The sequence below is a fragment of the Amycolatopsis rifamycinica genome (genome assembly GCF_000695625.1).
Taxonomy (GTDB): domain Bacteria; phylum Actinomycetota; class Actinomycetes; order Mycobacteriales; family Pseudonocardiaceae; genus Amycolatopsis; species Amycolatopsis rifamycinica.
The window spans coordinates 1-114563 of record NZ_JMQI01000014.1 but is presented as its reverse complement, the minus strand read 5'-3'; the positions used below and the strand labels follow the sequence as shown (position 1 = coordinate 114563).

Annotated in this window: 99 protein-coding genes and 3 tRNA genes (1 of these 102 running past the window's edge); 41 read left to right on the top strand and 61 right to left on the bottom strand. The window is 71.1% G+C overall.

Annotation, left to right across the window (positions count from 1 at the left end; translation table 11 throughout):
• Both DV20_RS07315 and DV20_RS07310 read left to right on the top strand, forming a co-directional pair.
• On the top strand, window positions 1-1808 hold the 3' portion of the coding sequence (locus tag DV20_RS07315; RefSeq protein ID WP_051735829.1) for an ArnT family glycosyltransferase. 37 nt of this gene lie to the left of the window's left edge; 1808 of the gene's 1845 nt are visible here — the last part of the coding sequence; its start codon lies beyond the left edge, outside the window; the stop codon is at window positions 1806-1808.
• Between the two features lie 76 nt (window positions 1809-1884).
• On the top strand, window positions 1885-2442 hold the full coding sequence (locus DV20_RS07310) for a GNAT family N-acetyltransferase (protein ID WP_235190731.1): 558 nt from the start codon (window positions 1885-1887) through the stop codon (window positions 2440-2442).
• On the opposite strand, the gene DV20_RS07305 is transcribed toward DV20_RS07310, so the two are convergent.
• Window positions 2387-3517: a hypothetical protein gene (locus DV20_RS07305; RefSeq protein ID WP_152603643.1), complete on the bottom strand. Its 1131-nt coding sequence runs from the start codon at window positions 3515-3517 to the stop codon at window positions 2387-2389. The genes DV20_RS07310 and DV20_RS07305 overlap by 56 nt on opposite strands.
• A 41-nt stretch (window positions 3518-3558) precedes the next feature.
• Window positions 3559-4608: a helix-turn-helix domain-containing protein gene (locus tag DV20_RS07300; protein WP_043777563.1), complete on the bottom strand. Its 1050-nt coding sequence runs from the start codon at window positions 4606-4608 to the stop codon at window positions 3559-3561.
• 245 nt (window positions 4609-4853) lie between these two features.
• On the opposite strand from DV20_RS07300, the gene DV20_RS07295 reads away from it, so the two are divergent.
• The 4 genes from DV20_RS07295 (at window position 4854) to DV20_RS07280 (ending at window position 7123) form a co-directional block, all read left to right on the top strand.
• On the top strand, window positions 4854-5471 hold the full coding sequence (locus DV20_RS07295; RefSeq protein ID WP_043777562.1) for a nucleotidyl cyclase domain-containing protein: 618 nt from the start codon (window positions 4854-4856) through the stop codon (window positions 5469-5471).
• Between the two features lie 27 nt (window positions 5472-5498).
• Window positions 5499-6161 carry a Crp/Fnr family transcriptional regulator gene (locus DV20_RS07290; protein ID WP_043777561.1) on the top strand — a complete coding sequence of 221 codons (663 nt, stop codon included), beginning with the start codon at window positions 5499-5501 and terminating at the stop codon, window positions 6159-6161.
• Between the two features lie 78 nt (window positions 6162-6239).
• Window positions 6240-6506 (top strand): hypothetical protein, encoded by a 267-nt coding sequence (locus tag DV20_RS07285; RefSeq protein ID WP_043777560.1) that lies wholly within the window; start codon window positions 6240-6242, stop codon window positions 6504-6506.
• A 110-nt stretch (window positions 6507-6616) separates the two neighbouring features.
• The gene (locus DV20_RS07280) at window positions 6617-7123 is read left to right on the top strand and encodes a hypothetical protein (protein ID WP_043777813.1); all 507 of its coding nucleotides are present in this window, start codon (window positions 6617-6619) and stop codon (window positions 7121-7123) included.
• Here DV20_RS07280 and DV20_RS07275 read toward each other — a convergent pair.
• Genes DV20_RS07275 through DV20_RS07260 form a run of 4 tightly spaced genes read right to left on the bottom strand, consistent with a single transcriptional unit; the run spans window position 7120 to window position 10744 of the window.
• Window positions 7120-8166 (bottom strand): thiamine-phosphate kinase, encoded by a 1047-nt coding sequence (locus DV20_RS07275; protein ID WP_043777558.1) that lies wholly within the window; start codon window positions 8164-8166, stop codon window positions 7120-7122. The two genes, DV20_RS07280 and DV20_RS07275, sit on opposite strands and share 4 nt — an antisense overlap.
• Complete coding sequence (gene dcd, locus DV20_RS07270) at window positions 8150-8764, bottom strand: dCTP deaminase (RefSeq protein ID WP_043777557.1); 615 nt, start codon at window positions 8762-8764, stop codon at window positions 8150-8152. The genes DV20_RS07275 and dcd overlap by 17 nt, the downstream gene beginning before the upstream one ends.
• Complete coding sequence (locus tag DV20_RS07265; protein WP_043777555.1) at window positions 8761-9510, bottom strand: hypothetical protein; 750 nt, start codon at window positions 9508-9510, stop codon at window positions 8761-8763. Before DV20_RS07265 ends, dcd begins: the two co-directional genes overlap by 4 nt.
• Window positions 9511-9526: 16 nt before the next feature.
• Window positions 9527-10744 carry a helix-turn-helix domain-containing protein gene (locus DV20_RS07260; protein WP_043777554.1) on the bottom strand — a complete coding sequence of 406 codons (1218 nt, stop codon included), beginning with the start codon at window positions 10742-10744 and terminating at the stop codon, window positions 9527-9529.
• A gap of 345 nt (window positions 10745-11089) precedes the next feature.
• Here DV20_RS07260 and DV20_RS07255 point away from each other — a divergent pair, with 345 nt between their 5' ends.
• The 5 genes from DV20_RS07255 to DV20_RS07235 all read left to right on the top strand — a co-directional run bounded on the left by DV20_RS07255 (window position 11090) and on the right by DV20_RS07235 (window position 16152).
• Window positions 11090-11413 (top strand): hypothetical protein, encoded by a 324-nt coding sequence (locus DV20_RS07255; protein ID WP_051735827.1) that lies wholly within the window; start codon window positions 11090-11092, stop codon window positions 11411-11413.
• Window positions 11410-11982 carry a hypothetical protein gene (locus tag DV20_RS07250; RefSeq protein ID WP_084093355.1) on the top strand — a complete coding sequence of 191 codons (573 nt, stop codon included), beginning with the start codon at window positions 11410-11412 and terminating at the stop codon, window positions 11980-11982. Before DV20_RS07255 ends, DV20_RS07250 begins: the two co-directional genes overlap by 4 nt.
• A gap of 93 nt (window positions 11983-12075) precedes the next feature.
• A complete protein-coding gene (locus tag DV20_RS07245) occupies window positions 12076-13332 on the top strand; it encodes a glycosyltransferase (RefSeq protein ID WP_043777553.1) in 1257 nt (418 codons plus the stop codon).
• On the top strand, window positions 13332-15161 hold the full coding sequence (locus tag DV20_RS07240) for a glycosyltransferase family 39 protein (protein WP_043777552.1): 1830 nt from the start codon (window positions 13332-13334) through the stop codon (window positions 15159-15161). Before DV20_RS07245 ends, DV20_RS07240 begins: the two co-directional genes overlap by 1 nt.
• Window positions 15162-15438: 277 nt before the next feature.
• Complete coding sequence (locus DV20_RS07235) at window positions 15439-16152, top strand: PP2C family protein-serine/threonine phosphatase (protein WP_043777550.1); 714 nt, start codon at window positions 15439-15441, stop codon at window positions 16150-16152.
• Between the two features lie 3 nt (window positions 16153-16155).
• On the opposite strand, the gene DV20_RS07230 is transcribed toward DV20_RS07235, so the two are convergent.
• The 4 genes from DV20_RS07230 to DV20_RS07215 form a co-directional block, all read right to left on the bottom strand.
• Complete coding sequence (locus tag DV20_RS07230) at window positions 16156-16635, bottom strand: DUF2127 domain-containing protein (RefSeq protein WP_043777548.1); 480 nt, start codon at window positions 16633-16635, stop codon at window positions 16156-16158.
• Window positions 16636-16661: 26 nt separating this feature from the next.
• A complete protein-coding gene (locus DV20_RS07225) occupies window positions 16662-17090 on the bottom strand; it encodes a DarP family protein (RefSeq protein ID WP_235190730.1) in 429 nt (142 codons plus the stop codon).
• Window positions 17072-17266: a zinc finger protein gene (locus DV20_RS07220; RefSeq protein ID WP_043777807.1), complete on the bottom strand. Its 195-nt coding sequence runs from the start codon at window positions 17264-17266 to the stop codon at window positions 17072-17074. The genes DV20_RS07225 and DV20_RS07220 overlap by 19 nt, the downstream gene beginning before the upstream one ends.
• A 64-nt stretch (window positions 17267-17330) precedes the next feature.
• Window positions 17331-17909: a TetR/AcrR family transcriptional regulator gene (locus DV20_RS07215; protein ID WP_063607779.1), complete on the bottom strand. Its 579-nt coding sequence runs from the start codon at window positions 17907-17909 to the stop codon at window positions 17331-17333.
• A 125-nt stretch (window positions 17910-18034) separates the two neighbouring features.
• On the opposite strand from DV20_RS07215, the gene DV20_RS07210 reads away from it, so the two are divergent.
• Entirely contained in the window at window positions 18035-19405 is a 1371-nt protein-coding gene (locus tag DV20_RS07210) for an MFS transporter (RefSeq protein ID WP_051735825.1), read from the top strand.
• Between the two features lie 42 nt (window positions 19406-19447).
• Here DV20_RS07210 and DV20_RS07205 read toward each other — a convergent pair whose 3' ends face one another.
• From DV20_RS07205 to DV20_RS07185, 5 genes are all read right to left on the bottom strand, one after another.
• Window positions 19448-21781: a GH92 family glycosyl hydrolase gene (locus DV20_RS07205; RefSeq protein ID WP_084093353.1), complete on the bottom strand. Its 2334-nt coding sequence runs from the start codon at window positions 21779-21781 to the stop codon at window positions 19448-19450.
• A gap of 76 nt (window positions 21782-21857) precedes the next feature.
• Complete coding sequence (locus DV20_RS07200; RefSeq protein ID WP_043777538.1) at window positions 21858-23306, bottom strand: amidohydrolase; 1449 nt, start codon at window positions 23304-23306, stop codon at window positions 21858-21860.
• A 203-nt stretch (window positions 23307-23509) separates the two neighbouring features.
• Complete coding sequence (locus tag DV20_RS07195) at window positions 23510-25072, bottom strand: ABC transporter permease (protein WP_043777537.1); 1563 nt, start codon at window positions 25070-25072, stop codon at window positions 23510-23512.
• Entirely contained in the window at window positions 25069-25977 is a 909-nt protein-coding gene (locus DV20_RS07190) for an ABC transporter ATP-binding protein (RefSeq protein ID WP_043777535.1), read from the bottom strand. The genes DV20_RS07195 and DV20_RS07190 overlap by 4 nt, the downstream gene beginning before the upstream one ends.
• Window positions 25978-25979: 2 nt before the next feature.
• A complete protein-coding gene (locus tag DV20_RS07185; protein WP_043777533.1) occupies window positions 25980-26600 on the bottom strand; it encodes a TetR/AcrR family transcriptional regulator in 621 nt (206 codons plus the stop codon).
• A gap of 228 nt (window positions 26601-26828) precedes the next feature.
• Here DV20_RS07185 and DV20_RS07180 point away from each other — a divergent pair, with 228 nt between their 5' ends.
• Window positions 26829-30062, top strand: coding sequence for a S8 family serine peptidase (locus DV20_RS07180; protein WP_043777531.1), 3234 nt, complete (start codon window positions 26829-26831; stop codon window positions 30060-30062).
• 55 nt (window positions 30063-30117) lie between these two features.
• Here the strand turns inward: DV20_RS07180 and DV20_RS07175 are convergent, their stop codons facing one another.
• Window positions 30118-31281, bottom strand: a complete 1164-nt coding sequence (locus DV20_RS07175) for an ROK family transcriptional regulator (RefSeq protein ID WP_043777529.1) — start codon at window positions 31279-31281, stop codon at window positions 30118-30120.
• A gap of 96 nt (window positions 31282-31377) precedes the next feature.
• Here DV20_RS07175 and xylA point away from each other — a divergent pair, with 96 nt between their 5' ends.
• Window positions 31378-32526, top strand: coding sequence for a xylose isomerase (gene xylA, locus DV20_RS07170; RefSeq protein ID WP_043777526.1), 1149 nt, complete (start codon window positions 31378-31380; stop codon window positions 32524-32526).
• 11 nt (window positions 32527-32537) lie between these two features.
• On the opposite strand, the gene DV20_RS07165 is transcribed toward xylA, so the two are convergent.
• Complete coding sequence (locus tag DV20_RS07165; RefSeq protein WP_043777524.1) at window positions 32538-33188, bottom strand: ThuA domain-containing protein; 651 nt, start codon at window positions 33186-33188, stop codon at window positions 32538-32540.
• 228 nt (window positions 33189-33416) lie between these two features.
• Entirely contained in the window at window positions 33417-33878 is a 462-nt protein-coding gene (locus DV20_RS07160) for a MarR family winged helix-turn-helix transcriptional regulator (RefSeq protein ID WP_043777523.1), read from the bottom strand.
• A gap of 134 nt (window positions 33879-34012) precedes the next feature.
• On the opposite strand from DV20_RS07160, the gene DV20_RS07155 reads away from it, so the two are divergent.
• Window positions 34013-35194, top strand: a complete 1182-nt coding sequence (locus DV20_RS07155; RefSeq protein ID WP_043777521.1) for an MFS transporter — start codon at window positions 34013-34015, stop codon at window positions 35192-35194.
• 23 nt (window positions 35195-35217) lie between these two features.
• A complete protein-coding gene (locus DV20_RS07150; RefSeq protein ID WP_043777520.1) occupies window positions 35218-36051 on the top strand; it encodes an aldo/keto reductase in 834 nt (277 codons plus the stop codon).
• Window positions 36052-36111: 60 nt separating this feature from the next.
• On the opposite strand, the gene DV20_RS07145 is transcribed toward DV20_RS07150, so the two are convergent.
• The 5 genes from DV20_RS07145 to DV20_RS07125 all read right to left on the bottom strand — a co-directional run bounded on the left by DV20_RS07145 (window position 36112) and on the right by DV20_RS07125 (window position 40153).
• Window positions 36112-36351: a hypothetical protein gene (locus tag DV20_RS07145; RefSeq protein ID WP_043777517.1), complete on the bottom strand. Its 240-nt coding sequence runs from the start codon at window positions 36349-36351 to the stop codon at window positions 36112-36114.
• Window positions 36352-36452: 101 nt separating this feature from the next.
• Window positions 36453-37292, bottom strand: coding sequence for an SAM-dependent methyltransferase (locus tag DV20_RS07140; RefSeq protein ID WP_043777516.1), 840 nt, complete (start codon window positions 37290-37292; stop codon window positions 36453-36455).
• A gap of 140 nt (window positions 37293-37432) precedes the next feature.
• Window positions 37433-38530 (bottom strand): sialidase family protein, encoded by a 1098-nt coding sequence (locus DV20_RS07135; protein ID WP_200876363.1) that lies wholly within the window; start codon window positions 38528-38530, stop codon window positions 37433-37435.
• A gap of 352 nt (window positions 38531-38882) precedes the next feature.
• On the bottom strand, window positions 38883-39737 hold the full coding sequence (locus DV20_RS07130) for an alpha/beta fold hydrolase (RefSeq protein WP_043777512.1): 855 nt from the start codon (window positions 39735-39737) through the stop codon (window positions 38883-38885).
• Window positions 39734-40153: a helix-turn-helix domain-containing protein gene (locus DV20_RS07125; RefSeq protein WP_043777508.1), complete on the bottom strand. Its 420-nt coding sequence runs from the start codon at window positions 40151-40153 to the stop codon at window positions 39734-39736. Before DV20_RS07125 ends, DV20_RS07130 begins: the two co-directional genes overlap by 4 nt.
• Window positions 40154-40306: 153 nt before the next feature.
• Between DV20_RS07125 and DV20_RS07120 the strand changes: the two genes are divergently transcribed.
• Complete coding sequence (locus DV20_RS07120; protein ID WP_043777507.1) at window positions 40307-40717, top strand: hypothetical protein; 411 nt, start codon at window positions 40307-40309, stop codon at window positions 40715-40717.
• 59 nt (window positions 40718-40776) lie between these two features.
• On the opposite strand, the gene DV20_RS45440 is transcribed toward DV20_RS07120, so the two are convergent.
• From DV20_RS45440 to DV20_RS07105, 3 genes are all read right to left on the bottom strand, one after another.
• The gene (locus DV20_RS45440) at window positions 40777-40941 is read right to left on the bottom strand and encodes a hypothetical protein (RefSeq protein ID WP_160169704.1); all 165 of its coding nucleotides are present in this window, start codon (window positions 40939-40941) and stop codon (window positions 40777-40779) included.
• Window positions 40942-41092: 151 nt separating this feature from the next.
• The gene (locus DV20_RS07110) at window positions 41093-41635 is read right to left on the bottom strand and encodes a type 1 glutamine amidotransferase domain-containing protein (RefSeq protein ID WP_043777504.1); all 543 of its coding nucleotides are present in this window, start codon (window positions 41633-41635) and stop codon (window positions 41093-41095) included.
• An 87-nt stretch (window positions 41636-41722) separates the two neighbouring features.
• Entirely contained in the window at window positions 41723-43333 is a 1611-nt protein-coding gene (locus DV20_RS07105) for a SpoIIE family protein phosphatase (RefSeq protein WP_043777503.1), read from the bottom strand.
• 139 nt (window positions 43334-43472) lie between these two features.
• Between DV20_RS07105 and DV20_RS07100 the strand changes: the two genes are divergently transcribed.
• Window positions 43473-48107, top strand: coding sequence for a HAMP domain-containing protein (locus DV20_RS07100; protein WP_043777500.1), 4635 nt, complete (start codon window positions 43473-43475; stop codon window positions 48105-48107).
• A 9-nt stretch (window positions 48108-48116) separates the two neighbouring features.
• On the opposite strand, the gene DV20_RS07095 is transcribed toward DV20_RS07100, so the two are convergent.
• A tRNA-Gly gene (locus DV20_RS07095) sits at window positions 48117-48187 on the bottom strand.
• A 79-nt stretch (window positions 48188-48266) separates the two neighbouring features.
• Here DV20_RS07095 and DV20_RS07090 point away from each other — a divergent pair.
• Window positions 48267-48343: transfer RNA gene (locus DV20_RS07090), tRNA-Pro, on the top strand.
• Window positions 48344-48452: 109 nt separating this feature from the next.
• Here the strand turns inward: DV20_RS07090 and DV20_RS42970 are convergent.
• Together DV20_RS42970 and DV20_RS07080 are read right to left on the bottom strand one after the other, a co-directional pair.
• On the bottom strand, window positions 48453-49073 hold the full coding sequence (locus DV20_RS42970) for an LppA family lipoprotein (protein WP_160169703.1): 621 nt from the start codon (window positions 49071-49073) through the stop codon (window positions 48453-48455).
• Window positions 49070-49864: an NAD(P)H-binding protein gene (locus DV20_RS07080; RefSeq protein WP_043777496.1), complete on the bottom strand. Its 795-nt coding sequence runs from the start codon at window positions 49862-49864 to the stop codon at window positions 49070-49072. The genes DV20_RS42970 and DV20_RS07080 overlap by 4 nt, the downstream gene beginning before the upstream one ends.
• A gap of 66 nt (window positions 49865-49930) precedes the next feature.
• Here DV20_RS07080 and DV20_RS07075 point away from each other — a divergent pair, with 66 nt between their 5' ends.
• Entirely contained in the window at window positions 49931-50296 is a 366-nt protein-coding gene (locus tag DV20_RS07075) for a winged helix-turn-helix transcriptional regulator (RefSeq protein ID WP_043777493.1), read from the top strand.
• Between the two features lie 39 nt (window positions 50297-50335).
• On the opposite strand, the gene DV20_RS07070 is transcribed toward DV20_RS07075, so the two are convergent.
• The gene (locus tag DV20_RS07070; protein WP_043777485.1) at window positions 50336-50782 is read right to left on the bottom strand and encodes a nuclear transport factor 2 family protein; all 447 of its coding nucleotides are present in this window, start codon (window positions 50780-50782) and stop codon (window positions 50336-50338) included.
• Between the two features lie 5 nt (window positions 50783-50787).
• Window positions 50788-51663: an LLM class F420-dependent oxidoreductase gene (locus DV20_RS07065; RefSeq protein ID WP_043777482.1), complete on the bottom strand. Its 876-nt coding sequence runs from the start codon at window positions 51661-51663 to the stop codon at window positions 50788-50790.
• A 144-nt stretch (window positions 51664-51807) separates the two neighbouring features.
• Here DV20_RS07065 and DV20_RS07060 point away from each other — a divergent pair, with 144 nt between their 5' ends.
• The gene (locus DV20_RS07060) at window positions 51808-52620 is read left to right on the top strand and encodes a hypothetical protein (protein ID WP_043777480.1); all 813 of its coding nucleotides are present in this window, start codon (window positions 51808-51810) and stop codon (window positions 52618-52620) included.
• 76 nt (window positions 52621-52696) lie between these two features.
• On the opposite strand, the gene DV20_RS07055 is transcribed toward DV20_RS07060, so the two are convergent.
• Window positions 52697-53506 (bottom strand): Fpg/Nei family DNA glycosylase, encoded by an 810-nt coding sequence (locus tag DV20_RS07055; RefSeq protein WP_043777477.1) that lies wholly within the window; start codon window positions 53504-53506, stop codon window positions 52697-52699.
• Complete coding sequence (locus DV20_RS07050; RefSeq protein WP_043777474.1) at window positions 53506-53979, bottom strand: ribose-5-phosphate isomerase; 474 nt, start codon at window positions 53977-53979, stop codon at window positions 53506-53508. The genes DV20_RS07055 and DV20_RS07050 overlap by 1 nt, the downstream gene beginning before the upstream one ends.
• A 45-nt stretch (window positions 53980-54024) precedes the next feature.
• On the opposite strand from DV20_RS07050, the gene DV20_RS07045 reads away from it, so the two are divergent.
• The gene (locus DV20_RS07045) at window positions 54025-54747 is read left to right on the top strand and encodes a 2-phosphosulfolactate phosphatase (RefSeq protein WP_043777472.1); all 723 of its coding nucleotides are present in this window, start codon (window positions 54025-54027) and stop codon (window positions 54745-54747) included.
• Window positions 54744-55553 (top strand): MBL fold metallo-hydrolase, encoded by an 810-nt coding sequence (locus tag DV20_RS07040; RefSeq protein WP_043777470.1) that lies wholly within the window; start codon window positions 54744-54746, stop codon window positions 55551-55553. Before DV20_RS07045 ends, DV20_RS07040 begins: the two co-directional genes overlap by 4 nt.
• A 40-nt stretch (window positions 55554-55593) precedes the next feature.
• Here the strand turns inward: DV20_RS07040 and DV20_RS07035 are convergent, their stop codons facing one another.
• Window positions 55594-56214: a mycothiol-dependent nitroreductase Rv2466c family protein gene (locus DV20_RS07035; RefSeq protein WP_043777468.1), complete on the bottom strand. Its 621-nt coding sequence runs from the start codon at window positions 56212-56214 to the stop codon at window positions 55594-55596.
• A 154-nt stretch (window positions 56215-56368) separates the two neighbouring features.
• On the opposite strand from DV20_RS07035, the gene pepN reads away from it, so the two are divergent.
• Complete coding sequence (gene pepN / locus DV20_RS07030) at window positions 56369-58939, top strand: aminopeptidase N (protein WP_043777467.1); 2571 nt, start codon at window positions 56369-56371, stop codon at window positions 58937-58939.
• Window positions 58940-59480: 541 nt separating this feature from the next.
• On the opposite strand, the gene DV20_RS07025 is transcribed toward pepN, so the two are convergent.
• The 3 genes from DV20_RS07025 to ctaJ all read right to left on the bottom strand — a co-directional run bounded on the left by DV20_RS07025 (window position 59481) and on the right by ctaJ (window position 61577).
• On the bottom strand, window positions 59481-60680 hold the full coding sequence (locus tag DV20_RS07025; RefSeq protein WP_043777465.1) for a glycosyltransferase: 1200 nt from the start codon (window positions 60678-60680) through the stop codon (window positions 59481-59483).
• A 167-nt stretch (window positions 60681-60847) separates the two neighbouring features.
• On the bottom strand, window positions 60848-61336 hold the full coding sequence (locus DV20_RS07020) for a DUF5130 family protein (protein WP_043777463.1): 489 nt from the start codon (window positions 61334-61336) through the stop codon (window positions 60848-60850).
• A complete protein-coding gene (gene ctaJ / locus DV20_RS07015; protein WP_043777461.1) occupies window positions 61323-61577 on the bottom strand; it encodes an aa3-type cytochrome oxidase subunit CtaJ in 255 nt (84 codons plus the stop codon). The genes DV20_RS07020 and ctaJ overlap by 14 nt, the downstream gene beginning before the upstream one ends.
• A gap of 278 nt (window positions 61578-61855) precedes the next feature.
• Here ctaJ and DV20_RS07010 point away from each other — a divergent pair, with 278 nt between their 5' ends.
• Window positions 61856-62227 carry a hypothetical protein gene (locus tag DV20_RS07010; RefSeq protein WP_043777459.1) on the top strand — a complete coding sequence of 124 codons (372 nt, stop codon included), beginning with the start codon at window positions 61856-61858 and terminating at the stop codon, window positions 62225-62227.
• A gap of 153 nt (window positions 62228-62380) precedes the next feature.
• Here the strand turns inward: DV20_RS07010 and DV20_RS07005 are convergent, their stop codons facing one another.
• Complete coding sequence (locus DV20_RS07005) at window positions 62381-62878, bottom strand: HNH endonuclease (RefSeq protein WP_043777456.1); 498 nt, start codon at window positions 62876-62878, stop codon at window positions 62381-62383.
• A 358-nt stretch (window positions 62879-63236) separates the two neighbouring features.
• On the opposite strand from DV20_RS07005, the gene DV20_RS07000 reads away from it, so the two are divergent.
• From DV20_RS07000 to DV20_RS06990, 3 genes are all read left to right on the top strand, one after another.
• Entirely contained in the window at window positions 63237-64223 is a 987-nt protein-coding gene (locus DV20_RS07000) for a mechanosensitive ion channel family protein (RefSeq protein WP_235190728.1), read from the top strand.
• 109 nt (window positions 64224-64332) lie between these two features.
• Window positions 64333-64716 carry a globin gene (locus tag DV20_RS06995; RefSeq protein WP_043777453.1) on the top strand — a complete coding sequence of 128 codons (384 nt, stop codon included), beginning with the start codon at window positions 64333-64335 and terminating at the stop codon, window positions 64714-64716.
• Window positions 64713-66263, top strand: coding sequence for a glycoside hydrolase family 13 protein (locus DV20_RS06990; protein WP_043777446.1), 1551 nt, complete (start codon window positions 64713-64715; stop codon window positions 66261-66263). The genes DV20_RS06995 and DV20_RS06990 overlap by 4 nt, the downstream gene beginning before the upstream one ends.
• Here the strand turns inward: DV20_RS06990 and fxsT are convergent.
• The 8 genes from fxsT to DV20_RS06945 form a co-directional block, all read right to left on the bottom strand.
• A complete protein-coding gene (fxsT, locus tag DV20_RS43720; RefSeq protein WP_084093349.1) occupies window positions 66260-68758 on the bottom strand; it encodes an FxSxx-COOH system tetratricopeptide repeat protein in 2499 nt (832 codons plus the stop codon). The two genes, DV20_RS06990 and fxsT, sit on opposite strands and share 4 nt — an antisense overlap.
• A gap of 73 nt (window positions 68759-68831) precedes the next feature.
• On the bottom strand, window positions 68832-69080 hold the full coding sequence (locus tag DV20_RS06975) for a hypothetical protein (protein WP_043777443.1): 249 nt from the start codon (window positions 69078-69080) through the stop codon (window positions 68832-68834).
• A gap of 73 nt (window positions 69081-69153) precedes the next feature.
• Entirely contained in the window at window positions 69154-69789 is a 636-nt protein-coding gene (locus tag DV20_RS06970; RefSeq protein WP_043777440.1) for a hypothetical protein, read from the bottom strand.
• The gene (locus DV20_RS06965) at window positions 69782-70201 is read right to left on the bottom strand and encodes an acyl-CoA thioesterase (protein WP_043777437.1); all 420 of its coding nucleotides are present in this window, start codon (window positions 70199-70201) and stop codon (window positions 69782-69784) included. The genes DV20_RS06970 and DV20_RS06965 overlap by 8 nt, the downstream gene beginning before the upstream one ends.
• Window positions 70198-75186, bottom strand: coding sequence for an NAD-glutamate dehydrogenase (locus tag DV20_RS06960; protein WP_043777436.1), 4989 nt, complete (start codon window positions 75184-75186; stop codon window positions 70198-70200). The genes DV20_RS06965 and DV20_RS06960 overlap by 4 nt, the downstream gene beginning before the upstream one ends.
• A gap of 412 nt (window positions 75187-75598) precedes the next feature.
• Window positions 75599-78400 (bottom strand): hypothetical protein, encoded by a 2802-nt coding sequence (locus DV20_RS06955; protein WP_043777434.1) that lies wholly within the window; start codon window positions 78398-78400, stop codon window positions 75599-75601.
• Between the two features lie 16 nt (window positions 78401-78416).
• On the bottom strand, window positions 78417-80093 hold the full coding sequence (gene ettA / locus DV20_RS06950) for an energy-dependent translational throttle protein EttA (protein ID WP_043777433.1): 1677 nt from the start codon (window positions 80091-80093) through the stop codon (window positions 78417-78419).
• 131 nt (window positions 80094-80224) lie between these two features.
• Complete coding sequence (locus tag DV20_RS06945) at window positions 80225-82243, bottom strand: cytochrome c oxidase assembly protein (RefSeq protein ID WP_043777432.1); 2019 nt, start codon at window positions 82241-82243, stop codon at window positions 80225-80227.
• Window positions 82244-82300: 57 nt separating this feature from the next.
• Between DV20_RS06945 and DV20_RS06940 the strand changes: the two genes are divergently transcribed.
• On the top strand, window positions 82301-82939 hold the full coding sequence (locus DV20_RS06940) for a phosphoglycerate mutase family protein (protein ID WP_084093348.1): 639 nt from the start codon (window positions 82301-82303) through the stop codon (window positions 82937-82939).
• On the opposite strand, the gene DV20_RS06935 is transcribed toward DV20_RS06940, so the two are convergent.
• Window positions 82913-84091: a sensor histidine kinase gene (locus DV20_RS06935; RefSeq protein WP_235190733.1), complete on the bottom strand. Its 1179-nt coding sequence runs from the start codon at window positions 84089-84091 to the stop codon at window positions 82913-82915. The genes DV20_RS06940 and DV20_RS06935 overlap by 27 nt on opposite strands.
• A gap of 184 nt (window positions 84092-84275) precedes the next feature.
• Window positions 84276-85457 carry an MFS transporter gene (locus DV20_RS06930; protein WP_043777429.1) on the bottom strand — a complete coding sequence of 394 codons (1182 nt, stop codon included), beginning with the start codon at window positions 85455-85457 and terminating at the stop codon, window positions 84276-84278.
• Window positions 85458-85531: 74 nt separating this feature from the next.
• On the opposite strand from DV20_RS06930, the gene DV20_RS06925 reads away from it, so the two are divergent.
• From DV20_RS06925 to DV20_RS06905, 5 genes are all read left to right on the top strand, one after another.
• Window positions 85532-86599: a LacI family DNA-binding transcriptional regulator gene (locus DV20_RS06925; protein ID WP_043777426.1), complete on the top strand. Its 1068-nt coding sequence runs from the start codon at window positions 85532-85534 to the stop codon at window positions 86597-86599.
• 176 nt (window positions 86600-86775) lie between these two features.
• On the top strand, window positions 86776-87150 hold the full coding sequence (locus DV20_RS06920; RefSeq protein WP_043777424.1) for a peptidase inhibitor family I36 protein: 375 nt from the start codon (window positions 86776-86778) through the stop codon (window positions 87148-87150).
• Between the two features lie 455 nt (window positions 87151-87605).
• Window positions 87606-87682, top strand: a tRNA-Arg gene (locus DV20_RS06915).
• Between the two features lie 334 nt (window positions 87683-88016).
• Window positions 88017-88280, top strand: a complete 264-nt coding sequence (locus DV20_RS06910; RefSeq protein WP_043777423.1) for a hypothetical protein — start codon at window positions 88017-88019, stop codon at window positions 88278-88280.
• Between the two features lie 263 nt (window positions 88281-88543).
• Window positions 88544-88756, top strand: a complete 213-nt coding sequence (locus tag DV20_RS06905) for a hypothetical protein (protein WP_152603641.1) — start codon at window positions 88544-88546, stop codon at window positions 88754-88756.
• A gap of 519 nt (window positions 88757-89275) precedes the next feature.
• Here the strand turns inward: DV20_RS06905 and DV20_RS45435 are convergent.
• The 5 genes from DV20_RS45435 to DV20_RS06880 form a co-directional block, all read right to left on the bottom strand.
• The gene (locus tag DV20_RS45435) at window positions 89276-90424 is read right to left on the bottom strand and encodes a nucleotide disphospho-sugar-binding domain-containing protein (RefSeq protein WP_051735823.1); all 1149 of its coding nucleotides are present in this window, start codon (window positions 90422-90424) and stop codon (window positions 89276-89278) included.
• Between the two features lie 18 nt (window positions 90425-90442).
• Window positions 90443-91459: an alcohol dehydrogenase catalytic domain-containing protein gene (locus tag DV20_RS06895; RefSeq protein ID WP_043777419.1), complete on the bottom strand. Its 1017-nt coding sequence runs from the start codon at window positions 91457-91459 to the stop codon at window positions 90443-90445.
• A 403-nt stretch (window positions 91460-91862) separates the two neighbouring features.
• Window positions 91863-93026 carry a DegT/DnrJ/EryC1/StrS family aminotransferase gene (locus tag DV20_RS06890; RefSeq protein WP_051735822.1) on the bottom strand — a complete coding sequence of 388 codons (1164 nt, stop codon included), beginning with the start codon at window positions 93024-93026 and terminating at the stop codon, window positions 91863-91865.
• 96 nt (window positions 93027-93122) lie between these two features.
• Window positions 93123-94724: an MFS transporter gene (locus tag DV20_RS06885; protein ID WP_043777416.1), complete on the bottom strand. Its 1602-nt coding sequence runs from the start codon at window positions 94722-94724 to the stop codon at window positions 93123-93125.
• Window positions 94725-94999: 275 nt separating this feature from the next.
• On the bottom strand, window positions 95000-96184 hold the full coding sequence (locus tag DV20_RS06880) for an acyl-CoA dehydrogenase family protein (protein ID WP_043777784.1): 1185 nt from the start codon (window positions 96182-96184) through the stop codon (window positions 95000-95002).
• 257 nt (window positions 96185-96441) lie between these two features.
• Between DV20_RS06880 and DV20_RS06875 the strand changes: the two genes are divergently transcribed.
• Window positions 96442-97290 (top strand): alpha/beta fold hydrolase, encoded by an 849-nt coding sequence (locus tag DV20_RS06875; RefSeq protein ID WP_043777415.1) that lies wholly within the window; start codon window positions 96442-96444, stop codon window positions 97288-97290.
• Between the two features lie 57 nt (window positions 97291-97347).
• Here DV20_RS06875 and DV20_RS06870 read toward each other — a convergent pair whose 3' ends face one another.
• Entirely contained in the window at window positions 97348-97908 is a 561-nt protein-coding gene (locus DV20_RS06870) for an NUDIX domain-containing protein (protein WP_043777413.1), read from the bottom strand.
• Between the two features lie 257 nt (window positions 97909-98165).
• On the opposite strand from DV20_RS06870, the gene DV20_RS06865 reads away from it, so the two are divergent.
• The 3 genes from DV20_RS06865 to DV20_RS06855 are packed head-to-tail and all read left to right on the top strand — an operon-like array spanning window position 98166 to window position 101809.
• Window positions 98166-99572, top strand: coding sequence for a nucleotide sugar dehydrogenase (locus DV20_RS06865; protein ID WP_051735820.1), 1407 nt, complete (start codon window positions 98166-98168; stop codon window positions 99570-99572).
• Window positions 99569-100555 carry an NAD-dependent epimerase/dehydratase family protein gene (locus DV20_RS06860; RefSeq protein ID WP_043777412.1) on the top strand — a complete coding sequence of 329 codons (987 nt, stop codon included), beginning with the start codon at window positions 99569-99571 and terminating at the stop codon, window positions 100553-100555. Before DV20_RS06865 ends, DV20_RS06860 begins: the two co-directional genes overlap by 4 nt.
• Before the next feature lie 6 nt (window positions 100556-100561).
• Window positions 100562-101809 (top strand): class I SAM-dependent methyltransferase, encoded by a 1248-nt coding sequence (locus DV20_RS06855; RefSeq protein ID WP_235190727.1) that lies wholly within the window; start codon window positions 100562-100564, stop codon window positions 101807-101809.
• Between the two features lie 130 nt (window positions 101810-101939).
• Here DV20_RS06855 and DV20_RS06850 read toward each other — a convergent pair whose 3' ends face one another.
• Window positions 101940-103388 carry a nucleotide disphospho-sugar-binding domain-containing protein gene (locus tag DV20_RS06850; protein WP_043777410.1) on the bottom strand — a complete coding sequence of 483 codons (1449 nt, stop codon included), beginning with the start codon at window positions 103386-103388 and terminating at the stop codon, window positions 101940-101942.
• Window positions 103389-103693: 305 nt separating this feature from the next.
• On the opposite strand from DV20_RS06850, the gene DV20_RS06845 reads away from it, so the two are divergent.
• From DV20_RS06845 to DV20_RS06835, 3 genes are all read left to right on the top strand, one after another.
• Window positions 103694-104362, top strand: a complete 669-nt coding sequence (locus DV20_RS06845) for an O-methyltransferase (protein ID WP_051735819.1) — start codon at window positions 103694-103696, stop codon at window positions 104360-104362.
• Between the two features lie 20 nt (window positions 104363-104382).
• Window positions 104383-105921 (top strand): 4-hydroxyphenylacetate 3-hydroxylase family protein, encoded by a 1539-nt coding sequence (locus DV20_RS06840; RefSeq protein ID WP_051735818.1) that lies wholly within the window; start codon window positions 104383-104385, stop codon window positions 105919-105921.
• Window positions 105922-106051: 130 nt separating this feature from the next.
• Window positions 106052-107281, top strand: coding sequence for a cytochrome P450 family protein (locus DV20_RS06835; protein WP_043777408.1), 1230 nt, complete (start codon window positions 106052-106054; stop codon window positions 107279-107281).
• Window positions 107282-107534: 253 nt separating this feature from the next.
• On the opposite strand, the gene DV20_RS06830 is transcribed toward DV20_RS06835, so the two are convergent.
• Genes DV20_RS06830 through DV20_RS06805 form a run of 6 tightly spaced genes read right to left on the bottom strand, consistent with a single transcriptional unit; the run spans window position 107535 to window position 114401 of the window.
• Window positions 107535-108644: a hypothetical protein gene (locus DV20_RS06830; RefSeq protein WP_051735817.1), complete on the bottom strand. Its 1110-nt coding sequence runs from the start codon at window positions 108642-108644 to the stop codon at window positions 107535-107537.
• Window positions 108645-108663: 19 nt separating this feature from the next.
• Window positions 108664-109893 carry an NAD(P)/FAD-dependent oxidoreductase gene (locus tag DV20_RS06825; RefSeq protein WP_043777407.1) on the bottom strand — a complete coding sequence of 410 codons (1230 nt, stop codon included), beginning with the start codon at window positions 109891-109893 and terminating at the stop codon, window positions 108664-108666.
• Window positions 109894-109952: 59 nt separating this feature from the next.
• Window positions 109953-111317 (bottom strand): condensation domain-containing protein, encoded by a 1365-nt coding sequence (locus DV20_RS06820; RefSeq protein WP_043777405.1) that lies wholly within the window; start codon window positions 111315-111317, stop codon window positions 109953-109955.
• A gap of 36 nt (window positions 111318-111353) precedes the next feature.
• Entirely contained in the window at window positions 111354-112406 is a 1053-nt protein-coding gene (gene hppD / locus DV20_RS06815; RefSeq protein ID WP_043777404.1) for a 4-hydroxyphenylpyruvate dioxygenase, read from the bottom strand.
• A gap of 52 nt (window positions 112407-112458) precedes the next feature.
• A complete protein-coding gene (locus tag DV20_RS06810) occupies window positions 112459-112665 on the bottom strand; it encodes an MbtH family protein (RefSeq protein ID WP_043777402.1) in 207 nt (68 codons plus the stop codon).
• 11 nt (window positions 112666-112676) lie between these two features.
• Window positions 112677-114401: a non-ribosomal peptide synthetase gene (locus DV20_RS06805; protein ID WP_200876361.1), complete on the bottom strand. Its 1725-nt coding sequence runs from the start codon at window positions 114399-114401 to the stop codon at window positions 112677-112679.
• Window positions 114402-114563: the final 162 nt, after the last annotated feature.

The following is a 114563-nucleotide window of genomic DNA, read 5'->3' as shown; positions in this document are numbered from 1 at the left end:
CGTCAACACCGGTTCGCCCGTCTTGGCTCCCGGCCTTGGCTGTCCTGCTGCTCGGGACCGCCGTGCTCTACCTGTGGGGCCTCGGCGCCTCCGGCTGGGCCAACGCGTTCTACTCGGCGGCCGCGCAGGCGGGCTCGCAGAGCTGGAAGGCGCTGTTCTTCGGCTCGAGTGACGCGGCCAACGCGATCACGGTCGACAAGACCCCGGCCGCGCTGTGGGTGATGGGCCTGTCGGCGCGGCTGTTCGGCGTCAACGCGTGGAGCATCCTGGTGCCGCAGGCGCTGATGGGCGTGGGCTCGGTCTGGCTGCTGTCCGCGACGGTCCGCCGCACGTCCGGTCCGGCGGCCGGGCTCGTCGCGGGCCTGGTGCTGGCCCTGACACCCGCGGCGGCGCTGATGTTCCGGTTCAACAACCCGGACGCGCTGCTGGTGCTGCTGCTGGTGGCGGGCGCGTACTGCGTGGTGCGCGCGTGCGAGAAGGCGAGCCCGCGCTGGCTGGCGCTGGCCGGCGTGGCGATCGGCTTCGGCTTCCTGGCGAAGATGCTGCAGGCGTTCCTGGTGCTGCCCGCCTTCGCGCTCGCTTACCTCGTCGCTGCCCCGGTGTCGCTCGGCAAGCGGCTGCTGCACCTGTTCGGCGCGTTGGTGTCGGTTTTGGTGGCGGCGGGCTGGTACCTCGTGGTCGTCGCGCTGTGGCCGGCGGCTTCGCGGCCTTACATCGGCGGTTCACAGACGAACTCACTGTGGGAATTGATCTTCGGCTACAACGGCTTCGGGCGCATCACCGGCGACGAGGTCGGCAGCGTGGGCGGTGGTACCGGCCGCGGCTGGGGTGCGACCGGCCTGACCCGTCTGTTCGGCGGCGAGATGGCGGGCGGGATCGCGTGGCTGCTCCCCGCGGCACTGCTGGCACTGGGCGCGGGGCTGTGGTTCACCCGCCGCGCCCCGCGCACGGACGCCTCCCGAGCCGCCCTGGTCTTGTGGGGCGGCTGGCTGCTGGTGACGGCCCTTGTCTTCAGTTACATGAGCGGGATCATCCACCCGTATTACACGGTGGCTTTGGCCCCGGCGGTGGCGGCGCTGGTGGGCACGGCGGCGGTCCAGCTGTGGCGCCTGCGCGCCCACCCGGCGGCCTCGGGCCTGCTCAGCGGCGGAGTGGCGTTGACGGCGCTCACGGCGTATCTGCTGCTGGGCTCGTCATGGCAGCCGTGGCTGGCTCCGACGGTGTTGGTGGGTGGCCTCCTGGCGGCGGTGGCGCTGTTCTTCGCGCCGCACTTGACCCACCGGGCGGCTTCGTTTGTCGCCGCGTCTTCCCTGGTGGTTTTGTTGACCGGCACCGGGGCGTACACGCTGGCCACGGCGGCCACAACGCACAGCGGCGCAATCCCGTCGGCAGGCCCGTCATCAGGCTTCGGCGGCCGCGCTCCCGGCGGCGGCCGTGGCCCGGGTTCGCTGCTTTCGACGACTTCACCGGGCGCTCAGCTCACGGCGTTGCTCCAGCAGGACGCGTCTCGCTACACATGGACGGCGGCAACGGTGCTGTCCAACGCGGCGGCGGGTTACCAGCTGGCGAGCCGAGCGCCGGTGATGGCGGTGGGTGGTTTCAACGGGACCGATCCGTATCCGACGGTGGAGCAGTTCCAGCAGTACGTTTCGGAGGGCCGAATCCACTATTTCCTGGGCGAGGGCATGACGATGCCGGGATCGAGCGGCTCGGACGCGGCCCAGCAGATCGCCGAGTGGGTGGCGGCGCACTTCCCCTCGTCTACTGTGGACGGTGTCACGGTCTACGATCTCACGGCGACCGGCTGACCGACGAAAGTTCCCTGGTCAAAGGGCTGTCGCGTCCGGCAAAATGGTGGTGCCCCGGCGAACAGGAGTGCCTGCCGTGACCGAGCCCGACTTCAGGCCGGCCCGCGCAGATGATGTGTTTCCGTTCGCGAGAGCCCTGGGCGATCACGCATTCTTCATCGACCGGCTACACCGGCAGCGGAACGGCCTGGGCACCCTGTTCGTCGCCTGGCTGGGCGACCGCCCGGCCGGAGACGTCTACGTGTGGCTGGAGCGAGCGGAGGAGGAGCCGATCCGCGGGCACCTGCCCGGCGTACCGTTGCTGACCCATCTGGAGGTGCACAGGGAGCTGCGCAACCGCGGCATCGGGAGCGCATTGGTGGCCACGGTCGAGCGTTACTTGATGGAGGAAGGATACGGGCGGGTCGCATTGGCGGTCCGGACCGACAACACCCGAGCGGCGCGGCTGTACCACCGGCTGGGTTATGTGGACTGGGGCCACGGCGAGGTCGTCTGCTACGCGTTGACGACCACGCCGGACGGCCGTATCCACGAGGAAGCCGAGCTGTGTCACGTCTTGGTCAAGGATTTGCTGCCGGTCATGCCCGTACCGAGGGCCGAGATTCGTTCGATCGGCGCTTCGCGCCGTTTCTGATCCGGTGCTCCACGCCCCAGTGGATACGGGAGGGGTCGATGCCGAGGCTCACAAGCGCATCTTCGAAGCTCACAACATCGTGGCGGGATTTGGACATGTGATCGCGCCAGCGGACGTTGTCCACCTGCCAAGCCTGCAGGTACTTGACGCAGAGCTCCGGCTCAATGAGGTAGCTGCGCCCGATCGCCGCCTTCAGCGCGACAATCATCCGCGCCTTCTGGGCCGATTCGATCGTCGACGATTCCACGCGTTCGACGGTGTGCTTGATGATCTGCCGCCGGTCAGGAAGAAAGCCGCGCCAGTACTTCTCGTCGGCCTCATTCAGGCCGAGCCCCCGGTCAAGTAGGCCGAACACCCCTTCGGCGAGGGTGTCTCCCAGTTCTTCACCACGGGCGCGATCGGCGTCGCGGTAGGGATCATAGGGCTTTTGCGTCGCCAGGCCGGTAACAGCCGATGGCCGCAACCCCATCCCGTCCAGCAGAAAGAACCAGTCCTCGTTGTAGATGTTGGGAAAGAACGAATCAAAGGCGTCCTCGCCGACGGCGAGCGCGCCGCCGCCGATGAAGGTGGCCTGATCGACACCGATGTCCCGGAGTGCGTGACACACCACGGAGTTGTCCGGCATGCCACCGTTCTCGAGCCCGACGACCGCGTGTTCGCCGAGCGCCCCCGCCGCCACCCCGAGATCTTCCAGGTCGGGCAACTCGATGTCGTCATCGAGGAAGAGGATTCGCTTCCACCCCGCGAGAGCCGCGATGGACAACCCCAAGTTCCGCTTCAGGCTGGTATCGACCTTCCGGTGGTGCTCCCGGGAGCGGCTAAGCAACTGATCAGTCTCGAACGCGGGTATGCCCCACGCAGGCAATCGCCGCACATCGATTGCTGTGACCCGAGCGCCGGCACGTCTCGCTTGGATGGCAGCGTTATTGGCGTTGGCTCGCAGGCTGCACAGCAACAACAGGTGCGCACCCAGACGAACCGCCGCGTCAATGGCTTGTTTCAGGTAAACCGGCGGACGGCCATTCGGCACAACGATCGCATCCAACTTCGCCCGCGGGGCATTCTGGGGGTCCACCCGAGTCAGCAGATGGCGGTGCGTAACGTGCTGCCCCGGCATTACGCGCCGGCCTCGGGCCACTCGTGCAACCTGTTCTCCTCGACAGTCCAGTCTGGGGTGAGCCCTTGCCCGCCGACGACGGGCACACGGCTGATGACACTGAACGTTTCCGCGTCGCCGAAGCGATCCTGCAGATATGCCCAGTTTTGGTCGCGGAACCGGGCGTCGGTGAGGGCTCTCACCGCGCCAAGCGTGCCGCGACCGTACATGCCGTTGCACACCGTAACGGTGCGCCGCGGATTGAACGGACTCACCCCTCGGTAAAGGTGGGCCACGTCCTCCAGCAGATGTCCACCTTTGTCAAGCCGTGGCGAGAACAGCCGCGTCTCGCCCCCGCGCTTTACACGGAAACCGTTGTTCCTCGGTTCGGCCTCGCGGCTGACTTGCTCGACCGGGAGGTCGACGCGCTCGATCACGTCCTTCGTCACGGTGTTCCAGTCCACGCCGCCGAGCAGGACCAGGTGCGCCGTGTAGTCGTCGGCCTTCAGCTCGCCGGCGGTCAAAAACCTGACCCTGTTGTCAGGGTTACGTGACCGAATGTGACCGAACAGTTCGATCAAGGCGTCCGGATCGGCGTAGGTGTACAGCAAGACGTAGTCGGCGTTCTCGGGGTCCGCGTAGGTCAAATGCTGCCGGTACTCTTCCGGGAGCTGCGCACAGACGATGGTGATGTCCTCGTCCGCCCCGAACTGCCAGAAGTCCGTCCGGATCGGAGCCGGCTCGATGGTCTCTCGTCCGTCACGCAGCCAGAGCAACTCGGCCAGCAGGTCCTTGCGGCTTACTTGCTCTTCGTCCGTCAGCTGTTTGACAGGGAGGACGGTGTCGCCGTCCATGTTCAACGGGCGAGCGAACAGTGTTGCGTATGCCTTCAACCGATGGACCGGCGGGGTGACCGGCCTTTGGGTGTTCTCCCACGATGAGATGAGCCCGGTACTGAGCGGCCTGCCCTCGCCGAGGGCTTGGGCGAGCTGAGCCTGAGTGATGCCCGCGCCCTCCCTCAGCGCGCGCAGACGACGCGCGAGCGCAGGCCGCGGCTCCGCTGGGGACATGACTGGCCCCCCTTCAGGGAAGTTCAGTGTAGTTCAGTACAGGTAGGTAAGGGCAAGGACTTTAACCCTGCCTACCTGTGCAGTTACATCCGACACACCGTCGTCGGCGCTGAACCTACCTGAACGGTGAACACCCAAAGCACCGAAGCGATAACAACCCGCATGGCCCCCGCTGCCGACGGGTATCAGAGTTCTACAGTCAAGTCGACTGAACTTCAGTTCCGACCTGAAGCCAGGAGCGGGCCATGGACACCTCAGCGGACATACCCCGGCACCGGGCCATCATGGCGGTCGACATCGAAGGGTCGACCCACACGACGAACTCGGTGCGTACCCAGCTCCGGAGCGCTCTCTTCGAGCTGCTCGACGAAGCCCTCGCCGCCGGCAGGATCGGCCGGAAACACCGTGATGAGTTCGTCGACCGCGGAGACGGGGCCCTGTGCCTGATCCGGCCGTACGATCAGCTCCCCAAGACGCTCCTGCTCACCGCTGTGGTCCCCCGGCTCGCCGAGCTCCTCGTCAAGCACGCCGAATCACGGCCGGAGCTCGCCTTCCGGTTGCGCGTCGCCGTGCATGCCGGTGAGGTGCACCGGGACGCTCGCACCTCCTACGGCGAGGACGTCGACATCGCCTGCCGGCTGGTCGACTCGCCCGAGCTCAAACGACACCTGCACGAGACCGCCGAGCCGCTCGCGCTGGCCGTCTCGCAGGAGTTTCACCGCTCGGTCGTCCGGCACGGCTATCCCGGCATCGATCGCAGCGCCTTCACACAAGCCGTCCACTTCAAGCTCGGCGAAGAACGGCTGCGCGGCTGGCTCTACACGCCCGAGGCGAGAGCACCCGGAGAAGGCCTGACCGCATAGCCGAGCCCCTGGGGAGGTGGCACGCGAATGCACGGCGACGGATTTCTGGCCCTGCTGGGCGATGACGGCCGCGAGGCGCTGGACGCGCTGGCCACCCCGCGGACTTTCCGCCGGGCCGACCGGCTCTGCCGCGAAGGCGATCCGGCGAGGAACGTGCTGATGCTGCTGTCCGGACATGTGCGGATCACGAAGGTCACACCCGACGGCCGGGAAGTGGTCGTAGGCGTCCGCGGGGCCGGTGACATCGTCGGCGAGCTCGCCGCGATCGATGACCGCTCGCGATCGGCCACGGTCGAGGCGTTGGTGGACGTCGAAGCCCTCGAGGTTTCCGGCAGCCGGTTCGCGGCACTGTGCCAAGGTGACGCACAGATCTCCTGGGCGCTCGTGCTGGTGTTGGCCGCGCGTCTGCGCGACGTCGGCCGCCAATGGCTCGAAATGACGGGCGGCTCCGCGATCCGTCGCGTCGCGGCGCAGCTGATGCAGCTTGCCGTCCAGTACGGCATGCGGCAGGGCGACCACGTGGAAATCGCCATTCCGGCCACGCAGGCCGAACTCGCCATGACGGCGGCGATGTCCCGCGAATCCTGGGCCCGTGCGACCCGGGAACTCCGGCAGCGCGGGGTCATCAGCACCGGCCGGAGACGGGTGACGATCCACCGCCCGGCTGAACTTCGCCGGCTGGCGCGGTGAATCCCGCGCTCTGTGCCGGATGACACAAAGCCCGGCGCGAGCCGGAGGTTTGCTGGATTCCCGAGGAGGAGGGCACTCATGGAACCGTACGCGACAGCACCACGCCGCAGCCGCTGGCGCCGGGGCGTCTACGCAGCCTGGCTCGTCATCCCGTTCACCGCTTCGCAGGTCTGGGCGCTGCTGGTGCTGTTGCGGCTGGCGCCCCTCGAAGGCTTGCTGGGCCAGGCTTTCGCGATAGTCCTGCTGGGATCCGTCGTCGCGCTCTGGGCGGCGTGGCGCTGGACCTGGCTGCTGGGCCGCGACCGCGACCGGCAGCCCACCCCGAAGAACCGGATTCCGACATGACATCCGGCCTGGCGATCGTCACGACCCTCGTGCTGGGCGTCGGCGCCGGACGTCTCTTGCGACACTTCGGCGGCGTCCTCCGTCGCCGGCTCACCGGAAGGAGCACGGAAATGACCAGCAGGCAGGCATCGTTCGCCGTCCGGCTTTACCACTGGCGGTGGGAAATCCTGGTGGTGACGCTGCTGCCCTACGCCGTGGTGGCGTTCGCGCTGTGGTCGGGGCCGCTGTGGACGTCGGTGGCCCTCGCCGCGGCACTCGGGCTGGCGGTGTTGCGGCGGCGCCAGGTGCGGGAGCGGATCCGGGCCGTCCGGCTCCAGCACCGGCTGCGCGCGGCGTTCCCGCTGCTGCGGCTGCCCGGCGGTCGCCGTCCGGCGATCCTGTGGTCGCGGCCGCGCGGGGGTGACATCGTCGTGTCGCTGTTCGGCCGCGAGGCGTTCGAGCCGTTGCACCGCCAACGCACCGCCCTCGCCGCGGCGTGCTCTGTCCCGGCGGTCTACGTCGACCGCCACCCGAAGTACGCGAGCTTCGTGACGCTGACCATCAGCCCGACCGACGGCCCGCGAGAACTGAGCCGGGCGCTCCCGAGCAACGTGGTTCCCCTACGCGCCCACAGCTAAGCCGCGCCCAGCACGTCGGTGATCAATGTGGACAGTTCGCCGCCGTGCCAGGAACTGGCCGAGAACCGCTCCTGGGCGATTCCCCGCCAGGGAGCCGTTCCCCTCGTGAGCTCGCCGTCCGACGTGAGTGTCCCGATTTCCTGCGCCGCAACACCTTCTCCGCGCAGGGCCTTCGTGGCCACCTCGACGTCCTCGGCCCGGACCGCGACGACGAGACCCCAGTCGCCCCAGGTCTGGGCGAGGGCGAACGGCGTCAACCCGCACTGCCGGGCCACCGAAGCCGGCCGTTCGTCGAGGGTGAACTCTTCGGTGATCGCCGCGCCGAGGCCGTTCGCTTCACACAGTGAGCGGACCGTGGCGAACAGGCCGTCGGAGACGTCCATCGCCGCCCGCGCGAGTCCGGTGGCGGCCAGCACCCGCCCGGCCTTCAGCTGGGCCATCGGACGGCAGGCGCGGTGCCAGACCTCCGAGCGGTCCGGCTCCGGGAGCGTCGCCTGCCCGGTCTCCAGCAGGGCGGCGGCCCAGAGGTAGCCGGGGGATCCGGCCAGCAGCAGGCGGTCCCCGGCGCGGGCTCCGGACCGCCGCAGCCTGCTGCCCGGAACGCACCTGCCGATCGCGGTGGCGGTCAGCTGCGGCACGGCACCGTCCCGGATGTCGCCTCCGACGACCTTCGTGCCGTGCGCCGCGCAGCAATCGTCGACGCCGTCGAGCAGCCGTTCGAAGGACGTGACCGTGGTCGTCTTCGGCAGGGTGTAGCCGGCGACCAGTCCCAGCGGCTCGGCCCCGGCGGCGGCCAGGTCGGAGAGGTTGATCGTCGCCAGCAGCCAGCCCGCGTGGTACAGGTCGGGCTCGCGCAGGAGGTTCACCAGCGGCGTCGGACAGCTGTCGGTCGTCGCGACGAGCTCGCTGGGGGCGTTCACCGCACCGAGCAGGGCGCTGTCGTCGCCGAAGCCTTCCGTGCCTTCGTAGCGCGGCCGCAGGACGTGCTCCTGGATGCCGCGCTCACCCAGGTCGCCGAGGCACAGCTCACTGGTACCGGACATGATCCGCCAATCGAGACGCGACCACCGCGTGGTCGCTCGAATAGTTGTGCGGCATGGCGCCGTAGGGCCGCTCGCTCCCGGTCGAAGCGAACAGCATCAAGTTGCAGATGCGCGCGCCGGGATACAACAGGACCGGGTGCCGGAGGTGGTTGACGATCTCCAGCGTGAGCACTGCGCCCGTCTCGTGCCCGAAGCCCGGGCTGACCTGCCCGCACAGCACGACGCTGATCCCGAGCCGCGCGTAGTCGCTGGTGCCGTCGACGAGGCCGGCCAGGTTGCCCGAGAGGCCGATCTTCTCCAGCGTCGGCGCGAGCACCACCTCACCCGGCTCGACGCTCAGCCGCCCGTGTCCGTCCGGCTCCTTCGCGACGAGCTCGGGGTGGGTCGAGCGGTCCGCGACGTCGACCGGACCGGAGGTCACCAGCGTGAACGCCTCGTGCCCGAGCCGCAGGCTGAGTGCGGCCGGCCGCACCAGCGCGGCATCGAACGGATCCACGCGCAGCTCGCCGGTGCCGATGGCGCGCCGGATGGCCCGATCGGTCAAAATGCCCGGCCGGCTCCGCTCTCCCACCCGGTTCCGCGGCTCCACGGACGTCATGGTGCGCCCCCGTTGTCCAGGCTCGCCCGCACGGCGGTCACGAGCTGGTGGAAGTCGGCCTCCGTGAGGTCGAAGTTGGGCTGGTCATCGCTTTCCCCCGGCTCGCAGTAGACGACCGTGGTGGGTGTCCGCCGGGGTCCCTGGACCACGACCGTCGCGGTGAGCCCGGCGTCGATGGGCCGCACCGTGTGCACGATCGCGGTGTCGCAGGTGTAGACGTCGCCGCCCTGCACGTGCGGTACCGCCCGGCGTTTGAGCCGCACCTCGCCGTCGGCGGTCAGGGCCGCCGGGTTCGCGGGGTCGGTGCCGTAGCGGTACCGCCGGAAGGGCTTGCCGCCCTCGGCCGTCTCTTCGAACTCGACCATGTGCATCCCGGTTCCGGCCAGGACGTGCGAGGCGAACTCCCAGCGGTGGCTGTGCGGGTTGCTCTCGCCACGGGACGGCGTATCGCTGCGTGGCCAGACGTGCAGGCGGACGCGGAACTCCGGCTCGACGCCGGTGTGGAGGACGATCTTCGCGAAGCCGTTCGGATGCCAGTACGAGCGTTTCGCGATCTCGGCGACCGCCGCGTCGTCGGCAGCCAGGTCGCGCAGCCACGCGGCGAACGCGTCACGGGCGGTGCGGACGTACTCGGCCGCCGCGGCGAGCTCGGTCAGCCGGGGCTGGGACCCGGTGCCGCGCAGTGCTTCCGCGAGCTGTCGCGGGAAGTCGTGGTCGTCGGCGACGACCCTCGGTGTCGTGCTCATCGTGGGAGGGGCTTCTCTATTCTGCGGCCGCAGGGGGAAGGAAGGGAGGTGCCGCGAAAACCAGCGCTGCCGAGCGCAGCGCCGTCACGGCGTCGAGGGTCATCCAGATGGGGAGGTCACCGCTGCCCCAGGCCCACAAGCCGACGCCGGCTTCGTAGCGTTCCCACAGGGAGCTGAGCGCGCGGCTCAGCCGGGCCGCCGGCACCTGCGGTGCCTCGGCCAGTGCCTGGACGACCCATGCGGAGGTGAAATGCTTGATGTTCACCCGGACGGGTTCCCGCCCCCCGGGCTGGGGCAGGGCCAGGTCTTCCATGATCCCGTCGTCGGGGTGGGTCCGATCGACGAGCCACTTCGTGCCGACCTCGACGGCCTCCCGGACGTCGGCGCGGTCGTCGCCGGCGCGCAGGAGAGCCCGCAGGGCCACGACGGCCCGGGCGGTGTGCGCCGTCGAGGGCTCGGGCGCCACCAGGCGAGGTTCCTTCTTTTCGCCCCAAAGCGGGACGCCGCCGAAGTCGAGCCGGGCCGCGAGGAGGTCGTCCGTCAGGCGCCGGGTCAGCGGGGCGTCCGGCGCGAGCCGGACCGAGGTGCGCAAGGCGGCGGCAAGCAGGAAAGGCCGTGTCCGGCTGTAGTCGTCGAGCGAGTGCTCGAGGCTTTCGAGGCCCTCTTCCGCCGAGAGGATGGTGCTGGTCTGCGACAGCGCGTCCACGACCGCCGCCGTGACCTCCGGGCGACGGCCCTCCGACCGGCCTTGCCAGCCGAAGACGGTCCGCTTGGCGTAGAGGTCCCGGACCACGGCATGTAGGTCGATGTAGGGCTCACCCAACACGACCATGGCGCTGATCCCGTAGGCGGTGGCGAGCGTCGTGTGCTTGCCCCGCTTCTGGAGGTTGTGCCGCCAGCCGACCGCGCGACCGTTCTCGTCGCGGATCAGCTCCTGCGCGAGCGCGGCCCCCGCCCGCCGGAAGACTTCGAGCAGGGACCCGCCCGTCGAGAGGACCCCGGCCGACGCCTGGCCCGGCGACCGCGCCGCTTCCGCCAGCTCCACCAGCGCGTTCGCGGCCCGGAAGTGGTCGTCGAGCAGCCGGGCGTTCTCCGCCGACGGCAGGTAGCGGCCGGTCTCCCACTGGGTCAGGTTGGCCCGGCTCACGCCCACGATCCGGGCCACGTCCGCCTGGGTCTGACCGGCCACCTTGCGCAGCCGCCGCAGTTCGGCGCCCACGTCCTCGGCCGTCACCGTTACCACATCAGTACCTATCGGCCGCGGCGCGGTCGCTCTAGAATGTAGGTAAGCATTCGGCACCAGCCTTACCTACTCAGGTAGGCAGACGTAGGGAGGTGACAATATGTGGACACAGAGCGCACCTTATCTCATCCCTGACTCTTCCTCGGTGCGGACTTGGCACGACTCGCCCGAACGGGTTGCCTCCCCAGCTCGTGGCCCACCCGTTTCGCCGTATCGGTCACGACCACGCGCAGCTGGGGCACCACGGAAGGTGCCCGGCGGCCTCCCCGAGCCGCCCGTGGACGACCCTGCCGGGTCGGCCGTCCGAGTCCGTGCGTTCGCTCCGGGGGTGTCACGATGCAAGACCACAACCTACCTACGTCCGGCCAACGTGGTTGGTTCGACCGCCTGCTCGACCGCCTCGGCGCCTGGCTGTTCGCCACCGAGGAAGACGCCCGCGCCGAAGCGCGCGGCTGGGAGGTTCGCCGCGGGGCCCGAGGCACCCGCGTCTACCGCGATCCCCGCTGGGACACCGTGCACGCCTGCACCTCGTGCGGCGGCCACGGGCTCAGCCTCACCGACGGCGCGGCTTGCCCGGCCTGCGCCGGCACGGGAGTCGTCCGCCGGGCGCCCGCGACCGCCGTCCCGGTCGCCGACGGCTGCGAAGGAGCACGGTCATGACCCACGACAACCACGTCCCAGAACTGGCCCGGCAGCTGGCCCCCGTCAAGCGGCCCAACCCGCTGCTGCGGCTCTACCACTGGCGCTACGAAATCTTCGCCGTGACCCTCCTGCCCTACGCCGTGATCAGCCTCGTCCGCTGGCTGGGGCCGATCTGGTCCGTCGTCGCACTGGTGGTGGCGTTCAACTGGATCTTCTACTGGCGCGCCGCCCGCCGTCACCTGCGTGGGCGGCTGCGCGCGATCGTCGTGCAGCACCGGCTCCGCTCGGCCTTCGCGGGCGCCCGCATCTGCACGGTGGACGGCCGCAGGCCGGCGATCCTCTGGACCCGCCCGGTCGACGGCGACGTCGTGGTCTCGCTGTTCTGCCCGGCGGGCATCGGGTTCGAGCAGATCCACTCCCGGCGTGACCTCTTGGCGGACGCCTGCTTCGCCGCCGAGATCTACGTCGACCGCCACCCGAAGTACGGGGCTCTGGTGACGCTGACGATCTGCACCTCCGCGTTCAGGCGCGAGCCGAGCCGGGCCGCGTCGCCCGGTGAGGTCGTGCCGCTGCGGGCGCACAGCTGAGTCCGCCGGTGCCCGGCCGCGTGCCGGGCACCGCACAGGAACCGCACAGAGAGAACACACGATCACCAAAGCGGCGGCCGCGATCGTGGGGGCATGACAGCCACCGCCCCCGCATCGCGGCCCGGGACCGTCCCGGTCGACCTGGCCGGCCCGCAGCCCGTTCTCGACGTCGTCATCCCGGTCTACAACGAAGAGACCGACCTCGAACCGTGCATCCGCCGGCTGCACGCGCACCTGGCCGAGCACGTCTCCTACCCGTACCGGATCACCGTCGCCGACAACGCGAGCACCGACACGACGCTGCAGGTGGCCGAACGACTCGCCCGCGAATTCCCGGAAGTCGCGGTCCACCACCTCGACGAGAAGGGCCGCGGCCGCGCGCTCAACGCCGTGTGGCAGGCCTCCGACGCCGCCGTGCTCGCCTACATGGACGTCGATCTCTCCACCGATCTCGCCGCGCTCGGGCCGCTCGTCGCGCCGTTGCTGTCCGGGCACTCCGACCTCGCCATCGGCAGCAGGCTCGCCCGGGGGGCGCGAGTCGTGCGGGGCCCGAAGCGCGAGTTCATTTCCCGCTGCTACAACCTGATCCTCCGCTCGACGCTCGCCGCCAAGTTCAGCGACGCGCAGTGCGGCTTCAAGGCCATCCGCGCCGACGTCGCCCGCGAACTGCTGCCGCACGTCGTGGACACCGGCTGGTTCTTCGACACCGAACTGCTCGTCCTGGCCCAGCGCGCCGGGTTGCGCATCCACGAGGTGCCCGTCGACTGGGTCGACGACCCGGACTCGTCGGTCAACATCCTGAGGACCGCCACCGAGGACCTCAAGGGCATCGCCCGCGTCACCAAGGCCACCTTCACCGGGGAAATCCCGGTCAGCAGGCTGCGCGAGCAGCTCGGCAGGCAGCCGATCGGGGTCGACGCGCCCGGCGTGCCGCCGCGGCTGGTGACGCAGCTGGTGCGGTTCGCCGCGATCGGCGTCAGCAGCACGCTCGCCTACCTCGTGCTGTTCCTGCTGCTGCGCACGGTCGTCGGCGCGCAGCCGGCCAACTTCGCCGCGCTGCTGGTGACGGCGATCGGCAACACGGCGCTGAACCGGCGGCTCACGTTCGGCATCCGCGGCCGCGCCGGCGCCGGGCGGCACCAGTTCGAAGGGCTGATCGTGTTCGGCCTCGGGCTCGCGCTCACCAGCGGCTCACTGGCCCTGCTCAACGGATCCACCACCCCCGGCCTCGTCCTGGAGCTGGTCGTGCTGGTGCTGGCGAACCTCGCCGCCACGGTGCTCCGGTTCCTGCTCCTGCGCGGCTGGGTGTTCAACCCGCGCCGCCAGGCCACGCCGAAGAAGGAGTACTGATGACCACCGTCCTGCCCGCCCCGGTTTCCGAACCTCGGCACCGCAAGGAATCCGCCGCGCACGCACCACCGCGCTGGGTCCGCCCGGCGGTGTTGGGGCTGCTGGCCGCGACCGCGGCGCTGTACTTCTGGAACCTCACCGCGTCCGGTTACGGCAACTCCTTCTACGCCGCCGCCGTACAGTCCGGGACGCAGAACTGGAAGGCGTGGCTGTTCGGATCGCTGGATTCGGGGAACGTGCTGACCGTCGACAAGCCGCCCGCGGCCCTGTGGATCGGCACGGCGTTCGCCCGGATCTTCGGCTTCTCGAGTTTCACCGTGCTGGCGCCGCAGGCGCTGATGGGCGTCGCGTCCGTCGGGCTCCTTTACCTGACGGTGAAGCGGACGTCGGGTCCGGTCGCCGGGCTGCTGGCCGGCGCGATGCTGGCGGTGACGCCGGTCGCGGCGCTGATGTTCCGGTTCAACAACCCGGACGCGCTGCTGGTGCTGCTGATGGTCGCGGGCGCGTACTGCGTCGTGCGGGCCACGGAAAAGGCGAGCCCGCGCTGGCTCGCGCTGGCCGGTGTCGCGATCGGCTTCGGCTTCCTCACGAAGATGATGCAGGCGTTTCTGGTGCTGCCGGCGTTCGGCCTGGTGTACCTGATCGCCGCGCCTACGTCGCTGGGAAAGCGATTGCTGCACCTCGGCGGCGCGGTCGTGGCGCTGGTCGTTTCGGCGGGCTGGTACATCGCGCTGGTGGACGTGTGGCCGACGTCGTCGCGGCCGTACATCGGTGGGTCCGAAGGGGACAGTCTGCTCGAGCTCGCGTTGGGTTACAACGGGTTGGGCCGCATCTTCGGTGGCGGTGAGGGCGGCGGACCCGGCGGTGGCGGGGGCGGCGGGAACACCGGCTTCGGGGGCGCGTCCGGGCTGTACCGGATGTTCGGTTCGAGCTTCGGCACGGAAATCTCGTGGCTGCTGCCCGCCGCGCTGATCGGCTTGGTCGCCGGCCTCTGGTTCACCCGCCGTGCGCCGCGCACGGACCGGACGCGCCTGGCGCTGGTCCTGTGGGGCGGCTGGCTGGTCGTGACCGCGCTGGTGTTCAGCTTCATGAGCGGAATCGTGCACCCGTACTACTCGGTGGCGCTGGCGCCGGCGATCGCCGCGCTGGTCGCGATATCGGGCCGCGCGCTGTGGCAGGGCCGGGCGAACCCGGCACCGCGGGCCGTGCTGGCCGGCATGGTCGTGGCGACGGCGGTGTGGTCGTTCATCCTGCTCGACCGGACGCCGGAGTGGTTCCCGGCGCTGCGCTGGATCATCGCGGTCCTCGGGGTGCTCGTCGGGACGGTGCTCGTCATGGGTGTTCCCGCTTCACGCCGGCTGGTCGCCGTCGTGGCGGCGGCGGTGGTCCTGACGATCGGGGTGTCATCCGCGGCTTACGGCGTCGAGACGGCTTCGGTGGCGCACAGCGGATCGATCCCGACTTCGGGCCCGACGTCGAGCGCCATGGGCGGCTTCGGCGGCGACTTGTCTTCGACCGAGGTCGGGGCGCTGTTGGCGCAGACGACGACGAAGTGGGCCGCGGCGACGACGGGCTCGCAGAGCGCGGCTTCGCTGGAGCTGGCGAGCGGCAAGGCGGTGATCGGCATCGGCGGCTGGAGCGGTTCGGACCCGGCGCCGACGCTGGCGGAGTTCAAGGCGTACGTGGCGGCGGGCGAAGTCAAGTACTTCATCGAAGGCGGCCGGGGAGGTGGGCCGGGCGGTGGATCGTCGGAGATCACGGAATGGGTGACGGCGAACTTCACCGCCACCACGGTTGACGGCCAGACGGTGTACGACCTGCAGAGCTGAAGACCGTACGAAGGGGCTCGCTTAGAGCCCCTTCGTACGCAGGTGGTGCCTGACGTCACCGACGAGGTCAACCGTCGAGCGGCGCTTCGTGAACTGCCATCCGTGCTTACCCCAGGGTGAAGTGGCCCTCGTACCGGCTCGCCGCGATGGTCTGCAGTGGGAAGCTGGGTTCACCAACGCGCGCTGACGGCCACGGAAACGATCTCACCGGGAAAGTCTCAGCCGCCCCTTAGGTTAGGCGCGGATCATGGTGGTCAGAGGGGATGAGGAGGCCGCGATGAGCACCACACGTCCGGGTTACCCGCGCTGGCACACCGCGAGCGCGCAGGGGCCGCGCTCACTCAACGCCGATGCCGTCGGGGCGTACGCCGCCGCCGGTGGGCCTGGCATCGCGTTCGCTCTCGCCGATGGTGTCGGGGACGACCCCTCCGCCGCGCGGGCCGCCCGGATCGCCGCTGCGGCTGCCGCGCGCACGCCTGTCCACAAAGGACCCGTCGAGGCGGTTCTCGCCGCGCAGCGCGCGGTTCGCGAACAGACGCACGGGGATGCCGTGCTCGTTGTGGCCATGCCGGCCGAACGCGGTGGCTACCGCATCGCCTGGGTCGGCGACGCCCGCGCCTACGCCTGGGACGGCAGCACGCTGAGCCGCCTGACCACCGACCACACGCTCGCCGAATACTTCCGCGCCCACCACCAGCCCGTGACGCCGCGGATGGAGCACGTGGTCACGACCAGCGTCCGGACCGCCGAAGAACACGAGATCGGCACGGCGGAGACGACGAGCGCGGGCCTCCTGCTGACCAGCGACGGCGTGCACAAACCCCTGGCGGGCAGCGGGATCCGGGCCGTGCTCGCGCAGCCGGGCGCCGGTGCGGCCGAACTCGTCGACGCCGCACTCGCGCGCGATGGCTCGGACAACGCGACCGCCCTCTACGTCGAACCCCTGGAGGCGGCCGACCACACGACGGTCCGGTTTCCCGTCGCCGCGTGAACCCTAGGCGGCGCGCTTCAGCTGCCGATACTCGCGCAGCACCAGGACAATGATCAACACGTCGAGCGCGGCGAAGAACGGCAGGGCGATCGAGTGCGTGTGCACGGCCCGGAAAACCTCGTAAACCACGAAAGCCGCGAGAACGACAGCGGCCACCGGGTAAGCGCGGACGATCTTCCGGGCCAGCGCCCACACCAAGCCGAGCTTGATCACGCCGTGCGCCAGCAGATACGCCACCGCGAACGTCTTCGTATCACCGTGCAGGAAGTTCTCCGTCGCCGACGACAGGTGGCGGGCCAGTGTGCCCGACGGGTCGCCGAGCAGGTCGCGGGTGATCACGGCGTGGGTGAACCCGCTGACCGTCGACGCCGGGACGAACGCGAGGATCAGCGCCCCGATGACCTGCAGGGCGCCGTCGAGGGCCTTGAGGACGAGCGCGATCCGGAAGAACCGCTCGGTCGCCGTGGTGTTCTGCTGGGACATGCCTCCAGCTCAGCAGAAATGACTGGTCAGCGCACGTGGAGGCACTTTTCGCACCGTTCGTGGCGCGCTGTCCGGCCGGCCGGGTCCGTCCCGTAGAAGGGGAAACACGCCGCGCCGCAGACGGCGAGGAAGATCGGCCCGCACCGGAGGGGGTGCGGGCCGACCTGGTGGGCGACGGCCAGCGCGCGCCGCCGTGCGCCCGCTTCGGGGAGCCAGCCGTGGTCCGGCAGGGCGGCGCGGACCTCGGCGTCGAGCTCGTCGGCCCGGGCCAGCAGGTCCGCGCCGAGGTCGGCGAGCCGCTCCCCGAGGTCGCGGAGGATGTCGGGGCGCGGTGCCTCGTCCCCGACGGTCCTCGCCAGCCAGGCCAGATCGGGGACGAGCGACGCGTGCAGGTCGCGGATGCGCTCCAGCAGCCGATGGTCCCGGTCGGGCCCGGTCAGCACCGCGCCAGCCACGCCGACTCGCACCCGGTGCAGGTCGGGTCGAACCAGTGACCGCCGAGCTGCGGGACGTCCCGCACCGCGACGGTCACCTCTTCCCCGCACAAAGCCTCGAACCGTTCGTCCGGACGCGGGGGGAACGGCCCGTCGAGCGCGTGGCGCTTCCCCTCCGCTTGCTGCCACCTCAACATGCGGCTCATTGAAACTGTCCCAGCGCGTTGACACCAACCCGCGAAAGCAGCACATCGCGCCTGGTCAGCGCGCCGGCGTCGTCTCCGTCCGGACGACGTCCTCGGCGAAGGCGACCGCCGTCTTCGCTCCTTCGGCGCCGAAGATCGGGCCGTTCGTGTACAGGCCGTCGATGATGAACATGATGCGGTCCGCCAGGCGCTCCGGGTCGGGCGCCGACGTCTCGCCGGCGAGCTCGCGCAGCTGCGTCCGGACCCGCACGAAGTGGTCCAGCGACACCTGGTGCGCCGGGTGCTCCCGCTCCGGGAACTCCGCGAACGTGGTGCGCAGCGGACACCCCCGCGAGCCCGGCTCGTTGACCCGCACCCCCACCTCGCGCACCAGCTCCACCAGCTGCGGCCCGGCGTCCGACGCGGCGGCCTTCGCGTCCGCGACGATGTCGTCCCAGTCGCCGCTGCAGCGCCTCAGGTAGGCCACCACCAGCTCGTCCTTGCTCGTGAACTGGCTGTAGAGCAGGTTCTTGCCGCACCCGCACTCGTCGATGATCTGCTGCATCCCGACCGCGTGCACCCCGTACCGGTTGAACAACCGGGTGGCGGTTTCGAGGATGCGCTCACGGGCGTCCGGCATCGGTTTGCGCGGCATCAGCCGATCGTACCGGACCGAATGGTCCACATCGCGAATTCTCCGTTGACAACACATCCGCGAGCCCGCCATGATTCGGACCGGTCGGTCCCGGACCGATCGGTCCGACTCAACTGGGGGTTCCTTTGACCGTCTCCGCCTCTCCCGCCGCGGTCCACGACCGCCTCACCGCGCGTGCCCGCGGGCTGCTGCTCGTCCTCTGCGGCGCGCTGTTCCTCGACGCGCTCGACGTCTCGATGAAGGGTGTCGCGCTGCCCTCGATCGGCGCCGAACTGGGCCTGTCCACCGGCTCCCTGCAGTGGGTGGTCAGCGGGTACGTCCTCGGCTTCGGCGGCTTCCTGCTGCTCGGTGGCCGCGCCGCCGACCTGCTGGGCCGCCGCCGGATGCTGATCGGCGCGCTCGTCGTGTTCGCCGTCGCGACGGCGCTCGGCGGCCTCGCCACCAGCGGCCCGCTGCTCATCGCCGCCCGGTTCGTCACCGGGATCAGCGCCGCGTTCAGCGCGCCCGCCGGCTTCTCGATCATCACGACCAGCTTCGCCGAGGGCCCGGTTCGCAACAAGGCGCTGTCGATCTACACCGCCACCGGCGCGACCGGCTTCTCGCTCGGGCTCGTCGCGGGCGGGCTGCTCACCGAGGTCAGCTGGCGGTGGGTGTTCCACGCGCCGGTGCTCGTCGCGGTCGCGACGCTGATCGGCGCGCTCGCCGTCGTCCCGCGCACGCCCGCCACACCCGGCCGGGGATTCGACCTCGCCGGCTCCGCGACCGTCACCGCGGCCATGCTCCTGCTGGTCTTCACCCTGGTCGAAGCCCCGAACGCGGGCTGGGCGTCGGCGCGGACGCTCGGGTCGCTGGCCGCCGTCGCGGTGCTGCTGGCGGTGTTCGTGGTGATCGAACGCCGGGTGGCGCACCCGTTGCTGCGGCTGGGGATCCTGCGCTCCGGGCCGCTGGTGCGGGCGAACGTCGCGGCGATGTCGCTGCTCGGCGGCTGGGTCGGCGCGCTGTTCATCGTCACGCTGTACCTGCAGGGCGTCCGCGGCTGGTCGGCGCTGGAAACCGGGCTGGCGGTGTGCCCGAGCGGCCTCGTCGTGGCGGTCCTCGCGCCACGGATCGCCGCGCCGCTGGTCGGCCGGTACGGCTCGGGACGCGTCGCGCTGGCGGGACTCGTGTCGTCGGTGGCCGCGTACGCGCTGCTGCAGTTCCTGGACGCCTCGAGCGGTTACGCCACCCTGATGCTGCCGGCGTTCCTGTTGGTCGGAGTGGCCTTCACGCTCACCTACGGCCCGCTCACGATGGCCGCGGCGGACAGTGTCCCGGCCGCCGACCAGGGCTTGGCCGGCGGGCTGGTGAACACGGCGTTCCAGGTCGGCCCGGCCCTGGTGCTCGGGGTGGTTTCGGCGGTGACCGCGACCGGCAGCCTCCGGGCGGCCCTGGTGGTGCCGCTCATCGTGGCCACGCTGGGGGTGGCCGCGATGCTCCCGTCCCTGCGCCGGGCGTGAAAACGTGACGGCCTCCCCGGTGCCGGGGAGGCCGTCACGGCGTCACATGGCGGGCGGAGCCGAGGCAGTCCCCCACGCCGTGGGGGTGTCACTCAGCCGGAACTGGATCTTGCCCGCGCGGAGCAGATCCGCGTGGGAGAGCCAGCTGCGGTCGTAGCTCCGGTGTCCGATCCGGACGTCCTTTGTGTACTGCAGCTTCGATGCGCTCGCGCCCGGCGCCTCGATCTCGATCTTGCGGCCACCGGCCGGGCGGATCTCGACCTTCTCGAACATCGGCGTGCTGAGCAGGTACGTCCCGGAACCGGGCTGGGCTTCGAAGACGCCGGTCATGCCGAAGACGAGCCACGACGAAATGGTGCCGAGGTCGTCGTTGCCCGGCATGCCGTACGGCGTGTCGGTGAACAGCGTCCGCGCCGCGCGCAGCACGGCGGAGGTCTTCCACGGCGCACCCGTCCAGCTGTACATCCAAGGCGCGTGCAGGTCCGGCTCGTTGTTCGGGTTGAAGGCGAAGTTGTTGTGGTAGTCGTACGCGCCGTGGACCCAGGAGTCCTTGGCCGCCTTCGCCGGGTCGGTGAGCAGCAGCGGCACGTCGAAGAACGTGTCGAGCCGCTTCTCCGCCTGCGCCGGGCCGCCCATCAGGCCGAACAGCTTCGCGGTGTCCTGCTGGGCGAGCCACTGGTACTGCCACGGCGTGCCCTCGTGGAAGCCGGTGGACTTCGCCGGGTCGGGGTCGCCGACGCCGGTGCCGTCCGCGGCCTTCGTGCGCGGGAACCCGGTGAAGCCGTGGGATTCCACGCCGGTGTCCCACAGGTGCGCGAAGTTGCCGCACCGCGCCCGCAGGGTGGCGGCCTTGTCGCCGTACCCCAGCCCGGATGCCATGGTGGACAGTGCGCAGTCGGCGAGGGCGTACTCGAGGGTCGCCGAACCGGCCTGGCGCGTATCACCGTAGGTGTAGCCCGGCAGGTCCTGGTAGCCGATCCAGCCGTTCTTCACGTAGGTCGGGTTGCCGTCGCGGCCACGGAAGATCGACTGGTCTTTCGGTACCTCGTTGGCGTTGCGCCACAACGCGTCGAACAGCTGACGCGCGGTCCGGTCGTCGAGCAGGCCACGGCGGTAGTTGTCGACGACCCACGGCGTGACGGGGTCGCCGCTCATCACGTTCGTCTCGCCGCCGGCGAGCGCCCAGCGCGGGACCCAGCCGCCGTCCTGGTAGATCTTGAGGACGGACTTCGTCATGTCCGCGGCCTTGTCCGGGTGCAACAGCGCGACCAGCTGGTTCTGCGAGCGGTAGGTGTCCCACAGCGAGAACATCTGGTAGTAGGTGTCGCGGCTGCGGTGGACGGCGTCGTCGAAGCCGCGGTAGGAGCCGTCCACATCGGACCCGACGGACGGGTGCAGCAGCGACCGGTACAGCGCGCTGTAGTAGGTGCGCTGGTCGGCGGTCGTGCCCCCGGCGACGCGCATCCGGTTCAGCTCGGCTTCCCACGTGTCGTGGGCGGCCTTGCGCGCCTTGTCGAACGACTTGGGCTGCTCCGCCGTCCGGTTCAGGCGGGCGCCGTCGATCGAGGTGTAGGAGAGCCCGACGGAGGCGCCGACCTGGTTCTTCGCGGTGTCGAACGTGAGCCAGGCGCCGGTGCGCTGGGTGCCGAGCTTGGCGTCACGCTGGTTCGGCGTCAGCTTGCCGTCGGTCCAGGTGCCGAAGCCGGTGAATTCGCGGTCGAACTTGGCGCTGAAGAAGACCTTGTACCGCTCCTTCTGCGTCTCCCAGCAGAAGTTGCCGCCCTGCAGCCAGCCCTCGACGGTGTCGTCCCCGACGACGTGGACGTCGCCGGCGTAGGTGTAGCCGTTGCTTTCGCCGACCTCGATGAGCACGTTTTCGCTGGTCGCGCCGCTGGGGAAGGTGTAGCGGTGCTGGCCGGTGCGCTGGGTGGCGGTCAGCTCGGCGTCGATGCCGTTCGCGAGCTTGACGCCGTAGTAGCCGGGTTGGCGGGTCTCGTCGGCGTGGCTGAACTCGGCGCCGTACTGCGCGGGGTCGCTGGTGGTGACGGCGCCGGTGGTGGGCATGAAGCGGAAGTTGCCCATCGTCTGGCAGCCGACGCCGGAGAGGTGGGTGTGGCTGAAGCCGAGCGTGGTGCCCTGCGCGTAGTCGTAGGACGCGTACTTCTTGAGCTGGGTGTCCGGGCTCAGCTGGACCATCCCGAAGGGCGTGGTGGCGCCGGGGAAGGTGGTGCCGTCACCGTTGTTGCCGATCGAGGTGTCGACGAGCGTGGTGGGGTCGTCGGCGAATCTCGGCCCCGCGGCCTGAGCGGGGGTCGCGAGGGCCATGGTCGTGGCTGAGGCGAGCAGGGTGGCCAGGACGCGCGTCCGCGTTCTCATCCGTGTCCTCCTGACAACGTTGTCACATGCACGGTGGGATCTTTTCCGTTGTCCGGTGGACAAATCAAGCCCTGGCTCAGACCTGATGCGTGACGTGCCCGTCGAGGATCGTCGCCGTCACCGGGAGGGCGCGCAGGTCCGCCGGGGACAGGACCGAGGGATCCGCCGCCGTCACCATCAGGTCCGCGACGTCCCCCACCGCCACTTCGCGACGGCCGCCCGAGGACGCCGCCAGGGCGTCGGCGAACGGGATGGCCTGCTCCGGGTGCCACGGTGGGCGGTCGTCGTCCGTGCGGGAGATCGCCGAGGCGATCCCGTCCCACGGGTCCAGCGGGGCCACCGGGGCATCCGAACCGAACTCCAGGCGGGCCCCCGACTCCAGCAGGGAGCGGTAGGGGAACGCGCGCGACGTGCGGCCGTGCCAGTGGCGGTCCGCGACGTCGCGGTCGTCCGGCTGGTGCGACGGCTGGACCGCCGCGATCACGCCGAGAGAGGCGAACCGCGGGACGTCGGCGGGCGAGAGCAGCTGCGCGTGTTCGATGCGGCCCGGGCAGCCGACCTCCTCGAACGCGTCCAGCGCGATCGTGTTGGCCCGGTCGCCGATCGCGTGGACCGCCGGGAGCAGCCCGTGGTCGAAAGCGCGTCGCATCAACCGGATCAGTTCATCCGGCGGCAGTTCCAGCGAGCCCGGCGAATCCCCGCCCGGGTACGGGTCGTGGCAGTAGGCCGTGCGGGTGTTGAGGGAGCCGTCCACGAAGAGCTTGTACGGCCCGACCGTCACCAGCCCGCCGGAGCCGGGCAGGACGTCGCCGGTGCGGTGGCCGCGCTCGATGGTCTGGTCCAGCAGGTGCTTCGCGATCACGCACGAGATCCGCGCGGCCGGGGCGCCCCGGCGCGTCCAGTCCGCCACCGTGTCCGCGTACTCGTAGTCGACGATCTGCGTCACGCCCCGCGCGGCCGCCGCGGAAACCGCTTCCGCCACCCACCGGTCCTGGACGTCGATCGCCGCCGTCGGGAGCTGGGCCGTGGCGCTCATGCAGTCGCCTTCGAGCAGCACGCCCGTCGGGTGGTCGCGGCCGATCAGTTTCAGCGCCGCCGGGCTCAGCCACAGCGTGTGCAGGTCCGCGCTGAACAACGCGACCGCGCGCCCGGGCAGCGCCCGCTGCAGCAGGTCCTTGTGCGGCTTGTCCGGCCACAGCCCGTCGCGGAATCCGGCGCCCACGACGAGCTCCGTCTGCGGCGCGGGTGTCGCCAGCAGGTGCGCGAGCAGCAGCTCGATCGCCTCCCCCGCCGAGCGGGCCGCGTCGAGCGGGATGCGACGCCGGAACGTCGCCCACTGCACGACGTGGACGTGCGCGTCCACCAGCCCGGGCAGCAGCGTCCCGCCGTGCCCGTCGACCACCCGCGCGGCGAACCCGGTGGACCCCGGTTCGGTGATCGACGTGATCCGGCCGTCGTTCACCCGGACGTCGGCGAGGTCGCCGCCGAGCCCGGGCCGGACCCGGCGCAGCAGGAGATCATCCATGCGAACACCTTGCCAGTCCGGCCCGTCCGGGTGAAGCACGGCTTGAGATGAGGAACGGGCGGGTATTCGGCTACCGTTGGAACAGATGGCAGCCGTCGCCCGCCGAAGGGTCAGGGCCGGTCAGGAGCGCCGCCTTCACAAGCCGCGCAGGGTTCGACTCCCTCGGTTGCCGCCGATGACCGTGGCTGGCCCGTTCACGGCTGTCACCCCACCGGTATGTCCCGCCGCCGCAACGCGAACACCCCGCTCGCGCCCGCGACCACGGCGATCAGCACCAGCCAGAGCGCCGGTCCCGCCGAGAACGTGCCGCCCGGCAGGCGCGGCAAGTGCTGGAACGGCGAAATCCCCAGCACCACGTCGTTCCACCGCAACGCCGTCCCCACCAGCGACAGCAGCAGGAACCCCGCCAGCAGTCCCCACGCCGCCGCCGAATACCGCGGCAGGAAGCCGGTCAGCAGCACCGCCAGGCCCGTCAGGACCCACACCGCCGGCAGCTGGGCCAGCGCCGCCGGGACCAGGCCGAGCCCGTTGCCGTACGCCGCGCCGGTCGCCCAGCCCGTCGCCGCCAGCACGAACGCCGGGCCCAGCACCGCGAACATCACGTGGGTCAGCGCCCAGCCGACGCGGCCGGCCGCCGTCGCGAGCACCGGTTCCGCCCGGCCCGCCACTTCTTCCGCACGCAGCTTCAGCGTCGCCTGCACCGCGTAGCCCGCCGCCGCCAGGCCGAACAACGTCATCGTGCCCGCCAGGTACGCGTCCATCACCGCACCGCCGCCGCCCATGCGGGAGAAGACGTCCGCGACCGCCCGGTTGTCCCGCATCAGGCCGGCGACGTTCTGCGCGACCCCACCCATCAGCAGCCCGACGAGCGCCAGGCAGAGGGTCCAGACCAGCAGCGTCCCCCGCTGCAGCCGCCAGGCCAGCGCCAGCGGTGAGCGCAGCGACGCCTTCGCCGTCGCACGGCCCAGTCGCACCGGCAGCAAGGCCGCGCCGAGGTCCCGGCGCGCCGCCAGCACAACGGCCACGACCACTGAAGAACCGGTCGCGAAGACGCCCAACGCGAGCACCCACCACCGCTCCCCCGCGAACGGCCGCAGCCGGTGCGCCCAGCCGATCGGTGACAGCCAGGCGAGCCAGCCCGCCGATCCGCTGCTGTCCCCGGCCGCACGCAGCACGAACGCCAGCACCAGCGCCCCGATGCCGTGGCCCCGCGCGCCGCCCGCACCCCAGGTGAGCTGGGCGGCGACCGCGCCGACGCCGGCGAACACCCAACCCGCCAAGGCGAATCCCGCCCCGAGGGCCAGCGCACCGGCCAGGGGCACACCCTGGGCGGCGACGCCGAACGCGGTCAGCAGGCCGAACACCAGGCACGCACCGCAGGCGGCGAGCACCGCCGCGACCAGCCCCGCGTGGCGGCCGACGACGGTGGCGCCGGTGAGCTCACGGCGTCCCGCCTCCTCCTCGGTCCGGGTGTGCCGGACAACGGTGAGCAGCGCGATCAGCCCCACGACGACCGGGACGAACCCGCACTGCCAAGCCAGGAGATTCCCCGGCGCGGCACCGTAGAGCGGGCCGTTGCGCACGACGAACGTCGCACTCGACGCGTTGAGGTCGTAGAAGTGCTGCCGTGACGCGGCATCCGGGTACGCCGCCTCGATCGACGACAGGTACCCGGCCGGTGCGAGCGCGAGACCCACGATCCAGAGCGGCATGAGCAGGCGGTCGCGGCGCAGCACCAGCCGCAGCAGCGCCCACGTCCCGGTCACCGCGCCGCTCCGACCGGCTCGTCCTGCCGGTAGTGGCGCAGGAACAGCTCCTCGAGCGTCGGCGGGCGGCTCACCAGGCTCCGCAGCCCGGCTCCGGCGAGGTGCCGCATCACGTCGTCCAGTGACGTCTGGTCGACGGACAGGTGGACGTGCGAGCCGTACGTGCTCAGGTCGTGCACGCCCGGCAGCGCCGCGAGGTCCGCCGGCACGTGCGCGAGCGAGGCGTCGATCGTGATCCGGCCCAGGTGCCGCAGCTCGTCCAGGGTGCCGGACTCGACCGTGCGGCCGGCCCGGATGATCGTGACGCGGCCGCACAGCGCCTCGACCTCCGAAAGGATGTGGGAGGACAGCAGCACGGTCCGGTCGCCGCGCTCGCGCTCTTCCGCGACGACCTCCCGGAAGACCTCCTCCATCAGCGGGTCGAGCCCGGACGTCGGCTCGTCGAGGACCAGCAGCTCCACATCGGACGCCAGCGCGGCGACGAGCGCGACCTTCTGCCGGTTGCCCTTCGAGTACGTCCGGCCCTTCTTGCGCGGGTCGAGGTCGAAGCGCTCGATCAGCTCCGCGCGGCGGGTGGTGTCGAGGCCGCCGCGCAGGCGGCCGAGCAGGTCGATGACCTCGCCGCCGGTCAGGTTCGGCCAGAGCGTGACATCGCCCGGGACGTAGGCGAGCCGCCGGTGCAGCTCGGTCGCGTCGGTCCAGGGATCGCCGCCGAGCAGGGTGGCGCGGCCGCCGTCGGCCCGCATCAGCCCCAGCAGGACGCGGATCGTGGTGGTCTTGCCGGCGCCGTTGGGCCCGAGGAAGCCGTGCACCTCGCCGGTGTGGACGGTCAGGTCGAGCCCGTCGAGGGCCCGTGTCCGGCCGAACGCCTTGGTGAGGCCGTCGGCGGTGATCGCGTCGGCCATCGTCATCCCTTCCGTTTCGCGCTTTCCGTGGCCAGCACTTCGCGGGCCTTGTCGAGCAGTTCGGAACCGGCGAGCGGGTGGGTGAAGAGGTACCCGGCCGCGCTCATCATGCGGAGCATCGCCTCGTGCGTGCCCGGCTCTTCGCCGAGCGCCCGGGCCACGTGGTCCTGCAGGATCATCAGCCCGCCGGTCATCGCGGCGAGCGCGGCGCCGACCCCGCGGGGGTCCGGCACGTCGAGCCCCGCTTCGCGGAAGTAGCGCTCGGTGCCGTCGACGATGCCGACGAACTGCGCGGCCGCGGCTTCCGAACCGTCGACCATCGCGCGGCCCAGGTACCGGCGGAACAGCAACTGCCGGGCGTCGAACGTCGGCACGAAGCCCGGGTCCGCGTGCCCCTTGGCGAGCGCCTCCTCCTTGAACTTCAGCAGTTCGTCGAAGACGTAGGTGTCGCAGGCTTCGCGCAGGCCGTCCTTGGAGCCGAAGTGGTGGCGGATCAGGCCACCGGAGACGCCGGCTTCCTGGGCGATGTCCAGGATCGACGTCTTCTCCATGCCGCGTTCGGTGAAGAGCCGGATGGCGGCGTCGCGGATCCGGGCCCGGGCGGTGAGGTCTTCGGCGTTCATCCTCGTCCTATACGCACGTGTAGCTGACTACACGAGAATGTAGTGCGCTATACGCACGTATAGCAAGGCGGCACTTTCACGTGAAAGTGCCGGTTCCGGTGACGGACCAACCGATTAGGCCATTTGGCTCGCAACCAATTGCGGTCTATGGGCTAACTGTCTGATTGCTGCGGCACATCCCACCCTGTGTACTGCTCGGTACGCATCTCTTCATGAAGGGTCGTTTCAGTGACACAGCACAGATCGCGCTGGAGACGGCGGGCCGGGATCACCGTCCTCGCCACCGCACTCGGCGCCTCCGTCCTCGGCGTCGCCGTTCCGGTGGCTTCCGCCCAGCAGGCGCCGCCGACCAACGGCGCCGCCGACGGCAAGACCCTCGACGAGCACGACCGCGCGCTCGTCGCCGAAGCCGAGAAGGCCGGGAAGCCTGACGTCACACTGCTGATCGCCGCGGAAAAGGGCCAGACCGGCACCGCCGTGAACGAGCTCAAGGCCCTCGGCGGTGTCGTGCAGTCGACCGACACGAAGCTCGACTACGTCAAGGTCACCATCCCGCCCGCCAAGGCGGAGAAGGCCGCGAAGCTCAAGTCGGTGAACGCCGTCGACGTCGACGGGCTCATCGTGCGCGACGACCCGAAGCCCGACGGCGCGATGACCCCGCTGCCGCAGCCGGCCCCGGGCAAGGACACCCCGCGCGTCAACCCGTACCTGCCGACCGGCGACACCTACGCGGCGCAGTTCGGCCAGGTCCTGCCCAGCTGGGACGGCAAGGACGCCACGGTCGCGGTGCTCGACTCCGGCGTCGACCTCGACTCCCCCGCGCTGGCCACCACCAGCCACGGCGAGCGCAAGATCGTCGACTGGTACAACGCCAACGCCACCAACTCCGGCGACGGCACCTGGGTCAAGCAGTCGACCCAGACCTACACCGGCACCTTCACCTCGAACGGCAGGACGTGGACGGCCCCGGCGACCGGTGGTCCGTACACGTTCGGCCTCTTCGGCGAGACCGCGGGCGATCTGGGCGCCGCGGACAGCGAGACCGGCGGTGACGTCAACCGCGACGGCGACCGCGCCGACTCCTTCGGCGTGCTGCTCGACCCCGCCACCAAGGAGGTCCGGGTCGACCTCAACGGCAACGGCGACTTCACCGACGAGAAGCCGATGACCGACTACAACAAGAAGTACGACGTCGGCTTCTTCGGCACCGACAACCCGGCGACCGACATCGCCGAGCGGATGGCCTTCGTGGTCCAGACCGACAAGCCGGGCTTCGTCGGCATCGGCATCGCCGGTGCGGAGCACGGCTCGCACGTCGCCGGCATCGCCGCCGGCAACGACCTGTTCGGCGGCAAGATGGACGGCGCCGCCCCGGGTGCGAAGGTGCTGGCGGTCAAGGTGTGCCTCACCAGTTCCGGCTGCACGTCCTCCGGCCTGATCGACGGTGTCGTCTACGCGGCCAGCCACGGCGCCGACGTCATCAACATCTCGATCGGCGGCCTGCCGGCCCTCAACGACGGCAACAACGCCCGCGCGGAGCTCTACAACCGCACGATCGCCGAGTACAACGTCCAGATCTTCATCTCGGCGGGCAACAGCGGCGCCGGGGCGAACACCGTCGGCGACCCGTCGGTGGCCACGGACGCGATCTCGGTCGGCTCCTACATCACCAAGGAGACCTGGCTGTCGAACTACGGCTCGGTCACCAAGAACCCCGAGTCGATGCACCCGTTCTCTTCGCGCGGCCCGCGTGAGGACGGCGGCTTCAAGCCGGACATCATCGCGCCCGGCGCGGCCATCGCCACCGTTCCGCGGTGGGAGCAGCCGAGCCCGGTGGCCGGCACGTACCCCCTGCCGGCCGGCTACGCGATGCTGCAGGGCACGTCGATGGCGGCGCCGCAGGCGACCGGCGCGGCGGCACTGCTGGTGAGCGCGTACAAGGCGACCCACAACGGCCAGCGGCCGCCGGTGGCGCAGCTGCGCGCGGCGATCAAGTCGACCGCGCGGTTCGTGCCGGGCATCGGCGCGTACGCACAGGGCGCGGGTCTGTTCAACGTCCCGGCCGCGTTCGTCGCGCTGTCGCTCAACCCGAAGCCGGACGCCGTTTCGACGTCGGTCGAGGTGCACACCGCGCTGTCGGGCCTGCTGGCCAAGCCGAACACGGGCGTGGGCATCCACGACCGCGAGGGCGTGACCGTCGGCAAGGCCTACACGCGGACGTACACGATCACCCGCACCACGGGCGCGGCGCACCCGGTGCCGTACTTCGTGCGGTGGGTCGGCAACGACGGCACGTTCTCCTCCGGCTCGACGGTGGCCCTGCCGCTGAACACGCCGGTTTCGTTCAAGGTCACCGTGAACCCGAAGAGCACCGGCGTCCACTCGGCGCTGCTGTACCTGGACAACCCGCTGACCGTCGGCATCGACGTGCAGACCCTGAACACGGTCTTCGCGCCGCAGGAGTTCGTCGCGGGCAAGGGTTTCCAGGTCGACGTCGCGGGCAAGGCCGCCCGCAACCAGGCGACCAGCTACTTCGTGCGGGTGCCGCAGGGCGCCAGCGCGCTGAAGGTGGACCTGGACGCCGGCGCCGGCGCCCCGGGCAAGGGCCAGGTGCGGTTCCTGCGGTACGACCCGACCGGTGTCCCGGCCGAGGCCAGCACCGCGACGACCGCGTGCTACCTGCCCGACGCGGGCGCGGGCTGCGCCGGCGGCACGCCGACCAGCCGGACCATCGCCAACCCGCTGCCGGGCGTGTGGGAGATCACCGTCGAAGCGCGGCGGACGTCCGATGTGGACGAAGCGCCGTACAAGCTGTCGGCCGCGGTGCTGGGCACGGCGATCTCGCCGAACCCGGACGTCATCGCGTCCGCCACGCTGAACACGCCGATCTCGCGGTCCTACACCGTGCAGAACACGCTCGGCGCGTTCACCGGCAAGCTCAACGGAGCCACGCTGGGCAGCGCCAAGACGCAGCGGCCGTCCATCACCGAAGGCGTGCAGCAGCAGTACCAGATCCCGGTGACGGCGGGCTCGCAGTCGCTGACCGTCACGATCGGCAAGACGTCCGACGTCGGCGCCGACCTGGACCTGGTGCTCTACAACTGCACCACCGGGTCCTGCGTGCAGGCGGCGGTGAGCGCGGACGGTGACTCCGAGGAGTCGGTGACCGTGGCCAACCCGGCCGCGGGCACGTGGGTCGCGCTGGTCGACGGCTACGCGGTGCCGTCAGGCACCACGGAGTTCGACTACCTCGACGTGTTCACCAACCCGGCGTTCGGTTCGGTCGCGGTGACCGACGCCAACGCCCTGCGCGCGTCGGGCAGCTCGTGGACCGTGCCGGCGACGGTGACGGCCACCGCCGTCCCGGCCGCGGGCCGGATCCTGCGCGGTCAGCTGACCGTGCAGACCGACACCGGTGTCACGGTCGGCTCCTCGCTGGTGCAGATCAACGCGGTGAGCTAGTTCCCCGGTTCGTGGAGGCCGTCCCGAGAGTTCTTCGGGGCGGCCTTCACGGCGTTCAGGCCTCTTGCGCCCGGGTCACGAAGGGGGCCGGGTCCGCCAGCACGCGGTGGATCACCCGGCCGGCCGCGCCGAGGGTGGCCGCGTCACCGCCGAGGCGGGACGCCGACAGCACCGGGGGCGTGCCGCGCAGGCCGCCGAGGCGGGTGGCCAGGACCTCCGACACCGGCCCGGACACCCACGGGTACAGCTGCGTGAACACCCCGCCCAGGACGATGCGGTCGAGGTCCAGGAGGTTCACCGCCGACGTCAGGGCGATGCCGAGGGCGCGGCCCGCCGCCGTGCACGCCGCCAGCGCCGTCTCGTCGCCGTCTTCGAGGGCCGCCAGCAACGCCGGTACCGAAGGGGCGTTCCCCGCCGCCAGCAAGGCCTCCTGGCCGGCGTAGGTCTCCAGGCACCCGCTGCCGCCGCAGCGGCAGGCCGCTCCCTCCGGCGCCACCACGACGTGTCCCAGCTCGCCGGCCAGGCCCGTCGCCCCCGCGTACAGCGTGCCCTGCACGACCAGGCCGGCGCCGATGCCGATTTCGCCCGACACGTAGAGGAAATCGCGTTCGCCGTCGCCGTACCAGAGCTCGCCGAGGGCCGCGAGGTTCGCCTCGTTGTCGAGTTCGACCGGGACCGGCAGCCGCAGCAGGTCGGCCGGGCGGACGTCCTGCCAGCCGAGGTTGGGGGCGCTGAACAGCACGCCGTCGCCGACCGGGCCGGATACCGCCAGCACCGCGCCCGCCGCCTCCAGTCCCAGCCGGTGGGCCTCGGCCAGCGCGTCCAGCGCCAGCTCCTGCAGCTCACCCAGGACCTTCTTCGGCCGCGAGCCGCGGTTGTCGCGTTCGCGGCGGGCGGCGACCCGGACTTCGCCGGTGAGGTCGAGCACGCGCACCGCGAGGTAGTCGACGTTGATCTCCAGGCCCAGCGACGCCACGCGGGCCCCGCTGAGCACGACCGCCACGCCCGGCCGGCCGCGTTCGCCCACCCGCGCCGGCCCGGTCTCGGCGAGCAGGCCCGCGTCGACCAGGTCGCCGACCAGCTTGCTCACGGTCGACTTGGTCAGGCCGGTGACCTCGGCGAGCGCGGCCCGGGTCAGTGGACCGCCGCGGCTGACGGCGCCGAGCACGACCTCGAGGTTGCGGGCGCGCATCTCCTCGTGCCGCACGGCCTGCGTCATCGTGTCCTCCCGCGAAGACTGTAGCCCGGCCACTTGACGCCCGGGATCCGGCGGCGCATATTTAGTCTACAACATGAACTAAATGAAGGGACAGTCATGAGCGACTACGCTCCCCAGCCGGCCGACAAGTTCACCTTCGGCCTCTGGACCGTGGGCTGGCCCGCGAACGACCCGTTCGGGGTGGCGACGCGGGCGGCGCTGGACCCGGTCGAGAGCGTGCACCGGCTCGCGGAGCTGGGCGCCTACGGCGTGACCTTCCACGACGACGACCTCCTGGCCACCGAGCCGGACCGCGACAAGGCGATCGAGCGGTTCCGCAAGGCGCTCGCCGAGACCGGCCTCAAGGTGCCGATGGCGACGACGAACCTGTTCACCCACCCGGTGTTCAAGGACGGCGGCCTGACCAGCAACGACCGCGACGTCCGGCGGTACGCGCTGCGGAAGGTGCGCCGCAACATCGACCTGGCGGCCGAGCTGGGCGCGGAGACCTACGTCGTGTGGGGCGGCCGCGAAGGCGCCGAGTCCGACGCGGCGAAGGACGTCCGCGCGGCGCTGGACCGCTACAAGGAGGGCCTCGACCTGCTCGCCGACTACGTCGTCGAGAAGGGCTACTCGCTGCGGTTCGCGCTCGAGCCGAAGCCGAACGAGCCGCGCGGCGACATCCTGCTGCCGACGATCGGGCACGCGCTGGGCTTCATCTCGCAGCTCGCGCGGCCGGAGATGTTCGGCCTCAACCCCGAGGTCGGGCACGAGCAGATGGCCGGGCTGAACTTCGTGCACGGCATTTCGCAGGCGCTGTGGCAGGGCAAGCTGTTCCACATCGACCTCAACGGCCAGCACGGCCCGAAGTACGACCAGGACCTGATCTTCGGACACGGTGACCTGAAGAGCGCGTTCTTCCTGGTCGACCTGCTGGAGAACGGCGGCTACGACGGCCCCCGCCACTTCGACTACAAGCCGCTGCGCACCGAGGACGCCTCGGACGTCTGGGTGTCGGCGGCGGCGAACATGCGGACGTACCTGATCCTCAAGGAGAAGTCGGCGGCGTTCCGGGCCGACCCGGAGGTCGCCGAGGCGCTGGCCGCGTCCCGGGTCCCGGACCTCTCGACGCCGACCCTGGCCCCGGGCGAGAGCTTCGACGACGTCCTGAACGACGAGTTCGACCTCGACGCGGCGGCCGCGCGCGGCTACCACTTCACCCGGCTCAACCAGCTCGCCCTGGAGCACCTGCTCGGCGTGCGCTGACCGCCGGCCCGCTACGCCGCGGGAGTGCTTCCCGCGGCGTAGCGGATCGCGCCCAGCAGGAGCGTGCGGAACGCCGGATCGTCGTACGACTCGCTCGTGTGGCCGAGCCCGGTGTAGAAGGCCCGGCCGCGGCCCTGCGGGTGACACCACGTGATGGGGTGGTCCGCGCCCATGCCGCCGCCGGTGTAGCTGGACTCGTCCAGTGACTGCAGCACCCGCACGCGACCACGTGGGTTGGTGCGGAAGTCGTACAGCTCGTCGGTGCGGGTCCACACCGGCGGCAGGTGGGCGGTCGCCGGGTGGGCGCCGTCTTCGGTGACGAAGCGGGCCTGCTGGATCTCCGGGTGGGTCTCGAACCGGGCTCCCACCAGCTGCCCGTACCACGGCCAGTCGTACTCGGTGTCGGCTGCCGCGTGGACGCCGACGTAACCGCCGCCACCCTCTACATAGGACTCGAAGGCTGCCTGCTGTGCGGCGTCGAGGATCTCACCGCTGGTCGACAGGAACACCACCGCGTCGAAGGAGCCGGTGAGCACCGACGCGTCCTCGGTCGCCGTGACGGCGAAACCGTGCGCCGCACCCAGTTCCCGGATCGCCCGGATCCCGGCCGGGATCGAGTCGTGCCGGTACCCGGCCGTCTTGGAGAACACCAGCACCCGCACAGGAACCTCTTTCGTTCAGTGGGAACGGCGGCCGCCGGCAGGAGGTCCTTGACCTCGGCGACGCGGACTAGTTCTGTTACCTGGTAAGAACTTCGTGGCCGACGTCGTCGGCACCCCTCTTGGCACGATACCGGCAGAAACGCCCACACCGGGCCGTCCGTGCGGACAGCGTGGCGGACAAAGCCGGGCCCTCCCGCGGAATCGTCGCCGCGGATCGCCGGAAACCGGTCAGGCCGAGGCGGCCCCGCGAAAGCTCAGCGCGCCGAGCGCCCCGACGAGCGGAGCCAGCTCCGGCAGCGTCTCCGCCTCCGCCAGCGCCTCCGCCAGGGCCGTGTCGTGCGTCGGACGGGCCGCCGTCAACAGCGCCTGGCCCGCCGGCGTCACCTCCGTGTAGATCCCGCGGCGGTCGTCCTCGCACAGGTAGCGGGCCAGCAGCCCGCGGCCCTCCAGCCGCGCCACCAGCCGCGTCGTCGCCGACTGGCTCAGCACCACCGCGTTCGCGAGCTGGTTCATCCGCAAGTGGAAGCCGTCCTGGCGGGCCAGCACGTCCAGGACCGTGTACTCGCTCACCGACAGCTCGTGGTCGCGCTCGAGCGCCCGCTGCAGCCTGTCCTCGATCCGCGCGTGGAGCGCGGCCAGCGTCCGCCAGCCCTGCGCGCGCGCTTCGACGGCGTCGTCGTCCAGTGACACGGTTCACCACTCCCCGGCTTGCGCGCGCAGCTCACCAAGCCGCATGCTTGTGCAATATACGGCGTCTGCAACTATCTCGGACGCTTGTAGTTGCCAACGACAGTTACCAGTCTACTCCGGGAAGAAGGAAGTCCATGCCCGCCGCTCTGCTCGCTCTGGCGATCAGCGCGTTCGGGATCGGGACCACCGAGTTCGTGATCATGGGCCTGCTGCCCGAGGTCGCGGCCGATTTCGGCGTCTCGATCCCGTCCGCAGGCCTGCTCATCTCCGGCTACGCGCTCGGCGTCGTCGTCGGCGCTCCCCTGCTCACCGCGCTGGCGTCGCGGGTGCCGCGCAAGACCGTGCTGGTCTCCCTGATGGGCCTGTTCATCGCGGGCAACGTGCTCTCGGCGCTCGCCCCGAGCTACGGCCTGCTGACCGGGCGCGTCGTCGCCGCGCTCAGCCACGGCGCGTTCTTCGGCGTCGGCTCGGTCGTCGCCGCGTCGCTGGTCGCCCCGGCCAAGCAGGCCGGCGCGATCGCGCTGATGTTCACCGGGCTGACCGTGGCCAACGTGCTCGGCGTGCCCGCCGGCACCGCGCTCGGCCAGGCCTTCGGCTGGCGCTCGACGTTCTGGGTGGTCAGCGCGCTCGGCGTGGCCGGCGCCGCCGGCATCCTCGCGCTCGTGCCGCACCAGGAACCGGACCCGGACGCGGGCCTGCGCCGTGAGCTCGCCGTGTTCCGCCGCCCGCAGGTGTGGCTCGCCCTGGCGATGACCGCGCTCGGCTTCGCCGGGGTGTTCGCGTCCTTCACCTACATCGCGCCGATGATGACCGAGGTGGCCGGCTTCTCCAGCGGCGCCGTCACCTGGCTGCTCGTGCTCTTCGGCGCGGGCCTGTTCGCCGGCAACCTGCTCGGCGGCAAGGCGGCGGACCGCAAGCTGATGCCCAGCCTCTACGTCATCCTCGCCGCACTGGCGTTCGTGCTGGTGGCGTTCGTGTTCACCGCGCACGCGAAGGTGCCCGCGGCGATCACGATCGCGCTGTTCGGCGCGGCCGGCTTCGCCACCGTGCCGCCCTTGCAGGCCCGCGTGATGGCCAAGGCCGAGGGCGCCCCGGCCCTGGCGTCGGCGGCGAACATCGCCGCGTTCAACCTCGGCAACGCCGGCGGCGCGCGGCTCGGCGGCCAGGCCATCGAAGCCGGTCTCGGCTACACCGCCCCCAGCTGGATCGGCGCCGCGCTCGCCGCGGCGGGCCTCGCCGTGGCGCTCGTCTCCGGCCTGCTGGACCGCCGCACCCCGGCTAGTTTCTCGGCCGGGGAACGGGTACTCGCCCGATGAACCACCCACCGAAAGGACCCCTCGTGACCAGCGTGCCCGACATCGAACTCAACAACGGCGTGCGGATGCCGCAGCTCGGCTACGGCGTGTTCCAGGTCCCGGACGACGAGACCGCCACCGCCGTGAAGGCCGCCCTCGAAGCGGGCTACCGCAGCATCGACACCGCCGCCGTCTACGGCAACGAAAAGGGTGTCGGCCAGGCGATCGCCGAGTCCGGCATCGCCCGCGACGAACTGTTCGTCACCACCAAGCTGTGGAACTCGGCCCAGGGCTACGACTCGACGCTCAAGGCGTTCGACGCGAGCATGGCCAAGCTCGGCCTGGAGCAGCTCGACCTCTACCTGATCCACTGGCCGACCCCGGCGCGGGACAAGTACCTCGACACCTGGAAGGCGTTCGAGAAGCTCTACACCGACGGCCGGGTCCGCGCGATCGGCGTCTCGAACTTCCAGCCCGCGCACCTCGAGCGCCTGCTCGACAACGCCGAGATCGCCCCCGCGGTCAACCAGGTCGAGCTGCACCCGTACCTGCAGCAGCGCGAGCTGCGCGAGTTCGACGCCAAGCAGGGCATCGCGACCGAGGCGTGGAGCCCGCTCGCCAAGGGCGGCAGCCTGCTCGGCGACCCGGTGGTCGCCGAACTGGCCGTGAAGCACAGCCGCACGCCCGCGCAGATCGTCCTGCGCTGGCACCTGCAGCTGGGCAACGTCGTGATCCCGAAGTCGGTCACGCCGTCCCGGATCGAGGAGAACTTCGACCTGTTCGGGTTCACCCTCACGGAGGAGGAGATGGAGTCGCTGACCCCGCTGGACCGCGGCGAGCGCACCGGCCCGGACCCGGATTCCTTCAACGCCGCATGACCGTCGTGCGGGCCACCTCGGGGGACGTGGAGTCCCCCGAGGTGGCCCGCAGGCGCCGAGCTACCGCGTGACGGCCCAGAGCTCCCACGTCCAGGTCGTGGGCCGGCACTCGAACCGGACGAACCCGCCGGTCTGCACGTACCACTGGCCGTCCGAATAGCAGTCGTATTCGTACGCCGCCGGGTAGCTCCACTGGTACTTGTACAGCTGGCTGTCCCCCGCGCTGGCCGGCGGCGCGAACACGACCGTTGACACGAGCGCGCCCATGACGGCGGCGGCTGCCGCGATCTTCTTCTTCATCTGTCTGACCCCCGTTGTGTGGTGGAACTTGTGCGCGCACAAACAATCATGAAACGGGCACGCTTGTCCGCCGAACGGGTCAATTCACCGGGTTTTCTCTCTCACGGCTTGCGGGCGACTCCGCCGAGGGTCAGGAAGTTCAGCTCGCCCAGCGGGTGCAGGCGCGGGCCGTCCGGCCACCATTCGTGCAGGTAGACCAGCCCCGGCCGGAGCAGCTCGGTGCCTTCGAAGAACCCCGCGATCTGTTCGCGCGTGCGGTGCACGCTGCCCAGGCCGGTGCCCTGGAAGCTGGTCTCCAGCAGCCGCGCCAGCTCCTGGCGCGGGGAGTCCTCTTCCGGATCGAAGTGGTGCGTGAGCAGGAGGAACGAGCCGGGCGCGAGCGCGTCGACGTACTCGGCGACGATCGCCTTCGCGCGGTCGTAGTCGTCGATGTGGTGCACGATGGAAGTGAGGATCAGCGCCACCGGCCGCGTGAAGTCGAGGTACTCCTTGACGACGTCGTCGGCGAGGGTTTCGGCAGGCCGCGTCAGGTCGGCGCCGGTCACGTGGGTCAGGTAGTTCTCTTCGAGCAGCGCCCGGCCGTGCACCTGCACGACCGGGTCGTTGTCGACGTACACCACCTGCGCGTCCGGGTTGTACCGCTGCGCCACCTCGTGCGTGTTCTCCGCGGTCGGCATGCCGGAACCCAGGTCGAGGAACTGGTCGATGCCGCGTTTGCCGGCCAGGAACCGCACCGCGCGCACCAGCCAGTCGCGGTGCTCCTTGGCCATCTCCCGGGCGCCGGGCGCGATGGCCAGCAGCCGCCGCATCGCTTCGCGGTCCACTTCGTAGTGGTCGTGCCCGCCGAGCAGCGCGTCGGACAACCGGGCCAGGCTCGCCTTGCTGAAATCGAGGGCGGCCGCACCGCCCTCGGTCCCGGACCGCAGGTCGCCAGGCGTCATCGGCTGCTCTCCCACTCTGCGCGTGGTGACGACACCCCTGCCCGGGTTCGCTCACCCTGTCCGGCAACGGACAGTGCTCAGATTACGACATGGGGTGCACCAAGTGAACCGGGCACAAGGGCCTTGCCTGCCAGGCACAACTACCCGAAACGCACCTCGCGCCACGTCTTTCCCCCATCCGTGGTCCGGTACACGGCGGAGCCGCCGTCGGCGTCCGGCTGGCCGTCCACGACGAACCCGGTGCCGCGGCCGGCGAAGTCGAGATCGGTCAGCGCGAAGCCGCGATCGGGCAGCTCGAGCGTCGTCCAGGTGCGGCCACCGTCGGCCGTGCTGTGCAGGAACCCGACCCCGCCACCGATGGCCGCGATCGTCGCGGACGTCGGCGAGGAGGCGGCGAAGCCCTGGTTGATCCCGGCGAACGGCGCCGCACCGTCCGCGCTGAACGGCGCCCCGAGCCGCGGCGCGTGCCGCAGCTGCCGCTCGGTCGAGCCCGGCTGCGGCGAGCCGGGACTGCTGCTGCACAAGGCCACGACCTGCCGGTCACGAACCCCGGCGAGCGAGGCGACGGTCCCCTCCGCGCAAGGCGCCTCCGCCGGCGCGAACCGGGCACCGTCGAGCGAGGTCCAGTACCGCTCGACGCCGTAGTCGGCGCCGAGCGCGACCTGCAGGCCCCCGCCGACGGCCAGATCGCCGTAGGTGAGCCCCCCGGTGACGCCGAACCCGGGCACCGGAGCCAGCACCGGCGCCCCGGCGGCCGCCGAGTACAACCGGGTCGAGCCGCGGCCCTCGCCGTAGGTGGTCAGCAGGGCGAAGACGCGCCCACCGGTCTCGGCGATCTCCGACAGGTAGTACGGCTCTCGCGCCCCGGCCAGCGCGACCGGCTGCCAGGTCTGGCCGCCATCGCGGGTCGTGCGCACGTGGACGCCGTCGCTGACGTAGGCGACACGGTCGCCGAAGGCCCGCAAGGCGACGTGGTTGTGGTTGTCCGGCAGCGGCATCGGCGGCGCACCCAGCCGCCGCCAGTGCCGCCCGGCGTCGCCGGTGCCCAGCAGCGCCGGGCACCAGGTTGTTCCGCACGGCGAGTACCCGAGGACGTAGCCGGTGTCCGGGCCGGTCCAGCTCGTCGAGGCGGGCTGGAACCCCGGCGGGACCACGGGCGCCGCGGTCGCGGGCGAGGCGAAGCCGGTCAGGAGGGCGATGACGGACACCAGCAGCGCACAGCGCCGGGGAGTTCTCATGATCACCTGACGCCTTGGGCGGGGCGGGGGTTGCCGAGTCACGCGGAGTTGCGCTGCCCGGCGCAGCGGAGTGGGGCCAGCCGGGGGTCGGGTTCGGTGCCTTCGGCGGGTGGGGCCATCCCGCGATGCCCCGGCGCTGATCGACCGCGGCTGCCGATCCGCCCGGACCCAACCGGGTGAAGTCACGCCGACAGGACTCGGCCCTCCGGCGGGCTCGCACCACCCCGCCATGCACAGCGCTGACCGACCGCAGCTGCCGATCCGCCCGGACCCAACCGCGTGAAGTCACGCCAGCAGAGCTCGGCGCCTCCGGCGGACTCGCCCCACCCCGCCATGCCACGGCCCCACCCCATCACGACCGTGCCCCGGCCAGGAAGTCCGCCGCGGCTCCGACCCACCCGGGCAGGAAGTGCCCAGCGTCCTCGGCCAGGCGAACGTCGGCCCCCGGCAGCGCCGCGCGCAGCTTCGCCGCCGCGTCACGCTGGTCGAGGAGGACGTCTCGGGCTCCGAAGTGCGCCTGCACCGGCATCGCCAGCTCGCCCAGGCGCGCCACCGGGAACACCGGGATCGGCTCCACCCGGGGCCTGAAGTGCTCGAACGTCAAAAGAGCGAACTCGCCGACCGCACGACGCGCCGCGTCCACCGGCCCGTGCGCACCCCGGGCAACCATCGCCAGGGAGCGGCGCCGTCCCCAAGCGCCGAAGAGGCGGTACCCGGCGAACTTCACGATCGGCGCGATCCGGCGCCTGCCGATCCCGGCCGGGTTGATCACCGCCAGCGCGGTGACCCGCTCGGGCCGGCGGAGCGCGTAGTCCAGCGTCCACCAGCCGCCCAGTGAGGTGCCGAGGAAAGCCGCTCGCGGCAGGCCGAACTCGTCGAGGACGTCGTCGAGCCACTCGGCGTAAGCCGCCAAGGGAGGCCTCGCCTCGACCGTCCGGCCCGGCTCGCCGGGCGCGTCGACCGCGTGCACCCGCAGGCACCCGGCCAGCGTCGGGATGTCCGGCAGCCAGTGCGCCGCGGTGCCGCCGGACCCCTGCAGCGCGATGACCGGCGGCGCGTCCGCCGGGCCGGACACCACAGCGAACGTGTCACCCAGCCGGGTGGTCAACGAGCATCGCTCGGCCGGCACCGGCCAGTGGTCCAGCAGCGTGTCGTAGCGTTCGCGGACCGCGGCCGCCCCGGCCGCCGAGCGATAGATCGCGGTCACGTCAGGTTTTCCGTGATCGAGGCGATCCAGCGCAGCAGGTCGGCCGCCGCGGCCAGGTCGCCGAGCACGATGATCTTCATCGTGGACCGCTCCCCGTCGTAAATCGTTTCGACGCGCAGCGGCCGCTCGCCGCCGTCGCGGGACCCGTTCACCGAGGCCACGACCATGGTGGCGATCCGGTCGGCCGCCGCCCGGTCGACGCCGTCGATCTCGACGACCCCCGAAAGCTCCGCCGCCGGAGCCCGCTCGGCCACCGGCAGCCCGGTGAAGGCCGCGAGATCCTCGGCCGCGATCCGGTACTGCTTGCCGATCCGGACCGCCTTCAACCGCCCGTCCCGCACGTAGTTCCGGACCGTCCGGACGTGCAGCCCGAGCTTCGCGGCGACCTGTTCGACAGAGAAGACGTCCTGCGTCATGACCCTCCCAGCGTTCCTCAAATTACCCTATCACGCCCACAATAGGGAAGTTTGAGGAGTACGCGGTTCGCTCACCCGGGTGACGGGTATTTCCGAGTGTTGTTCCTGTTCGCCCAGATACGTCCACATCGGACAGTCGAAAGGACGCCGACGATGCCGTATCCCCCGCCCCCGGAGCCGTACGGCACGCCGTACGAGCCCGCCGCCACCGAAGAGATCGTGGAGCGCACCCACCCGCGCATCCGGGCCGTGCGCACGATCAACGCCCTCATCCACCTCGTCTGCGCGGTGTTCGCGCTGGTCCTGGCCGTGCACATCGTGCTGGTGCTGGGCGGGGCGAACGCGGCGAACGGCTTCGCGCACCTGATCTCCGAGTGGTCGTCAGGCGTGTCACTCGGCCTGCGGAACCTCTTCACGCCGAACTCGGAGGGCCTGCGGACGTTCCTCAACGACGGTCTCGCCGCGGTCCTGTGGCTCCTCATCGGCGCCATCCTGACCGACGTCATCACCCGCATCGGCGTGCCCGGTCCGCGGCGCGTCTGGTACCGGCGCAGCTACCGCTGACGCGCCGCCGCACGAAGAAGGCCTCCCCGACGTGTCGGGGAGGCCTTCTTCGTGCTCGATCAGCGTTGCGGTTGTTCGGCACCCGGTTGCACGGGCTCCGGCTCGGGCCGCGGCAGGGCCTGCTCGGCGGGCTCGCCGCCGCGGGGTACGGGAACGCCCTCGGCGGCGATCGCGTCGAAGTGTTCACGGCACCAGCGGCCGTAGCGCCTTGCGTGCACAGTCATCGCGTCCACCCCCTCTCCACGGGCGATCCTCGTCACACCAACAGCGTCCTCCGCCGCAGCGCCGAACGCCAACACATTTAAGCGGGACTTAACACACACGATCGGGTGACAGTCCACAAGGGACAGAGCCACCCGCGCCCCGCGGGCCGGATCAGCCCGCGAACTCCCGCACGACCGCCTGGCAGAAGGCAGGCAGGTCGTCCGGGTTCCGGCTGGAGACCAGTCCGTTGTCCACTACTACCTCTTCGTCGACCACGGTGGCGCCGGCGTTACGCAGGTCGGTCCGGATGCTCGGGTACGACGTCAGCGTGCGGCCACGGACGACGTCCGCTTCGACGAGCGTCCACGGCCCGTGGCAGATGACCCCCACCGGCTTGCCGGCGCGCACGAAGTCGCCGACGAAGGCGACCGCGTCGGGGTCCGTGCGCAGGTTGTCGGGGTTCATCGTGCCGCCCGGCAGCAGCAGGGCGTCGAAATCGCCGATTTCGACGTCGGCCACCTTCCGGTCCACCGGGAACCGGTCACCCTTGTCGATGTCGCCGTTCATCGCCTGGATTTCGCCGGTGTCCAGGGAAACCAGCTCGACCGTGGCGCCTTCGTCGAGGACGGCCTGGCGTGGCTTCTCCAGCTCGACCTGTTCGACGCCGTCCGCGGCCAGGATCGCGACCCGGCGTCCTTGCAGTGCGTTCGCCATGGGGCTCCTCCGTCGGAAAACCTGAATGCACCGGGGTGGTTACCCCCCTGTCACGACGCCAAACCAAGTCCAAAAAGGACAGTGCAATCAGTCCGCGCATTCCACGGCGAGCACGGCGATATCGTCGTGTGCGGAGCTGCCGAGCCAGTCCCGGACGGCCTGGCGCAGCTTCCGGACGACCTCGCGCGCGGGCTGGCCCGCCGCCGCCGTGAGCACGGCGCGCAACCGGTCGTCTCCGAAGAGTTCCGTCTGGTCGTGCCGGTTGCGGGCTTCGGTGATGCCGTCGGTGTAGAGGACGCAGACGTCGCCGCGCTCGAGGCGCACCTCGGCCTCGGCGAACCGGGCCTGCGGCGAGATGCCGACCAGCGTGCCCGGGACCGTGACCTCCTCGACCACGCCGGACCGGCGGACGATCAGCGGCGCCGGGTGGCCGCCGGAGGCCAGGGTCAGGCCGACACCGCCGTCGGACGGCTTGGCCGTGCCGAGCACGAGGGTGGCGAAGCGGCTGCTGCCCCCGGCGATGAGCAGCTCGTTGAGCAGCCGCAGCAGCGTGCGGCCGTCGCGTTCGACCATGGCGAGCGCGGTCAGGGCGTGCCGGACCCGGCCGGTCAGGGCCGCGGCCTCGGGGCCCTTGCCGCAGACGTCGCCGAGCACCAGGAACGCGCTGCCGTCGTCGTGGGGCAGGACGTCGAAGAAGTCACCGCCGACGGCGAGGACCCCGCCCGCCGGCTCGTACCAGGTTTCGAACCGGGCCCCGTCCAGCTCCGGCGGGTCGATCGGGCGCAGCGTCGTCTCCAGGCCGCGGGTGGCCTCTTCCTGCCGGGCGTAGCGCTGGGCGTTGGCCAGCGCCGTCCCGGCCGCGACGGCGAACCCGGCCACCGCGCGGGCCTGCTCGGCGCCGAACTCGGCGTCGCCGCGGCGGCCCAGCAGCAGGGCGCCGGTGACCCCGGCGCTCGCGTTCGGCCCGAGCGAGACGACCGAGACGTCGGCGTGCCCGGCGAACCGGTCCGCGACGACCGACGGCAGCGTGGCGACCTCGGGCGCGGGCACCGGCGCCTGCTGCGGCGGCCCGGTGGCGCCGAACGTCGCCGCCAGCACCGGCGCGACCTGGGCCGGCACCCGCCGGATCCGGCCGTGGCCCTGGGCGGCCGGGCGCTCGCAGCTCCACCACTCCCAGCGGCCGCGGGTGGTCGGCAGCAGCACGAAGACGGTATCGGCCAGCGCGGACGCGGCCAGCTCGGCGATCACCCGGGCGGTGCCGTGCCGCCCGCGCGCGGCGGCCAGCCGGGGACCGGCCTCGGCCAGGAAGTCCCCCACGCGCCGCTGCGGGACGTCGTCGGCGGGGACGGTCCAGGCGTGCCAGCCGCCGGGCAGGGCGCGGATCCGCGCCGGGCGGCGGCGGCCGGCCAGCTCGACGTGCCCGGCCCCCGGTTCCGCGGGGGCCCGGGTGCCCCCGGCCCGGGGCGAAGCCCCGGATGTCACCGTCTCGGCGATCGGGTGCAGGTGCGGCTCGGCGTCACCGGCCAGGGCCCGCGCCGCCGGGTTGGCCCAGCGCACCGCGCCCCCGGCGTCCTGCAGGAACACCGCGTCGCGGACGTCTTCGAGGACGGCCCGCCCGAAGGCGTCGAAGCCCGGCGGCCCGCCGTCACCGGTCATCGGCGGCGGGGGCGCCGAAGCCGGGGCCGGACGTGACACCATGCACGGACCTCCTGCCTCCGGACTGCTGTCGCACGGCTACCGCGTGAGCGGGCGGACTGGCTCGAAGTGTAGGGCGAAGCATGGCACGCTGGGTCGACGACCATGGCTGGCGCATGCGTGGTGGAGAGGGTCGGCACACATGACAACGGAATCCCAGAGCGAAGCGGCCGCGCTGGAGCGGGTGCTCGTGGCGGTGCGGGATCTCGGGGACGGCAACTTCCGCCGGCGGCTCGTCCCGCACGGCGACGGCATCTCGGCGCAGCTCGCGGTCGCGTTCAACGACATCGCCGAGCGCAACCAGCGGCTGGTCAGCGAGCTGCTGCGGGTCCGCGCGGCCGTCGGGCAGGAAGGCAGGCTCAGCGAGCGGCTCGAGGGCCAGGTCGGCCCCGGCGGCTGGACGACCGCCGTCGACGCGGTGAATGGCCTGGTCGAGGACCTCACCCGGCCGGCGATCGAGCTGGAGCGCGTGCTCGGCGGCGTCGCCGACGGGGACCTGTCGCAGCCCATGACCCTGACCCTCGACGGCCGCCCGCTGCGGGGCGCGTACGCCACGCTGGCGAAGACGGTCAACGGCCTCATCGCGCAGCTGTCGCGCTTCGCCGTCGAAGTGACGCGGCTCTCCCGCGAGATCGCGGGTGAGGGACGTCTCGGCGGCCAGGCCGTCGTCCCGGGCGTGTCGGGCACCTGGCGGGACGTCACCGACTCGGTCAACTTCATGGCCGACAACCTCACCGAGCAGGTCCGCAACATCGCCCAGGTCACCACCGCCGTCGCCCGCGGCGACCTGACGCAGAAGATCAACGTCGACGCCCGCGGCGAGATCCTCGAGCTCAAGAACACCATCAACACGATGGTCGACCAGCTGTCCGCGTTCGCCGACGAGGTCACCCGCGTCTCCCGCGAGGTCGGTTCCGACGGCAAGCTCGGCGGCCAGGCCCAGGTCCCGGGGGTCGCCGGGACGTGGCGCGACCTCACCGACTCGGTCAACCTGATGGCCGACAACCTCACCGACCAGGTCCGCGGGATCTCGCAGGTGGCGACCGCGGTGGCCAACGGCGACCTGACGAAGAAGATCGACGTCGACGCCCGCGGCGAAATCCTGCAGCTGAAGAACACGCTGAACACGATGGTCGACCAGCTCTCGGCGTTCGCCGGCGAAGTCACCCGCGTCGCCCGCGAGGTCGGCAGCGAGGGCAAGCTGGGCGGGCAGGCCGAGGTGCCCGGCGCGGCCGGCACGTGGCGCAGCCTCACCGACTCGGTCAACCAGATGGCCGACAACCTCACCGACCAGGTCCGCAACATCTCGCACGTCACCACGGCCGTGGCGAAGGGCGACCTGACGCAGAAGATCACCGTCGACGCCCGCGGCGAGTTCTTCGAGCTCAAGACGACCATGAACACGATGGTGGACCAGCTGTCCGCGTTCGCGGACGAAGTCACCCGAGTGGCGCGCGAGGTCGGCACCGAAGGCCAGCTGGGCGGCCAGGCGCAGGTCCCCGGCGTGGCCGGCACCTGGCGCGACCTCACCGGCTCGGTGAACTTCATGGCGAACAACCTGACCACCCAGGTCCGCAACATCGCCCAGGTCGCGACGGCCGTCGCGCGCGGCGACCTGACCCAGAAGATCGCCGTCGACGCCCGCGGCGAGATCCTGGAACTGAAGAACACGCTGAACACGATGGTGGACCAGCTGTCCGCGTTCGCGGACGAAGTCACCCGGGTGGCGCGCGAGGTCGGCACCGAGGGCAAGCTGGGCGGCCAGGCGCAGGTGCCCGGCGTCGCCGGCACCTGGAAGGACCTGACCGACAACGTCAACTCGATGGCGAACAACCTGACCGACCAGGTCCGCAACATCGCCCAGGTGACGGCGGCGGTGGCGAAGGGCGACCTGACGCAGAAGATCACCGTCGACGCCCGCGGCGAGATCCTCGAGCTCAAGACGACGCTGAACACGATGGTGGACCAGCTGTCCGCGTTCGCGGACGAAGTCACCCGGGTGGCGCGCGAAGTCGGCACCGAAGGCATCCTCGGCGGCCAGGCGCGCGTCCGCGGCGTCGCGGGCACCTGGAAGGACCTCACCGACAACGTCAACGTCATGGCCGACAACCTGACCGACCAGGTCCGCAACATCGCCACGGTGGCGAGCGCGGTGGCCAACGGCGACCTGTCGAAGAAGATCCGCATCGAGGCCCAGGGCGAGGTCGCGGCGCTGGCCGAGACGCTGAACGGGATGGTCGAGACGCTGCGCGCGTTCGCCGACGAGGTCACCCGCGTCGCCCGCGAAGTCGGCACCGAAGGCATCCTCGGCGGCCAGGCGCGCGTCCCCGGCGTCGCCGGGACCTGGAAGGACCTGACCGAGAACGTCAACTTCATGGCGCACAACCTGACCAGCCAGGTGCGCAACATCTCGCAGGTGACCACCGCGGTCGCGAAGGGCGATCTGACGAAGAAGATCGACGTCGACGCCCGCGGCGAGATCCTGGAGCTCAAGACCACGATGAACACGATGGTCGACCAGCTCTCGGCGTTCGCCTCCGAAGTCACCCGCGTGGCGCGCGAGGTCGGCACCGAGGGCAAGCTGGGCGGCCAGGCCGAGGTCGACGGCGTGTCCGGCACCTGGCAGCGGCTCACCGAGAGCGTGAACCAGCTGGCCGGGAACCTCACCACCCAGGTCCGCGCGATCGCGCAGGTGGCGACGGCGGTGACGGCGGGCGACCTCACCCGGCACATCACGGTCGACGCGTCCGGCGAGGTCGCCGACCTCAAGGACAACATCAACCAGATGATCGCGAACCTCAAGGAGACGACGCGGACCAACCGCGAGCAGGACTGGCTGAAGACGAACCTCGCGCAGCTGTCCGGGCGGATGCAGGGCCACCGCGACCTCGTCTCGGTCGCCGCGCTGATCCTGTCCGAGCTGGCGCCGCTGGTCCGGGCCCAGCAGGGGGCGTTCTTCCTGGCCCGCGACGACGACCGCGACGGCACGGTCCTCGAGTGCATCGCCGCCTACGGGCTCGCGCAGTCGCGCGCGGGGCTGCGGTTCGCCATGGGCGAGTCGCTGATCGGCCAGGCCGCCGTCGACCAGCGCACGATCCTGGTGCACAACGCGCCGCCGGAGTACGCGCTGATCTCGTCCGGGCTCGGCTCGGCCGCGCCGGTGAACCTGATCGTGCTGCCGGTGCTGTTCCAGGGCGAAGTGCTCGGGGTGCTGGAGCTGGCCTCGGTGAACGAGTTCAGCACGGTCCACCAGGACCTGCTGGAGCAGCTGCGGCACACGATCGGCGTCAACGTGAACACGATCCTGTCGAACTCGCGGACCGAGGCGCTGCTGACGGAGTCGCAGCGGCTGGCGCAGGAGCTGCGGGCGCGCTCGGAGCAGCTGCAGGCCCAGCAGGGCGAGCTGCGCCGGTCCAACACCGAGCTGGCCGAGAAGGCGGCCCTGCTGGCCCAGCAGAACCGCGACATCGAGGTCAAGAACAGCGAGATCGAGCAGGCGCGTCAGGAGCTCGAGGAGCGTGCCGGGCAGCTGACGGTGGCGTCGCAGTACAAGACCGAGTTCATGGCGAACATGTCGCACGAGCTGCGGACGCCGCTGAACAGCGCGCTGATCCTGGCGAAGCTGCTGTCGGAGAACCCGGAAGGGAACCTGACGGAGAAGCAGATCCAGTTCGCGAAGACGATCTACGCGGCCGGTTCGGACCTGCAGCAGCTGATCAACGACATCCTGGACCTGGCCAAGGTCGAGGCGGGCCGGCTGGACATGCAGATGTCCGACATCACGCTGCCGGAGCTGGTGGACTACGTCGAGTCGCTGTGCCGGCCGCTGACCGCGGACAAGGGCCTCGAGTTCGCCGTCCACATCGACCCGCCGGTGCCCGGCAGCGTCCACACCGACGAGCACCGCCTCCAGCAGATCCTGCGCAACCTGCTGTCGAACGCGGCGAAGTTCACCAACGAAGGTGGCGTCCGGCTCCACATCCGGGCGGCGGACCCGGCGGAGGTGGAGCAGGAGTCGCTTCGCAACGCACCGGGCATCATCGCCTTCGCCGTCGAGGACACCGGTATCGGCATCCCGGAGGAGAAGCTGGCGGTCATCTTCGAGGCGTTCCGCCAGGCGGACGGCACGACGAGCCGCAAGTACGGCGGCACGGGCCTGGGGTTGAACATCAGCCAGCAGCTGACCGAGCTGCTGGGCGGCGAGCTGCGCGTGGTGAGCGAACCGGGCGTGGGTTCGACGTTCACCCTGTACCTCCCGGTGGCGGCGGCCAACCTGGTGGACCCGGTGACGGCGTTGTCGTCACCCCGCCTGCCCGCCGTGCCGAGCACGGTCCTGGTCGCGGCCCCCGACGTCACCCCGAAGCGCTTCCACGGCGAGAAGGTCCTCATCGTCGACGACGACCTGCGGAACGTGTTCGCCCTGGCGGCGGTCCTGGAGCAGGCGGGCCTGGAGGTGATCTACGCGGAGACGGGCGTGGACGGCATCCGCGCCCTGGAGCGCAATGAGGACACGGCCCTGGTCCTGATGGACGTGATGATGCCGGAGCTGGACGGCAACGCCACGATCGCGGCCATCCGAGCCGAGGCGGCCAACGCGGACCTGCCGGTGATCGCGGTCACAGCCAAGGCGACGGCGGAGGACCGGGCAAGGACGTTGGCCAGCGGAGCCGACGACTACATCACGAAGCCGGTGGACACGGACAAGCTGCTGGACGTGATCGCGGCTTCGCTGGAGGCGGACGCCGCTTCGACCCGCGACGCCGCCTCATCGGCCTGAACTTCGTTGAGCGGGTGACGGGAATCGAACCCGCGTAGCTAGTTTGGAAGACTAGGGCTCTACCATTGAGCTACACCCGCGTGCCCCCGGAGGTACCCGGGTGCGTGGCCAGCTTAGCGTGACCCGCTAGGCTGATCACACACCCCCCTGGGGGTGCGGCGGGATGTGGCGCAGCTTGGTAGCGCATTCGCTTTGGGAGCGAAGGGTCGCAGGTTCAAATCCTGTCATCCCGACCAGGTAGGCCTGGTCACACCACGTCCGGCGAGCAGACGCTCGCCGGACGGGCGAGGTCGACGGCAGTAGCGGGCAGTCCTGGGACCGGAGCGGCGGGCTGCGACTGGCTTCTCACGTTGTCGCGACCGCGCCGATCCGCCCCTTCGCCTCAGTGGTCGGATGGCAGCCCGTTTCGATCGAGATGACCGTGGTCGTGCCCGACGACAGCGTCAGCACACCTCGGTACTGGTCCATCAGCTCGAACTCGAACGTGGGCGGGCGGTTCGTCTGCACCCCCGGTTTGGTGAACCCGTAGCCCGCGCCCACCTCCGTTGCAATGCGCTTCGCGTCAGCCCATTGCTCGCCGGAGATACCTTTGGGTGCGGTGACGAAGCTAAGGAACGTGCGCACGGCGTCGCGGCTGTCGACGCCCGGGAATTCATTAGTGCACCCTGACTGGCGACCGTCATGCTTGTCGACCCAGCCGGTGATGCCGAGGGCTTCGGTCAACTTCGTTTGCAGTGTCTTGCGGGCTTCTTCGTAGCGGGTGACGGCCTCGTCAATCGTGGGCCGCCGCAGGAGTTCGGCGTACTGCTGCTGGCTGGGCACTGTTGTCTCCGATGACGGCGTTCCGAGGTATTGACCGCCGTCATCGCAGGCCGCTACCAGCAGCGTGCCCGCGACCGTGGTTGCTGACCACTTCACCGAGGCCACCGGCCGGTCCTCCAGGGTGCGATAAGCCAGCGCCGTCACTTGAAGGCCCCCGCAAAGCGGGACGCCCACTCCGCGAACGAGCGCGGCGGACGGCCCAAGACCCGCTCAACGTCCGGACTCACCGCCTGCTTCGCCGGCGTCGGCGAGCCCAGTACGTCCAGGGTCACGTCCACGACCTCCGGCGGCATGAAGCCCACCATGAGGGCACGCGCCTCCTCGCGTGTCTGCGGCACGAAGCGCACCGGTTCGCCCACCGCCGAGGCGATCGCCGCCACCTGGTCTCGGGGGGTGATCGGGGCCGGGCCCGTCAAGATGTAGGACTTGCCCGCGTGGCCGTCTTCGCGCAGGGCCGCCGCCGCCACCGCCCCTATGTCCTCCGGGTCCACCACGGGCAGGGCCACGTTCTCGAACGGGGCCACGACCGAGCGCGACGAACGGACGCTTTCCGCCCACTGCAACGCGTTCGAAGCGAACGCGCCCGGCTGCAGGATCGTCCACTCCAGACCCGAGCGGCGCACCGAGTCCTCCAGCACCGCCGGGTGCCGTCCCGTGGCGACCCCCTGGGACGAGAGCACCACGACCCGGCGCACTCCCGCCGCCTTCGCGCGGCGCAAGACGTCGTCCACGGGCACGAACGCGCCCGACACCATCAGAAACGCCGCCGACACCCCCGCGAAGTCCAGCGAGGCCAGATCTCCTTGCCGCACAACGACTCCCGGGGGTGCCGTCGTGATCCGGCGGGATACCGCCGTCACCTCTTCGCCCGCCTCGGCCAGCATCCGGACCAGCGGCTTCCCGACGTTTCCCGTCGCTCCCACAACCATGATCATGGGAACGACGCTACATTCCGGAATACAGTAGGTACCTAGAGGAAAGTATTGGCTGGAGGCGCCGAAGTGACCGAGACCACACCCGAGCTGGCCTGCCCGATCGCCCCGGTGGTCGACATCGTCTTCAGCCGGTGGACGACGCCGATCCTGTGGGCGCTCAAGGAGTTCGGGCGCCAGCGGTTCGTCGAACTCGAACGCCGCATCGCCACGATCACCCCGAAGGTGCTCACCCAGCGGCTGCGGCAACTGGAGCGCGACGGCCTCGTCGTGCGCACCTACCACGCCGAGGTGCCGCCGCGGGTCGAGTACGAGATCAGCGAGCTCGGCCGCAGCCTCGGCCCGTTGTTCGCGTCCCTCTCGGAGTGGTCGGGCAACCTCGGCAAGGTCGAAGCCGCCCGGCAGGCCTACGACGAACGCGGCTCGGCCAGGTAGGCCTGCCCGGCAGGCCGTGGCGTTCCGCCGGCCGGGACCCTATTCCGTCACCTGCCGCGCGGTCGCCATCGCGCGCTCGGTCTCCCAGAACGCGCGCACCGAGCGGATCAGCCCGTCCTCGCCGACGCGGTAGACGAACACCCCGTCGGTGTCGACGCGGTAGCCGCCCGGGAGGAACGTCGTGATCGTGCCGACGTTGGCCACCTCGTCGCCGCCCGCGTGGGAGTCGCGGATGGTGAACTCGAAGCGCTCCACGTTGGCGATCGTCTTGTCCCAGAACGCGCCGATCCCCTCCCGGCCGTGGTGCCCCTTGCCCGCCTCGTCGAAGAACGACGGGCCGACCGGGTCCTCGACCACCGCGTCCGGGGCGAACAGGGCCAGCCAGCCCTCCTTGTCCCCCGCCGCCACCGCCGTCATCGACGCGAGCGCCGCTCGCCGCGCGGGTGGCTGCTCGGCTTCGGTGTCCCAGCTGACCTGCACGCCCATCGGGGTCACTCCTCGAACTTCGCGATGATCTCGGTCCCGAACTTGCGGATCGCCTCGAGTTTCGGCCCGACCGGCGCGTCGAACCCGACGCCGTCGAACACCCACGGCATGGTGATGACGTCCGTGACGCCGGCTTCGGCCTGCGCGCGGTAGCCGTCCAGGCCGAAGGCGTCGACGCAGACCGCCTGGTACTCGAACGGGTCATCGGCGCGGCCCTGCTCGGCGAGCAGCTCCTTCAGCCGCGCGATGGTGGACCGCAGGTCGTCGAGCTTCATCATCGCCGACGACCAGCCGTCGGCCACCCGCGCGGCGCGCTTCAGCGCGACTTCGGTGTGGCCGCCGATGTAGAACGGCACCCGGCTCGGCGGCGCCGGACTCATCTGGATCTTGTCGAAGTCGTAGAACTCGCCGTGGTACTCGACCATGCCGCCGCCGAGGATCAGCCGCAGCACGTCGATGGCCTCGTCGACCCGCTTGCCGCGCCGCTCGAAGGGCACGCCGCAGTACTCGAACTCCTGCGGCAGCCAGCCGACACCGAGCCCGAGGCCGAACCGGCCGCCGGTGAGCACCGCCGCCGAGCCGACCTGGCGGGCCAGCAGCACCGGGTTGCGCGAGCCGAGTTTCAGCACCGAAGTGTAGAAGTGGATCCGGCTGGTCACCGCCCCCATCGCCGCGGTGGCGACGAGCGGGTCCACCCAGGGCGTCTCCGCGGTCCAGAACCGGCTGCCGTCAGGGGTGTACGGGTAGTCCGTGTCCACCGTCTCGGCGTAGAAGAGCGAGTCGGGCAGGGCAATGGAGGCGAAGCCGGCCTCTTCGGCGGCCCGGGCGAGCTCGCCCAGCTGATCGAGGGGGTTCATCGCGATCGACAGGGTGAACTTCATGACCGAACTATAACGTGTTCTATTTTACTCGGCCAGGCCCGCCGTGGGCCCGGTCACTCGGCGGGAACCCACCGCGTAGCGTCCGCGTTGTCCGAATCAGAGGTGACCACCGGTCACCGAGCCCCGAACTTCTGGGAGTGGTCCATGGGCACCGCGATCTTCCTGATCGTGCTCGTCGTCGTGATCGTCGGTGGCGGCCTGTATTTCTCGCGGCAGCGCGCCGCGGCCCGGCAGCGGGAGCTGGACGACGCCAAGGCCGACGCCCGGCGCCTGGTCGAGCGGCTCGGCGGGCAGGTCCTCAACCTGAACGGCACGGACACCGCATCGCAGCAGGCGATGGCCGACGCCGCCGAGCGCTACAACGCCGCCGGCTCGCAGATGGAGCAGGCGCGCACGATCGAACAGGCCCGGCTGGTCAAGGAGACCGCCATCGAGGGCCTCTACTACGTCCGCGCCGCGCGCCTCGCGATGGGCATGGACCCCGGGCCGCAACTGCCGGAGGAGGCCGAGCGCGAGCGCGCCGGCAAGGTCACCGAGCGCCGCGACGTCGACGTCGAGGGCCAGCACTACTCCGCGTCGCCCGAGCCGGGCCAAGACACGCCGTACTACTACCCCGGCGGCCGCGTCGCGGGCCGTCCGGTGCCGCAGGGCTGGTACAGCGAGCCGTGGTGGAAGCCCGCGCTCATCGCCGGCGCCTGGGGTCTCGGGTCGATGTTCCTGTTCAGCGCGATGTTCTCCGGCATGAGCGGTATCGCGAGCGCCTCGGCGTGGGAGTCGGGCTACGACGCGGGCCAGCAGGACGCGCTCGAGTCCGGTGACATGGGCGGCGACGCGGGTGGTGACGGCGGCGACGCGGGAGGCGACTTCGGCGGAGACGGCGGCGGCGACTGGGGCGGCGGTTTCGACGGCGGGGGCTTCGACGGCGGCGGCTTCGACGGCGGCGGCTTCGACTTCTGAGCCCCGTCCGAACGTCTCGGATGACTCGTTCAGGACCCCGGAGGTCCTGAACGAGTCATTCATGACCGCGCGGTACTCAGGGGAGCTGGCACTTCGGGCACCAGTACAGGTTCCGCCCGGCCAATTCCGAGTGCTCCACCGGCGTCCCGCACACCAGGCACGGTTCGCCGGCGCGGCGGTAGACGTAGACCTCGCCGCCGTGGCGGTCCACCCGGGCCGCGCGCCCCATCGCCTCCGGCAGGTGCTCCGGCCGGACCGTGTCGATGCGGCCGGCGCGAACGCCGTCGCGCATCAGGGTCACCAGGTCGGCCCACATGTCGTCCCACAAGGCGCGGTCCAGCGCGCGCCCCGGCGTCAGCGGCGCGACGCCGTGGCGGAAGAGCACCTCGGCGCGGTAGACGTTGCCGACCCCGGCGAGCACCGCCTGATCCATCAACAGCGCCGCGATCGACGTCTTCGAGCGCGAAATCCGCGCCCAGGCCAGCTCCGGTTTCGCGTCGCGGCGCAGCGGGTCCGGGCCGAGCCGGGCCTTGATCGCGTCCGCCTGGTCCGGGGAGATCAGCTCGCAGCGGGTGGGCCCGCGCAGGTCTGTCCAATGTGTCCGGCCGGCCAGCCGGAGCCGGACCTGGCCCACCGGTTCCGGCGCGGGCAGCGGGGACTCGCCGAAGACGCCGTACAGCCCGAGGTGGATGTGCACGACGCCGTGCGGGCCGTAGTCGTGGAAGAGGTGCTTGCCGTACGCCTCGGCGCCGGCGAACACCTGACCGTCCAAACGGGACGCTTCGGCGGCGAACCGGCCCTGCGGGCTGCTCACCGCGACCGGCGCGCCGGCGAAGCGGCGCCTGTGCAGCCGCGCGAGCCGGTGGAGCGTGTGCCCCTCGGGCATCAGGCCTCCGGCAACGCCGGCGGGGTCCCGGTGCGCTCGTAGTCGAGCAGTTGCCGCACGCGGCGGGCGTGCCGCTCCTCCGGCGAGACCTCCGTCGCCAGGAACGCCTCGACGATCTCGACGGCCTCCTCGGCGGTGTGCATCCGGGCGCCGACGCCGATCAGCTGGGCGTGGTTGTGCTCGCGGCACAGCTTGGCGGTCTCGACGCTCCAGGCCAGGCCGGCGCGGGCGCCGGGGACCTTGTTGGCGGCGATCTGCTCGCCGTTGCCGGAGCCGCCGACGACGATGCCGCGGCTGCCCTCGTCGGCCACCACGCGCAACGCCGTCTCGACGCAGAACGCCGGGTAGTCGTCGTCCGCGTCGTAGACGTGCGGACCGATGTCGGTCACCTCGTGGCCCTGTTTCTCCAGGTGAGCCACCAGGTGGTTCTTCAGCTCGAAACCGGCATGGTCGGATCCCAAGTAGACACGCACGGCCAGGAGTCTGCCACCCCGGCCGCGGTCGGGCATGCTCCGGGGGTGGGCATCTGGGAGCAGACCGGCAGCGACGTGCGGCTCGACTGGGGCGCCGAAGGGGTCGCCGCGCTCGGCCGGGAGTGCGCGGTGCTCGTCGTGGTCGACGTGCTGTCGTTCGGCACCACCACGGACCTCGTCGTCGGCCGCGGCGGCCGGGTGCTGCCGGTCCGGTGGCGCGACGAGCGCGGGGTGGCGCGGGCACGCGCGGCCGGGGCGGTCATCGCGGGTGAGGGCGAATTCACCCTGCGGCCCTCGTCTGTGCCGGAAATCCCGCCGGGGACCCTGCTGGCCCTGCCCTCCCCCAACGGCGCGACCCTGTGCGCCGCCGCGGCGGAGACTGGCGCGCGGGTGCTCGCCGGCTGCCTGCGCAACGCCTCCGCCGTCGCCGCGAAGGCGCACGAGCTGGGCGGCCCCATCGGCTTGATCGCGGCCGGGGAGCGCTGGGGCGTGAACATTTTCGGCCAGAGCGAAACGTCCGGTCCGCTGCGGCCGTGCGTCGAGGACCAGGTGGGCGCCGGGGCGATCGCCGCCGCACTGGCCGCGCACGGGCTCTCGCTGTCCGCCGAGGCGGCTCTCGCGGCGCGCTCCGTCGACGTCGGGGCCCTGGCGAGCTGCGTGTCCGGGCGCGAGCTGATCGAATCCGGTCACGGCGGCGACGTGACGCTGGCCGGGGAAATCGACGTGAGCGACGCCGCTCCCGTCCTGACCGAAGGAGTACTGGCATGACCGGCCGCTGGATCGAAGTCGCCGACGGCGTCCACGCCCGCCGCTACGAGGAGCTGGACCTGACCGTCGGGCTGATCGTGGGCGCCGAACGGTGCCTGGTCGTCGACACCCGCGGCGACCTCGAACAGGGCGCCGAGCTGGCCGCCGCCGTCCGCGAGCTCACCCCGCTGCCCTGGGCCGTCGTCTACACGCACGCGCACTTCGACCACGCGTGGGGCACCGAGGCGTTCCTGCCCTGCGAAGTCTGGGCGCACGAGCGCTGCGCGGCCGAGCTGTCCGGGGACACCGAAGCCGCCCGCTCTGCGTGGATGGCTCACTACCGCGACGAGGGCAAACCCGAGATCGCCGAAGCGATCGCGCGCACGAGGATCACGGCACCGGACCACACGTTCACCGACCGCGTCGAGCTGGACCTGGGTGGCCGCACAGCGGTGCTGCTGCACCCCGGCCCCGCGCACACCGGCCACGACGTGGTGGTGCACGTCCCGGACGAGGCCGTCGTCTTCGCCGGCGACGTCGTCGAACACGCCGAGTCCGGGTTCACCACGGGGTCGTTCAGCGACGAGACCGACCTCACCGCCTGGCCGGACGCGCTCGACGCGATCCTCGCGCTGGCACCCCGCGTCGTGGTGCCCGGTCACGGCGAGCCGGTCGACGCGGAGTTCGTCCGCTACCACCGTGACGGCCTGCACGAGCTCATCACGCTGAAGGCGGGCCTGGGCCGCGGCGAGACGACCGAGGTCGCCGCCGTCGCCGCGTCCCGCTACCCCAGCGAGGTCACCTTGGCCGCGCTGCAGACCCCCTGACGAGGGGGCACTTTCACGTGAAAGTGCCCCCTCGGGAGCGTCAGTTGAAGTTCAGTTCGCCCGTACGGGTGCGCTTGAGCTCGAAGAAGTCCGGGTAGGCCGCCAGCGCCACCGCGCCGTCGAACACCTTCAGCGCGTCTTCGCCACGCGGGATCGAGCTCAGCACCGGGCCGAAGAACGCCACGCCGTCGATGTGGATCGTCGGGGTGCCGACGTCCTGGCCGACCGGGTCCATGCCCTCGTGGTGGCTCTTCTTCAGCGCCTCGTCGTACTCGGTCGAGTGCGCGGCCTCGGCCAGCTCGGCCGGGGCGCCGATCGCCTCCAGGGCCTCCTTGATAACCGTGTCGTAGTCCTTGACGCCCTGGTTGTGGTAGCGAGTGCCGAACTCGGTGTAGTACTGGCGCAGCACCTCTTCGCCCTTGAGCTGCGACAACGCGACGGCCACGCGCACCGGGCCCCAGCCCTTCGCCAGCAGCTCCTTGTACTGCTCGGGCAGCTCGTCCCGGCCTTCGTTGAGCACCGACAGGCTCATGATCCGGAAGTTCAGGTCGAGGTTGCGGTGCTTCTCCACCTCCAGGATCCAGCGGGAGGTGATCCACGCGAACGGGCAGATCGGGTCGAAGTAGAAATCGACCTTCGTGGGCTGCTCGGCAGCGGTCATCGGGGTACTCCTCCAAGCACGTCTCGATGTGGGCGGACCCCCACACGACGGGCCAACACCGGGCAACGCGGGGTTGTTCCCTTATCGCCCGCCACCCCGTCCCCATGATTGGATGCGGAGAGTTGAAAACCGATACCAACGACCAGAGGTGCCTGTGCCCGCCCCCAACCTGACCCGCGACCAAGCCAAGCTGCGCGCGGATCTGCTCGACGTCACCGGTTACGACATCGAGCTCGATCTGACCGACGGCCACGGCGGTCCCGGGGAGAAGACCTTCGCGTCGACGACGACCGTCCGGTTCTCCAGCGCCCGGGCCGGTGAATCGACGTGGGTCGACATCGTCGCCGACCGCGTGCACTCGGCCACCCTGAACGGCGCTGACGTCGACGTCAGCGCGTATGTCGAGGACAAGGGCATCGCGCTGGCCGGGCTGGCCGAAACCAACGAGCTCACGGTGACCGCCGACTGCCGGTACATGAACACCGGCGAGGGCCTGCACCGGTTCGTCGACCCGGTCGACGACGGCGTCTACCTGTACACCCAGTTCGAGACGGCGGACGCCAAGCGGATGTTCGCCTGCTTCGACCAGCCCGACCTGAAGTCGGTCTACCGGCTCACGGTCGTCGCGCCGAAGGACTGGAAGGTCGTCTCGAACGCCATCGCCGAGTCCACCGAGGAGACGCCGGAAGGCGCCGTCCGCACGGTGTTCAAGGAGTCCGAGCGGATCTCGACGTACCTCGTCGCGCTGGTCGCCGGCCCGTACGCCGAATGGCGTGACGAGTACACCGACGAGCACAAGACCATCCCGCTCGGCATCTACTGCCGCGCGTCGCTGGCCGAGCACATGGACGCCGACCGGCTGTTCACCGAGACCAAGCAGGGCTTCGGCTTCTACCACCAGAAGTTCGGCACGCCCTACCCGTTCTCCAAGTACGACCAGCTGTTCGTGCCCGAGTTCAACGCGGGCGCGATGGAGAACGCCGGCGCGGTGACGTTCCTGGAGGACTACGTCTTCCGCAGCCGCGTCACCCGGTACGCCTACGAGCGGCGCGCCGAGACGCTGCTGCACGAGATGGCGCACATGTGGTTCGGTGACCTGGTCACCATGCGCTGGTGGGACGACCTGTGGCTGAACGAGTCGTTCGCCACCTTCGCCAGCGTCCTGGCCCAGGCCGAGGCGACCGAGTACAAGAACGCGTGGACCAGCTTCGCGAACATCGAGAAGTCGTGGGCCTACCGCCAGGACCAGCTGCCCTCGACGCACCCGATCGCGGCCGACATCGTCGACCTGCACGCGGTCGAGGTCAACTTCGACGGCATCACCTACGCCAAGGGCGCGAGCGTGCTCAAGCAGCTCGTCGCCTACGTGGGCCTGGACCACTTCCTCGACGGCCTGAAGGTGTACTTCGGCAAGCACGCCTGGGGCAACGCGACCCTGGCGGACCTGCTGGGCGCGCTGGAGGAGGCGTCCGGGCGCGACCTGTCGTGGTGGAGCGCGCAGTGGCTGGAGACCACCGGGCTGAACTCGCTGAGCCCGCGCTACGAGGTCGGCGCGGACGGGACGTTCACGTCGTTCGCCGTCGTCCAGTCCGGCGCCAAGCCGGGGGCCGGCGAGCTGCGCACGCACCGCGTCGCGGTCGGCGTCTACGACGAGGACGCTTCCGGCAAGATCGTGCGGACGCAGCGGGTCGAGCTGGACGTCGACGGCGAGCGCACCGAGGTCCCGGACCTGGTCGGCCGGCCCGCGGGCAAGCTGGTCCTGGTCAACGACGACGACCTGACGTACTGCACGATGCGCCTCGACCCGGCGTCGCTGACCACGCTGATCGACCGCATCGCGGACATCACCGAGCCGCTCCCGCGCACGCTGTGCTGGTCGGCGGCGTGGGAGATGACCCGCGAGGCCGAGCTGAAGGCCCGCGACTTCGTCACGCTGGTGCAGCGCGGCATCCACACGGAGACCGAGGTCGGCGTGGTCCAGCGGCTCCTGCTGCAGGCACAGACGGCGCTGAACTCGTACGCGGAGCAGGAGTGGGCGGCCTCGACGGGCTGGCCGGTGTTCACCGCGCGACTGCTGGAGCTGGTCCGCGGCGCCGAGCCGGGTTCGGACCACCAGCTGGCGTTCGTGAACTCCCTGGCCGGCTCGGTGCTCGACGACGCCACGCTGGAGGTGCTGTCCGGCTGGCTGGACGGGTCCGCGCCGCTGGAAGGCCTGACCGTCGACACGGACCTGCGCTGGCGCCTGCTGCACGCGCTGGTGGCCCACGGCAAGGCGGCCGCACCGGAGATCGACGCCGAGCTGGAGCGGGACAACACGGCCACGGGCCGCCGCCAGGCGGAGCGGGCGCGGGCGTTGAGGCCGACGTCGGAGGCGAAGGCGGACGCGTGGCAGCGCGCGGTGTACGACGACGAGCTCCCGAACGCGGTCAGCGACTCGCTGATTTCGGGCTTCTCCCACCCGGGCCAGAAGGCACTGCTGGGCTCGTACGTGGCTCGCTATTTCGAGGTGATCGACGAGGTGTGGCAGCGCCGATCGAGTGAGCGCGCACAGCCGATTGCGATCGGCCTGTACCCGTCGTGGGCGGTCGGCCCGGAGACGGTGACGGCCTCGGACGAGTGGCTGGCGGGCGAGCACCCGCAGGCCCTCCGCCGCCTGGTTTCGGAGGGCCGGGCGGGCATCGTGCGAGCCTTGGCGGCCCGGGACTTCGACGCCCAGGCCGGATGATCACCGAGGGGGCGGGTTCGTGCTCCGGCACGGCCCGCTCCCCCGGCCACGGCACGCCCGCCTTGGTCCGCTCCGCATGGCCGGCCCTCGGGCTGCCGTGCCGGACACGGTCCATCCGGCACGGCTGTCCTGGCGCAGCCCACCCCTCGGCACAGCCGCCCTCGGCGCAGCCCGCCCTCGGCCCGGCCCAGCCCACCGGCACGGCCGACCTCCGGCCACACCCCCCTGCCGACCCGATACGCAGCCGCATCAGCGGCCGCCAGGTCGTGTCAAGGCACGCTTTCCCGCCTTGACACGACCTGGCGGCCGTTGAACAATCCGGCGTTCGGGCCGGCGGGAACCACCCGGCAGAGCGCAAATCCGGGCAAAACACATCCCGCCCTCCCTGGGGGCTGCCCCCGCTTCCAGCGTATCGGCGGCCTCCGACAGAACCCGGCCGCCAACCACCGCAGCCACCCAGGTTGTCCACATCCCGACCCACCTGTGCACAAGCTGTGACCACGCTTGCCAGGCCGCATTCCGGAACCTCCCCAGCTTCGGTTCAACGCCCCCCATCAACCAGCCACGAAGCGGCCACCGCAGCCCCATCGGTCCGCATCACGGCCGCGACCGCCCGGGCCCGGGCGGCGGTTTCCGGCGCCAACGCCCGATCGAGCGCGGTCGACAGCGACTCGACCGTCGGCGTCGGACCCTCGTGCGCCACCCCGATCCCCAGCTCGGCCACCCGCCCGGCCCAGTACGGCTGGTCCACCATCTGGGCGACCACCACCTGCGGCGCACCGGCCCGCGCGGCCACCGTCGTCGTACCGGCGCCGCCGTGGTGCACCACCGCGGCCATCCGGGCGAACAGGGCGTGCAGGTTGACCTCGCCGACCGCGCAGCAGTCCGCGCCGTCGTCGATCAGCGACAGATCGGCCCAGCCCCGCCCGACGACCACCCGGCGCCCCCGGGCCCGAATCGCCTCGATGGCCACCTCGGCGACGCCTGCCGGGGCACGCATGCTGCCGAACCCCACGTACACCGGGGGATCACCGGCGTCGAGGAACGCCGTGACCTCGTCGGGCAGCGGGCGGTCGTCCGGCAGGATCCACGCACCGGTCTGCCCGACGTCGAGGCCGGACGGCTCGGGCCACGGCGCCAGCACCGGATCCGCGGCCAGCCAGGGCCGGTCGGTCAGGACGTGGCGGCGGACGTCGTCGACGGCGGGCAGGCCCATCGCCGCCCGGTGGGCGTTGAGCGCGGCGCCGAACAGCTCGTTGTAGTTGCGGGCGTCCAGCGCCCACCGCGCCTCGTGGTCGGTCGCCTCGGGCGGGAACGGCCGTTCCGCGAACGGCACCGGCGAATGGTGCGGCGAGGGCAGGATGACCGGGCAGTAGCTCGCATACCGGTAGCGCAGACCCAGTTTCTCGGCCACCGACCGCGCCGCGACCGGCATCAGCCCGGCCGCCACCAGCGCGTCACACCCCTGCGCCGCCGCGGCCAGCCCGTCGAACTGCGCGGCGATCAGCTCCGCGACGCGCTGGGAGCGGTCGCCGGCCGGCGGTGGCATCGCCCCGTGCAACACCGGGCGCACCGGCCAGCCGACCGGGATCAGCTGCACATCGGCACCGGCCAGGCGCTCCGCGAAATCGGGTGGCGCGCACACCCGCACCTGCGCGCCCAGTTCCCGCGCCCGCACGGCCAGCCCGACCAGAGGCTCGACATCCCCGCGCGACCCGTAGGTCGACAACAACACGCGCACGTGGCCACTCCCGTCTCCGCCCGCCAGTTTGGACACGGGAACGGGGATCGCGGGCCCGCAGTTCTACCCACGCACCAGGTGTTCGGGTGCCTGAAAAGGGAGCGGCCGAAGACGAAAGTGCCCCGCACCTCAGCCCGAGGTGCGGGGCACTCCGAAAACCCGAAAGATCAGCGGGGCGCGGGCCCCGCCTGATCGGACAGCATCCGCAGCGCGTTCACCAGGCCGTTGACCAGTCCGCGGACCAGGTCACCCTCCTTGAACGACGCCACCATGCTCGCCACCGCCAGCTTGGCGCCACGGTCCGGGAGGCGCAGGTGCGCCGCCTTCCCCGTGACGATCTCGATCAGGCGCTCGCCCGGGGAGACCGCGATCAGCACCGAGTTCAACGGGTCCGCCGTCGTCGCGTGCAGCTTCTCCGCCGCCGCGCGGCTGTCCGGGCCCAGCTCGCCGAGGTACAGGCTGAAGTCGAGCCCCGTCTCCCGCGAAGCGAACGTCAGCGCCTCGTCGAGGCGGGCCAGCTGGCGGGTGTTGAACGGCCCGGACGGCGCCGCCGGCTCGTACATCTTGGCCGCGGACACGCGTCCGGTGGCCATCAGGGCCTCGCCGTAGCCCAGCTCGGACTCGTCGACGCGCTTCGTCAGCTCACCAGTTGCCACGAGCGCCTCCAGCCGCGGTCGGGGCGCCCTCGGGCGCGCTGTTCTCGGTGCCGGCGTGCCGGTGTCCGGTGCCCGCCCCTTCGGGGTTGGCGCTCCACCACATGGCCGGGTACTCCCAGGCCTGGCCGGACCGGTGCCGCGGGGCACCGCCGGACCTGCGCCGGAGCGTCAGCAGCCCGGCGAGGCCGTAGATGGCCAGCGGGATCACGGCGAAGACCACGATCGTCTCGACAACGTTCACGGCGCTGAGCGTATCGGATGACCTCCGCACCCACCGCGCGCGGCGCACTCGACCGTTCGTCGTAAGCCGACTGCCGTCCGCCGCTTGGCTCGCGGGCACTGGAACGTTGGGGCGAAGACCGTCGGGCCGAAAGGTTGCAACTCAACGTACAGGCGGCCGCACCCGCCGCTGTCGTCTTGTCGGGACCTTGAAATCCTCGTAGCTTTTTCACCTGTACGGGCCTTGCGCCCCGCCCGCCAGCCCCAGCAGGTAACGCACCGGTCCCAGGAGGCCTTGCCATGAACAGCGTCCACACGCCCGCACAGGCGATCACCGAGACCTTCTCGTCACTGAGCGAAACCGAATCCGTCCCCGGAACGCGTGTGACGGCGGGCACAAGGGTTACCCGGGGTACACGTGTCACTCGCGGTACACGGGTGACCGCCGGAACGCGCGTCACGATGGGCACCCGGGTGACGGCGGGCACGCGGGTCACCCGAGGGACCCGAGTCACGCGTGGCACTCGCGTCACGATGGGCACGCGTGTGACGGCCGGCACGCGAGTCACCTGCGGCACCCGCGTCACGCGTGGCACGCGTGTCACCCGCGGCACGCGCGTCACCATGGGCACCCGCGTCACCTGCCAGAGCGACTACACGCTCGCCGCCTGACCCGTTCCTCCAGGGCCGCGCGTACCGACCTGAACGTCGCGCAAGCACCCGGCTCGCCCCGGCCGCCGCACAGGCAGCCGGGGCGCCGGCTTGTCCGGGCCCTCTCGTCCGCGCGTCAGGCAGCGGCGTCCGCAGCTCCGCCCACCGGAAGAGCTAGGCGGCGGAGCCGAGATACGGCCGCCAAAGCGGGTCGGCCTCCTTGGAGTGCGCGAGCAGCCGCCAGTGCGGGCCGTGGGGCGCCCGCGGGACGATGCGCAGCCGCCAGCCGATCTCCGAGAGCAGCCGGTCCGCCTTGCGGTGGTTGCACTTGGCGCAGCAGGCGACGCAGTTCGTCCAGCTGTGGGGGCCACCCCGGCTGCGCGGAACGACGTGGTCGATCGTCTCGGCCCGCCCTCCGCAGTAGGCGCAGCGGTACCGGTCCCGGTGCATCAGCCCCGCGCGGGTCAGCGGCACCTGCGCGCGATACGGTACGCGCACGTACGAGCTGAGGCGGATCACCGAGGGCACCGGCAGCGAAACCTTCGCCGAGTGCAGCTCGTTCCCGCCGGGGTCACCGTGGACCACTTCGGCCTTGCCGCACATCACGAGCACGACGGCGCGCCGCAGCGGCAACGCGGTCAGCGGCTCGAACGTGGCGTTGAGCAGGAGCACCCGGCGCCTGCCCCAGGCCGGGGCGGCCGGATCCCGGCCTCTACTACGCTGTCCGGGCGGGCGGGTCACTCCCCCTGGGCGGGTCCCCGGCCCGGCCGGGACGGTTCCGCCGGATGCGGAACCCCCCGGATAGGCACGCAGAACCACCTCTGGCACCTCGTCGGCCGTGGCTTGGCCGGAGGCGCCGCGGGGGCTGGGTTGTCGGTCTGGCACTCGACCACCTCCAGGGGCGTAGGCATAGTCGACCACAGAACAGGCCCCCAGCGCACGTGTGTTACAGGACGTGTCACATCCGCGCGACCCAACATCCACTCGGCGTTGGGGTGCCCGACCCGATCGGAAGGATGAACAGAACCCCGTGCTCCCCGTCCTCACCTCCGTCAAGACGCCGTGCATCGACGACCTCAGCACCTTCTGCCACCAGGTGTTCGAGGTCACGGGCAACGAGTGGCTGGCGGGTTCGGCGAACTGGCTGATCACCAAGCCGATCAAGATCCTTATGATCATCGTGATCGCGTTCGTGGTCCGCCTGCTCGTGAGACGGCTGATCAACCGCGTCACGACCCTGCCCAAGACGGGCGGAAAACTTCCTTCGATGCTGCGCCCGCTGCGCGAGCGGGCCCCGGAGGTGCTCGGCTCCGCGATCATCGAACGGCGCCGCCAGCGCGCGATGACCATCGGCTCGGTGCTGAAGTCGATGGCGACGTTCCTGATCTACGGCCTGGCGTTCATCCTGGTGCTGGGCGAGCTCGGCATCAACCTGGGCCCGATCATCGCCTCGGCGGGCATCATCGGTGTCGCGATCGGGTTCGGCGCGCAGAACCTGGTCAAGGACTTCCTGTCCGGGATCTTCATGATGGTCGAGGACCAGTACGGCGTCGGCGACGTCGTGGACGTCGGCGAGGCGTCCGGCACGGTCGAGTCCGTCGGGCTCCGGATCACCACGCTGCGTGACGTCAAGGGCACGGTCTGGTACGTCCGCAACGGCGAGGTGCTGCGCGTCGGCAACTCGAGCCAGGGCTTCGCGGTGGCGGTCGTCGACGTCCCCCTCGGCTACACGGCCGACGTCGAACGCGCGACGACGGTGCTCGCGGCCGCGGCCTCCACGGCCACCGAGAGTGACGCGCTGAAGGACAACGTCCTCGAGCCGCCGGAGATGCTGGGTGTGGAAAGCGTCACACCGGAAGGTCTCCAGCTGCGCCTGACCGTGAAGGTCCGCCCGGGCAAGCAGTGGGCGGTGCAGCGGGCGCTGCGTGCCCAGCTGCTGGCGGCCCTGGAAGAGGCCGGGTTCGAGCCGCCGCTCGGCCGGCTGTTCCCGCCCGCGGCCCCGGCGGCCGGGAAGTAGCGGCCGCGAGCGCCGTTACGCTGGGGAGCGGGTTCACGACCATCCGGAACAGAGCGGACCGGGCGTCGGGAACCCGCACCCCAAGGGCAAAATGGAAGGCGTGTCTGCAGTGAGCGAACCGGCGAACCTCTACGAAGCGATCGGCGGCGAACCGACGTTCCGCCGGATCGTCGGACGGTTCTACGAGGAGGTCGCGCGCGACGAGATCCTCCGCCCCCTCTACCCCGAAGAGGACCTCGGGCCCGCCGAAGAGCGGTTCCGGCTGTTCCTCATGCAGTACTGGGGCGGCCCGCACACCTACTCCGACCAGCGCGGGCACCCGCGGCTGCGGATGCGGCACGGGCCGTTCAAGATCGGGCCGATCGAGCGGGACGCCTGGCTGCGGTGCATCCGGATCGCCGTCGACGAGGAGAACCTCGAGGAGCCCTACCGCGGGCAGCTCTGGGCCTACCTGGAGATGGCCGCGCACAGCATGATGAACAGCTTCGTATGAGACCGGAAGCCTGGTGGCAGGACGCCGTCTTCTACCAGGTCTACGTACGCTCGTTCGCCGATTCGGACGGTGACGGCGTCGGGGACCTGGAGGGCATCCACTCCCGGCTCGGTTACCTGGAGCTGCTGGGCGTCGACGCGCTGTGGCTGACGCCGTTCTACCGCTCCCCCATGGCCGACCACGGCTACGACATCGCCGACCCGCGGGACGTCGACCCGATGTTCGGCACCCTCGGCGACTTCGACGTGCTGCTCACCGAGGCCCACAAGCGCGGCATCAAGGTCACCGTCGACGTGGTCCCCAACCACACCAGCAACCAGCACGCCTGGTTCAAGTCGGCGATGGCCGCCGCGCCGGGCAGCCCGGAACGCGACCGGTACATCTTCCGCGACGGCGTCGGCCCGAAGGGCGAAGACCCGCCGAACAACTGGGTGAGCGCGTTCGGCGGGCCGGCCTGGACCCGGGTGCCGGACGGCCAGTGGTACCTGCACCTGTTCGCGCCCCAGCAGCCGGACCTCAACTGGGCCAACCCCGAGGTCGCCGCCGATCTGGAGCGCACCCTGCGGTTCTGGCTCGAACGCGGCGTCGACGGCTTCCGCATCGACGTCGCGCACGGCATGGCCAAGCCGCCGGGCCTGCCGGACATGGATCCGCGCGCCGACGCGCTGGGGCCGAGCCACTACTACGACCCGCGCTGGGACAACGACGGCGTCCACGAGATCCACCAGATGATCCGCAAGGTCCTCGACGAGTTCCCGGACGCGATGGCGGTCGGCGAGCTCTGGGTGACCGACGAGGAACGCCTGTCGCGCTACCTGCGGCCCGGCGAGCTGCACCTGGCGTTCAACTTCCGGCTGGTGCTGACCCACTTCGACGCCGACGCGATGCGCACGGCCATCGAGCGCTCCCTGGCCGTCCCGGCCCGCACGGGTGCCCCGGCGACCTGGACGCTGGGCAACCACGACGTCTGGCGGCAGGTCAGCCGCTACGGCGGCGGGGCGGCGGGCGTGCGCCGCGCGCGGGCGATGGCGCTGGTCGAGCTGGCCCTGCCGGGCACGGTGTACCTGTACAACGGCGAAGAGCTGGGGCTGGCGAACGTCGAGCTGTCGCCGGCGGACATGGCCGACCCGCGCGCGAAGACCAGCGGAGCCGAGTTCGGGCGGGACGTCTCGCGGGTGCCGTTGCCGTGGGAAGGCGACCTGCCGCCGTTCGGCTTCTCGCGCAACCCGCGCACGTGGCTGCCGATGCCGGCTTCATGGGCGGGGTTGACGGTGGAGAAGCAGATCGAGGACGCGGACTCGACGCTGTCGCTGTACCGCGCCGCGATCGAGCTGCGCAAGACGCATTCGGCGTTCACGGGCGACGAGCTGGAGTGGTACGGCGCTCCGGCGGGGTGCTTCGCGTTCCGGCGGCGCGGGGGTGGCCTGGTGTGCGCGCTGAACACGTCGGCTTCGCCCATCGCCCTGCCGCCCGGTGAGGTGCTGCTGTCGAGCAGTCCGCTGGTCGAGGGGAAGCTGCCCGCGGATTCGGCCGCCTGGCTGGTCTAGCCGGGATCTTGGTCCTGGAGGGCTTTCAGGTCGGCGACGAGGTGCTCGACGCTCTGCAGTGTGTCAGGGTGATCTTCGCCCAGGACACGCTTACGGCGAGCCAGAATGTCCTTGTCGAGTTCGTAAGCCTGCCGGTACTCGCCGAGCCTCCTGAGGCCCGAGGCAAGGTGGCTGGCGGCCATGAGGGAATTGGGGTGATCCTCGCCGAGGATCCGTCGGCTACGGTCGAGGGTGTCCTGGTTGAGATCACGGGCCCGCTGCCATTCGCCGAGTACCCACAGGTTGCTGGCAAGGTTGACGGCGGTGGCGAGAGTCTCCGGATGATCGGCCCCAAGGACCCGCCGAATGCGGTCGAGGGTGTCCTGACCGAGATCACGGGCCCGTTCACATTCGCCGAGTACGTACAGAGTGCTGACGAGGTTGCTGGCAGAGGTAAGGGTGTCTGGGTCGTCTTCGCCGAAGACACACTTGCGGCGGGTGAACGTGTCCTGGTCGAGGTCGTAGGCTTGCTGATATTCGCCGAGTGCCATGAGGTTGCCAGCGAGGTTGTTGGCAGTGCTGAGCGTGTCGGGATGGTCCTCCCCGAGGACGCGTCGACAGCGGGCAAGTGTGTCCTGGTCCAGGTCGTGGGCCCGCTGATGCTCCCCGAGTTGACTCAGGCCGAGGGCGAGGTTGTTGGCTGATAGGAAGGTGCGGGGGTGGTCAACACCGTTCACCTCCACGCACAGTTTGTAACTTCGCTCGAACAGCGGCAAGGCAGCTCGGGGCTCACCGCGGGTCTGGAGATAGCTGGCAGCGCGGTCGAGCAGGTAGGCCACGTCGGATATCGCGGGCTGCACGTCACGGGAGCTGCCGGTCGCCACGAGCAAGTGCGGCAGCAGCGACTGCCACAGTGGCCACGCGGGTGGGTTGTTCCACGGATTGCCGGGAAGCCCGGCGCGAAGCACTCGGACGACGGTCACCGGCCAGCTCTCCCCGTCCACCGGTGTGTCGTGCCGGGTGCGCGCACGCAGCAGGGCGGCCGGAACGCGGTGCAGCTGCGCGGTGTTCGCCGTGACGTCGGCCATGCCCCGTGCGCGCAGGACGGTGGTGATGTCGGCCATGCCCAGCGGATCGCGAACGGCCGGCACGAGGTCCTCGGGCAGCTCGGTCAGCAACGTGAGCGGGACGGGTTCCGGAGCCAGCCAGGCGATGAACGTCAGCACCGGCAAGGCCGCGGGGTGGTCCTGCACCAGGCGGTCGAACGACAGGGCCCACGCCGCGGCCACCGAGGTCCGGTAGCCGGCCTGCTGGTGGCGGGCGAGCAGTTCTTCGGCCCGTTCGGCGAGCAGGGAGAGGTACGTGTCCGTGGTCCAGCCGGTGACCGACAGCAGCCTGCCCGCCTGGTCCACCGCGAGCGGTAGGTCGCCCAGTTCCTCCGCGATCCGGTCGGCGTCCGTCCCGGGCAACTCGGGCCGGTGGGTCTTCAGCACCTCGACCGACTCGGCGCGCGTGAACTCGCGCACCGGCAGTGCCGCCGCGACTCCGGTCCAGTGCGGGTTGCGGGACGTGATGATCACGTGCCCCTCGCCACCGGGCAGGAACGGCTGCAGCCGGATGGCGTCTTCGGCGTTGTCGAACACCAGCAACCAGCGGTCGCGCTCGCGCAGGGTTCCGTGCAGCCGGGCGACCGCCATGGTGGCCGGATCGCCGTCGGCGACGAGGTCGAGCGCGCGGGCCAGCTCGGCCAAGCGCCCGGCGATCAGGTCGGGGTCCTCCGAGGGGATCCACCAGGCCACGTCGTAGTCGTCGCCGTAACGGTGGGCGTACTCCAACGCCGCCGTCGTCTTGCCGACCCCGCCCATCCCGTGCACCGCCTGGACCACCGACGGCTGCCCGGACCGCAGCGTCTCGTGCAGCATGGACAGCAGTTCTTCGCGGCCGGTGAACTGGACCGTCCGGCCCGGGATCCCCCAGATCCGTCCCGCGGGCATCGACTGCTGCCGCGGCCGAGGGAGTTCGACCAATGCCTGCAGCAGGGCCGTCTCCAGCTGTTCGGGGGTGGACACCGTCTGGAGGGTGATCCCGCTGTTCCGCAACCTCCGGCGAAACGCCTCCTGCCGGTCGGCATGGTGAAGATCGCCGAACAACGCTCGTGGGCCCTCGGTGTCGTCGCCGAGCAGGAACACCAGCCGAGGCAGCCCGAGAGTGGTCGCCGTTTGGAACTCCTGCTCGGTGTACGACACGTCCGTGCGGCCGCGGACCAGGGAGCCGTAGCGGAAGCCGGCGATCAGGACGTAGACGTCCGCCTCTGCCAGCTTCTCCTGGTCCACCTGCTCGGGCGTGATGTCCCGGGCGGTGAAGTAGGCCATGTCCGCCACCGCGTCGCCGGCCCGGGTCACCGCCGACTCCGCCGCCTCGATGAACGACCGTGGCTGCGGCAGCTCGCGCAGTTCACTCGTGTGGCTGAGGAAGACTCGCCGCGCCGACGGCTTCTTCGGCGGCTCGACCGTCACCGCACGCCACTCCCCTCGGGCAATCCGGCAGCTACACCGGAGAGTCTCCCGAAGGTGACCCGATGTTACGGCTTCAGCTGCTCTGGTCACCCGAGCCGTCGTCGAAGGCGCCGCTCGCCAGCCACGCCACCAGGGCCGCGGCCTGGAGGTAGGGCGCCGCCTGGGCGGCCGCCCGGCCCGCCGCACGCGTGCGGCCCCACCTCTCAGGTCTTTCGGCGCGCTCCGGCGCCTGCTCGCCCGCCGGACGGTCGCGCCGCCACGATGGCTGCTCGGCGCGCACCGAATCCAGGAACTCCGCGGTCGGATCCTCGTCCGGGCTCATGCCTCCAGCGTGCCACCGCCCGGCAGGAAACGGTGGCCGCCGTAAGACATCCGTCAGAACGAATCAGAACGAGTCAGAACAGCAGCGGCAGCAGCGCGTGCCGGCGCCGCACGATGGCGCCGTACCGCGCGTCCAGGCGCAGCCACGAGTCCGTCGCCGTCACGCGGACGACGTCGCCGTCCACGTCCGAGTCCACGAAACCCATGCCGGACATCGCGAACAGGCAGCGCATCTGGACCTTGACCTCGACCGAGCCGCCGGTCACCGTCAGCACCGCCTGGTCCATCAGGGACGCCGGTGGCGTGCCGTGCGGGCCCACGTTGTCCCTGGCCAGGGTCACGCCGCGGTCCGCCAGCTCGGAGACCACGCGCGCCGGGAGCTCGTCGACCAGGGGCCAGCGGCCGGGCGGCGGCAGCTCGCCGTGCCACAGCAGGTCGCGGGCCGGGCCCGGGTCCATCCGGGGCCCGCCCGCCACGGTCAGCGCCGCGAGCAGCTCGTTCCCGGACACCGTGACGTCGCCCGGGGTGACGTCGCCGGCCACCGCGCGGGTGGCCAGGCACTCGAACGGCGTCGCCGTCCAGGCCTCGACCACGCCGTCGCCGCGCTGCCGCAGCCGGACGGCCGTCTGGCCGTCCAGCCGGACCGCGCGGGCGACGAACGCGCCGAGGGTCTCCCGGTCGGCCGCGTCCGGCACGAACAACTCAGGCATCCGCGAACCCCTGCTTCAGAAACTCCGACTCGGCCGGGCTGAGCCTACGCGGCCGCAGCGCGACCGTGTCGTACGGCGCCAGCACCGTCTCGGCGGTGACCGCCACCGGGTCGTCCGCGGACGGCCCGCCGCGGACGCGGTAGGCCAGCGTGAAGCTGGCCGCGCGCAGCTCGGTCAGGTCGATGTCGACGCGCAGCTGCTGCCCGGACACCACGATCGGCGCCTTGTAGGCCACTTCGAGCCGCACCACGACGATGCCCTTCGGCAGCTGCTCGAGCCCGGCGTTCACCGCCCCTTCGAACAGCAGCGGGATCCGCGCCTCTTCGAGCAGCGTCACCATCTTCGCGTGGTTGATGTGGCCGTAGACGTCCATGTCCGTCCAGCGCGGACGGATCAGCGAAACGTAGGTCATCGCACCGTGCTCCGGATCTGGCGGGCCGCCACCGACAGCATCGCCAGGTCGAGCCGCTCCGACTTGGTGATCTCTTCGAGCGCGACGCGCGTCCGCTGCAGCCGGGACGCGTTCGTCTTCTCCCACTGGGCGATCTTGGCGTCCGCGGACGACCCGGGATCACTGTGCCGCAACGCGTCCAGCGTGATCGCCCGCAGCGAGCCGTAGACGTCGTCGCGCAGCGACAGCCGGGCGAGCGCGTGCCAGCGGTTGCCGCGTTCGAGCTTGCTGATCTCGGTGAGCATCTGGTCGATGTCCAGGTGCGCCGAGAGCGCGTAGTACAGCTCCGCCGTCTCGGCCGGGCTGTGCGTGGCGTCGACGCCGATCTGCTGCTCGGCGAGCTCGGCCACCTCGGTGACGTCGAGCAGGCCGAAGGTGTGCAGCAGCAGCGACACCCGGCGGGCCAGGTCCGCGGGCACCCCGGCGCCGATCAGCTCCTCCGCGTGCGCCTGCACCGACTCGGCCTCGCGGCCGCGCAGCAGGTCGCCGATCTTGGGAACGAGCTTGTTCAGCACCCGGCCGAAGCGCTTGATCTCCGACAGCGGGGCCAGCGGCTGCGGCCGGTTGGTGAGGAACCAGCGCGCGGCCCGGTCGAGCAGCCGCCGCGTCTCCAGCACCATCGCGTCGGCGACGTCGGTGTGCACGACGTTGTCGAGCGCGTCGATCTCCTTCCACAGCGCGGGAAGGTCGAACACCTGCGTCACCACGGCGTACGCGCGCACCGCGTCGGTCGCCGTCGCGTTCATCTCCTCCATCAGGCGGTAGACGAAGGAGATGCCACCGCCGTCGACGACCTCGTTGGCGATCAGCGTGGTGATGATCTGGCGGCGCAGCGGGTGCTCGCCGATCTCGGCGCCGAACCGTTCGCGCAACGGCTTCGGGAAGTACTCGGGCAGCCGGGCCGCGAACACCTTCGAGTCGGGCAGGTCGCTGGCCAGCAGTTCGTCCTTCAGCTCCAGCTTGACGTGCGCGAGCAGGGTCGCCAGCTCCGGCGAGGTGAGGCCCTTGCCCGCCTTTTCCAGCTCGCGGAACTCCGAGTTGCTGGGCAGCGCTTCGAGCTTGCGGTCGAAGGCCCCCGCGGACACCAGCGCCTGCACCTGGCGCGCGTGCACCGACAGCATCGGGGCGGCGTGCGCCCGGCTGACGCCGAGGACGGCGTTCTGCCGGTAGTTGTCCTTGAGCACCAGCGCGCCGACCTCGTCGGTCATCTCCTCCAGGAGCTCGTTGCGCTGTTCGCGCTCCAGCTTGCCGGTCTGGACGAGGTGGTCGAGCAGGATCTTGATGTTGACCTCGTGGTCGGAGCAGTCGACGCCGGCGGAGTTGTCGAGCGCGTCGGTGTTGATCTTGCCGCCGTTGCGGGCGAACTCGATCCGGCCCAGCTGGGTCAGGCCGAGGTTGCCGCCCTCGCCGAACACCTTGACCCGCAGCTGCTTGCCGTCGACGCGGATGGCGTCGTTGGCCTTGTCCCCCGCCGCCTGGTGGCTTTCGGTCTCCGCCTTGACGTAGGTGCCGATGCCGCCGTTCCAGAGCAGCTCGACCGGCGCCAGCAGGATCGCCTGGATCAGGTCCATCGGCGCCAGCGCGGTGACGCCCTCCTCGAGGCCGAGGGCCGCGCGGACCTGCGGGCTGATCGGGATCGACTTCGCCGTGCGCGGGTAGATGCCGCCGCCCTCGCTGATCAGCGAGCGGTCGTAGTCGTCCCACGAGCTGCGCGGCAGGTCGAACAGCCGGCGGCGTTCGGCGTACGACGCTGCCGCCTCGGGGTTCGGGTCGAGGAAGACGTGCATGTGGTTGAACGCCGCGACCAGCCGGATGTGCTCGGACAGCAGCATGCCGTTGCCGAAGACGTCGCCCATCATGTCGCCGATGCCGACCACGGTGAAGTCCTCGGTCTGGGTGTCCTTGCCCAGCTCGCGGAAGTGCCGCTTGACGCTCTCCCAGGCGCCCTTCGCGGTGATGCCCATGGCCTTGTGGTCATAGCCGACCGAGCCGCCGGAGGCGAACGCGTCGCCCAGCCAGAAGCCGTACTGCGCCGAGACCTCGTTCGCGATGTCGGAGAACTTCGCGGTGCCCTTGTCGGCCGCGACGACCAGGTAGGAGTCGTCGGCGTCGTGGCGGACGACGTTCGGGGCGGGCACGGTCTTGCCCTCGATGCGGTTGTCGGTCAGGTCGAGCAGGCCGGAGATGAACATGCGGTAGCAGGCGATGCCCTCGTTGAGCTGGGCGTCGCGGTCGATGGTCGCGTCACCGCTCGGGGCAGGCGGGCGCTTGACGACGAAGCCGCCCTTCGCGCCGACCGGCACGATCACCGCGTTCTTCACCGCCTGCGCCTTGACCAGGCCGAGGATCTCGGTGCGGAAGTCCTCCCGCCGGTCCGACCAGCGCAGGCCACCGCGCGCGACTTCGCCGAAGCGCAGGTGCACGCCCTCCACGCGCGGCGAGTACACGAAGATCTCGAACTTCGGCCGGGGTTCGGGCAGATCGGGCACGCCGGCCGGGTCGAGCTTGATCGCCAGGTACGGCCGCGGCTTCCCGTCGGTGCCGGTGACGTGGTAGTTCGTCCGCAGGGTGGCGCGGATGACGGCCATCAGGCGCCGCAGGATCCGGTCCTCGTCGAGGCTGGTGACCTCGTCGATCATCGCGTTCAGCTCGGCGGCGAGCGCTTCGGTGGCGGCTTCGCGGTCGGCGTCGGACAGCTGGGGCGCGAACCGGGCTTCGAACAGCCGCAGGAGCTTGGTCGCGACCGGCGTGTGGTTCAGCAGCGTGTTCTGGATGTAGTCCTGGGAGAACGCGCTGCCGGCCTGGCGCAGGTACCGGGAGTACGCGCGCAGCACGGCGGCCTGGCGCCAGGTGAGCCCGGCCCGCAGCACGAGGCCGTTGAGGCCGTCGACCTCGGCGTCGCCCCGCCAGGCGGCCTCGAAGGCGTCCTGGAAGCGGCCGCGCAGCTCTTCGACGGCGTGCTCGTCGGACTCGTCGAGCATGTTCTGGTCGACGCGCAGGCCGAAGTCGTAGATCCAGCAGGCGCCGCCGTCTTCGCGGTGCAGCTCGTACGGCCGCTCGTCAACGACCTCGACGCCCATGGCCTGCAGCACCGGGAGCACCTTCGAGAGCGTGACGCCTTCGCCGCGCAGGTAGAGCTTGAAACGCCGCTCGCCCGGCCCGGCGTCGGCGGGCTGGTAGAACGACAGCGCGAGGTCGCCTTCGTCGGTGAGCGAGTCCAGCGAGCGGAGGTCGGCCAGCGCCTCTTCGGCGGTGAAGTCCTCTTTGTAGCCCTCGGGGAAGACCATCGCGAAGCGCTGGCCCTGCTCGGTGGCCGACTCCTCGCCGACGATCCCGACCGCGACCCCGCCGTCGGCGCGTTCCCGGCGTTCGTCGAGGACGGCCTCGACCATCCGGTCGTCCCAGGTGCGGACGGCGTCGTTGAGCCGGTCCTGGATCTTGAGCGTGTCCGGTTCGAGCCGGCGCGCCGGGTCGGTGTGCACGACGAAGTGCACCTGCGCCAGCACGGTCTCGCCGATCCGGGCGCTGTATTCGAGCTGGGTGCCTTCGAGCTCTTCGAGCAGGACTTCCTGCATCGCCAGCCGCGAGCGCGTCGTGTAGCGGTCGCGCGGGAGGTAGACGAGGCAGGAGTAGAAGCGGCCGTACGGGTCCCGGCGCAGGAACAGCCGCAGCCGCCGGCGGTCCGAGAGCGTGATCGCGCCGGTCGTCGTCGAGTACAGCGAGTCGGTGTCGGCGGAGAACAGGTCCGCGCGCGGCCAGTTCTGCAGGATCTCGAGCATCCGCTGGCCGGAGAACGATTCGATCGGGAAGCCGGCGCGGTGGATGACCTCGCGGACCCGCTTGCAGACGACCGGGATGTCCAGGACGTTCTCGTGCAGCGCGGTGGTGGTGAACATGCCGAGGAAGCGGTGTTCGCCGGTGACCTTGCCCTCGGCGTCGAAGGTCTTCACGCCGACGTAGTACGGGTAGACCGGGCGGTGCACGGTCGAGGGCGCGCTCGCCTGGGTCAGCACCAGCAGGGTGGGCGCGAGGGCGGTGGTGGCGGTGTCCGGGCCGGCGGTGAGGCCGCGGGCGGCGAGGCTGTCCTGGCGGAGCACACCCAGGCCGGAGGCGAGGACGGCGCGCAGGGCGGGTTCGTCGGTGTCCGGGTGCGGGTTCTCGATCAGCTCGTAGCGCCGGTAGCCGAGGAAGGTGAAGTGGCCGTCGGCCAGCCAGCGCAGCAGGCGGGCCCCCTCGGCAACCTCTCCCTGGGGCAGCTTCGGCGGGTCGGTTTCCAGTTCGCTCGCCAGCTGGCAGGCCGTCTGGGCCATCTTTTCGGCGTCCTCGACGACCTCGCGGACGTCGCCCAGCACGCTGGAGAGCCGGTTGTCGAGCTCGCGGGCGCGGTTGCGGTCGGTGACGAAGTCGATCTCGATGTACATCCACGACTCGGCGGCCGAGTTCGCGGGCGGCTCGGCCGGGTCCGCTTCGGGGTGGACTTCGAGCAGTTCGCCGGTGAGGTCGCGGCTGACCACCACGATCGGGTGAACTATCCGCTGCACCTGCACGCCGTCGCGGGCGAACTCCGCGGCGATCGAGTCGACCAGGTACGGCATGTCGTCGGTGACGACCTGCACGACGGTGGCTTCCCGCGCCCACCCGTCCTCGGCGACGGTCGGGTTCAGCAGCCGCACGGCGGGGCGGCCGGGCATCCGGTGCTTGGCCAGCTGCAGGTGCGACCGGACGGCGCCGACCAGGTTGACGGGCTCGTCGCCGACGATCTCTTCGGGCGGGAGGTGCCGGTAGTAGAGCCGGATGAGCTCACCGATCTCCGGCGCCAGCCCGGCGGCTGCGTCGATCAGGTCGTCCCTGATCTGCTCCGGGCTGGCCGAGGAGCGCGGAGCGCCGAATTCGGGTTCGGCGTCGGCTCCGGTTCCGGGTAGGGACGAGACTCCGGTCGAGCTCATTTGAGGCAACTCTCCAGTTTGCGTGAGGTGGCACCGTGCCGGTTCGGCGTTGAGCCGGCCACCCCACACTAATGCGCCGCGATCCGGGATCACATGAAGACCCGGAGGTTGCCCGGCACGCAAAAACCCTTCGGGGGCAGGGAATTCGCGTAATCGGTCAAGCTACTGACGGGTTGTCTTCAGCGCGCCCGCGCGGCGCTGACCAGCCGTGCTCGCCGGCCGTTACACGGCGGGGAGCCAACCTGATCGGTTCAGTTGATCGGGTGCGTTGCCGTTCGGCGAACGCTGTCGGCCAGTCGGCGACGCCGGAGAGCGACGGATCCCCCGACGGTCACGCGGCAACAGGTCGGCGACGAATCGGGGTGTCTCACCGACGGGATCCGGCTCGGGGTGAACCCCCACCCCTCGCCGGTCAGTCGCGCGAACCGTGGCGCGAGTCCGGCACCTCGGCGCCGTGGCCGTTGCGGCCGTGGCCGTTGCGGCGGCCCGCGTTCTGGGAATCGAGCTGCTTGACCAGGGCGGCCGCGCTGGCCGTGCCGGCCTGGTGCTCGGCGAGGGCGCGGGCGAGCAGGTCGGCGAGCCCGGCGTCCGGCGGGGGTTCGTCCTCCGCGATGGCGCGGGCGTAGCTCTCCGGGAACGGGGCCGTCGCCGGGGTCCAGTGGCCGAAGTCCTCCATCGGCTCCAGCGACGGCGGCATCCGCAGCCGCGGCAGCCACGGCTCCACTTCGTCACGGTAGTCCGGCACCGAGGGTGGTTCGTCCTCCGGCCGCGGCGGCGGAGCGAGCTCCGGCTCCGGACGGGCCGGTTCCTCGGCACGCGGGTGGTCGGCGTCTTCCGCCCGGCGCCGGCCCCCGGCGCCGCCGGAAGCGGAGATGCCCAGCCGGTCCAGAACGGACCGAGCGGCCACCGAGCCGTGCTCGGCGTCGTGCCGCGTCGACGGCGGCGGCTCCTGCGGCCGCTCTCCGGAGGCCCACGGCTCCCGCTCGGCGGCCGGCTCGGGCGCGAGCGGCAAGGCGGGCGTAACGCGGGTAGGCGCCGACTCCCGCTCGGCGGCGGTCTCCCGCAGCCGGGCTTCGGCCAGCGCGGCCCAGGAGAACTTGGTCTTGCCGACCTCGGCGGCCGGCTCCGGCTCGACCGGCGCCGTCCCACGCTCGGACGGCTGCGGCCCACGCTCGGACGGCCGCGGCTCGGCCGGCTCCAGCCGGAAGCCCGGCTCCGGGCCACGCTCCGCCGCGGCCCGCTCCGACCGCACTTCGGCCGGGTCGGAGCGGAACTCTGGTTCCCGAGCCGACCGCACCTCGACCGGGTCGGAACGAAACTCCGGCTCCCGAGCCGACCGCACCTCAGCCGGGTCGGAACGAAACTCCGGCTCACGCGCCGACCGCGACTCGACGGGCTCCGAGCGGAACTCCGGTCCCCGAGCCGACCGCACCTCGACCGGGTCGGAACGAAACTCCGGCTCCCGAACCGACTGTCCCTCAGCCGACCGCGACCGAAACTCCGGCTCCCGAGCGGACCGCGACTCGACAGACCCAGGCCGCTGCTCCACCCCTCGCCGCGACCGCACCTCGGCCGCCTCCGCCCGAGACTCCGGCTCCCGGACCGACCGCGACTCCACGCGGCCAGACCGTTGCTCGGGCCGCGACTCGCCAGACCCGGGCCGCCGTTCCGGCTCCCGAGCCGACCGCGACTCACCAGCCCCCGACCGCTGCTCCGGCTCTCGGCCCGACCGCACCTCGATCGGCGCCGTCCGCCCCGGTGCCGCCTCCGGACGCCGCTCCACCACGACCGGCTCCGGCCGCGGCGGTGCCGGCTCGTCCCGTACCGCGGGCATCAACGTCGTCTCGGCCGCGTCCGCCGTCACCCGTGGCCGCTCGAACGACCAAGCCGGCTGCCGTGGCGGTGCCTCCTCGCGGCCGAACGACCACGCCGGCGTCCGCGGCTCAGGCTCCGGGACCTCGGCGGCGACCGGCACCGGCTCGGCCGCGACGACCGGCACCGAAACCGGCAGCGCCCGTGACGGCACCGCCTTCAGCACCTCGTCCAAGTCGATCGAAGCCGGTTCCCCGCTCCCGAACTCGCCGGCCAGCACACTGCACGCCTGCCGCCGGGCCCGGGCGTGCAGCTGCTCCGCCGCCCGTGAGCGGTACAGGCACGCGATGGCCTCCTCCGCCTGCCCGAACCGCTCCTGCAGCTGCGCCAGCTCCAGCCACAACCGCGCGGTGATCGACGACAGCCCGTGCCGGTCGGTGCTCGCCACGGCCTCACGAACCAGCTCGATCGCCGCTTCCCCGGCCCCCGACGGCAAGTGGACCCGCGTCGCGACGGCCAGCCGCAGCCAGCCCATCGGGGCGACGCCCGCCGCGCGCACCGGCTCGGCCAGTACCGGCTCCGCGATCTCGTACGCCATTTCCGCGTCACCGCGGTCGAGCAGCGTGCTGACCAGCAACAACACCAGCCGGATGCGGACGAGGCCGCCGTCGTCGGCCGGGTTGTCCAGCTTCTCCAGGAACCCGAGGCCGGTCCGGGCCGCGTCGGCGGCGGCCGTCAGATCGCCGTGGCGCCGCCGGTGGGCGGCCGTGCCGACGCGCAGCAGCGCGCGCACCAGCAGCTGCGTGTCCGCGCCCAGCGACTCGTCGCCGACGACCAGCTTGTCCGCCTCCACGAGCACGCGGTCCAGCTCCGACTTGCGCCCGAGCTGGCCCAGGCAGCCCACCAGGTGGCACAACGCGGCCGCGCGGTGCACCGGCGAGACCACCGGATCGGTGAGCACCGGCCGCAACGCGGCCAGCCCGGTCAGCGGCACGCCCAGGCTGCGCGCGCACACGGCGAGGTCGATGCGCAGCCGCGCGGCGATGTCGCCGTAGCCGGCGTGCTCGGCCGCGCGCAACGCCGCGACCGCGCGCCCGACCGTGCCCGGTCGTTCACCGAGCCGGACCCGCGCGGACACGACCAGGCTCTCGGCCCGGATCCACTGCTCGTCGGCCCCGGCGGCCTCGGCCAGCGCGGCCGCGCGCTCGCCGAGGACCAGTGCCAGTTCGGGCGCGCGCAGGTGCAGCGCGTCCGCCCGCTCGATGAGCCGCCCGACTGCGGAGAGGGTTCCCCCGGCGTTGGCGGAGCGCCCGCCCTCCGCTCGGCCCGCCGACGTACGTCCTCCCGCGGAGGCGGCGTTCGACGGAGCCGAGCCCGTCCGGTGCTGTTCGCTGGCTTCCACGGGGAAACCCGCCCCCTCAGTCGCGGGTCAGCTTGCGATGGGTGACACGGTGCGGCCGGGCCGCCTCGGCGCCGAGGCGCTCGACCTTGTTCTTCTCGTACCCCTCGAAGTTGCCCTCGAACCAGAACCACTTGGCCGGGTCTTCGTCCGTGCCCTCCCAGGCCAGGATGTGCGTCGCGACCCGGTCCAGGAACCACCGGTCGTGGGAGATCACGACGGCGCAGCCCGGGAACTGCTCCAGCGCGTTCTCCAGCGAGCCCAGCGTCTCGACGTCCAGGTCGTTGGTCGGCTCGTCGAGCAGGATCAGGTTCCCGCCCTGCTTGAGCGTCAGCGCCAGGTTGAGCCGGTTGCGCTCACCACCGGAGAGCACGCCCGCCGGCTTCTGCTGGTCCGGGCCCTTGAACCCGAACGCGCTGACGTACGCGCGGGACGGCATTTCGGTCTGCCCGACGTGGATGTAGTCGAGCTCGTCGGAAACGACCTGCCAGACGGTCTTCTTCGGGTCGATCCCACCGCGGTTCTGGTCCACATAGGACAGCTTGACGGTCTCGCCGATCTTGACGTCGCCGGCGTCCGGCTCCTCGAGCCCGACGATGGTCTTGAACAGCGTGGTCTTGCCGACGCCGTTCGGGCCGATGACGCCGACGATGCCGTTGCGCGGCAGGTTGAACGACAGGCCGTCGATGAGCACGCGGCCGTCGAAGCCCTTCTGCAGCTTCTCGACCTCGACCACGACGCTGCCCAGCCGCGGGCCCGGCGGGATCTGGATCTCTTCGAAGTCGAGCTTGCGGTGCTTGTCCGCCTCCGCCGCCATCTCCTCGTAGCGGTCGAGGCGCGAACGCGACTTCGTCTGGCGCGCCTTGGCGTTGGACCGGACCCACTCGAGCTCGGTCTTCAGCCGCTTGGCGAGCTTCGCGTCCTTCTTGCCCTGGACCTCGAGGCGCTCGCGCTTCTTCTCCAGGTACGTCGAGTAGTTGCCCTCGTAGCCGACGACGCGGCCGCGGTCCAGCTCCATGATCCACTGGGCCACGTTGTCGAGGAAGTACCGGTCGTGGGTGACGGCGAGGACGGCGCCGGCGTAGCGGGCCAGGAACTGCTCCAGCCACAGGACACTTTCGGCGTCCAGGTGGTTGGTGGGCTCGTCGAGCAGCAGCAGGTCGGGCGCCGACAGCAGCAGCTTGCACAGCGCGACCCGGCGGCGCTCACCACCGGACAGGTGCGAGACGCCTTCGTCCGGCGGCGGGCAGCGCAGCGCGTCCATGGCCTGCTCGACCGTCGAGTCGAGCTCCCAGGCGTCGGCGTGGTCGAGCTCCTCCTGGAGCTTGCCCATCTCCTCGAGCAGCTCTTCGCTGTACTCGGTCTCCATCAGCTTGAGGACCTCGTTGTAGCGGTCGAGCTTGGTCTTGATCTCGCCGAGGCCCTCTTCGACGTTCTGCCGGACCGTCTTCTCCTCGTTGAGCTCCGGCTCCTGCATGAGGATGCCGACGCTCGCACCGGGCTGGAGGAAGGCTTCGCCGTTGCTGGCCTGCTCGATCCCCGCCATGATCTTGAGAACGGTGGACTTACCGGCACCGTTCGGCCCGACCACGCCGATCTTGGCGCCGGGGTAGAACGCGGTGCTGACGTCGTCGAGGATGACCTTGTCCCCGACGGTCTTGCGCACCTTCTTCATGGTGTAGATGAACTCGGCCATACCCACGATCGTAGAGCGCGCTTGATCGCGGCTCGACGCCGGTCACCACCGGACTACCGAAAGTCAGCCCGAGATCACGGCGAGAGTAGCAAAACGGCCGTTTTCCCGGCACCCGGACGGCGGGCTCAACCTCAACTGGAACCCGAGGGTCGCTTGCCCTCGGCAAGGTTCTTCAACATCGCGTTGTAGGCGTTGAGCTCCTCGTCACCTGTCACCGCTTCGCGCCGGTCACGCCGCTTCGCCTCGCGCTCGTCCTGGCGCGACCACTGCACCAGCAGCGCGATGAGGACCAGCAGCACCGGGACCTCGCCGGCCGCCCAGGCGATGCCGCCGCCGAGCCGCTGGTCGGCGAGCAGGTCGGTGACCCACGGCAGGTGCAGCTGGCTGTAGAACGCCTGCCCGATGACGGTCTGCTTGCTCATCAGGATCACGCCGAAGAACGCGTGGAACGGCATCGCGGCGAACATCATGCCGAGCCGGCCGAGGTACGGGATCCGCCGCGGCGACGGGTCGACGCCGATCACCGGCCAGTAGAAGACGTACCCGGCGAGCAGGAAGTGCCCGTTCATCGCCAGGTGCGCCCAGTGGTAGTTCAGCGCGGCGTCGAACAGGCCGGAGAAGTACAGCGCGTAGAACGAGCCGACGAACAGCAGCAGCGCGACCACCGGGTGCGTCAGGAACCGCGACACCGGGGAGTGCACGAAGGCGACGAGCCACTCGCGCGGCCCGGGCGGGGCATCCCTGCCCGCGGCCGGCAGCGCACGCAGCGCGAGCGTCACCGGCCCGCCGAGCACGAACAGCACCGGCGCCACCATCGACAGCAGCATGTGGTTGCCCATGTGGACGCTGAACATCGCGGGCGCGTACCGGCCGATGCCCGACGACGTCGCGATCAGCAGCACCACGCAGCCGGCGATCCAGGCCACCGTGCGGCCGACCGGCCAGGTGTCGCCCCGGCGCAGCAGCCGCCGGACCCCGGCGAGGTAGAGGCCGCCCAGCACCAGCGCGATGGTGCCGTAGACCAGGTCGAAGCGGGTGTCGAAGAGCAGCCGCCAGACCGTCGGCGCGCCGTCGAGGTCGTAACCGATCAGCAGCTCGGTGGTGGACGGCTGGGTGATCGCGTCCGCCGGTGGCGGCGTCCTGGCCAGCCCGGACGCGATCCCGATGGTGACGAACATGATCAGGATCTCGACCGAGGCCAGGCGCAGCAGCTGGGCGCCGCCCTTGCCGTCCACGAGGTTCGCGACACCCTTTTCGCGCTGCTGGTGGCCGAACACCCCGAGCAGCAGCAGGGCGACCGTCTTGGCCACGACGAGCAGCCCGTAGTCGGTGGTGAACAGGTCGTCGAGGCCGATCCGGACCAGCGCGTTGACCGCGCCGGAGAGCGCCATCACGATCCAGCAGACCAGGGCCAGCTTCGAGAAGCGCCGCGCGGCCAGGCTCAGGTGGCCGCCGCGCCGGTACCCGAGCGCCAGGAGCGCGACCAGCCCGCCGACCCACAGCGCCGCGGCGACCAGGTGGAACAGCAGGCTGTTGGTGGCGACGTCGTGCGAGCCGCCGCTCGCGGAGTGCCCGGTGACGGCGACCGGGACCAGCCCGCCGACGGCGAGGAAGAACAGCACCGCCGTCCAGCCCCAGGACAGCGCGAGCCGGCAGCCGAGCGCGACGAGGATCGCGATCAGCGCCGTCCACAGCCACGCCTTGGGCTGTTCGATGGCGCCGACGAGGTCGAGCAGCGTCTGCGGGTCCAGGACCTCGCCGAAGGGCTTGCCGGCGGTGTCGGCGGCGGTGAAGGCGACCGAGAGCAGGGCCGCGCCGAACCACACCCAGGCGGCGATCCCCGCCGCGCGCAGGGCGCCGTAGCCCTCGGGCCCGAGCGTCCCGGACTTCTGCGGCGGCACCAGGAACGCGGCCAGCAGCAGCGACCCGACGCAGATCACGGACGCGCATTCGGACAGCACGCGCATGACGGTGATGCCGTACTTGGTGACCAGCCCCGGATCGGGCAGCCCGGCGATGACGTACCCGGCGCCGCCGGTGAGCGCGATCAGCCCGATCGCGACGACGGCGGCCAGCAGCACGCCGACCGCGAGCAGGGGCAGCACACTGCCCCGGCGCTGGGTGGGAACGTCGGATTTCGTCGCGGACACGCCACTGAGGGTATGCCCCGCCCCGGTCAGGCCCGTGTGACGGGCAGGATGGGAGCGGTGAAGATGATCCTGCTGCGGCACGCCGAGTCGCTCGGCAACGTCGACGAGCTCGCCTACACGCGGATCCCCGACCACGCGCTGCCGCTGACCGCCAAGGGCGAGCAGGAGGCCCGCGCGATGGCGCCGGAGATCGCGCGGCTGCTCGGCGGCACGCGGCCGGCCGTGTACGTCAGCCCCTACCTGCGCACCCGGGAGACGTTGCGGCTGCTGGACATCCGGGCCTCGTGCGAACGGCTGGTGCAGGAGCCGAGGCTGCGCGAGCAGGACTGGGGCAACCTGCAGGACCCGGCCGACCAGGAGGTCCAGAAGGCGCGGCGGCACGAGTTCGGGCACTTCTTCTACCGGCTGCCGTTCGGCGAGTCGGGCGCGGACGTCGACGACCGCGTCGCCGCGTTCCTTTCGGACCTGCGGATGCGCGAGGAAAATCACCCGGAGACGGTCCTGATCGTCTCCCACGGGCTCACGCTGCGGCTGCTGTGCCGCCGTCTGTTCGGCTGGAGCATCGAGCTGTTCGAGTCGCTCTCCAACCCGGCGACCTGCGAATACCGCGTCGTGTCCGAGTCCGATGGCAAGTGGGCGCTGGATCGCCCGTTCGCGCAGTGGCGCGACTCACCCGACGGGGAAACGCAGCTCTAGCGGCGCGGTCAGCACGACGCGGGTGCCGTGGCCGGGCGCCGAGTCGATGCGCGCGGCGCCGTCGATCTCGGCCATCCGTGCGTGGATCGAGTTCTCGATGCCGAATCCGGCGCGGCGCGCGGCGAGGTCGAAGCCGGTGCCGTGGTCGCGCACGGACACCGTGACGACACTTTCGCGCTCTTCGAGGCACACGACGGCCTTCGACGTCCTCGCGTGTTTCAAGGTGTTTCGCAGTGCTTCGCGGGTTGCGTCGTGAAGAGCGTTGACGACGGCTTCAGGCACGTCCGTGGGCTTCGCGAGCACGACGAGGTCGACGCGGAGGCCGTCGGCCGTCATCTCGACCGCCAGTGCGCCGAGGCGGTGTTCGAGCCCGCCCGGTTCGGCGGGCGCGTCGCCGTCGAGGCTCAGCCGCAGGCGCAGGGCGTGCGCGCGGGCGGTGCGGCGGACCTGGTCGAGGCTGCCCCGCGGGTCGAGCGCGTCCCCGGGCGCGGGCAGCGCGAGGGACTCCATCACCTGCAGGACGGTGTCGTGGACGTCGCGGCGGTGCCGTTCCCGCTCGGCGGCCCGGCCGCGTTGCTCGCCGAGCCCGAGGGCGAACCGCACGGACCCGGCGACGAGCAGGACGATGGCCAGCGCCGTGACGGCGGCCCCGACCAGGGCGAGCAGGATCCACGTCGCGGGCGCCGACGTGCCGGACACCGCGGCCATGCCGTACCGCAGGATCAGCGCGCCGGCGATCGCGACGGCCCCGGCGGGCGCGCCGCGCAGCAGGGTCCAGACCATGACCGTGCCCATGATGTTCGGCCAGGCCAGGGTCAGCAGCTCCGGGGAATGCGCCGCGAACACGGCCGCGCCGAAGCTCGTCACGAGCGTGTACGCGGTGTCGGCGGCCAGGACCGGCCGGATTCCGGTGGCCCGGCGGAAGACCCAGGCCACTTCGAGGAGGTTCGGCACCAGGTAGAGGGCGACCGCGCTCCACAGCACCGGCGCACCCAGCGGACCGCCGGACCACACGACCTGCAGGAACAGCGCCAGCCGGAACGCGACCGGTACCAGCACGAGCCGCGGCACGGCGTCCCGCACGAGTGTCAGCCCCGGCCCGCCGAACCGCCCGCCCCGGCCGGCGAGCGCCCCCGCGCCGCCGAGCAGCACAACCCTCACGACGTCCTCCCCGGATCAAGGCCCCTACCCTGATCAGCCGACCTGAAATTGAAACGTCGCCGTATTCATTTCAGTTTACCGACGGGGTTCAGCTTGCCTGGCGCACCAGGACACTGTCAACGCCCGAGCCGTGGCGGAAACGCGGTTCGCGGTACGGATTTCGTGTCCGGAAGGCCTAGCGGCCGACCATCACCGCCGCTTCCTCCCGCCGGCGCGACCGTCGGGCGGCGACCGCGGCGGGCAGGATGAGCGCCGCGATGAGCGCGACGAAGACGAACGCCACGTTGTAGTCCGTCGCCTGCGCGATGCCGCCGATGAGCGGCGGACCGCCGAGGAATCCGGTGTACGCGACGGCGGTGACGAAGCCGATCTCGCGCTCGCCGCCAGTGCCGTCACCGCGCTTCCCGGCGTCCCCGGCGAGGCTGAGCGCGAGCGGGAAGGACGCGGCGAGACCCGCTCCGGCCAGCGCGAAGCCGGCGTACCCGACGGCGGCGACCGGGATCGCGGCCGCGGCGACCAGCCCGGCGGCGGCGAGGGTGGCGCCCGCGGCGAGGCAGCGGGTCGGGCCGAACCGGCGTTGCGCCACCGGGCCCGCCAGCCGGGTCAGCGCCATGACCAGCTGGAACCCCGCGAACGCCAGCGCCGCGGCGCCCTGGCCGACCCCGCGCTCGACCGTCATCAGCAGCGCCGACCAGTCCGACGACGCCCCTTCGGCGATGGCCGAGCACAGCGCCACCGCGGCGAGCAGCCACAGCACCGGCCGCCGGATCGGCGCCCGCGCCGGCGTCACGACGGGTTCCTCGGTGTGCCCGGGGCGGATGCCCGGGACGGCGCGGATCACGACGGCCAGCACCAGGACCGCGACGACGGCGGCGACGGTCAGGTGGCGCGCCGGGGACCAGCCGTGCCCCGCGGCGAGGCCGGCGGCCAGCGAGCCGGCGAGCGCGCCGAAGCTGAAGCCCGCGTGGAACACGGACATCACCGGCTTGCCGAGCCGCCGTTCGACAGCCACGCCGGCGACGTTCATCCCGACGTCGAGCATGCCGACGCTGGCGCCGATCACCAGCAGTGCCCCGGCCAGCAGCGGAACCGTGGGCGCGAAGCCGATCAGGACGAGGGAAACGGCGACCATCGCGGTGCTCCCGGCGACGACCGCCCGGGCGCCGGCCCGTTCGATGAGCCGTCCCGACACCGCCGCGGCGGCGAGCATGCCGACGCTCGCACCCAGCAGAGCCAGGCCGAACACCCCTGGTGAGGCGTGCACCTGCTCGGTCAGCGCGGGGGTCCGCGACGCCCAGGACCCCAGCGCGAGCCCGTTGAGGGCGAACACGGTGAACACCGCGGTCCGGTCGCGCATGGCTCCCCCTTTCGTGCTCCCAGCGTGACTTAAGCGCTTCAGAAAGTCCACTGGGCGACGGTTAGACTGCGCGGATGACCCGGCGCCGCCGTCCCACGCTCGACGACGTCGCCGGCGCCGTCGGCGTCTCGCGCGCCACCGTCTCGAACGCCTACAACCGTCCCGACCAGCTGTCCGCCCGGCTGCGCGACGAGGTACTGCGGGTGGCGGCCGAGCTGGGTTACCCCGGTCCGGACCCGACCGCGCGCAGCCTCGCGACCAGCCGCACCGGCGCGGTCGCGGTCCTGCTGGACACGTCGCTGTCGATGGCGTTCTCCGATCCGGCGCTCTACCTGACGCTGGACGCGCTGACCAGGGTCATCGATCCGCGGGGGCACGCGCTGCTGCTCCTGCCCGGCGGGGAACACGGCGGGCCGCCCGCGGACCGCGTGCTCACCGCGCAGGCCGACATCGCGATCGTGTATTCGCTCCCCGACGGCGCCCCTTCGCTGGACGCGGTGCGCACGCGCGGGTTGCCGCTCGTGGTGATCGACCAGCCGCTGCTGCCCGGCACGGCCCGGGTCGGCTGCGCGGACCGGAGGGGGGCGGCGCTGGCCGCGCGGCACCTGCTGGACCTGGGGCACCGGCGGTTCGGGATCTTCGCCGCGTGCAGCCACCTCAGGCCCGGCGGGGGCGGGCTGAGCGTGGCGGAGGCCGCGGCGGCGCCCTTCCACGACGTCCGCGAACGGCTGGGCGGCTACCTGGACGAGCTGGGGTCGTGCGAGGTCGTCGTCGAGGAGGCCGCCGGGCTGAGCGCGGAAAGCGCGATGGCCGGAGCGTTCGCGCTGCTCGGGGCGTCGCCGCGGCCGACGGCGGTGCTGTGCATGTCCGACCAGCTCGCGCTGGCGGTGCTCGCGGCGGCCCGTGAGCTGGGGATCAGCGTGCCGGGCGAGCTGTCGGTGGCCGGCTTCGACGACAGCCCGCCGGCGTCGTGGTCGTCGCCGCCGCTGACCACGGTCCGGCAGGATCTCGCGGCCAAGGGCCGGATCGCCGGGGAGCTGGCGCTGGGCCTGCTGGACGACGGTGCGGCGCCGGTGAAGGTGCCGGCGCCGGTCGAGGTGCCGGTTTCGCTGGTGGTCCGCGGCAGCACGGGCCCCGCCTAGCACCGTCCGCGTCTTCCGGCAAGACTCGCGAGCACGCCTGTGGACAACCATTCCTTCGCGGGGCAGTTGTCCACAGAATCGAAATAGCGGGCTGACAAACCCGCCCCCGACCGCCAATCTGGAATCACCAGTTCACCGCGGCCCTCGAGAGCCGCGATTCCAGAGGGGAATCCATCATGTCTTCACGTCGTCTTCGTTCCCGCCTGCCGCACATCGTGGTCCTGACCGTGCTCGGCCTGCTGACCAGCGTCGGAGCCGCCCAGGCAGGCACGGATCCGGGCTGCCACAAGGGCGAGTTCTGCCTGTGGCCGTCCGACGGCTACAGCGGAGAAATCCAGCGTTTCGACCTGCGCTCGGCCAATACCGAGGAATGCCTGCCACTACCGGAAGGATTCGACGGGTCGTCGTTCGCGAATCTGATGACCCGCGACGTCACGGTGTACCAGGACGAGGAATGCTCGACCGAAGGTGATTTCGTCACCTATCCGGGTGGCGGCACGTTCGTGCCGGACGCGCCCTTCCTCGTCCGCGGAATCCAGATCTGGGAGTGACCTTGACCCGGGCCCCAGCCGCCCCGCTCCAGGGGGCGAGCCGGCTCGCGGCGGCGGCCGGGCCCGACCGGGGCCGCTCCTCCCGAAGCGGCCCCACCCCGTGGGCGCGCCTCTGCGGCGTGGCGCGCCCACGGGCCCCCACTCCACCGTGGGACCCACGAACCCATCCGGGACACCGTCGGAAGGAGGCAACCCGCTTTTCCCGAGCCTGGAATCGCCCTGCTGCTGCCCGGGTCGCGGCCGTGAAAGGTCCACACCACTGCGTCCGCTCGGGTCATCGGATCACGGCTTCGCCGGGGCGTTACCCCCGGTGTCCCCGTCGTCACCGAGGTTTCCGGATTTACTTCCGGCGAGACCTGAAACGATTCGCCGGTGTCGAACGATCGAGAGGATGGCGACGACTAAGCTGCCGATGCCGGGCGACCGGCACGACCGGCACTCAGCCGTCGGCGCGGGCCCTCGTAGCTCAGCTGGATAGAGCAAGAGCCTTCTAATCTCTAGGTCGCAGGTTCGAGTCCTGCCGGGGGCGCCACCAGGGAAGACGCCGTGCGCAGGATGCGCACGGCGTGCTTCGGCCAAGAGATCCGGCTCACACCCGCTCGTGTCGCCGTGGGCGTCATGTCCCACAGTGGACGGTAGCGGCCCGCGCTCTTCCTTGCCCCGCACCCGGCCGGGCGACCATCGGCGCATGCGGCCAACTGGCCCAACAGTCCCCGCGACCCGCACCCTCGAGACAATCTTGTTATCCGGACGGTGATCCCGGGCGCCACTCCGCCCCCGTTCTTCACCGCGACCAGGCGATCACACCGAGCGATCACGCCGTCGCACCCGCCCTGCACCCCTCCAACCATCCGAGGACGAACGCCATGCCGGACCAGGAATCCACCCCACAGCAGCACCGCCACCACCGCCGCCGCGCGAACGGCGCCGCTCGCGGCGCGTTCACCGAGGCGCGCCGCGCCGGGCTGGTGCAACGCCACCTGAGGAAGCTGCACCACCTCTCGAGGCGGGGGACCGCGGACCCGCCACCCGTGCGACGGCCGGACGGCGTCCCGTTCGACCGCACCCCGCCCGCACCGGCCCCGGCTCCGGTCCCCAGCGCACCTCCGTCCACTTCGGAGGCCGCCTGACTGTCGCTTGTAGACGGTGAGCCCCGGCTCGGGCCGCCTTACCCCGGCTCCGCATCGCCGAGCATCTTCCAGATTGCTCTCTTGGGCGGGTCGCGCTCACCCGGGAGGCCGCTCACGGCGAAAGCGCAGCTCAGAGCGTTGGCGACGGGGAGCGAACGCCCGTTCGGACCACACGAAGGTGGTATTTCCCCGCCGGAAACAGCATGATGGAAGAACGAGGCGGCACCGTCCGCCCCGGTCTGACGAATGCGGAGGACGTTCCGGTGCCAGATCCGATGGTGAGGAAGCTGCTGAACGCGGTGGAGCGAACGGCGGGCTACAGCCACACCGGCTACCTGCTCAACGGGCTCACCGGCCCCGGCCCGTTCGCGGCGCCGGCGTACCTCGCGCCCGTCTGGCACCCGGACCTGCGCCTTCACCCGCCGCTCAGCCGCCAGGAACGCGACGCCTTCGAGCGCCTGACCGCCTGGTTCTGAGCCCCGCCCCGGCGGGGGTCATGGTCCCCGAGCGGTCGGGGCGCCACGCACGCCGGGCCGGGCGAACCGGGTTACGGTGGAGGTAGGCGCGCAACCGAGCCACGAGCCGTGCGGTCGCCTCGTCCCCACGTACCGGGGTCCGCCCGGGCGAGCATCGATCCGGCATCGCCGCGCGAAGGTGCGGCCCCCTGCGGGCAGCCGGAACTGGCGAAGTCGCTTCTCGCGTGCCGGGCCGAGGTTGGTCCCGCCGATCCCGGCGCCTCGAAGCCCGGGACCAGGTGAGACGCATTCCCGCTCGGGGGTCAGCAAGGCCGTGGCTACCCCGGCTTGGCCGTTGAAGCTTCCGGGGTGCCGTGAATGACTCATTCATGGCCTCCGACGCCAGGGATGAGCCATACACGGCACCGCGAGAGCTCCAACGGCCCTCAGCCACGCACGAAGGGGCTCATCCAGCGATCGACTGGCCGTGCCCGTCGGCGGGCGGCCGGAACCGGGCAGGTCCTGCCGCGGCCGTCCGGGTCAGGCGGCGTTCGCGATACCCCCCGTGACCAGGCCCGCCAGGGTCTCCGCCACCTCGATCGGCGTCGGTTCTTCCGCCAGCTCCGCCGCCAGAACCTGGGCCGCCCGGCGGTAACCGGGGCCGGACAGGAGCTCCTCGCAGTGGGCGGCGATCGCCGCCGGGGCGATCTCGCTCGGAAGGAGGCGGATACCGGCGCCGGCCGCCGCGATCGCTGCTCCGTTGTCGAACTGGTCGTCGAACACCGGGAGGACCAGCTGCGGCAGTGCCGCCTCGATCGCCGTCAGTGCGGTGCCCTGGCCGCCGTGGTGGATGGCCGTGTCGCAGGCCGCGAACACCGGGGACAGCGGCATGCGGCCCACGTGCCGGACCTCCGGGGGCAGCGGGGGCCAGCCCGCCGCGATGCGGTCGTCCACCGCGATCACGATCTCCACCCCCAGGTCCGCCAGGGCGGCGACGATCTCGGGCACGCTCCCGGCGACCTGGTTGCGGCCCGTGCGCGGCACCACCGTGCCCAGCGTCAGGCACACCCGCGGCCGGCGACGGCGGCGCAGCACCCAGTCCGGCACCCGGGCCTCGCCGTTGTAGGCCAGCGGGCGGATGCCGGTGTGACCGGCCGCGTGCGGAAGACGCAGGGACGGCGGCCACGGGTTGAGCACCGCCGCCGGGCGGGGCAGGACGTCCAGGCCGCGGGCCGCCAGCTGGACCGACAGCTCCTTCGCCGCCGCCGTGCGGTACTCGGGCAGGGCCGCCACCCCCCAGTGCAGCTCCACCTGCGGGATGCCCAGGTGCCACGCCGCGAGCGGACCGGCGAACTCGGCTCGCTCGCTCACCACCACGTCGGGCTGCCACGTCCGCATGACCACCGACGTGCCCGGCAGGCTGCGGGCGGCCATCCGGCCGAACACCCGGCCGTGCGCCGCGCGCTGCTCCGCCAGACCGGCGCTCGGCCGGTCGTCGGCGACCAGGTCGGCGAACCGCTCCCCCGGCCCCGACGACGCCGCCGGCAGTCCCGAACCGAGCACCGTCGGAACGAAGTCCGCCGCGCTGAGCACCAGGACCTCGTGCCCCGCCGCGCGGCAGGCCCACGCCAGCGGGACCAGCGGGAAGAAGTGACCCGGCAGGGCCACGGTGGTGAACAGGATCCGCACGACGTCCCCCGTGTCCGGTCAGTACGTCACGACGGCGCGGAACCGCACCTCGCCCTTGCCGACCTTCCGGACGGCTTCGGCGACGTCTTCGGCCGCGAACGTCTCCACCAGCGGCTTGACCTTGCCCGCGGCCACCAGGTCCAGCGCCTCGCGCAGGTACTCCGTGCCGTTGTGGGTGGCGCCGATGATCCGCTGGCCCAGCCCGAAGAACGGCAGCATCGGCGGCAGCGTGAACGGCTCCGTGACGTCGATGCCGGCCAGCACCAGGCGGCCGTTGACGTTGAGGCCGGTCATCGCGTCCGCGGCCGCGCGGTACGACGTCCCGGTGACGAGCACGACGTCGGCCCCGCCGGCCGCGCGCAGCTCTTCGCCGTTGGACACGACCGTGCCCGCACCCAGCTCGCGGGCCAGGTCGTGCTTCTCCGGCGAACTGGTGACGGCGATCGTGTCGAAACCGCAGGCGCGCGCGTACTGGACGGCCAGGTGGCCCAAGCCGCCGATGCCGACCACCGCGACCCGTTCGCCCGGCTTCGGGTCGGCCGAGCGCAGCGCGCTCCAGCTGGTGTATCCCGCGCACAGCACGGGAACCGCCAGCTCGGGAGCCAGGTGGTCGGGGATGAGCACGGTCTGGTCGGCGGCGACGACGATGTACTCGGCCTGTCCACCTTGGACGGTGAAGCCGGTGGAAACCGGCGCGGCACAGGCGAACGCGGCACGCGCGGACAGCGGTAGGCCGAGACGGCAGTAGTCGCAGCTGCCGCAGGTGCCGCGGATCCAGGTGGTGCCCACGACGTCGCCGACCTGGCGGCTGGTGACCGCGTCGCCGACCGCGACGACCTCGCCGACGGGCTCGTGCCCGGGGATGGCGGGGTCGAACGCCGGGAACGGCAGCATCCCCTTGGTCACCAGGACGTCGTTCGAGCAGATGCCGGAGGCCCGCACGCGGATCAGCACGTCCGCCGGGCCGGGCTCGGGGGTCGGCACCTCCCGCAGCTCCCACTCCTCGTTGACCCCGGGGATTACCGCAGCCTTCATGACCATCATCCTCACTGGACGGAAAAACGTTCGGGACCCGTACGGCAACGGTGCCAGCGCACCACCCGCCCCGGCATCTCCCCGGCTGCGGAAGCCGAGCCGCGCAGACGACGCGGACGCCGGGCGGTTCTGGCGCCGGGTGGGCTGGGCAGCCCGAACGCCCGCGCGGTCCGGGCGGTGCAGACCCTGGGCGCCGGGGCCCGGGCGCGTGGATGGTCCGGGCAGTTCAGGCGGCGCGGTGGCCACGCCGTGGCCGGGTAGCGCGCAGGCAGCCCAGCCGCCACACGGAACGCCCGACAGCCCAGGCGGCCCAATGGCCACGCCGGGCGCCGGGCAACCCAGGCGGCGCGGTGACCACGCGGGCACCGCGCCGGACGCCCGGCAGCTCAGCGGCTCAGGCGGCTCAGGCGGCGCGGGCGTCCCGGGTGCGCCGGCCGGTGCACTCGCGCACGGCCGAGATGACCCGGTCGACGTCGGCGTCGGACAGGGACTGGTGCATCGGCAGCAGCAGCGTCTTCGCCGCCGCTGCTTCGGCGCCGGGGAGGACTGCGTTGGAGCCGTACGCCGGGACCTGGTGCAGCAACGGGTAGCGGAACGTCGTGTACACCCCGCGCTCGTAAAGGTCGCGGGCCACCTGGTCGCGGTTGCCGTCCTCGAACTGGAGCCAGTACATGTAGTACGACGACGTGTGTCCTTCGGGCAGGGGCGGCGGGACGCGCAGTCCGGGCACGCCGGCCAGCCCGGCGTCGTAGGCCTCGGCGACCTCGCGGCGCCGGTCGATGAACTCGTCCAGGCGGCTCAGCTGGACCGTGCCGATGGCGGCGAGGACGTCGTTGGTCGTGGAGCGGCGCGAAAACGACGTGACGTCGAAGTCCCACCAGCGGGTCTGGGCGCGCATCGCCTGGTCGTACCCGCTGCGCTGCTCCATGCCGAGGTAGGCGATCTTAGGGGCGCGCTCGGCCAGCTCCGGGTCGCGCACGCACAGCATGCCGCCGTCCACGGTGACCACGATCTTGCCGTGGTCGAAGCTCCACACGCCCATGTCGCCGAACGTGCCGCAGGCCTGGCCGTCCACTGTGGACGCGATGGCGACGGCGGCGTCCTCGATCAGGGGGATGCCGCGGTCGCGGCACAGCTCGGCGATGCGCGCCACCTCGCCCGGGTAGCCGCCGTAGTGGAGGATCAGCACCGCCTTGGTGCGCTCGGTCAGCACGGCCTCTATATCCTCGACGCGCGGGTTCAGCGTGGCCTCGTCGACGTCGCAGAACACCGGGACCGCGCCGCGGGAAGCGATCGCGTTGCCCGCGCCCACGAAGCTCGGGGAAGGCAGCACCACCTCGTCGCCCGGCCCGACCTCCAGCAGCTCCATCGCGATGAACGTCGCCTCAGTGCAGGAGTTCGTCGACGTCACGTGCCCGGCGTCGACCCCGATGTGCCGTGCGAAAGCCGACTCGAACTCGTGCGTGCGGGCGCCACGGCCGATCCAGTTGCTCTCGAACACCTCCCGGACGGCCGCGAGCTCGCGCTCGCCCAGCGCGGGCTGCATGACGTTGATCATCGGCTCCATCGGGACTCCTCGAGATGGCTGGATCACGGGCGGGTCCGGCCGGATCGCGGTTGGCGATCCGGCCGGACCCAGGGTTTTCCGTTGTCGCGCCGGCCGTCAGGCCTGCGCGGCCTCCGCGGAGGTCTCCCCTTCCGCGGCGGCACCTTCCGGCGCGGCCTCCGGCGGCGGGCCCGTGGGGGGCGCCGGCGGGACCGGGATGTGCCGGAGGGTGGCGAAGGCCAGCGCGGCCAGTGCCACGAACACGACCGCGCAGATGCCCGCGGTGGTGTTCAGGGCGCTGGTGAACGCGTTGCCCGCCGCGGAAAGCAGCTCCTGCGCGACGGCGGGCGGCTGCGAACCCGCCGCCTGGACCGCGGAGGAGATGCTTTCGCGGGTCGCGTCGGCGGCCGGGCCGGTGACGCCGGCCGGCACCGTCAGGTGGCTGTGGTAAGCCGCCGTCGCGATGCTGCCGAGCGCGGCGATGCCGAGCGCGACGCCCAGCTCACCACCGGTCGACTGCAGCGAAGCCGCCGAACCCATCTTCTCCGGCGGGGCCGAACCCATGACGACCTTGTTGACCAGGACGCCGATCGGGCTGCCGCCGAGGAAGATGATGCTCGAGCCGACGATCAGCACGGCCACGCCCGAGGTCGTGTCGTACAGGCTCAGCACCACCATGCCGACCGCGGCGATGAGCATGCCGACGATCAGGATGACGCCGGGCTTGACCTTCAGCGACAGCGGGTTGGTGGCCTGGATGCCGATCACCATGATCACGGCCGGGATCAGCAGCAGGAGCGCGGACTTCAGGGCCGAGAAGCCCTCCACCTCCTGCAGGTGCTGGGTCACCAGCAGGCCCGTGCCGCCCTGGATCGCGGCGAACAGCAGGCCGAGGATCAGACCGCCGGAGACGGCCTTGATCGCGAACAGGCGGACGTCCAGCAGCGGGTTCGCCAGCTTGCGCTGCCGGACGACGAACACCACGCCGAAGATGATGCCCGCCACGGCCACCAGGACCGGCGCGACCGCCCAGCCGGAGCGGACGACCTCCTTCAGGCCCCAGATGAACGGCAGGATCGCCAGCAGCGACAGCGCGACGCTGAACAGGTCGAGCTTGCCCGCCTGCGGGTTCTTGAACTCGGGCAGCAAGATCGGCCCGAACACCAGCACCAGCACCATGATCGGCACCGCGAGCAGGAAGACCGAGCCCCACCAGAACGAGGCCAGCAGCAGGCCGCCGACCACCGGGCCGAGGGCGATACCGGCCATCATCGAGGTGGCCCAGACACCGATCGCGGCACCCATCTGCTTCGGGTGCTGGAACATGCCCATGATCAACGCGAGCGTCGAGGGCATGATCGTCGCGCCGGCGATGCCGAGCAGGGCGCGGATGACGATCAGCATCTCGGGGTTGGTCGAGAACGCGGCGATCGCCGAAAGGATGCCGAAGGCGGTGGCCCCGGTCACCAGGACCTTCCGCCTGCCTATCCGGTCACCGAGCGTGCCCATGGTCACCAGGAACCCGGCGATCAGGAAGCCGTAGATGTCGGTGATCCACAGCTGCTCGGTGCTGCTCGCGCCCAGGTCAGCGCTCAGGTGCGGGAGCGCGAGGAACAGGACGTTGATGTCCATCATCGTCAACATCGTGGGGAGGGCGAGCACCGCCAACCCCCACCATTCCCGCCGCCCGGCCAAGGGCGGCGCGCCGTTACCGGTCACTTTTCATCATCCTCTCTCCATCAAAGCCGCCGGCCAACCGAGGGATCACAAAGGCCAGACGCACAAGGCGTTGTGACTTCGAGGTCGGTTCGTACGGTGAGTAACTGTCCCAGAGGCCGCTCGTCACGAGCATCTTCCGGAATGCGGTGCGACCCGCGCCGGGAACTGTCCGGCCGAACCGTGCGTTTCCCACTGTTATGCCCCGGTGAAACAGGCCCCTGACCTGCGGCCACGGATTCCTGAGGCGGGCCGGGCCGCGACGGCGGAATCGGGGCTCAGATGTATGCGGTGTCCGGTTCCAAACCGCACAGAATACGACCGTACAATTCCGCGGCGGTGGTGGGGTTGATCAACGCGTGCAGGCTCGCCGCCTGCAGGTCGTGCAGGATGCCCTGGATGGGCACGTGCTGGTAGATCGACGCGCCGCCCGCGCCGGCCGCGAGGATGTCGACGGCTTCCTTGGCCAGCTTGCAGACCTCGCCGACGTCCGCCCGGTTGCGGGCGCGCTCCTCGAGCGTCCACGGGACACCCTCGACGGCCTTCCGGTCCACAGTGGTGGTGATCCGGCGGGCGTGGAACTCGGCCTGGTCGATCTTCTGCGAGGCCTCGGCGACCTGCAGGTGGGTGACGGCGGCGTCCGACTGCTTCGTGTAGGCGGTGTACGCGATCCGGCGGCCGGGCAGCCATTCCAGGAAGTTCTCCTTCGCCGCGCGCGCCAGGCCGAGGAGGGTGCCGACGGTGCACGCGCCGGACACCGGCACCAGCGGCGCGCGGTAGATCGGGATCCTTGCGTTGCGCTCGGAGACCGTGTTGCCCTGCACGACGGTCGGCATCGGCAGCGCCCGCTCGGCCGGGATGAACACGTCCTGCGCGATCGTGGTGAGGCTGCCCGAGCCCTTGAGGCCGGTGGCGAACCAGTCGTCGACGACCTGCAGGTCCGCCATCGGGACCAGGGCCATCAGGGGGTACGGCTCGGAGCCGTCGCCCGGGTCGAGGATGGCGATGATCTCCTGCCAGTGCGCGTGCGGCGCGCCGCTGATGAAGCTCCACTTGCCGTTGACGACGTAGCCGCCGGAGACCGTCTTCGCGAAGGCGGTGGGGCTGAGGGTCCCGCACACCCGGACGTTCGGGGTGGCGAACACCTCCTCCTGCACCTCCTCCGGGAACATGCAGACCATCCAGCCCGGGATCGAGTAGACGGAGGCGACCCACGACGCCGAGCCGTCCCCGCGGCCGAGCTGCGAGGTGACCTCCATCAGCGTGGTCGTGTCCGCCTCGTAGCCGCCGAACCGGGCGGGGACGCGGAGCTTGAAGATCCCGGCGTCGGCGAGGGCGTCGATCGTCTCTTCGGTCAGGCGGCGGTCTTCGGCCGCCTTGGCCGCGTTGTTGCGCAGCAGCGGGACCAGGCCGGCCGCGCGTTCGACGAGCTGGGCGCGGGTCGGAAGGGGGGTGCTCGGCACCATGACCTCCACGGGGTGACAAAAACGACGGAGGCCCGGCCGGGCGGCTCCGGGCGCAACAGGACGCCGCGCGCGTCCCCGACGTTCGCACCCCGGTCCGGCGGCCGCACCTCACGGGATGCGGCCGCCGGAGGCTGCGCAATCCGGAAGAGCCGGCAGAGCCGGCAGAGCCGCCGAAGAGGCCAAGCCGCAAGACGCGCCGCCGGCACCGGCCGTCCGACACTGGCGCCAAACCCGTCCTTGACCGGAGGATGCGCATGCGAGTCACCACCGACCGGCTGGCCGTGCCCGGCGCGAGCCTGCACTACGAGGTCCGCGGCGCCGGCCCGGCGCTGCTGATCATCCCCAGCGGCAACGGCGACGCCGCGCCCTTCGTCCCGCTGGCGGAGACCCTCTCCGACGAGTACACGGTGATCACCTACGACCGCCGGGGCTTCTCCCGCAGCCCGCTCGACGGCCCGGTCGGCGACGACCGGCTGGCCGACGACGCGCACGACATCGGCGCCCTGCTGCGGCACCTGGCCACCGGGCAGGCCGCGGTGTTCGGGTCGAGCTCCGGGGCCATCGTCGCGCTCGCCACCCTCGAACGGCACCCCGACCTGGTGCACACGGTCGTCGCGCACGAACCACCGCTCGCGTCGGTGCTGCCGGACGCCGAACAGTGGCTCGGGTTCTACGCCGAGCTTTACGAGACCTACCAGCGCGAAGGCGTGGACGCCGCGCGCAAGGCGTTCCGCTCGGGAATGGGCATGGAAACCACGACGAAACCACCGCGCCGCACCGAACTGCCGCCGGACGAGCTCGCCGAGATGCTCGGCCGGATCCGCCGCAACCACGTGTTCTGGTTCGAGCACGAGCTGCGGCCCTACCCGGCCTACCGCCCGAACCTGCGGCTGCTGAAGTCCTTTTCGGACAAACTGGTGCTGGCGGGCGACGGCACCACCCCCGACCGCTTCCCGTACCGGCCCAACACGGTGCTCGCCGAGCACACCGGCAACCCGATCGTGCACCTGCCCGGCGGCCACGTCGGCTACGTCACCCAGCCCGACGAGTTCGCCGTGGCGCTGCGGGAGATCATCCGGCAGGACAGCCGGGTGCCTCGATGAAGTGACTGACTCGTTCCCGGCGCCGGACGCCGGGAACGAGCCGTCCGGCCCACCGGGTCAGGCGGCGTCTTCGTGCAGCCGGAGCAGGGTGTACGCCGAAACCGTCGTGTTGTCGCGGATCCCGCCGGTGCGGATCAGGTCCTCGAACTCCGCGCGCGGGCACCACCGGTGCCGCATGTCCTGCTCCTCGTGCTCGCGGTCGGGTTCGCCCTGGACGAGGTCCGTCGCCAGGAACACCGTGCACATCTGGCCGCTGGCGCCGTGCCAGGCGGCGAGCCTGCCGATCGGCACCATCGAGCCCGCGCGCAACCCGGTCTCCTCGGCCAGCTCGCGGTGCGCCAGTTCGAGCGGGTCTCCGTCGCGGCGGCCGGGGAAGCAGCCCTGCGGGAACTCCCAGTACCGCGCGGAAATCGGGTACCGGTACTGGTCGACGAGGTGGAACCCGCCGCGCTCGGCGGCGATCACCACGGCGAAGTCGGGCCGGTCGATCACGGAGTAGACGCCGTGCGAACCGTCGGGGCGCTCGATGCCGTCCTCGCGGACGCTCAGCCACGCGTTTTCGTACACCTGCCGGGTGGAGATCTGCCGGATCACCGGGAGATCGGCGGCGTCAGCCATGGCCTCACGATAAGCGCCGCCGGACGGACGGCGCTTCTCTGGCGGTGCTCCACAAGCAACAGAGGAGACGCGGGCGGCGGCGGCCCGCGCGGACCATGGTCGCTGGGGAGATCGGCGGTCCGGCCGGCCACCGGCAGAACCGCCTCCGCCGTGTCCGGCGCGTTCACCCCGACGAGTTCGTGCAGGACCCCGCGCTCGGTGCCGCAGCCGGCTCGCGAGCCGGCCCCGGAGGCATTATCACTCGATTGGAGACGCGAATGCGTTTTCTGCCCGACAAGGACCAGCTCCGAGTGGCGGTGATCGGATTCGGCTATGTCGGCTCGTGCATCGCCGCGACACTGGCCGACCGGGGGTTCGACGTGGTCGGCGTCGACACCGATCCCCGGCTGGTCGACGAACTCGCCCGCGGCCACTGCCGGTTCGCCGAAGAAGGTCTCGCCGAACTGATCTTCCGCGGCCTCGCCGACGGGCACCTGCGCGTGACCACCGACATCGCCGAGGCCGGTTCCGCCGACGTCGTGCTGATCTCGGTCGGCACCCCCGTGCGCGAGGACGGCTCCCTCGCCGAGGAGCAGCTGCGCGGCGCCTGCCGGGCGCTGAGCGAGCACCTGCGGCCGGGTCAGCTGATCGTGCTCAAGAGCACGGTGCCCCCGGGCACCACGCGCGGCATCGTGCTGCCGCTGCTGGAGGAGAGCGGCCTGAGCGGCGGCGTCGACTTCGGGCTGGCGTTCACCCCCGAACGGCTCGCGGAGGGCACCGCCCTGCGCGAGCTGCGGACCTTCCCGATCGTCGCCGGCGGGCTCGGCGCGGACAGCGAGGCCGCCGCGGAGGCGTTCTGGCAGCGCGCGCTCGGGGTCGAGGTGATCCCCCGCGACTCGCTGGAAGCGGCCGAGATCGTCAAGCTGGCCAGCAACTGGTGGATCGACCTGAACATCGCGCTGGCGAACGAGCTCGCGAAGTTCTGCGCGCTCTACGGCGTCGACGTGCTCGACGTGATCAGCGCGGCGAACACGATCCCCAAGGGCGCGGGCAACGTGAACATCCTGCTCCCCAGCGTGGGTGTCGGCGGCTCGTGCCTGACCAAGGACCCCTGGATGGTGTGGCGCTCGGCCGACCGGCTCGGGCTGCAGATCCGGACCGCCCCGGCCGGGCGCGAGGTCAACGCCGGGATGCCCGAGTACACCGCGCAGCTGGCCGTCGACGAGCTGGTGCGCCAGGGCAAGAACCCCACCGGCAGCAAGGTGGCCGTGCTGGGCCTGGCGTTCAAGAACGACACCGGTGACCTGCGGGCCACCCCGACCGTCGGCGCGGTGAAGACGCTCGCCAAGGCGGGGCTGACCGTGTCCGTGTACGACCCGCTGGTCGACGCGGACGCGGCCGAGGAACTGTTCGGCATCCGGCCGTCGGCCACCCTCGAAGAGGCCGTGCGGGACGCGGACTGCCTGGCGATCCTCGCCCTGCACCGCGACTTCCACGACCTCGACTTCGCCGCCCTGCCGGTCGCGGAGAACTGCCTGGTCCTCGACGGCCGGGCCTACTACCCCAAGGAAAAGATCGCCGAGCTGCGTGCCGCCGGGTACGTCTACCGCGGCATCGGCCGCGGGGACGCGATCCCCGGCCCGGACGAAGGCGCGCAGCGGATCTGGACGGAGACCGGACGATGAGCACCCACCCCGCCCGCCACGCCGTCGTCACCGGTGGCACCGGTTTCGTCGGCTCGCACCTGGTCGAGCGCCTGGTCGACCGCGGCGACCGCGTCACCGTCCTGGACGCGGTGGCGCCGCGCTTCCCGGTCGAGGGCGTCCGGTACGTCACCGGCGACCTGCGGGACACCGCGAAACTGGCGGAGGTGATCCGGCCCGGCGTCGACGTCGTCTACCACCTCGCCGCGGTCGTCGGCGTCGACCAGTACCTCGCGCGCCCGCTCGACGTGATCGACATCAACTACGCCGCCACCCGGTCCGTCCTCGACCTCGCGCTCGAAGCGGGCGCGAAGGTCGTGCTGGCCAGCACCAGCGAGGTGTTCGGCAAGAACCCGGCGGTGCCGTGGGACGAGGACGGCGACCGGGTGCTCGGCGGCACGTCGCACGACCGGTGGTCCTACTCCTCCAGCAAGGCGCTGGCCGAGCACCTGACCTTCGCCTTCGTCCGCCAGCGCGGGCTCGATGCGACGATCGTGCGCTACTTCAACGTCTACGGCCCGCGCCAGCGGCCCGCCTACATCGTCAGCCGGTCCATCCACCGCGCGCTCAACCGGCGGTCGCTGGTGGTCTACGACGAGGGCAGGCAGACCCGCTGCTTCACCTTCGTCGACGACGCGATCGAGGGCACCCTGCGCGCCGCGGACCACCCGGGATCGACGGGCCAGGCGTTCAACATCGGCAGCATGGTGGAGACCACGGTCGGCGAGGTCGTCCGGCTGATCGGCGAGATCACCGGCGTGGCCGGCGTCGTCGACGTCGACACCGGCGAGAAGCTCGGTGCGTCGTACCAGGACCTGCCGCGGCGCGTGCCCAACAACGCCAAGGCGCAGGCCATCCTCGGCTGGCGGCCGGAAACCGCGCTGCGCGACGGCCTGGTCAAGACCGTCGAGTGGGCGCGCGGGGCGGACTGGTGGCTCGGCCAGGACGACAGCGGCGCGGAGTGAGGATCCATGACCACCAACAGTGAGGGCCAGTCCATGGGTACGAAGTGTCGGGTGTGCGGCGGCCAGGTCGCGGAGTTCGTCGACCTGGGCAACCAGCCGACGGCGAACGGCTTCCTGCTCCCCCACGAGGTGGACGGCGAGTTCCGCTTCCGCCTCGCGGTCGGGGCCTGCGAGAGCTGCACCATGGTGCAGCTGATGGAGGAGGTGCCGCAGGAGCTGCGCTACCACGCCGGCTACCGGTACCAGGCCTCCGGTTCGGCGGGCCACCGCAAGCACTTCCGGGCCGACGCCGAGTGGTTCCTCGCCAACGAGCTCACCGGCGGCGACCCGTTCATCGTCGAGATCGGCTGCAACGACGGCGTGATGCTGTCGGCGATCGCCGAGGCGGGCGTCCGGCACCTGGGCGTCGAGCCGTCCGGGAACGTCGCGGAGCTGGCCAGGGCCAAGGGCGTGCAGGTCCTCTCGGCGTTCTTCGACGAGGAGACCGCGACCGCCGTGCGCGGCGCGCACGGTGCCGCGGACGTCATCTTCGGCGCCAACACCATCTGCCACATCGCGCACGTCGAATCGCTGTTCCGCGGCATCGACGCGCTGCTGTCCGAGGACGGCATCTTCGTGTTCGAGGAGCCCTACCTCGGCACGATCATCGACGGCATGGCGTTCGACCAGATCTACGACGAGCACGTGTTCTACTTCAGCGCGGGTTCGGTGCGCCGGATGGCCGAGCGGTTCGGTTTCGAACTCGTCCACGCCGAGCACATCGCCATGCACGGCGGCGAAGTCCGCTACACCATCGCCCGTCCGGGCGCGCGGACGAAGTCGGCCGCGCTGGACGCGCTCCTCGCCGAGGAGGAGGCGGGCAAGCTCTCGGAGCCGCTGACCTTCGCCCGGTTCGGCCGGAACGTGGAGCGCATCCGCGACGACCTCGTCGGGCTGCTCACCCACCTGCGGGCCCAGGGCAAGACCGTCGTCGGCTACGGCGCGCCGGGCAAGAGCTCGACGGTGACCACGTACTGCGGGATCACGACCGACCTGATCCCGTTCGTCGTCGACTCGACGCCGGGCAAGCAGGGCCACCTGCTGCCGGGCTCGCACCTGCCGGTGAAGCCGCCGTCGGCGTTCTCGGAGGACTACCCGGACTACGCGGTCCTGTTCGCGTGGAACCACGCGGCCGAGATCATGGCCAACGAACAGGCCTTCCGCGCGGCCGGCGGCAAGTGGATCCGGTTCGTCCCGGAGGTCGAGGTGCTCTGACGCCTGGTGCGCGAAGGCCCCGCCGAGTCCGCTCGGCGGGGCCTTTTCGTTGCCGCACTCGTTGCTGCACGGAGAAACGGCGAAGGCCGCCGTCCCGATGCGGGACGGCGGCCTCCGGGTGGTGCGGGGGTCAGCGGCGGTGCTGGACGACCAGCTTCTCCAGGTCCGGGATCACGTCGCTGGGGGACGGCATCGCCAGCCAGTCGTCGTGCAGGGCCGCCGCCGCGTGGCGGTAGCACGGGTTCGTGGCCACCGACCAGACCAGGTCGCGGATCTCCTCGACCGTGGTGGCGCGGTGGTCGAGGCGGACGCCGGCGCCGGTCGAGATGACGAAGTCCGACACCACGGTGGACTCGACCTTCTTCGCCGGCAGCTCCCAGTGCGCGGTGGCCGCGTCGGGCGCGCCCTCTTCGCGCTCGTCGAACTCCCAGCCGAGGCGGTAGGTGCCGGTCTTGTTCACGTCGCCGTCCTCGACCAGGCGCATCAGCAGCGACACGCCCTCGACGTCGCAGACCAGCTGCGGGACCTTGTGCGCCACCGCCGACGAGTACGTGCCGATGCCGCCGTGGTGGATCAGGGCCGAGCAGGTCGGGAGCAGGTGCGGCAGGTTGACCCAGTCGATGACCTTGACGTTCGGCGGGATCTCCTCGACGTCGGCCAGCTGCGCCTTGTCCAGCGTCGCCACGATCTCGAGGTCGTCGAGCTCGCCGAGGGCCTTGATGATCTTCGGCGCGCGGTCCCAGTCGCCCTTGATGAACCGGCGGGTGGACTCCCCCAGCGACAGCGCGACGCGGCGGCGGTTCTTGCGGCCGCAGCACTCACAGCGCGTCGCCTCGGGACGCTCGTAGAGCCACTTCGGGAACGGCTCCGGGTCGACGTACGGGACGTGCCGCATCGGCAGCTTCTTCGTGCTCGTTGGCAGCCGCAGGCCCTCCAGCATGGTCTCGATGCTCCACTGCCCGACGAGCAGCTCGTCGTCGACCTCGTAGCCGTACTTCGCGGCCAGCGGCCGGATCAGGGTGGCCAGCGGGTTCGGGTCGAGGCCGGCCGCCTTGAGGGCGGACTCGTTCTCGGCGAGCCGGTCCAGGCTCCAGCCGAACATGTCGTGCCCGATCAGCAGCCGCGTGTGCGCCGCACCGCAGACCTTCGCCGCGACCGCGGCGGCCGGGATGGTGGCGTCCCACGAGATCAGGTCCGGCTTCCAGACCCTCGCGAACTCGATCAGGTCCTCGGCCTCGGAGCGGTCGAGCCGCACGTAGTCCGACGTCGGCTGCATCAGCCACTGATAGAACACGATCCAGTGCTCGCGGCCCTCGGGCGACAGGCCCATCACGTCGGCGTAGCGGTTCACGATGTCCTGGTGGTGCGGCGGGGCGCAGTCGTCGGTCAGCCGCACCGGCGGCTGGTCCGGGTCGCCGAGCAGCACCGGGGTCAGGCCCGTCTTGGTGATCAGCTCCGCCGAGCTGTGGTGCGCGGCGATGCGGACCTCGTGGCCGGCGCTCTGCAACGCCCACGCGAGCGGGACCACCGGGTAGAGGTGCGCCAGTGAGTTCGGATAGACGGTGAACAGGACTCGCATCGAATCTCCTCGACTCCGGATGAGGTGTCGTCGTCGGTGGGAGTCAGGCGCATCCGGGGCGGCTCGGGCCTGCCGCGGTCCGCACGCGCCGCGGAGCACCGTGACGACGGCACGCACGACGCCGTTCCGGCGCGGAAATCCTGACTACAGCGAGGATCGTCGTCCCGCCCGCGGCGGCGCATCTCCCGCCGTGCGGTGGGCCCGTGCGCAGTGCAAACGAGGAGACGCAGTGTCCCGGCACCGCGCCGATACTTGGCGTCTGCCCACCGGAATCCGGCCGGATCGCGCGCCGTCGTGGAGGACGCATGAGTACGTTCAGTTTCCTGGACGAGAAGACGATCGCCTACGTGGTCAGTTCGTGCACGCCACCCGACGCGGTGGTGAGCAGCCTGATCGAGGACACCGCGAAGGTCGGCGAACTCGCCGAGATGCTGACGCCGATCGAACAGGCCGGCTTCCTGCACCTGATCGCGAAGCTGGTCGCGCCGAAGACGGTCATCGACGTCGGGACGTTCACCGGACTGTCCTCTTTGGCCTTCGCGCGCGGGCTCGCCCCGGGCGGCCGCGTGATCACCTGCGACGTCACCGAGGACTGGGTCGGCATCGCCCGCAAGCACTGGGAAATGGCCGGCGTCGCCGACCGGATCGAGTTCAAGCTCGGCCCCGGTCGCAAGACCCTGCCCGGCCTGGTCGGCGAAGGCGAAGCGGACCTCGTGTTCATCGACGCCGACAAGACGTCCTACCCGTACTACATCGACGCGGTGACGCCGATGCTGCGCTCGGGCGGCCTGCTGATCCTCGACAACGTGCTGCTGCACGGCAGCGTCGCGGCACCCGAGGACGTCGAAGAGGACCTTCCGCGCTACGCCGCCGAAGTCGTCGCCGGGGTCAACGCCAAGCTCGCCGTGGACGAGCGGTTCGAAACCGTGATGCTGCCCATCGCCGACGGCGTCACGCTCGCCCGCAAGAAGTGAACGGACAGGGGGAAGTGGCCATGAGCGAACACCCGGACGGCCCCGGCCCGGCCGAGGCGAGCCGTCCGGCCCGGCCGCTGACCGGTGCCGAGTACATCGAAAGCCTGCGCGACGACCGCGAGGTCTACATCAACGGCGAGCGCGTCAAGGACGTCACCGAGCACCCGGCGTTCCGCAACCCGATCCGGATGACCGCGCGCCTGTACGACGCGTTGCACGACCCGAAGTACAAGGACGTGCTCACCGCGCCGACCGACACCGGCAGCGGCGGCTACACCCACCGGTTCTTCCGCACCCCGCACAGCGTCGAGGACATGATCGCCGACCAGAAGGCGATCGCGACGTGGGCGCGGATGAGCTACGGCTGGATGGGCCGCAGCCCGGACTACAAGGCGTCGTTCCTCGGCACGCTGGGCGCGAACTCCGAGTTCTACGCGCCGTTCGAGGAGAACGCCAAGCGCTGGTACAAGGAGTCGCAGGAGAAGGTCCTGTACTGGAACCACGCGCTGGTGCACCCGCCGGTCGACCGCAAGCGGCCGCCGGACGAGGTCCGCGACGTCTTCGTGCACGTGGAGAAGGAGACGGACTCGGGCCTGGTCGTGAGCGGCGCCAAGGTCGTCGCGACCGGGTCGGCGCTGACGCACTACAACTTCATCGCCCACTACGGCCTGCCGATCAAGCGCCGCGAGTTCGCGCTCGTGGCCACGATTCCCATGGACGCCAAGGGGATGAAGCTGATCTGCCGCCCGTCGTACACGGCGATGGCGAACTCGGTCGGTTCGCCGTTCGACTACCCGCTGTCCTCGCGGCTGGACGAGAACGACACGATCCTGGTGCTGGACAAGGTCCTCATCCCGTGGGAGAACGTCTTCATCTACGGGGACCTCGGCAAGGTGCAGACGTTCACCGGGCAGTCCGGGTTCATCGAGCGCTCCACCTTCCAGGGCTGCACCCGGCTGGCGGTGAAGCTCGAGTTCATCGCGGGGCTGCTGGCCAAGGCGCTCGAGATCACCGGCACCGAAGACTTCCGCGGCGTGCAGACCCGCCTCGGCGAGGTTCTCGCGTGGCGCAACCTGTTCTGGGGTCTCTCGGACGCCGCGGCCCGCAACCCGGTGCCGTGGCGGGACGGCGCCCTGCTGCCGAACCCGCAGTACGGCCAGGCCTACCGCTGGTTCACGCAGGTCGGCTACGCGCGGATCCGCGAGATCGTGCTGCAGGACGTCGCGAGCGCGCTGATCTACATCAACTCCAGCGCCGAGGACTTCAAGAACCCCGAGATCCGCTCCTACCTCGACACCTACGTCCGCGGGTCGAACGGCATCGACGCCGAAACCCGCGTCAAGGTGATGAAGCTGCTGTGGGACTCGGTGGGCACGGAGTTCGGCGGCCGGCACGAGCTCTACGAGCGCAACTACGCCGGCAGCCACGAGAACACCCGCATCGAGCTGCTGTTCGGCCAGGTCGCCTCCGGGCAGGTCGACGACTACAAGCGGTTCGTCGACACCTGTCTCGACGAGTACGACCTCGACGGCTGGACCGTGCCGGACATGCACCGGTGAACTGGGCAAGACGCGAGGTGTCCGTGGCCGGGGACGCAACGAAGATGAAGCCGGGGAATGAGGGCCGGCGACCGCGGCCGTCCTGGGGTACCGCGGCGGTTCGGCCGAGAAGAACTTTGAGGAGTGAGTGATGTCCGCAGAAGACGCCCCTCGCGTGCCGCTCGAGGCGACGGAACTGACCAACCCGCCGCAGCTGCTCGCCAAGCTCGGCACCGACAGCCCGATCCACAAGGTGTCGATGCCCGACGGCATGCCGGCGTGGCTCGTCACCGGCTACCGCGAAGCGCGGCGGGCCCTGTCCGACCCGCGCCTCGCGCGCAGCGACAAGGTCGCCGACCCGACGCTCAAGCCGTACCTGGCGCTCTACAACGACGACTTCTTTCGCCACTCCATGGTCTTCAACGACCGGCCGGACCACACGCGGATGAAGAAGCTCGTGTCGCAGGCGTTCACCCCGCGGTACATGGAGAACCTGCGCCCGCGGGTGCAGCAGATCACCGACCGGCTGCTGGACGGCATCGCCGCGGCCGGCACCGCGGAGGTCGTCGAGGACCTCGCCATCCCGCTGCCCAACGAGGTCATCTGCGAGTGGTTCGGCGTCCCGATGTCGGACCGCGCGGAGTTCCGCGAGTACTGCGGGATCGTCACCGGGCTCGGCGAGGTCACCGACCAGAACGACATCTTCCAGGCCGGCCGCTGGTTCGACGACTACCTGACGAAGCTGATCGCGCAGCGCAAGGAGACCGGCGGCGAGGACATGATCTCGGCGATCCTGTCCGGCCAGGAGGGCAACGCGACCCTGTCGGACATCGAGCTGCGGTCCAACATCTTCCTGATGCTGATCGGCTCGGTCGAGACGGCGGTCAACATGATCGCCAACGGCATCCTCGCGCTGCTGCGCAACCCGGAGCAGCTGGCCGCGCTGCGGGCGAACCCGGACCTGGTGCCCAAGGCGATCGAAGAGATCCTGCGCGTCGACCCGCCGGTGGTCACGGTGACCTACCACTTCGCCAAGGCCGAGGTGACCATCGGCGACGTCGTCGTCCAGCCGGGCGAGCACGTGGCCATCTCCCTGACGGCGACGAACTACGACGCGCGGGACTTCCCGGAGCCCGGCAAGTTCGACCTGGAGCGCCAGACGCCGCACCTGGCGTTCAGCCACGGCATCCACTTCTGCCTCGGCGCGCCGCTGGCCCGGCTGGAGGGCGAGATCTTCTTCAAGAGCCTGCTGGCCCGGTTCTCGGACATCCAGCTGGCGATCCCGGAGGGCGACCTCGGCTGGAAGCCCAGCTACTTCGTCCACCGCCTCAACGAGCTCCCGATCCGCTTCACGGAGGCCTCCGCCGCCGCGGCGGCTTAGGTTCGCAGCTCCCGAGCCCCGGGTCCGGTTCGCCGGCCCGGGGCTCTTTCGTGCGCGGGGGGGGCGGACGGCTCGCGTACCTGAAGGGACGACTCGCGTACCTGGACGGACGACACGCGTGACTGGACGGACGACACGCGTGACTGGAGAGGCGACACGCGTGACTGGAGAGGCGACACGCGTGACTGGACGGGCATCACGAAAGAGAGCCGCCTCGCGCGGGTGCGCGAGGCGGCTCTGGTGTGCCCCCAGGTCAGGCCGCGGCGCGGCGTTCCCGCTCGGTGACCGCCTCGTAGTAGCGGGCGATCGCCTTGTACGACTCCTTCGGCTCGATCCGGTAGGTCGAGAAGTGGTCGAAGTAGTCGTCGCGGATGGTCTTCGTGATCGTCATGCTCGCGGTGTCCAGGTCCCACTGCGGGTCCTCGGAGTGCGGGTGCGTCGGGTGGACGAACTCCGTCACCGCGACGCTGTAGATGCCGAACTCGTCGTACAGGCGCAGCCGGTCCAGGTGGAAGTCGGCCTGGGCCTGCTCGTCGCGGACGAAGCCGTCGAACACGCGCGGCGGCTCGACCGTGCGGTCGACGATGTCGAAGCCCAGCAGGCCCTTCTCCGACGCGCCCGCGTAGGTGAAGGTGCCGTACTCGGCGATCATGATCGGCTTGCCCCACTTGCGGTAGGCGTCCAGCTCGGCGATGTACGCCGAACGGCTCGGCTTCGCGTGGAAGTAGTCCGTGATGCCGATGTAGTCGAACGGCGTCCAGTCGACCCGCTCGAACGAGCCGGCCGAGTAGGTGATGCCACCGCTGAAGTTCGCCCGCGCGACCTTGACCGCCTGGCCCAGGAACGTGTTGAGCTTCAGCTCGACGTCGTCGTGGTCGATCGGGCCGACCGGGCGCAGGAAGTGGTGCTCGGAGTCGGGGAAGGCGTTGCCCATCCGGTTGTGGTAGAACTCGCCGGGCATGATCCCCATGGTCTGGATCGCGTGCGTGCACCCGACGCTGACGTGGATGTCCGCGCCCTGCTTGCGGAACTTCTCGCCCAGGCGGGCGGTCTCGGCGATGTGCTCCAGCACGTCCGGCTGCTCGCCGTCCATCAGCCGCGGCTGCAGCCACACGTGCAGGCCGCGCTCGACCGCGTGCGCCGTGGTGGCTTCGAGGCGGTCGAACAGGGTGCCGTAGATCGTCACCGAGTTGGCCTTGAGCCCGTCGGCGATCGAGTCGATCTCGGTGCGCATGATGTCGTCGTTCCACACCATGCGCGAGTTGTGGCCCTGGCCCGTCTCGTGGTTGGACCCGCAGTCGTAGGCGACGCCGCGGTAGGTCAGGCCTCTCCCCTGCGGCGCGAGGATTTCGTGTTCGGTCATTTCGTGCTCTCCTAAGCCGCTACGCCGCGCGCCGGCGCTGCTGGAAGATGTCGTTGATCCCGGTCAGGCCCGAAAGCATGGTCGCGAAGTCGGTCTCGCGCGGCCGCAGTTTCTGCGGGTCGATCTGCTCCTGGGCCTTGTTCCAGTAGTCCTCCTTGTTCTTCGTGCGGTCGTAGAAGAACCGCACGAAGTCCAGGACGGAGTCGAGGAAGGTCCGGTAGCTCTCCTCGTACAGGCCGAGCAGCTCGTCCTCGACCGACGGGTCGTGCAGCACGCCGTCGATCGCGTCGGCCAGTGCCCGCGCCCCGCGCAGGGCCAGCGTGACCCCGGTGGACAGCAGCGGGTCGACGAACGCGGCGGCGTCGCCGACCAGCGCCCAGCCCGGGCCGTGGAAGCGCTCGGCCGTGTAGGACCAGTCCTTGATGTTGCGGAACCCGCTCGCCCGGGTCGCGCCCTTGACCAGGGTGCTGACCTCTTCGGTCTTGCCGAGCTCCTCGAAGTACAGCTCCTCCAGCGACTTGCCGGACTTCTGGTACTCCTCCAGCGGCGTCACGTAGCCGACGCTGACCGTGCCGTCGTGGAGCGGGATGAACCAGAACCAGCCGGTGGGGCGGTTCTCCGAGATGATGTCGCCGGCCTTGGTGCCGCTGTAGAGGTTGCAGCCCTGCCAGTACGTCCAGGTGGCGATGTTGCGCAGGTCGTCGTGCCAGACGACGGAGTCGAAGTGCTTGGCCAGCATGTGAGTCTGGCCCGAGGCGTCGATCACGAACTTCGCGTGCGCCTCCTTCGTCTCCTTGCTGCCCTTCTCGGCGTAGGAGACGCCGACCATGCGCTCGCCGTCGAAGAGGGGCTCGCGGACGGTGACCTCTTCGAGCACCTTCGCGCCCAGCTCACGGGCCCGGCCCAGCACGAGCGCGTCGAAGTCGGCGCGGCGGACCTGGTAGGCGTAGTCGTAGAGCGCCGACTCGGTGAACCGGAAGCCCCAGGTGCCCTGGTTCTTGCCCCACAGCAGCGTGCCGCCGTACTTCCTGGTGAAGCCCATGGCGTCCAGGCGCTTGATCAGCCCCAGGTCGTCCAGGGTGGGCAGGGCACCGGTGATCAGGGACTCGCCGATGTGGTAGCGCGGGAACTTCTCACGCTCGAGCACCAGCACCTTGTGCCCCATGCCGGCCAGCAGCCCGGCCGTCGCCGCGCCACCCGGTCCCCCGCCGATGACGACGACGTCGTAGTCCTCTTCCGTTGCGCTCATGTGCGCCTTCCTCCTCGAGATCGCCGCTGCTGATGCTGGGGTACGGGAAAGACCGTGCGTCAGAGTGCCCACAGTGGACGGTTGGGGTCGGCCAGGCCGGAGGCGAGGATCCCGCGGTAGTCCTCGATCATCCGGACCGTCGTCTCCCGGTCGAACTGCTCGGTGTTGTAGCGAGCGGTGCCGGCGATCTCGCCGTCGGCCAGGATGTCGAGCGCCCACAGCACACCGTTGGGGATGTCCGAGGTGTCCTGGCACGCCTTGGTGCGCTTGCGGACCTCGGCGTACTCGACGTCGCCGACGGTCTCGGCGTCGGTCATGCCCGGGAACTGCAGCACCTGGATCGCGCAGACGGCGTTGTCGTCCCGCTCGTAGGTCTTGTTGATCTCCGGCGCCTGCGCGACGACCTCGCTGAAGGGCAGCTCGTGCGCGTAGGCCTCCAGGCAGGTCGCCCGGATCCGCAGCACCAGCTCGGAGAAGGTGCGGCAGCCCTCGATGTCGGTCCGGAGCGGGACCAGGTTGAAGAACGGCCCGACGGTTTCGAGGAACGACTGGTCGGTGCGCCCGGAGGTGATGATCGGCACGACCAGGTCGGTGGCCCCCGACATCCGCGCCAGCAGCGCGTTGAAGGCGGCCAGCAGGACCATGAACGGCGAGCAGTGCATCACCCGCGCGAGCTCGATCGTGCCCCGCGTCAGCTCGGCGTCGAGCAGGAACCGCTCGACCGCGTAGACGGCCGCGGTGTCCGGGGCGAGCGTGCGGTCGGCCTTGATGTCGAGCATGCGCCCGCCGCGCAGCTTGGCGCCCCAGTATTCGCGCGACGCCTCGGACTGGGCACTGGCCAGGTCGTCGATCTGCCACACGGAGAACTCCCCGTACTGGCGGGCCTCCGGCAGGGCAGGCACCTCGAACCCGCGGCGCCGCGCGTAGCTGACGGCCAGTTCGTGGATCAGCACGTGCAGGGACCAGCCGTCGCCGGCGGTGTGGTGCACGATGAGCACCAGCACCCCGTCGCGGTCGTCGAAGCGGCCGAGCTCGGCACGCAGGTGCGGCAGCACGTCGGCGCCGAGCCGGCCCGCCTCGATCGTGTTGACGAAGTCGTCGACCTGCTCGTCGCGCGGCCGCCCGTCGTCGGTGATGTCGTGCAGCACCAGCTCCGGCGAGCAGGGCGGGTGCACGCGCTGGTACTGCTCGCCGGAGTCGCGGACGATTTCCGTGCGCAGGATTTCGTGCCGCTCGACGACGTCGTCGAGCGCGCCCCGCAGCGCGGCCAGGTCCAGTTCGCCGCGCACCCGCCAGCCGTGGATGACCAGGTGCCGCGGCCCGAACGCGCCGTCCGTCTCGCCCTTGTCGAAGATGCACAGCAGACCGAGGTTGGCCGACAGCGGGTAGCGGCCGGCCGTGGCGCCGGCCTCGGAGATGCTCATCGCGGGTTCCCTTCGTAACGGCGCGAGCGGGCGGGGTCAGGAGTGGTCGCGCTGGCGCTCGGCGGCCTGGTACAGCGCGGTGATGTTGCCGCTGCCGAACCCGCGGGCCCCGAGCCGCTCGATCAGCTCCAGGAAGATCGTGTTCCGGGGGTGCACGGACCGGGCGAAGATCTGGTACAGCTGGCCGTCGTGGTCCTCGTCGACGAGCACCTGCTGGTCGCGCAGGTTCGCCACCGAGTACTGCTCCGGCGCCACGCGCTGCAGCAGGTCCGCGTAGTAGGAGTCGGGGGTGCCCATGAACTCGACGCCCCGGTCGCGCAGCAGGTCGACCGCCTCGATGATCCCGTTGGTGGAGAAGGCGATGTGCTGCACGCCCGCGCCGCCGTGGTCCTTGAGGAAGTCGTCGATGTGGCCGGGCTCCTTCGAGGTGTCCGGCTCGATCAGGGTGAACGTGACGCTGCCGGACTTGCTCTGCACCACCTTCGTGGTCATCGCCTGCGCGCCGACCGCGATGGTCTCGTCGAAGATCAGCTCGAAGCCGAGCACGTCCCGGTAGAAGTCGACCGTGGCGTCGAGGTGGCCGCTCTCCACGCACACCGCGAAGTGGTCGATCTCCAGCAGGGCACCGGGTTCCTCGGCGTTCGCCACGATCGGCGACGGCGCGCCACCGGGGTATTCGACGAAGGTGTGCAGCGTGTCGCCGAAGCCCATGATGCTGGCCGTGACGACGCCGCCGGCACTGGTCGGCGCGGCGACCGGACGGGCGCCACGGGCGACGGCCGCCTCGAACGCCGCCTTCGCGTCGCTCACCCGCAACGCGATGTCCGAGACGCCGTCGCCGTGGTGGTCGACGTAGGCCGTACCGGGGTGGTCCTCGACCAGGGGTTCGCTGAAGATGAACCGGACGTCGTTCGCGCCGATCTCGACCGAGCGGACCGAGGCCCAGTCCGGCCCGGCGTCGTCCAGCTGCCGCTCGCCGAGCCCGTACCCGCGAACCAGCCAGTCCCGTGCCGTGTCGAGACTGCCGACGTAGAAACGGACGTAGTCCAGCTCGAGGCCGTCGAGCGCCGACGGATTCGGGGTGGCCATGGGAACCTTCTTTCCTCTGTGGCGAAAGAGCGCGGTGGGCGGCGTCCGGGGGTCAGGCCGCGCGGCGGGCGGCCGGGTTCGGCCGCAGGTCGCGCCAGTTCTCGGCGATGTAGTCCAGGCAGGACACGCGGCCGCGCGGGCCGTGCACGACCTCCCAGCCCGCGGGGACGGGGATGCCGGACGGCCACAGCGAGTGCTCGCCCGCGGCGTTCACCAGGACGGTGTAGTTCTTGTCCGGGTCGTCGAAGGGGTTGGTCATCTCGGTCTCCCTCAGAGCACCTGGGCCAGGCCGGCCACGGTCGGAGTGTCGAAGAGCGTGTTGATCTTCAGTTCCACACCCAGCTCGGCGCGGATCCGGTTGAGCAGGCGCATCGCCAGCAGCGAGTGGCCACCCAGGTCGAAGAAGCTGTCGTCGACGCCGACCTCCTCGACCCCGAGCACCTCCGAGAACGCGCGGCAGAGCGCCTCCTCCTTGGGGCCGCTCGGCGCGCGGGACGCGCCCGCGGTCTCGAACTCCGGCTGCGGCAGCGCGGCCCGGTCGAGCTTGCCGTTGGCCGTCAGCGGCAGCCGCTCGACGACCACGAACGCCGCGGGCAGCATGTACTCGGGCAGGCGGGCGCGGACGCGCTCGCGGATGGCGCCGGTGTCCGGCTCGCCGTCCTCGGCGACCAGGTAGGCGACCAGCCGGACGTCACCGGCCTTGACCTCGCGGGCGACGACGGCGACGTCGGACAGGCCGGGGTGCCCGGAGATCGCGGCTTCGATCTCGGCCAGCTCGACCCGGAAACCCAGGATCTTCACCTGGTCGGTGGCGCGGCCGACGAACTCGATCTCGCCGGCGGTGGTGCGGCGCACCAGGTCGCCGGTGCGGTACAGGCGGGAGCCCGGGGCGCCGAAGGGGCTGGCGACGAAGCGCTCGCCGGTCAGGTCCGGGCGCCCGGCGTACCCGAGGGCGACGCCGACCCCGCCGAAGTAGAGCTCGCCGACGGTGCCGTCGGGCACCGGGTCGAGCCGCTCGTCGAGCACGTACAGCTCGACGCCGTCCATCGCGCGGCCGACGGGGACCACCGGGCCCGGCGTGTAGGGCGCGGTGATCGCGGAGGTGGTGCTGAACACCGTGCCTTCGGTCGCGCCGTACATGGCCCGCACGACCAGGCCGGGGTTGACCTCGAGCACGCGGGCGACCGCGGTGGGCGCGATCACGTCGCCGCCCGTGAGGACCTCGCGGACGCCGGCGAGGCTCTCCGGCGCCTCCTCGGCCACGACCCGGAACAGCCCGGCCGTGAGGTGCACGCCGGTGATCGCGTGCTCGGTCAGCAGCGCGCCGAGGGACGGGATGTCGAGCTTGCCCTCGGGGGCGACGACCACCGTGCCGCCGTGCAGCAGCGGCACCCAGATCTCGTAGGTCGACACGTTGAACGCGTGCGGCGCGATGAGCAGGACCCGCTCGTGGTGGCCGCTGTCCCAGGTGGAGTCCAGCGCCAGTGCCAGCGCGTCGGTGTGGCGCACGGCCACGCCCTTCGGCTCGCCCGTGGAGCCCGAGGTGTACATGACGTACGCCGGGGCGTTCTCGTCCAGTGCGACCGCGGGCGCGGTGCCGGGCTGCTCCGAGAGGTCTTCGGAGGCCAGCACGACGTCGGCGACCGACGGGATCCCGCGGCCCTTCGACGCCTCGTCCGTGACGAGGATCGTGGCCTTCGAGTGGTCGATGATCCACTGGCGGCGATCGGCCGGGTAGGCCGAGTGGATCGGCTGGTAGAAGGAGCCGGCCTTGAGCGCGGCCAGGAAGGTGACGACCACGTCGGCGCTGCGCTCGAGCAGCACGGCGACCGGAATGTCCGGGCCGGCGCCGAGGGCGGCGAGGCGGTGCGCGAGCCGGTTGGCCCGCTCGTCGAGTTCCCGGTACGTCAGCGTGCGGTCCGGGCCGGACACCGCCACCGCGTCGGGGGTTCGGGCGGCCTGCGCGGAGAACGCCTCATGAACGGACCGGGCCATGATCACCACTCCAATTTCCTCGAATTCCTGCAGCGCCGGTTCCGACGCTAACCACGGGCGCGGCGGGCCACGTCTCCGTCTTTGCGGGCTTGGATCCCTTGGCAGGCAAGGAGAATCCGGGGTATTCCGGGCAGGGTGGCGGGGCCGCGGCTGTCCGCCGCG

Bases quoted from the DNA above. Each gene is read 5' to 3' on its own strand.
- DV20_RS07300 (WP_043777563.1), bottom strand. From the start codon at position 4,608: ATGTCCCCAGCGGAGCCGCGGCCTGCGCTCGCGCGTCGTCTGCGCGCG.
- DV20_RS07295 (WP_043777562.1), top strand. From the start codon at position 4,854: ATGGACACCTCAGCGGACATACCCCGGCACCGGGCCATCATGGCGGTC.
- DV20_RS07290 (WP_043777561.1), top strand. From the start codon at position 5,499: ATGCACGGCGACGGATTTCTGGCCCTGCTGGGCGATGACGGCCGCGAG.
- DV20_RS07285 (WP_043777560.1), top strand. From the start codon at position 6,240: ATGGAACCGTACGCGACAGCACCACGCCGCAGCCGCTGGCGCCGGGGC.
- DV20_RS07280 (WP_043777813.1), top strand. From the start codon at position 6,617: ATGACCAGCAGGCAGGCATCGTTCGCCGTCCGGCTTTACCACTGGCGG.
- DV20_RS07275 (WP_043777558.1), bottom strand. From the start codon at position 8,166: ATGTCCGGTACCAGTGAGCTGTGCCTCGGCGACCTGGGTGAGCGCGGC.
- dcd (WP_043777557.1), bottom strand. From the start codon at position 8,764: ATGACGTCCGTGGAGCCGCGGAACCGGGTGGGAGAGCGGAGCCGGCCG.
- DV20_RS07265 (WP_043777555.1), bottom strand. From the start codon at position 9,510: ATGAGCACGACACCGAGGGTCGTCGCCGACGACCACGACTTCCCGCGA.
- DV20_RS07255 (WP_051735827.1), top strand. From the start codon at position 11,090: ATGCAAGACCACAACCTACCTACGTCCGGCCAACGTGGTTGGTTCGAC.
- DV20_RS07250 (WP_084093355.1), top strand. From the start codon at position 11,410: ATGACCCACGACAACCACGTCCCAGAACTGGCCCGGCAGCTGGCCCCC.
- DV20_RS07245 (WP_043777553.1), top strand. From the start codon at position 12,076: ATGACAGCCACCGCCCCCGCATCGCGGCCCGGGACCGTCCCGGTCGAC.
- DV20_RS07240 (WP_043777552.1), top strand. From the start codon at position 13,332: ATGACCACCGTCCTGCCCGCCCCGGTTTCCGAACCTCGGCACCGCAAG.
- DV20_RS07235 (WP_043777550.1), top strand. From the start codon at position 15,439: ATGAGCACCACACGTCCGGGTTACCCGCGCTGGCACACCGCGAGCGCG.
- DV20_RS07230 (WP_043777548.1), bottom strand. From the start codon at position 16,635: ATGTCCCAGCAGAACACCACGGCGACCGAGCGGTTCTTCCGGATCGCG.
- DV20_RS07220 (WP_043777807.1), bottom strand. From the start codon at position 17,266: ATGTTGAGGTGGCAGCAAGCGGAGGGGAAGCGCCACGCGCTCGACGGG.
- DV20_RS07215 (WP_063607779.1), bottom strand. From the start codon at position 17,909: ATGCCGCGCAAACCGATGCCGGACGCCCGTGAGCGCATCCTCGAAACC.
- DV20_RS07205 (WP_084093353.1), bottom strand. From the start codon at position 21,781: ATGAGAACGCGGACGCGCGTCCTGGCCACCCTGCTCGCCTCAGCCACG.
- DV20_RS07200 (WP_043777538.1), bottom strand. From the start codon at position 23,306: ATGGATGATCTCCTGCTGCGCCGGGTCCGGCCCGGGCTCGGCGGCGAC.
- DV20_RS07190 (WP_043777535.1), bottom strand. From the start codon at position 25,977: ATGGCCGACGCGATCACCGCCGACGGCCTCACCAAGGCGTTCGGCCGG.
- DV20_RS07185 (WP_043777533.1), bottom strand. From the start codon at position 26,600: ATGAACGCCGAAGACCTCACCGCCCGGGCCCGGATCCGCGACGCCGCC.
- DV20_RS07175 (WP_043777529.1), bottom strand. From the start codon at position 31,281: ATGACGCAGGCCGTGCGGCACGAGGAGATGCGCGCCCGCAACCTCGAG.
- xylA (WP_043777526.1), top strand. From the start codon at position 31,378: ATGAGCGACTACGCTCCCCAGCCGGCCGACAAGTTCACCTTCGGCCTC.
- DV20_RS07155 (WP_043777521.1), top strand. From the start codon at position 34,013: ATGCCCGCCGCTCTGCTCGCTCTGGCGATCAGCGCGTTCGGGATCGGG.
- DV20_RS07145 (WP_043777517.1), bottom strand. From the start codon at position 36,351: ATGAAGAAGAAGATCGCGGCAGCCGCCGCCGTCATGGGCGCGCTCGTG.
- DV20_RS07140 (WP_043777516.1), bottom strand. From the start codon at position 37,292: ATGACGCCTGGCGACCTGCGGTCCGGGACCGAGGGCGGTGCGGCCGCC.
- DV20_RS07135 (WP_200876363.1), bottom strand. From the start codon at position 38,530: ATGAGAACTCCCCGGCGCTGTGCGCTGCTGGTGTCCGTCATCGCCCTC.
- DV20_RS07125 (WP_043777508.1), bottom strand. From the start codon at position 40,153: ATGACGCAGGACGTCTTCTCTGTCGAACAGGTCGCCGCGAAGCTCGGG.
- DV20_RS07120 (WP_043777507.1), top strand. From the start codon at position 40,307: ATGCCGTATCCCCCGCCCCCGGAGCCGTACGGCACGCCGTACGAGCCC.
- DV20_RS45440 (WP_160169704.1), bottom strand. From the start codon at position 40,941: ATGACTGTGCACGCAAGGCGCTACGGCCGCTGGTGCCGTGAACACTTC.
- DV20_RS07110 (WP_043777504.1), bottom strand. From the start codon at position 41,635: ATGGCGAACGCACTGCAAGGACGCCGGGTCGCGATCCTGGCCGCGGAC.
- DV20_RS07105 (WP_043777503.1), bottom strand. From the start codon at position 43,333: ATGGTGTCACGTCCGGCCCCGGCTTCGGCGCCCCCGCCGCCGATGACC.
- DV20_RS07100 (WP_043777500.1), top strand. From the start codon at position 43,473: ATGACAACGGAATCCCAGAGCGAAGCGGCCGCGCTGGAGCGGGTGCTC.
- DV20_RS07080 (WP_043777496.1), bottom strand. From the start codon at position 49,864: ATGATCATGGTTGTGGGAGCGACGGGAAACGTCGGGAAGCCGCTGGTC.
- DV20_RS07070 (WP_043777485.1), bottom strand. From the start codon at position 50,782: ATGGGCGTGCAGGTCAGCTGGGACACCGAAGCCGAGCAGCCACCCGCG.
- DV20_RS07065 (WP_043777482.1), bottom strand. From the start codon at position 51,663: ATGAAGTTCACCCTGTCGATCGCGATGAACCCCCTCGATCAGCTGGGC.
- DV20_RS07060 (WP_043777480.1), top strand. From the start codon at position 51,808: ATGGGCACCGCGATCTTCCTGATCGTGCTCGTCGTCGTGATCGTCGGT.
- DV20_RS07055 (WP_043777477.1), bottom strand. From the start codon at position 53,506: ATGCCCGAGGGGCACACGCTCCACCGGCTCGCGCGGCTGCACAGGCGC.
- DV20_RS07040 (WP_043777470.1), top strand. From the start codon at position 54,744: ATGACCGGCCGCTGGATCGAAGTCGCCGACGGCGTCCACGCCCGCCGC.
- DV20_RS07035 (WP_043777468.1), bottom strand. From the start codon at position 56,214: ATGACCGCTGCCGAGCAGCCCACGAAGGTCGATTTCTACTTCGACCCG.
- DV20_RS07010 (WP_043777459.1), top strand. From the start codon at position 61,856: ATGAACAGCGTCCACACGCCCGCACAGGCGATCACCGAGACCTTCTCG.
- DV20_RS06990 (WP_043777446.1), top strand. From the start codon at position 64,713: ATGAGACCGGAAGCCTGGTGGCAGGACGCCGTCTTCTACCAGGTCTAC.
- DV20_RS06975 (WP_043777443.1), bottom strand. From the start codon at position 69,080: ATGAGCCCGGACGAGGATCCGACCGCGGAGTTCCTGGATTCGGTGCGC.
- DV20_RS06970 (WP_043777440.1), bottom strand. From the start codon at position 69,789: ATGCCTGAGTTGTTCGTGCCGGACGCGGCCGACCGGGAGACCCTCGGC.
- DV20_RS06965 (WP_043777437.1), bottom strand. From the start codon at position 70,201: ATGACCTACGTTTCGCTGATCCGTCCGCGCTGGACGGACATGGACGTC.
- DV20_RS06960 (WP_043777436.1), bottom strand. From the start codon at position 75,186: ATGAGCTCGACCGGAGTCTCGTCCCTACCCGGAACCGGAGCCGACGCC.
- ettA (WP_043777433.1), bottom strand. From the start codon at position 80,093: ATGGCCGAGTTCATCTACACCATGAAGAAGGTGCGCAAGACCGTCGGG.
- DV20_RS06930 (WP_043777429.1), bottom strand. From the start codon at position 85,457: ATGCGCGACCGGACCGCGGTGTTCACCGTGTTCGCCCTCAACGGGCTC.
- DV20_RS06925 (WP_043777426.1), top strand. From the start codon at position 85,532: ATGACCCGGCGCCGCCGTCCCACGCTCGACGACGTCGCCGGCGCCGTC.
- DV20_RS06920 (WP_043777424.1), top strand. From the start codon at position 86,776: ATGTCTTCACGTCGTCTTCGTTCCCGCCTGCCGCACATCGTGGTCCTG.
- DV20_RS06910 (WP_043777423.1), top strand. From the start codon at position 88,017: ATGCCGGACCAGGAATCCACCCCACAGCAGCACCGCCACCACCGCCGC.
- DV20_RS06895 (WP_043777419.1), bottom strand. From the start codon at position 91,459: ATGAAGGCTGCGGTAATCCCCGGGGTCAACGAGGAGTGGGAGCTGCGG.
- DV20_RS06890 (WP_051735822.1), bottom strand. From the start codon at position 93,026: ATGGAGCCGATGATCAACGTCATGCAGCCCGCGCTGGGCGAGCGCGAG.
- DV20_RS06875 (WP_043777415.1), top strand. From the start codon at position 96,442: ATGCGAGTCACCACCGACCGGCTGGCCGTGCCCGGCGCGAGCCTGCAC.
- DV20_RS06870 (WP_043777413.1), bottom strand. From the start codon at position 97,908: ATGGCTGACGCCGCCGATCTCCCGGTGATCCGGCAGATCTCCACCCGG.
- DV20_RS06865 (WP_051735820.1), top strand. From the start codon at position 98,166: ATGCGTTTTCTGCCCGACAAGGACCAGCTCCGAGTGGCGGTGATCGGA.
- DV20_RS06860 (WP_043777412.1), top strand. From the start codon at position 99,569: ATGAGCACCCACCCCGCCCGCCACGCCGTCGTCACCGGTGGCACCGGT.
- DV20_RS06855 (WP_235190727.1), top strand. From the start codon at position 100,562: ATGACCACCAACAGTGAGGGCCAGTCCATGGGTACGAAGTGTCGGGTG.
- DV20_RS06850 (WP_043777410.1), bottom strand. From the start codon at position 103,388: ATGCGAGTCCTGTTCACCGTCTATCCGAACTCACTGGCGCACCTCTAC.
- DV20_RS06845 (WP_051735819.1), top strand. From the start codon at position 103,694: ATGAGTACGTTCAGTTTCCTGGACGAGAAGACGATCGCCTACGTGGTC.
- DV20_RS06840 (WP_051735818.1), top strand. From the start codon at position 104,383: ATGAGCGAACACCCGGACGGCCCCGGCCCGGCCGAGGCGAGCCGTCCG.
- DV20_RS06835 (WP_043777408.1), top strand. From the start codon at position 106,052: ATGTCCGCAGAAGACGCCCCTCGCGTGCCGCTCGAGGCGACGGAACTG.
- DV20_RS06830 (WP_051735817.1), bottom strand. From the start codon at position 108,644: ATGACCGAACACGAAATCCTCGCGCCGCAGGGGAGAGGCCTGACCTAC.
- DV20_RS06825 (WP_043777407.1), bottom strand. From the start codon at position 109,893: ATGAGCGCAACGGAAGAGGACTACGACGTCGTCGTCATCGGCGGGGGA.
- DV20_RS06820 (WP_043777405.1), bottom strand. From the start codon at position 111,317: ATGAGCATCTCCGAGGCCGGCGCCACGGCCGGCCGCTACCCGCTGTCG.
- hppD (WP_043777404.1), bottom strand. From the start codon at position 112,406: ATGGCCACCCCGAATCCGTCGGCGCTCGACGGCCTCGAGCTGGACTAC.
- DV20_RS06810 (WP_043777402.1), bottom strand. From the start codon at position 112,665: ATGACCAACCCCTTCGACGACCCGGACAAGAACTACACCGTCCTGGTG.
- DV20_RS06805 (WP_200876361.1), bottom strand. From the start codon at position 114,401: ATGGCCCGGTCCGTTCATGAGGCGTTCTCCGCGCAGGCCGCCCGAACC.